Genomic DNA, 84,639 nt, shown 5'->3' on the forward strand with positions numbered 1-84,639 from the left:
CGGGGGTGGTCCGGGGTGTGCTCAGGCGGTAGGGGTCCTGATGCGTCATGGCTGCGTCCTCCGTGGGCTTCGCTCTCGGTCGCCTTCGACGCTCTCGACGCTATGAACCGGTGCCCCCTCCGGACGATCCCGTGGGCGCCCGGCCCGAGGTACAGCAGGCTGTACCTTTCGGCTCCGGACCCGTCGCCGGGGCGCGCGGCGGCATAAGGTCGGGCACTCCGGAGAGGGCGAAAGGACCGGAAGGAGGCGGGCGGGTGACGGCTGCGACCACGTCCGTGCGGGAGACCGCCGTACGGACCCTGCGATCCGCCGGCGCGGCGACCGGGCAACTGGTCGGCGGGCTCGGTACGGCCGTCCTGGGGCTGGGCGTGCTGGTGCTGCTGGCCGTGGCCGCGGTGACCGCCCCGGTCGGCGTGGGGCTGCTGCTCGCCCCGGTCGCGCTGCGCGCCCTGCACGCGCTCGCCCGCCGGGAACGCGCGCGCCTTTCCCGCCGGGGCCCCGAGATCATCCCGCCCGACCCGCCGCCCACCCGGCTGCGGCTCGCGCTGGCCGACCCCACGACCCGGCGTGAGCTGAGCTGGCTGGTCCGGCACGCCACCCTGGGGTTCCTCCTGGGGCTGCTCGGTCTTCTGCTCCCGCTCTTCGCGGTCCGGGACACCACGTTCCCCCTGTGGTGGTGGTTCGGGCCCGAGGAGACGACGACCACGTCCGTGGGCGTCGGCACCGCGCACACCTGGCTGGACGCGATCGCGGCGACCCTGCTGGGCGTGGGCTGGATCGCGATCGTCCTGGGGCTCGGGCCGGGCATGGCACGGCTTCAGGCCGACCCCGCACGGCGGTTGCTCGCGGCGGGCCCGGACACGGACCTGTCGCTCCGGGTGGCGGAACTGACCGCGACGCGCGCGGCGGCGCTGGACGCGCACGCGACCGAGCTGCGCCGCATCGAGCGGTCCCTGCACGACGGTGCGCAGAACCGGCTGGTGTCGGTGACGGTGCTGCTGGGCGCGGCACGGCGGATGGCGGCGCGGGATCCCGCCGGTGCGGACGCGTTGCTGGAGCGGGCGCAGTCGGCCGCGGAGCAGGCGTTGGCGGAACTGCGGTCGGTGGCGCGGGGCATCCTGCCGCCGGTGCTGGCCGACCGCGGGCTCGCGGGGGCGCTGTCGGGGCTGGCGGCGGACTGCGGGGTGCCGTGCCGCGTCGAGGCGGACGTACCGGAGCGGTGCGCGGCGTCGGTCGAGGCGACGGCGTACTTCGTGGTGGCCGAGGCGCTGACGAACATCGCGAAGCACAGCGGTGCCGAACAGGCCTCGGTCACGGCCCGGGCCCGTGGGGGCCGGCTGCGCCTGGTGATCGAGGACGACGGCCGGGGCGGCGCCGACGAGGACGGCGGTTCCGGCCTGACCGGCATCCGCCGCCGCGTCGCGGCCCTCGACGGCACCCTCCGCCTGACCAGCCCACCCGGCGGGCCTACCGCCCTGGAGGTGGACCTTCCCTGCGGAGGCCGGGCTACGACGGCCTGATCCGCGGGGGCTTCGGGGCCGGGCGCCCGGCCTCCCGCGTTCCCTCACTCCGAGCCGGTCCGGCCGCCCGCCACCGCCGCCATGAGCGGTTCGGCGGCGGCCTCGCCGGTGTCGGGCGGCACCACCAGCAGGTCCCAGCGTCCGTGGCCGGGGGCGAGCAGGACGACGGTGTCCGGGGCGTGCCCGGCGACGCTCTTGCGCAGCCGTACGACCTGGTTGCAGACGAACATCCGGCCCGGCGACGCGGCCCAGGCCCCTCCGTGCACCGTGACACCGGCGATGTGGCCCCAGGCGCGCGGCAGTGCGGCGAGGAGTTGGGGAAGCTCGGTCAGAAGATCGTAGGAACGCGGCCACCAGGCCCCGTTGAGGCGGCGCGGCAGGAGCCCCGGGGGTGCGAGGCGCAGCCGCAGGGCCGGGTCTGCGGAGCGGGCTGCGGGAGTGGTGATCACGGTCGTCGTTCCCTTCGGTGGCGGCGCGGGGCGCGGGGCGCGGGGGCGGGGCGCTACGAGGTGCGTTCCGGTCGGCGCCCGGCCGCGGTGTGCGTGGTGGCGGGGCCGGCGGACGTACGCGGGCCGCCCGGACGGAGGCGGGTACGTCGGGAGCCGCGGCGGCAGGTCGGTCAGGCCGGGCGGGTGCGGGCCGTGCGCGGCGGCACGCCGGGGCGGTACGCGGCGCGGAAGCCGGAAGAGCAGGAGCCGGGAGCGTCGAGAGCGCCTGAAGAAGGGGCGGGGGCGGTCATGATGCGGAACCTGTCCCGGGCGTCGAGGCGCCCGGTGTCGTGGTGCCCCGGGAACGAGGCCGGTCCGGTCACCGGCGTGCGCCATGCCCTCGGTTTCCTGAGAGTACCCCGCGGAAGGCGAGGGCGGGCCGCCCAGGCGGGGCCCGGAGTACCGTGGAGGGACCGAGGGCAAGCCGTGCACCGGCCCCGACACCGGTGCCGCTCCCGGCGAATGACGACACCGGGCCGGACCCGCCCGAGCCCGGGGCAGGACTCGCTCATGACCGTGAACGTACCGGTGCGGACGACCACCTCAGAACGTCACGGGCGGCAGACCGGACCCGGACCCGGAGCCGCAGCCCCCTGGCCCGGTCCGGGGAGGCCGAGGCCGGAGCGCGGCTCCTCGCCGCTGGCCGGGGAACGCGTCCGGCCCTTGACCCGGCGCCAGATCGAGGACCGGTTCGGGGACTTGGGCGACCTGTACGCGCAGACCTCCGGCGGCGGCCCCTGGGCGTGGAACGTGGCCCGCGGCGCCTTCCTGCGGCAACTGGCCGCCGACGTACGGCGCCCGGGGTTCTCGCTGCTGATCGCGGAGACCACCGCGCTGACCGGCTGCGCCTACGGCTATCCCGTGCCCGGCGCCGCCGCCGGGGGCGCGCGGGGGCTGGAGGCGTACCTGCCGGGGAGCGTGCGGTCCGTCGCCGCGTCCGGGCGGCTCTTCCTGGTCTCCGGGATCATCGTCCCGGCCCGCGTACGCAAGCAGAACCAGGACCGCGCCTGGAACCTCGCCCGGCGCCTGCAGAAGCGGCTGCTCACCGAGCACGACGCGGCCCTCGGCGTCACGCTGGTGGAGCGGTCCGACGGCGCGACCGTCCAGGCGCTGCGCTCCTGGGGCTGGCGCTACGCCGAGGGCGAGACCCTCCAGGCGTCCCTGCTCGGCCCATACGGCGTCCTGGTCCTCGGCCCCTGAACCGGCCGAACCTGGTCCCGCGCTCGGTTGCGAACCTGGCTCCGTGCCCGGCCCGCGTCCGGTCCCGCGCTCGGCCGCGTCCGGTCCTGCGCTCGGCTGCGAACCCGGCCCCGCACGCCCGCGCCCCTTCACGGCGTCGGCAGTCGCAGGGCGAGGAGGGCGATGTCGTCGGTGCTGCCCGGCGGGGTGCGGGCCAGCAGACGGTCGCACAGGGTGTCCAGCGGCTCGTGGGTGTAGGCGAGGGCGTTGCGGCGCAGCCGTCCGAGGCCGGTGTCCAGGTCGCTGCCCGGCACCTCGACCAGGCCGTCCGTGTACAGCAGGAGCGTGGATCCCGGCGGCAGCGGCACCGTGGCGTCCGGCCGGTGACCGCCCGCGCCCAGGCGGGCGCCGAGGAGGAGCCCCTGCCCGGCCTCCAGGAACCGCGCGCCGGAGTCCGGGGTCAGCAGGAGGGGCGGTGGGTGCCCGGCGCTGGTCCACCGCAGGGTCCACGGGCCGGTGTCCGGGCCCTCGACCCGGGCGAAGACGAGGGTGGCCATCGAGACGGTCGTGACGGCCGGCATGGCGTCGTCGAGGCGGTCGACGATGGCCCCGGGCGGTTCCGCGCGGTCCCAGGCCAGTGAACGCAGGACGCCGCGCAACTGGGCCATGCCCCCGGCGGCCGTCAGGTCGTGGCCGACCACGTCGCCGATGACCAGCGCGAGCGCGCCGTCCCTCAGCGCGAACGCGTCGTACCAGTCACCGCCGACCTGGGAACCGGCCGGGGCGGGCTGGTAGCGGGCGGCCAGGCGCATGCTGCCGGGCCGGGGCAGCGGGGTGAGCAGGTTGCGCTGCATGGCCTCGGCGACGGCGCGCTGGCGGCCGAACCGGCGCGCGTTGTCGATGAGCAGCCCGACCCGGCGGCCGATGTCGCCCACCACGTCCAGATCACCGGAGTCGAAAGGGTGTGCCGGATTGGTGCGCACCAGGGTCAGGGCGCCGGTGACCTGCCGCTGTGCGCCCAGCGGCACGGTGAGCGCGGAGGTCGCGCCGACGGTCCGCAGGAAGTCGTGGTGGACGGCGGCCAGCGGGGAGTCGGTCTCCTCGGCTGTCTCTACGGCTGTCTCTTCGGCCCTCTCTTCGGCTGTCTCCTCGGCCGTTTCCTCCAGCCCCCGCAGTACTGGCTCGCCGCCGTTCAGGACTCGCGCCGGCTGCGTCAGGGCCGCGGCTCCGGTCGTCGGCAGCGGGCCGCGCCAGCCCTCCCGTGTCGCGTCCCGGCCGGCCGGTCCGGTCACCGCCACCCGGTGGACCTCCTGCCCGGAGCCGCCGGTCAGGAGGTCCACCGCCGCCCAGTCCGCCAGCCGGGGCACCAGGAGACGGCCCAGCCGGGCCAGCGCCTCGTCGGTCTCCAGGGTCTGACCGAGTACGTCCGTGATCTTCGCGACGAGCGTCAGCCGCTCGTTGAGGTCCTCCAGGGCGCTCGTGTAGGCGGCCCGCTCCCGGGGGGCGCCGCGGTCGGTGCCGGTGCCGGTGGCGCTGTCGGCGAACAGCAGGGCGATCCCTCTCGGCACCCCGTCGTCCGCCAGCGGGGAGGCGGACCAGGACACGGAGGTCAGGCCGCCGTCACCGCGCAGATAGCAGTCGCCGTCGCCGTGCGCCTCGGTCCCCCGGTCCAGGGCCTGGAGCAGCAGGCACCGGTCCCGCGGGATCCTGCCGCCGTCCGGGCCGCGATGGAGCAGGTCGTGGGCGTCCGCCCCGCGCAGCGCCGGCGCCGCCCGGTCCAGCAGCCGCTCGGCGGCCCGGTTGACCGCGACGATCCGTCCGTCCGTGTCGATCACGAGCAGGGCGGTGCCCAACTGCTCGGCGACCCGCCGCCAGAAGTCCCGTTCCGCGGCCCACCGCCGTCCCGCGTCCCGCGCACCGTCCGCCACGTCGCCCCTCCAGTCAAGGCACCGGTTCAAGGCACCAGTGCTCCGATCGTCCCGGCCTCCCGCCCCGGCCGCATCGCCGACACAGGACGGCTCCCCCTGCACGGCCTCCGCAACCCCGGCGAATATGTGTTCGCCGCGGCAACTATCCGATGGGCGCGACTAGAGTTCAGGTGCGGGGGAACCGGATTCCCTGCGGCGGTCCGTGTCCCCAGCGGTCCGCAGGAAGGTATGCATGCCCCCGGAGAGCAGGCTGAGCGCCGAAGGTCGGCCGAAGGCCGCCGACCGGCTCGACGACGACCAGTACCCGGCGTACACCATGGGCAGGGCCGCCGAGCTGATCGGTGCCACGCCGGGATTCCTCCGTTCCCTGGGAGAGGCCGGACTGATCAGCCCGACGCGTTCGGAAGGCGGTCACCGCCGCTACTCGCGCCGGCAACTGCGCCGCGCCGCCCGCGCCCGCGAGCTGGTCGACCAGGGCACGCCCATCGAGGCCGCCTGCCGCATCGTCGTCCTCGAGGACGACCTGGACGCGGCGCTGCGCATGAACGAGGAACTCCGCCGCGAGGCCGGGCGGACGCCCGGCGTGAACGGAGACCGGCGCGGCGAGTGAAAACCTGATCTCGGCGAAACAGATATGCGTCGAACGCCGGGAGAAATGTCCTACGGAAATCGACAGCCTTTTGTCGGCGATTTCGTTCCCGGGGCGCCGATTCATTTCATGCTAGGCTGGACATCAGTTGCAGTTGTGGTTGCCATTTGTGTTACCGGGTTTCCGGGCAGGTGATCATCGCAGCGATGGGAAGGCCCGCACGGTGCGGGTCTCCAGCACTGCCTAGGAGTAAAAGACATGGCTTCCGGTACCGTGAAGTGGTTCAACGCCGAAAAGGGCTTCGGTTTCATCGCGCAGGACGGCGGCGGCGCCGACGTCTTCGCCCACTACTCGAACATCGCCACCCAGGGCTTCCGCGAGCTCCAGGAAGGCCAGCGGGTGAACTTCGACGTCACGCAGGGCCAGAAGGGCCCGCAGGCGGAGAACATCGTTCCCGCGTAACACGCGCGAACCACGTATTGAGGGCCCGCATCGCACGGTGCGGGCCCTCTGCGTGCGTCACCACCTGCTGGCGACCGGCAGGTCACCAGCCGGTCGCCAGCAGGTGGTTGAGGAGCAGGGCCAGCACCGCCTGCGCCGTCAGCCATCCGCGCGGGCGCGTGAGGAACGCGCAGGCCGGCAGGAGCCACAGGGCGAAGGGGAGCCAGATGCGTTCCGTCTCCGCCTTGCTCATGCCGGACAGGTCGGCGGCCAGCACGGCGAGCAGCCCGGCGGCCACGAGGAACGCGAGCCGGGTGTCTTCCCGGGGGTCTTCGCTGGTGTCCCCGGTATCCCCGGTATCCCCGCTGTCCTCGCTGTCCCCGGTGGTCGCGGGGCGGCCGGGCCGACGGGCCCACAGCCGCCCGGCCGTCCGCCGCAGACCCGCCGCCGTCGCCAGGCCGGTGATGAGCACCGTGCAGGCGAGATTCGCCCACACCCAGTAGCCGTACGGCCGGACCCCGCCCGCGCCCTCGTAGTACCGGGTGACCAGCAGGTGGTACGCCTCCCACCAGTCGAACCCGGCCACGGTGAACGCCACCGGTACGACCGCGAATCCGGCCAGCAGCGGCACGAGCAGCACGGGACGCTCCAGCACCCCACGCCTGCCCAGCAGCAGCACCGCCGCGGCGATCACCGCGAAGAGCGTGAGCCCGTACGAGAGATAGCAGGTCAGCCCGAACAGCAGCCCCGAGCACGCCGCCCACCACAGCGAGCGCCCGGTGACCGCGAGGGCCAGCAGCGCCACCGCCCACGCGGCGACCGCCGCGAAGTACGCGTCGGCGGACGTGCCCAGCCACACCGCCGCAGGCGCCAGGACCAGGAAGGGCGCCGCCCGCCGGGCGAGCCGCTCGCCAGCCAGCACCCGCACCGCGACCAGGACCGCCACGCACGCCGTCGAGCCCACCGTGATGGTCCAGGCCCCGGCCCAGCCCCCGCCGCCGAGCCCGACGCGGTCGAGCAGCACGTAGGTGAGCGTGGCCGCCGGAGGGTGACCGGCGACGTGGGCGGGCCAGTTGTCGGGGGAGTGGAGCAGGATGTGCCCGGTGAAGTCGCGCAGGGTCGCCGGGACGTCGTGCCAGCGGCCGATGACCGAGAGGTACTCCTGACGGGTGGTGAGCCGCCCGGCGACGCCCCGGTGCCAGCCGTCGACGAGGGCCAGCGACCAGATCCAGGCCATCGCCGTACCCCAGGACGCGCAGAGCAGCGCGCGCCACGGCAGGCGGGCCGCGACGGCCGGGCCGTACGCCACGGTCGCCACCGCCACCAGGACGGCGGCCGGGGTGCCGGGGCCCAGGTGCGGGTCCCAGCGGCCCAGCAGCGGCGGCCAGCCGACGATCAGGTCGTCGTAGGTGAACACGGTGCGGCCGACCAGGACGGCGGCCACCACGAGGAGCGCGGCGACCGCGGCGGCGTACAGGTCACGGCGGCCACGGAGGTCACGGCGGGCGGGACGGGTGGGACGGCCGGGTCCGTCGGGGCGAGGGCTGGTCACCCCGGCACCGTAGGCCGGGAGATCGCGCACGGGGCGGTGCGCGGGGCCGACGTCAGCGTTTCGTCATGAGTCGCGACCGCTTTCCCGGGCCGGTCGCGGCCTACGGTCGGGACATGCGCGACCTCGCCCCACGGCTTCCGTCCTCGCCGGGTTTCTGGCGCAGCCCCCTGCGCGGCCCCTGGTTCACCTCGGTGCTCGGCCTCGTCCTGCTCGTCGGCGTCACCGTGCTGTTCCTGACCGGTCTGCTGTCGTACGCCGCCTACAACCCGGACCTGTCCCCGGTCAACGACAAGACCCCGGACAAGGGGCTCCTCGGCTTCTACCTCTTCGCCTGGCCGACCGACCCCGCCTGGCTGTACCGCCTCACCCAGGGCGTCCACGTCACCCTCGGTCTCACCCTGATCCCGGTGCTGCTGGCCAAGCTGTGGTCGGTGGTGCCGAAGCTGTTCGCGCTGCCACCGGCGCGTTCGCTCGCCCACGCGCTGGAGCGTGTCTCGCTGCTCCTGCTGGTCGGCGGCGCGCTGTTCGAGTTCGTCACCGGTGTGCTCAACATCCAACTTGAGTACCTCTTCCCCGGCTCCTTCTACCCGCTGCACTTCTACGGCGCGTGGGTCTTCTTCGCCGCGTTCGTCGCGCACGCCGCGCTGAAGGTGCCCGCCGCGATGCGCAACGTACGGCGGATGCGCGCGGGGGACGGGGGCGGCGCCGGTACCGGGGTCGGGGTCGGGGAGGAGCGGGACGGGCTGGTCTCGCCGCGGCCCGACGCGCCGACCGTGTCGCGGCGCGGGGCGCTGTGGGCGGTCGGCGGGGGTTCGCTGCTGCTGTTCGCCACCGGCGCCGGGCGTTCCTTCGACGGACCGCTGCGGGCGACGGCCCTGCTCACGCCGCACGGCGGAGCCGAACCGGGGAGTGGCCCGAACGGCTTCCAGGTCAACAAGACGGCCGCGTACGCCGGTGTCGACGCGGCCGAGACGAGCGAGGACGCGTGGCGGCTCGTCGTCGTGGGACGCACCGGAACCGTCCGCCTCGGCCGCGCCGACCTGCTGCGACTGCCGCTGCACAGTGCGGCGTTGCCCATCGCCTGCGTCGAGGGCTGGTCGACGTCCGACCAGTGGTGGCGCGGGGTGCGGCTGCGGGACCTCGCCGCGCTGGTGGGCTTCGACGGCGACCCGCCGGACGTGCTCGTCGAGTCTCTTCAGCGGCGCGGCGCGTTCCGGCGCGGTGCCCTGCGCGCCAACCAGGTGGCCGACCCGCGCTCGCTGCTCGCCCTGTACGTCAACGGCGAGGCGCTGAGCCCGGACCACGGCTACCCGGCCCGGATCATCGTGCCCGCCGCGCCCGGCGTGCTGAACACCAAGTGGGTGGCCAGGATGACGTTCGGAGACCTCGGATGAACCTCGTGCGCAGGCTGCGGCGGCCAGTGCGGCCAGTGCGGCCAATGCCCTCACTGCGGTCCGTGATCGGCAGTCCCTTCCAACTGCTCCTCCTCGCCTGCTCGTTCGCGCTCGCGGGCTACGCGGGGGTGCGGCTGCTCGCCGGTGACTGGTTCGGCGTGGCGCTGTGGTTCGTGGGGGCGGCGCTGCTGCACGACCTGGTGCTGCTGCCGCTGTACGCGGTGGCCGACCGGGCCCTCGTACGCGGGCTCGGGGTGGTGCGCCACCGTGCGTGGGCGATGTACGTGAGGGTCCCGGCCGCGTTCTCGGGGCTGCTTCTGCTGGTGTGGTTCCCGCTGATCAGCGGCCGGGTGGACGCGCGTTACCGGTCGGTCGCCGCGCTGTCCGCGGACGGTTTCCTCGCCCGCTGGCTGCTGATCACGGCCGTGCTGTTCGGCGGCTCGGCGCTGCTGCTGGCGCTGCGGTCGCGGTGGCCGCTGCTGCCGCGCAGGGCGACGAAGCGGCGCTCCCCCGACGTCCACTGACCGGCGGTCCGCCAGCCGGCGGCGCCCGCGTGGCGGAGCAGGGCGCGGGTGCCGATCCGCGCCCACGGGAAGGGGCTGCCGGACGCGTGGGCGTCGGTGACGTCGACGACCTGTACGTGGGCGCGCTCGTCGACGTCGACCGGGGCCGTCTCGGCGATCAGCAGACCGCCGGGTGCGAGCAGGGCGGCGACGCGGGCGAGCAGGGCACGGGGGTCGCCGCCGATGCCGACGTTGCCGTCCATGAGGAGGACGGTGTCCCAGCGCCCCTCGCCGGGCAGCGGCTCGAAGACCGAGCGCCGCAGCGACTGCCCGCCGAGCCGCACGGTGCGGGTCACGGCGGCCTCGCTGACGTCGATGCCGAGGACGGCCCGGCCCCGGGCGGCGAGTTCGGCCACCAGCCGGCCCGGTCCGCAGCCCACGTCGAGCACGGCGCCCTCGCACCGGTCAAGGACCTCCAGGTCGACCGCGTCGGCCCGCGCGCACCAGCGCTCCACGTCCAGCGGCAGCAGCCATCCGTCGGTACGGCGCAGGAACAGCGGCCCGTGCCCTGTCCGCAGGGCGGCGGTGTAGGGGTCGGAGGCTTCCCAGGCCCGGGAGGCGGGGAGCGCGGGCCGCCGCCCGGCGTCCGAAGGCGCGGCCCCCTTCACCGGCTCGCCCGTTGGTTCGCGGCCGGTGTGCACGCCGCCAGCCGGGCGGCGAACCGGCCGTGCGGGGCCAGGGCGGCGACGGCGCGGGCGTCGGCGGCGGTGTCGACGTCGCGCAGGCGCGGCAGATCGCGTACCCGCAGTCCCGCCAGCACGAGCCGCTCGCGCTGCACGGCCCCAGTCACCGGCGTCGACATGGGCACGCCCCGCAGCAGGGCGGGTTCGGGGCGGGCCAGGCCCAGGGCCCAGAAACCGCCGTCCTCGGCCGGACCGAAGTACGCGTCGGTGTCGGCGGCGCCGGGACCGGAGCCGGCGAAGTCGACGTCGAGCAGGTGCGGAGTCACCTGCGGGGTGTCCATCCCGATCAGCAGGGCGGGGCCCGCGCAGCCGGCGAACGCGTCCGCGAGCCGTGCGTCGAGACCGCCCGCGCACTGCGGGACGACCTCGAAGCCGGGCGGCAGCCAGGGGCCGGGGGCGCCGTCGAGGACCAGTACCCGGCGCCGTGCGGGCGTCGCGGCCACCGCGGTCAGGGTGTCGGCGAGGGCCGCCTCGGCCAGCGCGGCGGCCTCGGTGGGGGTGAAGGGCGGGGTGAGGCGGGTCTTGACCCGGCCGGGGCGCGGCTCCTTGGCGATGACGAGAAGGGTGGTCGTGGCGGTCACTTCGCGCTCCCTTCGCGGACCGGGTGAGGGGTCGGCGCCTCGGCCAGGACGCGGCGCATGTCCCGTACGGCGTGCCAGGTGCCGCGCCAGGTCCCGGTCACCTTCGAGGCGCCGGTGCGGGGCAGGTAGGGCACGTCGTGCTCGGTGATCCGCCAGCCCGCGTCGGCGCCCCGCACCACCATCTGGAGCGGGTAGCCGCTGCGCCGGTCGGTGAGGCCGAGAGCCAGCAGCCCCTCGCGGCGGGCGGCGCGCAGCGGACCGAGGTCGTGCAGCCGCAGGCCGGTGCGCCGGCGCAGCATCCGGGCGAGGGCGAGGTTGCCCGCGCGGGCGTGCACGGGCCACGCGCCCCTGGCCTGCGGTTGTCTGCGGCCGAGCACCAGGTCGGCGGTGCCGGCGCGGATCTCCTGTACGAAGGGGGTCAGCAGGGCCGGGTCGAGGGAGGCGTCGCAGTCGCAGAAGCAGACGACGTCGGCGGTCGCGGCTCTCAGCCCGGCGTGGCAGGCCGCGCCGAAACCGCGGCGCGGCTCGGTCACGACCGTGGCGCCGAGCGAGCGGGCGAGGTCCGCCGAGCCGTCGGTGGAGCCGTTGTCGACGACGAGCGCACGCCAGCCGGCCGGGATGCGGGCCAGGACCCAGGGGAGGGCCCCGGCCTCGTTCAGGCAGGGGAGTACGACGTCGACGCCGACGTCCGGAGCGGGCGAGGTGGTCACGGCCTCACCCTACGAACCGGAACCGGGCGAATCGGACTCCCACTCCTTACGAAACACGGACGTCGCGGGCTCGGCGGCGCCCGGGAACGACACCGGCGCGGGCACGGTGCGAGGCTGGGCGCATGCAGCAGCCCTTCGAGTCCCCTTCCGCGAACGTGCCCCCGGGTGGGTCACTGGAGGAGCCTTCGGTCGTCTCTGTGCGGGCGTTGCCGGGTGGGTCGGCGGAGGGGCCTTCGGCGGTCTCTGTGCGGGCGTCGTCGGGTGGGTCGGCGGAGGGGCCTTCGGTGGTCCCTGTGCGGGCGTCGCCGGAGGGGCCTTCCGCCGTCGCTGTGCGGGCGTCGTCGGGTGGGTCCGCGGAGGAGCCCTCGGCCGTCCCTGGCCGGGCGTCGCCAGGCCGGTCGCCGGAGGAGCCCTCGGCCGTCCCCGTGCGGGCGTTGCCAGGCCGGTCACCGGGCGGTGGTCTCGACGGGTCCGCGGCCGTCCCCGCCCGGATCCTGGTCGTCGACGACGACCCCACCGTCGCGGAGGTCGTGGCCGGATATCTGGACCGCGCCGGTCACCTCGTCGACCGGGCCGACGACGGTCCGGCGGCGCTCGCCAGGGCCGCCGCGCACCGGCCGGACCTGGTGGTCCTGGACCTGATGCTGCCCGGCATGGACGGCCTCGAGGTGTGCCGGCGGCTGCGCGACGACGGGCCCGTGCCGGTCATCATGCTGACCGCCCGGGGCGACGAGGACGACCGCGTCCTCGGCCTGGAGGTCGGCGCCGACGACTACGTGACCAAGCCGTTCAGCCCGCGGGAGCTGGTGCTGCGGGTGGAGTCGGTCCTGCGCCGCACCCGGCCCGCCGACCGTCCGCGCCCGCCGTCCGCGGCCGGGCTGACCGTCGACCCCGCCGCCCGCCGGGCCACCAAGGACGGCACGGAACTGGCCCTGACCCTGCGCGAGTTCGATCTCCTCGCCTTCTTCCTGCGGCACCCGGGGCGCGCGTTCGCCAGGGAGGAGCTGATGCGGGAGGTGTGGGGCTGGGACTTCGGCGACCTGTCCACCGTCACCGTCCACGTCCGGCGGCTGCGCGGCAAGGTCGAGGACGATCCGGCCCGGCCCCGGCTGATCCAGACCGTGTGGGGCGTGGGCTACCGCTTCGACCCGGCCGGGCGCGAGGCGGGCTGAGCATGCATGCCACCCTCCTCATCGCCCTGTATGCCTTCGCCGGCGCCGCCGTCACCGGACTGGCCGGCGCGGCCGTGCTGCGGCTGATCCGGCGGCGTTCGCTGACGGCGTCGCTCGCGGTGGTGGCGGCGGTCGCCGTCCTCGCCATGCTCGCGGGCACCCTCGCGGTCGCCTGGGCGATGTTCCTGTCCCCGCACGACCTGTCCGTCGTCACGACCGTGGTGGCGATGGCCGCCGTGGTCTCCCTGGCCACCGCGCTGCTGCTGGGCCGCTGGGTGGTCGCCCGGAGCCGTGAACTGACCGCCGCGGCACGGTCGTTCGGCGACGGCGGCGACTACGCGGCCCCCACCACCCCGGCGACCGCCGAACTGGCCGCGCTCAGCCGAGAGCTGGCGGCCACCAGCGCCCGGCTCGCGGAGTCCCGGGAGCGGGAGCGGGCCCTGGAGACCTCCCGGCGCGAACTGGTCGCCTGGATCTCGCACGACCTGCGTACCCCGCTGGCCGGACTGCGCGCCATGTCCGAGGCGCTGGAGGACGGAGTCGCCGCCGACCCCGACCGCTACCTCCGCCAGATCCGCACCGAGGTGGAACGCCTCAACGACATGGTCGGCGACCTCTTCGAACTCTCCCGCATCCACGCCGGCACGCTCGCCCTCGCCCCGGCCCGGATCTCCCTCTACGACCTGGTCGGCGACGCCCTCGCGGGCGCGGACCCGCTCGCGCGCGAGCAGGGCGTACGGCTGGTCGGCGACGCGGTCGCGGCCGTGCCGGTCGAGGTGGACGGCAAGGAGATGAGCCGGGTGCTGGGCAACCTCCTGGTCAACGCGATCCGCCGGACCCCCGCCGACGGCACGGTCGCGGTCGCCGCCGAGCGGTCCGGCGAGGGCGTGGTGGTCTCCGTGTCCGACGGCTGCGGCGGCATCCCCGAGGAGGACCTGCCGCGCGTGTTCGACACCGGGTGGCGCGGCACCCACGCCCGTACGCCCCCGGCCGGCGCGGGCCTCGGCCTCGCCATCGTCCGGGGCATCGTGGAGGCCCACCGCGGCCGTGCCACCGTCCACAACATCCCCGGCGGCTGCCGCTTCGAGGTGACCCTGCCCCTGGCAGACGCCTGAGCCGCCCCCGCCGAAGGGCAGGCATCACGCCGGCACGGGCCGGGCGGCATGGCGCCGGTCGCCCGCCCGCCCCGACGCCCGAACGGCTCGCCACCGGTCCTGGGTGTGCGTCGGTGCGGGCCGGGCGCCACGGCTGCGGTCGCATCGAACCATCCCGCCCCGGCGCCTGGAGGGTTCCGCCCCCGGTCCTGGGGTCGGGTCGGTGTGTGGTTGGGCGGCACGGATCCGGTGGCAGTGCCCCGCCCCGACCTGTCCCCGGGGCGCGTCGGTGTGTACCGGGCGCCACGGCTTCGGTCGCCCTGTTCTGCCCCGGCGCCTGGAGGGTTCGCCGCCGGTCCTGGGGTCGGGTCGGTGTGTGGCCGAGCCGCACAGCTCTGGTGGCGGTGCCTCGCCCCGAGCGTCTCCGGGGCGCGTCGGTGTGGACCGGGCGCCACGGCTTCGGTCGCCCCGTTCCGCTCCGGCGCCTGGAGGAGGCGCCCCCCGCCCTGGGTGCGCGTCGGCATGGGCCGGGTGGCACGGCTTCGGTCGTGGTGCCCCGCCCCGACCCGCCCGGCCCCGGCGCCTGAACGGTTCGACAGCGGCAGCCCCGGCTGGCACGTCGGTGTGGGCCGGTGCCTCGGCCCGGCCGCGCGGCGGCACGCGGAGCCCGGGTGAGGGGCGGGGGCGGGGTTCACGCGGCGGGGCCGGGGCGTGGGCGGCCCGCTCGTCGGTCGGCGTCGGTCGGTTCAGTCGCCTCGCAGTCCCGCCCGGGCGAACTCCCGCATGCCCTGCGCGAATCCCACCCGTGGCCGCCAGCCCAGGGCGTCCCGCAGCCGTGCCGGGTCGGCGGTGATGTGGCGTACGTCGCCGAGGCGGTACTCGCCGGTGACGACGGGCTCGGGCCCGCCGTACGCGGCGGCCAGGGCGGTGGCCATCTCGCCCACCGTGTGCGGTTCCCCGCTGCCGGTGTTGTAGGCGGTGAGGGTGCCGTCCGGCGGACGGGCCTCCAGCGCCGCGACGTTCGCCGCGGCCACGTCCCGCACGTGCACGAAGTCCCGGCGCTGACGGCCGTCCTCGAAGACGCGCGGGGCCTCGCCGCGGGCCAGCGCGGAGCGGAAGAAGGAGGCGACACCGGCGTACGGGGTGTCGCGGGGCATCCGGGGGCCGTACACGTTGTGGTAGCGCAGCGACACCGCCGTCGCGCCGGTCGTCCGGGCCCAGGCGGCGGCCAGGTGCTCCTGGGCGAGCTTGGTCGTGGCGTACACGTTGCGCGGGTCGGCCGGGGCGTCCTCGCCGACCAGCCCCGGGGACAGGTCCGCGCCGCACTCCGGGCACGTGGGCTCGAACCGGCCCGCGTCCAGGTCGGCGACGGCACGCGGACCCGGCCGCACCACCCCGTGCCGGGGGCACACGTACCGCCCCTCCCCGTACACGACCATCGACCCGGCGAGCACGAGCCGCCGCACGCCCGCCCCGGCCATGGCGGCGAGCAGGACGGCTGTGCCCAGGTCGTTGCGCGAGACGTACTCCGCCGCGTCGGCGAACCCGTTGCCGAGACCGACCATCGCCGCCTGGTGGCACACGGCGTCCACGCCGGCCAGCGCCCGGGCGACGGCCGCCGGGTCGCGCACGTCGGCGCCGGGGTCCTCGCGGACGTCGTAGCCGACGGGCTCGTGCCCGTGCTCCCGCAGGGCGTCCACGACATGGGACCCGATGAATCCGGCACCGCCGGTGACCAGTACGCGCATGCGCCCACGCTAGGCCCGCGACGACGCCCGGACGGGCGCGCCGCCCAGCACGTCACGGGTCCGTAAGGAGCGGCCGCCGTAACCCGACAGCGGCGGCTTTGCCAAGTCTTTACAACCCGCCCGGCTCCCGCCTCGTCTCTCCGTTCGATCCGCAGCACACACGCGAACACACGCGGAACACACGCGGTGCGCCCCCGTACCGCCGCCGACGAGAGAGAGCGACCCGATGCGCCGAACCATCCTCAGTGCCGTGGCCCTGGCCTGCACCGTCGTACTCGCGGGCACCGCGCCCGCGTTCGCCGACGACCCCTCCCCGGTCCCCTCCGCCCCCGCCGAGAGCGCCCCGAGCGAAGCCCCCACGCCGTCCGCCAGCGCCCCGGCGAGCGAGCCCACCCAGGCACCGGCCCCCGTGCCGCCGACCGACGGCCAGGTCTCCGTCGTACCGGAGGGCGCTGCCGACACCGGGGTGGCGGCGCCCTCGGACACGGCCGGGACCGACGAGGGGCTCATCGGCGCGGGCGCCGGCGGGGTGCTCCTCGCGGGCGGCGCGGTCCTCTTCGTCGTACGCCGTCGACGGGCGGCGACCGGGGCATGATCCCGCGCCCCCGGCACGCCCTCACCGCCGTCGCGCTGGCCGCGCTGCTCGTGGGCTGCGGCGGCGGCCAGGAGGACGACGACGCCGCCCCCGCGCGCTCCGCGACCACGGCACCGCACACGCGGGCCACGGCGAAGTCGGCGCGGCCCCTGGCGCGTTCGGTTCCGGTGGGCCTGCGCATCCCCGCCATCGACGTCGACACCCCTGTGATGGGACTGGGGTTGGCGTCGGACGGCACGGTGGAGGTCCCGCCCGTCACGGACGACGACCGCGCCGGCTGGTACCGCCACTCGCCGACCCCGGGCCAGGCGGGGCCGTCGGTGATCCTCGGCCACGTCACCGTCGGCACGTACGGGGACGGGGTCTTCCGGAACCTCGCGCGGCTGCACCGGGGCGACCGGATCGACACCCGCCTGGAGAACGGCACGGCCGCGGAGTTCACCGTCACCGCCGTACGGACGGTGGCGAAGGCCGACTTCCCGACGGACGACGTCTACGGGGACGTGGCGGGACCGGAGTTGCGGCTCATCACCTGCGGCGGTCCCAAGGCGGGCCAGGAGTACCGGGACAACGTGATCGTCTTCGCCGAGCTGAGCGCCACCACGGGCGCGCGGAGCCCCGCGGGCTCCTGACCGACCGTGCCGCGCACGGCATACCCTCACGACCATGGAGAGCGTTGAAACGGTCCCGTGACAGGGCGGCGTCCGAGCTGTTCGCCGCCCTGTATCCGCGCCTCGCCGGCTGGTGCCGCCGGCTCGTCGACGACGACGAGACGGCCCACGAGATCGCCTCGGAGGCGTTCACCCGGCTCTGGGCCCGCTGGACGTCCGTGGAGGAGCCCCGCGGCTTCCTCTACGTCACGGCCGCCAACCTGGTCCGGGACCACTGGCGCAAACTGGAGCGCGAGCGCCGGGCGGTGCGCCGGGTCACCGCCGAGGTCGCCGTGCGCCCGCACCCCGAACAGGCCGACCCCTCGGTGCGGTTGCTCGTCCAGTCCCTGCCGGAGCGGCTGCGCGTGCCGATCCTGCTCCACTACTACGCCGACATGCCGATCCGGGAGGTGTCCGTGCTGACCGGACGCAAGGAAGGAACCGTCAAGGCCGACCTGCACGCGGCCCGCGAACTGCTCCGCGTCCATCTGAGGAGAAGCCTTGACCACACGCCTTGAGGACGAGATGGACGAGCCGGGGTTCGAGCGGGGCGACGAGGATCCGCTGCTGGTCGTACTGCGTCCGGGCGCCGACTTCCTGGGCCCGCCCCCGGGCCGCTACGAGGCGATCCGCCGGGCGGCGTCCCGCCGGCGCCTGCTGCGTGCCGCCGCCGGTGCCGCCGCGACCGCTGCCGCCGCCGCGTTGATCGCGCTGCCGCTGAACTGGTCGGCCCCCGCGGCACCCACCCCTCCGACCGCGCCGCTGGCCCCTGCCCCCGCCGACCCCGCGCCGGAGCTCTCACCGAGTCCGGCCCCGCCCCGCGACTCCTCACGGGCCCCCACCCCGAGCACCGGCATGCCGACCCCGACCGCTTCGGCGCCGTCGCCCCCCGAGGCCTCCGAGCCCTCCGAGCCCTCCGAGCCCTCCGCCGAGCCGAGCACCCCGCCCGTCGGCCGGGCACCGTCGAACGCACCCGGACAGCAGCCGTCGGCCGGCTCCAGCGGCGTACCGACGCCCTCGGAGCACGACGGCGTGGCTGCTGCGACGGGACGATGATCCATCACGTACACGGCCCCCGCGACCGCAACGCCGTCCAGCGCGTGCTGGAGGTCCGTCGGGACAACGAGGGCCGGGCCACGGGCCTGTTCTGACCTCAGAACTCCTGGGGCGCGGTGCCGCCGATGAGCGTGGATTCGGACTCGGACTCGGACTCGGCCGGTGCGGTGCCGCCGATGAGCGTGGACGTGGATTCCGACTCGGCCGACGCGGTGCCGCCGAGCAGCGCGGACGCCGTCTCGACCGGCGTGGTGGCGGGCGCCGGCGCGGGCACGGCCCCGGGAGCGGGGTGGCAGGTGAAGCCGAGACGCGTCATCGCCCGGGTCACTTCGCCGCTGGAGAAGTCGCGGCGGTCCTGCCGGGTGACGACCTCGCCCACCTGCTTCACGGGGTAGCGGCGGCGCCCGATCGTCACGGACTCACCCGTGACGGTTTCGGGCGTCACGCCCTTCATCGAGTCCAGCACCCCGCCCTTGGTGAGGTCGAACGGGAACCGGGCGATGACACAGCGCATGATGCCTCCACAAGGGGGAGATGGGGCGGGTGGGTTCTACCGTTCGCCGGAGTCGGTCGGCTGGGACGGCTGGGTCGGCTGAAATGGACGGGACAGGAAGGACGGGAAGGACAGGACGGGGGACAGGACGGGTCGGCCGGGGGGTACGGGACGGATGGTCCTAGGCCGCCGAGCCGCCGGCGGACTGGCGGCGCGGCCTGCGGCGCGGGGCCTCGCCGGTGGGCCGCCCCTGGACGGCGCGACCCTGGCCGCCGCCGCTGCCGCCGGTACGGGGCTGTGCGGCGGTGCGGCTCTGGGCGCCACCGGCGCCCTGCCCGCCGCGTCCCTGGCCGGAGCGGCCCCGCCGGCCGCGGGACGAGGAGCCCGCGCCGGAGGCGGCGCGACGGGGACGCTCCACGACCGGTACGGCGATGACGACGGGCACACCCGAGGGGGCCTGCGCACCGGTGATGCGGGACAGCTCGGCCTCGCCCGAGCGGACCGGCGTGACCTGCGGGGTGATACCGGCCAGGGACATCAGCCGGGTCATCTCGCGCCGCTGGTCCGGCGTCACCAGGGTGACGACGCTGCCGGACTCGCCGGCCCGGGCCGTGCGGCCGCCGCGGTGCAGGTAGTCCTTGTGGTCGCCGGGCGGGTCCACGTTGACGACGAGGTCGAGGTTGTCGACGTGGATGCCGCGGGCCGCGACGTTGGTCGCCACCAGCGCCGTCACCTGCCCCTCCTTGAACTGGGTGAGGGTCCGGGTGCGCTGCGGCTGGGACTTGCCGCCGTGCAGGCCGGCGGCGCGCACCCCGCTCTTCAGCAGGTGCTTCACCAGCCGGTCCACCCGGTGCTTGGTGTCGAGGAACATGATCACCCGGCCCTCGCGGGCGGCGATCTCGACGGTCGTGCGCTGCTTGTCCTCGTCGTGCACGTGCAGTACGTGGTGCTCCATCGTGGTGACGGCACCGGCCGACGGGTCGACGGAGTGGACCACCGGGTCCGTCAGGTAGCGGCGGACCAGCCGGTCGACGTTGCGGTCCAGGGTGGCGGAGAACAGCATCCGCTGGCCCTCGGGGCGCACCTGGTCGAGCAGGGCGGTGACCTGGGGCATGAAGCCCATGTCGGTCATCTGGTCGGCCTCGTCGAGGACGGTGATGGTGACGTCGCCGAGGTGGCAGTCGCCTCGGTCGATGAGGTCCTTGAGCCGTCCGGGCGTCGCGACGACGAGCTCCGCGCCGGACCGCAGCGCGCCGGCCTGCCGGCCGATCGACATGCCGCCGACCACGGTGGCCGAGCGCAGGCCCACGGCGCGGGCGTACGGGGTGAGCGCGTCGGTGACTTGCTGGGCCAGCTCACGGGTGGGTACGAGGACCAGGGAGAGCGGACGCCGCGGCTCGGCGCGCTTGCCGGCCGTGCGGGCCAGCAGGGCGAGGCCGAAGGCGAGCGTCTTGCCGGAACCGGTGCGGCCGCGGCCGAGTACGTCGCGGCCGGCCAGCGAGTTCGGCAGGGTCGCCGCCTGGATCGGGAACGGCACGGTGACGCCCTCGGTGCCGAGGGCGGCCAGCAGGCGGTCCGGCATGTCGAGTTCGGCGAACGCCTCGACGGCGGGCAGCGCCGGTGTGACCGTCTTCGGCAGCGCGAACTCGCCCTGGGGGGCGGCTGCGGGCCGGCGGCCGGAGTTCTGGGGGCGGCCGGTCGACCTCGTCGAGCGGCGGGGGCCTTCGCCTGAGCGTCGGCGGTCGTTCGTGCGTACGCGGTTCATGGGGAACCTTCCTTGATACGGCACGTATCAAGGGAGACCCGCAGCGGAAGAGCGGCGCAGGGAATCGCAAGAACGAGCCGGCCCCGGTCGATTTCGGCGCACTGGGCCGAGCGGACCGGGAGAATTGATGAAAGCGGGGAAACTGAATACGCGGGGGGAAATCCGTGCCCCCGCGGGGCGCCGTGCGCCCGGAAACGCGGCGAGCTGGGGCCCGCACCCCAAGGTGCGGGCCCCAGCTTCGAAGTATGCGTGAGCGTCAGGCCGGAGTGATGTTCTCGGCCGTCGGGCCCTTCTGGCCCTGCGCGATGTCGAAGGTCACCTTCTGACCTTCAAGCAGCTCGCGGAAGCCCTGCGCGTTGATGTTCGAGTAGTGGGCGAAGACGTCGGGGCCGCCGCCGTCCTGCTCGATGAAGCCGAAACCCTTTTCGGCGTTGAACCACTTCACGGTGCCGGAAGCCATGTTTTCTCCTTCGGTACGGTGCTCGGAGTTCACCCTGTGTGAACTCCGGTCGCCGTGATGATCACCCCGTCGGAAAAAACCTTCAGGCAACCACAACTGCAACTTCCATCGACAGTAGCACGCCGTGATCGACCGGGTGCCGGTGATAATCCCGCCCCGATCGGCCCGCCTGGGAATATTCCCCGGACGGCGACCGATTTCTCCTGCCGTCACGGCAGATATCGCCCGTTCACGCCATGAACGGCACCCGTGAAGCACCCCGTACCGAGACAAAAGACACGTCAGTCGACGTCGGCGAGGTCGGCGAGGTCCTCACCGGTGAGGGTGATCGACCCGGCGGCCGTGTTCTCCTCCAGGTGGGCCGGGGAGCCGGTGCCTGGGATGGCCAGGGTGACGGGGGAGGAGGCGAGCAGCCAGGCCAGGGCGATCTGCGGGACCGTGGCGCCGTGCCGGTCCGCGACCTTGGCGATACGGTCCCCGCCGATGTCGCTCAGGCCGCCGCCCAGCGGGAAGAACGGCACGTAGGCGATGCCGGCCTCCTCGCACAGCGCCAGCACCTCCGTGTCGTCGCGGTTGTCGGTGTGGAAGTGGTTCTGGACGGCCGCGACGGGCGCGATCGCACGCGCCTCGGCGAGGTGCCCGGCGTCCACGTGACTCAGGCCCAGGTGCCGGATCAGGCCCTCCTCGCGCATCCCGGCCAGCGCCTCGAAGCGGGCGGCGACGGACTCGCCGTGCGGCGGCGGCTCGATCCCGCCGATGCGGAGGTAGACCAGGTCGAGGCGGTCGACGCCGAGGGTCCGGAGGTTCTCCTCGACCAGGGCTCGCAGCGCCGCCGGATCGGTGGTCGCCGCCAGGCCGCCGTCGGGGGTGCGCAGCGGGCCGACCTTGGTGGCGATCACCAGGTCGTCCGGGTAGGGGTGCAGGGCCTCGCGGATCAGGTCGTTGGCGCGGACGGAGTCGTCGCCGCTGGTGTAGAAGGCGGCGGTGTCGATGTGGTTGACGCCGAGTTCCACGGCGCGGCGCAGCACGGCGCGACCGGTCTCCGGGTCGCGGGCCGGGCCGTGAAAGCTGTTGGTGGGCAGGCGCATGGTCCCGAAGCCGAGCCGCCCGATCGAAAGGTCGCCGCCGAGGCGGAAGTCGTTGCTCATGCCCTCAGCCTGCGCGGGGGTGCCGCGGGCCGCGAGACCGTGGCAGCTTGCTGCCACGAGGGAGGTCCGGACGGCGCCGACGCCACCGGGGCCCTGACGCCCACGGGGGACCCTGACACCCACGGGGGACCCCCACGTCACCGGGGACCGCTGCGCCACCGGGGCCCTGCGCCTACGGCGACAGGGGCACAATCGGTGTATGGCAGAGAGCGTGACGATCCACGGTGACCTGGAGCTGCTGGCCCGTGCCGGGCATCTCTTCTCCTCGGTTCGTGAGGAGTTCGTGTGCGCCGCCCGTGACCTCGACACCTGGCCCCGCCCCGCCGCCCGGCGGGTCGCCACGGCCCGGGTGCGGGAGAGCGGCGCCCAGCGGGTCCGCAAGCTGCTCAGCCCGGCCGCGCTGGCCGACGAGGACGGCCGCGCGCACCTGAGCGAGCTGTCCGCCCGGGGCGCTCGGGTACGGATCGCATCCGGCGCCCTCCCGCACGAGACGATCATCATCGACCGACGCTGCGCGATCCTCGCCGGAGCGGACTCGCCCGAGGGCCGCGCGTACACGGTGACCACCGCGCCCGCCCTGGTCGGCGGCGTGCACGCCCTGTTCGAGGTGGCCTGGGAGGCGGCCACCGACCTCGCGTCCTTCCTGCGGGGCGAGCAGCCCCACCTGGATGCCGGGAGCCGGAAGGTGCTGCGCGCACTGGGCTCGGGCGCCACCGACGAGGCCGCCGCGCGGGACCTGGGCATGTCGCTGCGTACCTACCGGCGCCGGGTCGCCGAACTGCTCGACACCCTCGACGCGGGGTCGCGGTTCCAGGCAGGGGTGCGCGCGGGCGAACTCGGCCTGAGCGGCTGAGGGGCTGAGGGGCTGAGGGGAACCGTCCGGCTGGAACGATTCGGCGTCCGTCGGCGTCGTCCCTTTCCGGGGCACGGCGGCCGTGTCCCGGAAAGGGGTGGCGGGGTGGGTACGGGCGGATTCGCCGAGTGGATACGACGGTTCGAGGACGAGCGCGAGCGGAGAGCCGAGCAGGGGGACCCGGACTGGGAGCGGGGCGCCGTGCTGCATCCGGCGGTGTGGGCGGGCATCCAGCGCTTCCAGGTCGGCGAGGACGGGGACGGCGCGAACCTCGTGGGCAAGTCGGACCGGGCGGGCGACGCCGACTACGCGCGGGCGGTCCGGCTCTTCGTCGCCGAGGAACAGAACCACGCCCGGCTCCTGGCCCGGCTGCTGGCCGCGGGCGGCCTGCCGACGCTGAGCGGCCACTGGAGCGACACCGTCTTCGTACGGCTGCGGCGGCTGATGGGCCTGCGCCTGGAGCTGCTGGTGCTGATGATCGCCGAGGTCGTGGCGCTGCGCTACTACCGGGCCCTGCGCGACGGGACCGAGGACGCGCTCACCACGGACGTGGCCGGACGGATCCTGGCCGACGAGCGGCGTCACGTCCCCTTCCACTGCGAGCGGCTGCACGCCTCGCTGGGCGAACTGCCCCGCCTCGCGCGCCGCCCCGTGATGACCCTGTGGCGGCTGCTCCTGCTCGCGGTCACCCTCGTCGTCGCCGTCGACCACGGCCCGGGTCTGCGCCGGCTCGGTGTCGGCCGGCGCCGTTTCGCGGCCGACGTCATGGCCTCGGCCGCCGAGGTGGTCCGCGCGGTACTGGCCCCGCCGCCGGGCACGCGGTCCGGTGGGGAGTGAGCGCCGGACGCCCGGAGGAACCCCGATGACCTCCGCTCGCCCGTGCTACTTGCTGACGGCGAAGCGCATCAGCGCGTGCTCGTCGCCCTGCTTGACCTTGCCCGTCTCGTTGATCACCTCGAGCTTCCAGGTGCCGCCGACCCGCACGGCCTTGGCCACGGCGCAGCCGTTGTCCTGGCTGAGCAGGCTCGGCCAGATGTCGGCGACCTGCTGCGTGCTGCCGCCGGTCGCGTCGTAGACCTTGAAGCTGATGTTGCGGGCCTTCTGGAAAGAGCTGCCCTTCTTGTACGCGGCGGCGACGAACACGATCGACGTGATGACGCTCGGGAGCCGCGCGAACTCGACGGTCACCGTCTCGTCGTCACCGTCCCCGTGTCCGGTCTGGTTGTCGCCGCTGTGGAGCAGCGAGCCGTTGCCCAGGGGGTCGAGCGAGTCGAGACCGGCGAGGCGTACCGGGTCCCCGCCCTGGAGGGCGACGGCGATCAGGTCGAGGTCGGTGCCGGTCTTGCGGCGCAGCCTGCCGAGCACTCCGCCGCTGCTGCCGGCGGTGGGGTCCCAGGAGACACCGATGGACAGATGGGTCACTCCGTCCAGGTCCGCCGGGCCGCCTTCCTTGGTGAGCGTGATCATGCGTGGGTCATCCTCCGTGGTCGTGCCTGTCTGCGGGCGTGCCTGTTTCGCAAAGTGTGCCTGGCCCCACGAAATTCCGAAATGGCGGTTCTGTCACCTTGCCGCCCGCCTTGCCGCCGGTGACCGTCCCGGCAACCGGTCAGTTCTCGAGAAGCATCGCGGCCCGGCCGCCCATACCGTCGACGACATGAATTCCATCGACTCCGTCACCCTGGAGGTGGCCGACACCGAGGCCGCCGCCCGCTTCTACTCCGACGCCTTCGGACTGGACGCCTCGCGGGTAGGCGTACGTGCCTCCGACGCCCCGACGACCGGCTTCCGCGGCTTCACCCTGTCGCTCGTGGTGGCCCAGCCGGGCAACGTCGACGCGCTCTTCGCCTCCGCCGTCGAGGCCGGCGCCACCGTCCTCAAGCCCGCCGCGAAGTCGCTGTGGGGCTACGGCGGAGTCGTCCGGGCGCCGGACGGCACGGTCTGGCAGATCGCCACGTCGGCGAAGAAGGACACCGCTCCGGCCACCCGCGACTTCGACGAGATCGTGCTCCTCCTGGGCGTCGAGGACGTCAAGGCCACCAAGAAGTTCTACGTCGAGCAGGGCATGACCGTGGGCAAGAGCTTCGGCGGCAAGTACGTCGAGTTCGCCTCCGAACCGGGCACCGTCAAGCTCTCCCTCTACAAGCGGCGGGCCCTCGCCAAGGTCGCGGGCGTCCCCGCCGAGGGCACCGGCTCGCACCGTCTGGTGCTCTCCGGCGCCGGCCGGCCGTTCGACGACCCGGACGGCTTTGCCTGGGTGCCGGAACCCAGCAGGTGATCCGTTAGTCTCCCTGTGCATGTCATCACGGGAAACTCCGCGAATACGTTGGCCCCGGCCGCGGGCGAGACTCTGGGCCGTGGCGGGCGCGGCGACCCTCGCGTTCCTTGTCGCCCTGGAGATCGCCGCGCGTCGCTACGGCCTGCCGGGGCCGATGACCAATCAGGCCAAAGAGCTGATATTCGCCCCCGCGTCGGGGCCCCTGCTGTACGCCGGCATGGCGTTGACGATGGTGGTCCTCACCTGGCGGCAGCGGTTCGTCGCGGCGGCCGTCGCGGTCGGCGTCGACATCGCCGTCGCGCTGGTGCGGTGGGCGGCGGACGCCTCCGTGTCCGGCAGCCACTCCTTCGGCAACGGGGCGCTGTGGGTGATCCTTGGCTGCGCGGTCGTCGCGTTCACGCGTCGCACCGGCGCGGAGCGAGTCCTCCTGCTCAAGGGGGTCGGGCTGGGCCTCCTGCTGGTGGCTGGCCGCAAGACGGGCGACACCTGGCTGCTGATCACGTCGAAGACCCACCCGACGGTGCTCGACCAGTACGTGGCGACCGCCGACCACGCGCTGGGCAATCCGTCGTGGCTGGCGGGCCGGGTCGTCAGGGCCACGGGCCCGATCGGTGACCACGTCCTGGACTGGGTCTACGTTCAACTCGCGGTGGCCGCGGTCGTCGTCGCGCTGTACCAGTTGCGCAAGGTGGCGGCCGAGCGCCGGTTCCCGCGCCATCACCTGGTCCGCACCTTCCTGCTGATCGGCCTTCTCGGGCCGGGCATCTACATGATCTTCCCGGTCGTCGGACCGGTCTTCGCCTACGGCACCGGAGCCTTCGGGACCGGCGGCGAGCACTGGGCGATCGCCAACCTGTGGCCCGACACGACACCGCCCCTCGTCGCGCCCCACCCGGTGACGTACGACGGGGTCACCCCCCGCAACTGCATGCCCAGCCTGCACACGGCGTGGGCCACCGTGATCTTCGTCCACTCCCGCAAGGGCCCGCGGATCCTGCGCTACGCGGGAACGTTCTGGCTGGTCGCCACCCTCAGCGCGACGCTGGGATTCGGGTACCACTACGCCATCGACCTCGTCGCAGGCGTGGTGTTCGCGTTGACGATCGAGGCGGCGCTGCGCTCGCTGGACCGCGGCTGGGACCGGTCGGGGATCCAACTGGTCGTCCACGGAACAGCGGTGTTCGCCGCGATCCTGGCGTCCACCCGCTATCTGTCGCTGGAGATGGCCCGGCATCCGTGGGTCTTCGGACCGCTGCTGATCCTGGCGATGGCCTCGGTGATCCACGGCTATGCGCGGACCACGAAGGGGTGGGAATCGAAAGCCGCGGCAGCGGCAGCGGCGGCGCCGGCCCAGCAACCGGAGCCGCGACTCGAGGCGGCCTGAGCAGGCCTGAAGCGGCCTGAAGCGGCCACCCGGAAGCGTGATGCCACGCATGGCGCCACGAATGCTTGCGCTTGACGCCATCATGGTGCCATGATGGCGTCATGGACCTCACCCCGTACGTCGACACCCTCCGCCGCGAACTCGCGGTGGCCGCCGAAGCCGGGGGCGACGAAGCCCGCGAGCTGGCCGAGAGGCTCATCGCCCCGCTGGAGTCGGCGACCCGGCTGACCATGCTCAACGTGCTCTCCGCCGCGATGGACGAGATCACCCGCGAACTCGCCCCCGGCTCGGTCGACGTGCGGCTGCGCGGGCTCGAGCCCGACTTCGTGGTGACACCGTCGCCCGCCGAGGGCGGCGGTTCCGCGGAGCCGGCCGCGCCCGTCGAGACACTCAAGGCGCCGGCACCCGCCGACGCCGACGAGGGCGGCACCGCCCGCGTCAACCTGCGCCTGCCGGCCCACCTCAAGACGCGCGCCGAGGAGGCCGCGAGCCGCGAGGGGCTGTCGGTCAACGCCTGGCTGGTGCGGGCCGTGTCGGCCGCGGTCGACGGCGGCGGTGCCGCACCGCGCACGCCGGAGCGGGCGCACAACGTCGGACAGAGCTTCACGGGCTGGGTGCGTTAGCCCCTCGCCCGGAGAGACCCGGAGAGACCCCGGAGAGACAAAGCACAGCGCGGCGCTCACACCACGTCCCACCAGCGGGGACACCCCACGGACTCATGAGGACGGTACAGCCATGCCTACTTTCGACACTCCCGGACCGATCGCGGTGACCGCCCACGTGGGCGCCGGTTCCATCCGGTTCACCGCGGGCGACCGGCGCGACACGGTCGTCGAGGTGCGGCCCGGCGACCCCGGCCGGGACAAGGACGTACGGGCCGCCGAGCAGACCGACGTCTCGTACGCGAACGGCGTCCTGACGATCAGCACGAAGGAGCGCCGCTTCATCGGGCCCTCCGGCACCGTCGACGTGACGGTGGAGCTGCCCGCCGGATCGCGCGTCGACACGGACGGCTCCTGGACCCAGGTCCTCGGCGAGGGCAGGCTCGGCGAGGTCCGGGTGAAGACCCCGGGCGGTGACGTCCGCCTGGACGCGACCGGGCCGCTCCAGCTCAACGCCTCCCACGGCTCGGTCACCGTGGACCGGGTCGAGGGCTCGGCCGAGATCACCACCAGCTCGGGCAGCGTGCGCGTCGGCGTCATCGAAGGACCGGCCGTCCTGAAGAACTCGCACGGCTCCACGACCGTCGGCGCCGCACTCGGCGACCTGCGGGTGAAGAACGCCAACGGTGACATCAACGTCGCCCGCGCCGAGGCCTCGCTCACCGCCACCACCGCCCACGGCACCCTGCGGGTGGACGAAGTGGCCCGCGGCGAGATCCGGTTGGAGACCTCCTACGGCGCCATCGAGGTCGGCGTCCGCGAGGGTACGGCCGCCTGGCTCGACGTCCAGTCCAGCGGCGGGCAGGTGCGCAACACCCTCACCGCGTCCGCCGGCCCGGCTCAGAGCGAGGAGACCGTCAAGGTCCACGCCCGCACCCGGTACGGCAACATCGACGTCCGCCGCGCCAAGGCCTGAGCACCCCCATCACCTCACACTTCACCCCTTCGAACGGGAGGGCTCCATGCCTTCATCTGTCATGCCCACGTCCACTAAAGGGGCCGGTCCCCGGACGCCCGCCGCCGTCTCCGCCGTCTCCGCCCTGGGCCTGCGCAAGTCGTACGGCGACAAGACCGTCCTCGACGGCATCGACCTGCGCATCCCGGCCGGGTCCGTGTTCGCGCTGCTCGGGCCGAACGGCGCCGGCAAGACCACCGCCGTGAAGATCCTGTCCACGCTCGTCTCCGCCGACGGCGGGCAGGCCCAGGTCGCCGGCCACGACCTCGCCGCCGACGCGCAGGCCGTGCGTGCCGCGATCGGTGTCACCGGGCAGTTCTCGGCCGTGGACGGTCTGATCACCGGCGAGGAGAACATGCTCCTCATGGCCGACCTGCACCTGCTCCCCCGTCGCGAGGGACGGCGGGTCGCCGCCGAACTGCTGGAGCGCTTCGGTCTCACCGAGGCCGCGAAGAAGCCCGCGTCCACCTACTCCGGCGGCATGAAGCGCCGCCTCGACATCGCCATGACCCTGGTCGGCAGCCCCCGGATCATCTTCCTGGACGAGCCCACCACCGGCCTGGACCCCCGCTCACGCCACAACATGTGGCAGATCATCCGCGAACTCGTCACCGGCGGCGTCACCGTCTTCCTCACCACCCAGTACCTGGACGAGGCCGACGAACTCGCCGACCGCATCGCCGTACTCAACGACGGGAAGATCGTCGCCGAGGGCACCCCCGAGGAACTGAAACGCCTCGTCCCCGGCGGACACGTCCGGCTCCGCTTCACCGACCCGGACGCCTACCGCGCCGCGGCCGCCGCCCTGCCCGCCGGCACCCCGGACGAGGACTCCCTCACCCTCCAGGTCCCCAGCGACGGCAGCCAGCGCGATCTGCGCACCGTCCTCGACCGCCTGGACAACGCCCGCATCGAGGCCGACGAACTCACCGTCCACACCCCCGACCTCGACGACGTCTTCTTCGCCCTCACCGCCGCCGGCGGCCCGACAAAGGAAGCGGTCCGATGAGCGCCTTCACCCTCACCCTCGCCGCGCGCAACTCCTCCACCATGCTGCGCCGCAACCTCCTGCACGCCCGCCGCTACCCCTCCCTCACCCTGAACCTCCTGCTCACGCCGATCATGCTGTTGCTCCTCTTCGTCTACGTCTTCGGAGACACGATGAGCGCCGGCATCGGCGACGGCGGCGCCGACCGGTCCGCCTACGTCGCCTACCTCGTGCCGGGCCTCGTACTGATGACCATCGGCAGCACCACGATCGGCACCGCGGTCTCCGTCTCCAACGACATGAGCGAGGGGATCATCGCCCGCTTCCGCACCATGGCCATCCACCGCGGCTCCGTGATCACCGGCCATGTCATCGGCAGCGTGCTCCAGTCGGTGATCAGCGTGCTCCTCGTCGGCGCCGTCGCCGTGGCCATCGGCTTCCGCTCCACCGATGCCACGGTCCTGGAGTGGCTCGCGGCGTTCGCCCTGATCACCCTGTTCGCCACGGCGCTCACCTGGATCGCGGTCGGCATGGGGCTGATCAGCCCGAACGCGGAGGCGGCCAGCAACAACGCGATGCCGCTGATCTTCCTGCCGCTCATCTCCAGCACCTTCGTCCCCATCGACGCGATGCCGGGCTGGTTCCGGCCCATCGCCGAGTACCAGCCGTTCACGCCCGCCATCGAGACCCTGCGCGGCCTGCTCCTCGGCACCGAAATCGGCCACAACGGCTGGCTCGCCCTCGCCTGGTGCCTGGGGCTCTGCGCGCTCGGCTACTTCTGGTCGAAGGCGGTCTTCAACCGCGATCCGAAGTAGGGCGGTACCAGGGCGGCGTCGTAAGAGAGGTGTCAAAGGCGTTCATGTCGCCGTATGGAAGCCATCAACGGTGGCTTCCATACGGTCGGAAAGGGGCTCTCATCTGGTTGTCAGCTTCTTTCCGAACCTCACTAGGAGCCAGCGATGGCCGATCTGGCCTTCGTCGTCACCATGATCGCGGTGTTCGCGCTCGTGGCCCTTGTCGCCAAGGGGGTGACGAAGCTGTGACCGCGGAGAACATCGTCGGCCTGATCGTGGCCGTCGCCCTGCTGGGTTACCTCGTCCTCGCCCTGATCCACCCGGAGAGGTTCTGAGCCACCCCATGAGCCCCGTCCTCTCCGGCGTGCTCCAGTTGCTCGCGCTCGTCGCCGCGCTGGCCCTCGCCCACATCCCCCTCGGCAACCACATGGCCAGGGTCTACTCCTCCGGCAAGCACTGGCGCGTGGAGAAGTGGATCTACAAGGGCATCGGTGCCGATCCGGACACGCAGATGCGCTGGCCCGCGTACCTGCGCGGCGTACTCGCCTTCTCCCTCGCCGGTGTCCTCTTCCTCTACCTGCTCCAGCGGCTCCAGGGCGTGCTGCCCGGCTCGCTGGGCTTCGCGTCCATCGACCCGGACCAGGCGTTCAACACCGCCGCGTCCTTCGTGGCCAACACCAACTGGCAGTCGTACTACGGCGAGCAGGCCATGGGACACGTCGTGCAGACCGCCGGTCTGGCCGTGCAGAACTTCGTCTCGGCGGCCGTCGGCATCGCCGTGGCCGTCGCCCTCGTACGGGGCTTCGCGCGGTCCCGCACCGGTGAACTGGGCAACTTCTGGGCCGACCTGGTCCGCGGAGTCGTCCGCGTCCTGGTGCCGATCGCCGTGGTCGGCGCGGTGGTCCTGGTGGCCTGCGGAGTCATCCAGAACTTCTCCGGCATCCACGAGGTCGGACAGTTCGATGGTGGTTCGCAGCAGTGGAACGGGGGCGCGGTCGCCTCGCAGGAGGTCATCAAGGAGCTGGGCACCAACGGCGGCGGCTACTTCAACGCCAACTCCGCCCACCCCTTCGAGAACCCGACGCCGTTCACCAACCTGTTCGAGATCTTCCTGATCCTGCTGATCCCGGTCGCGCTGACCCGCACCTTCGGCGTCATGACCGGCTCGGTGCGCCAGGGGTACGCGATCCTCGGCACCATGGCCACCATCTGGGCCGGCTTCGTCGCCCTGATGATGTGGACCGAGTTCGCCCACCACGGCCCCGCACTGGAGATCGCCGGCGGGGCGATGGAGGGCAAGGAGGTCCGCTTCGGCATCGGCGGCTCGGCGATCTTCGCGGTGTCGACCACCCTGACCTCGACCGGCGCCGTCGACTCCTTCCACTCCTCCTTCACCGGACTGGGCGGCGGCATCACCATGCTCGGCATGATGCTGGGCGAGATCGCGCCCGGCGGTGTCGGGTCCGGCCTCTACGGCATGCTGGTCATGGCGGTCATCGCGGTCTTCGTCGCCGGCCTCATGGTCGGCCGTACCCCCGAGTACCTGGGCAAGAAGATCGGCACCCGCGAGATCAAGTTCGCCGCCTGCTACATCCTGATCACCCCGGCCCTGGTCCTGGTGTTCACGGCCGCGGCGATGGCCCTGCCCACCCCGGGCAACTCGATGACCAACAGCGGGGCGCACGGCTTCTCCGAGATCCTGTACGCCTACACCTCCGCCTCGAACAACAACGGCTCGGCCTTCGCGGGCCTGAACTCCGACACCCAGTGGTTCAACAGCACCCTCGGACTCGCCATGCTCCTGGGCCGGTTCGTGCCCATGGTGTTCGTCCTGGCACTCGCGGGCTCGCTGGCCGGGCAGCGGCCGGTGCCGGTCACCGCGGGCACCCTGCGCACCGAGAAGCCGCTCTTCGCGGGCCTGCTGGTGGGCGCCGTACTGATCATCACCGGTCTGACCTACTTCCCGGCACTCGCCCTGGGACCCCTCGCCGAAGGGCTGGCGGCATGACCACCGACACGCACAAGACCGACCCGCGGAACCAGCGGAACCAGCGGAACCAAAGGGACCCGATGTCCACAGCCACCCCGACCCGGGCGCCGCACGGCGACGCACCCACCGGGCACCAGCCCGAGGAGGGCCGCGAGAAGGGCCCCGAGGAAGGCCGCGTCGGCGCGGGCCTCTTCGATCCGAAGCAACTGGTCAAGTCGCTGCCCGACGCGCTGCGCAAGCTCGACCCGCGGACGATGGTGAAGTCGCCCGTCATGTTCGTCGTCCTCGTCGGCTCCGTCCTGACGACCGTCTTCTCCTTCAAGGACCCCGGCGACTGGTTCGGCTGGACGATCAGCGCCTGGCTCTGGCTGACCGTGCTCTTCGCCAACCTCGCGGAGGCGGTCGCCGAGGGCCGCGGCAAGGCCCAGGCCGACACCCTGCGCAGGGCCAAGACCGACACCGTCGCCCGCCGTCTCGTCGGCGAGCGCGAGGAACAGGTGCCCGGCACCGGGCTCGGCGTCGGCGACCTGGTCGTCTGCGAGGCCGGGGACGTCATCCCCGGCGACGGGGACGTCGTCGAGGGCGTCGCCTCGGTCGACGAGTCGGCGATCACCGGCGAGTCCGCGCCCGTCATCCGCGAGTCCGGCGGCGACCGGTCCGCGGTCACCGGCGGCACCAAGGTGCTCTCCGACCGCGTCGTCGTCAGGATCACCACGAAGCCGGGCGAGACCTTCATCGACCGGATGATCAACCTGGTCGAGGGGGCGGCACGGCAGAAGACGCCGAACGAGATCGCGCTGAACATCCTGCTGGCCTCGCTGACCGTCGTCTTCCTGCTGGCCTGCGCCACCCTCCCGCCGTTCGCCGCCTACGCGGGCACCCACCTGACGATGGTCGTGCTGGTGGCCCTGCTGGTCTGCCTCATCCCGACCACGATCGGCGCCCTGCTCTCCGCGATCGGCATCGCGGGCATGGACCGCCTGGTGCAGCGCAACGTACTGGCGATGTCGGGCCGCGCGGTCGAGGCCGCCGGCGACGTCTCCACGCTGCTCCTGGACAAGACCGGCACCATCACGCTCGGCAACCGGCAGGCGGCCGAGTTCGTGCCGGTGGGCGGCGCCACCGGCACCACGGGTACCACCGGCGCCACCGGCGCCACCGACATCGACGTCGCAGAAGCCGCCCAGCTCTCCTCGCTCGCCGACGAGACACCCGAGGGCCGCTCCGTCGTCGCCCTCGCCAAGGAGAAGTACGGGCTGCGCGAGCGCCGCCAGGGCGAACTCGTGGGCGCCGAGTGGATCCCGTTCACCGCCCAGACCCGCATGTCGGGTGTGGACGCCGACGGGCGCAAGGTGCGCAAGGGCGCGGCGGGTTCGGTCGTCGCCTGGGTCGAGGAGCGGGGCGGCACGGTCGCCGACGACACGGACACGACCGTCCGGCGGATCTCGGAGGCGGGCGGTACGCCGCTGCTGGTGGCGGTCGAGGACGAGCGCGGCGCGCGGGTCCTGGGCGTCGTCCACCTCAAGGACGTCGTCAAGCAGGGCATGCGGGAACGGTTCGGGGAACTGCGCCGCATGGGCATCAGAACCGTCATGATCACGGGCGACAACCCGCTGACCGCCAGGGCCATCGCCGACGAGGCGGGCGTCGACGACTTCCTCGCGGAGGCCACGCCCGAGGACAAGATGGCGCTCATCAAACGGGAGCAGGCCGGCGGCAAGCTGGTCGCGATGACCGGCGACGGCACCAACGACGCCCCCGCGCTGGCCCAGGCGGACGTCGGCGTGGCCATGAACACCGGCACGTCGGCCGCCAAGGAGGCCGGCAACATGGTCGACCTCGACTCCAACCCGACCAAGCTCATCGAGATCGTCGAGATCGGCAAGCAGTTGCTGATCACGCGCGGGGCGCTCACGACGTTCTCCATCGCCAACGACGTCGCCAAGTACTTCGCGATCATCCCGGCGCTCTTCGCGGCCGTCTACCCGGGCCTGGACCGGCTCAACATCATGGGCCTGTCCTCGCCGGACTCCGCGATCCTGTCCGCGGTGATCTTCAACGCGCTGATCATCGTCGTACTGGTCCCGCTGGCACTGAAGGGCGTGCGCTACCGGCCCATGAGCGCCGACCGGCTGCTGCGCCGCAACCTCGCCGTCTACGGACTGGGCGGCCTGGTCGCCCCGTTCGCCGGCATCAAGCTCATCGACCTGATCGTCTCGCTCATCCCCGGAATCGGTTGACCGCCATGAACACCTCCGTAACCAACGCCGCCCGCCTCCTCGGAGCGGGCCTGCGCGCCCTCCTCGTACTGACCGTGGTCACCGGCATCGTCTACCCGCTCCTCGTCACCGGCGTCGCCCAGGGCCTGTTCCCCGGCAAGGCGAACGGCTCGGAGATCACGGCGGACGGCGGCAGGGTCGTCGGCTCCTCCCTGATCGGCCAGGCGTACAACCTGCCGCTGAAGGAGGGCCAGGAGACCCCGGAGCCGGACCTGAAGTGGTTCCAGGGCCGCCCCCAGAACGGCCTCGGCACCAACACCGTCAACACCCAGTACGACCTCATCCTGTCCGGCGCCACCAACCGCTCCGCCGACAACGAGGAGTTGGTCCAGTGGGTGAAGGACGCCAAGGCCGCCGTGGTCAAGGACAACTCGGTGCCCGGCCACCGGGTCGACCCCTCCGACGTACCCGCGGACGCCGTCACCTCCTCCGCCTCCGGCCTGGACCCGGACATCTCCCCCGAGTACGCCGACATCCAGGTACGTCGGGTCGCCGAGAAGAACGGCCTGCTCGCCGGGCAGGTCCAGAAGCTCGTCGACGAGCACACCGAGCCCCGCACCCTCGGTTTCATCGGCGAACCGCGGGTGAACGTCCTCGAGCTGAACATCGCGCTCAGGGAACTCGTGTCCGGGCACTGAGCCGGGACACTGAGCCGGGCACTGAGCGGCGCCGCTGAGCCGGGCACTGAGGGCGGTTACAATCCGACCCATGCCCCTGACCGTGAGCGACGTGGAGCGGTTCGAGGCCTCCAGGCCCCGTCTGGAGGCCATCGCCTACCGCCTGCTCGGCTCCGCGGGCGAGGCCGAGGACGCCGTGCAGGAGACGTTCCTGCGCTGGCAGGCCACCGACGCCGAGCGCGTCGAGGTACCCGAGGCCTGGCTCACGAAGGTCCTCACCAACCTGTGCCTCAACCAGCTCACCTCGGCCCGCGCACGGCGGGAGACCTACGTGGGCCAGTGGCTGCCCGAGCCGCTGCTCGCCGGTGACCCGATGCTCGGCCCGGCGGAGACGGCCGAGCAGCGCGAGTCGGTCTCCTTCGCGGTCCTCGCACTGCTGGAGCGGCTCTCACCGGGCGAGCGGGCGGTGTACGTCCTGCGCGAGGCGTTCGCGTACCCGCACCGGGAGATCGCCGCGATCCTCGACATCACCGAGGACGCCAGCCAGCAGACCCTGCACCGCGCCAGGAAGCGTGTCGCGCAGGGCAGGGCCCGTACGGAGATCGACGAGGCCGCGGCCCGGCGGGTCGTCGACGAGTTCCTCGCGGCGGCCACCAGCGGCGACACCGAGCCGCTCGTACGGCTGCTCACCCAGGACGCCGTGGCGATCGGCGACGGCGGCGGGAAGGTCCCGGCCCGTGCCAAGGCGTTCGAGGGCGCCCGTGCCGTGGCGACGTTCATGCGGGGCCTGTTCAAGCCCGGCAAGGCCAAGCGCGACCTGGCCGGCGGCCCCGTCGAGATCTACGCCGCCACCGCCAACGGAGGCCCCGCCGTGGTGGCCGTCGTGCACGGCCGGGTCATCGGGATCATGTGCCTGGAGGTCACCCCCGAGGGGATCGCGGGCTTCCGCAACCAGGTCAACCCCGACAAGCTCGAACGTGCCACGCGGCGGTGGGCGGCCACCGACCACGGAGAGCCCCAGGTCAACGCCTTCTGACGCTTCTGATCACTAGGTGATGTACGTCACTCCCCACTCCTGTCAGGAATCGGCGGGCTGCCCGGTTCAAGGGGCGAGTCCCGCTGGAGAGCCTCAGCGGCCGGAGACAGACAAGGGAGCACGTCATGCAGCAGCACGCCACGCAGCACCGCATCGTCGTCCTGGGCGCCGGATACGCCGGAGCCGTCGCCGCCGGGCGGCTGGCCAGGCGACTGCGCCGCGAGGACGCGGCCATCACCCTCGTCAACGCCGAGCCCCACTTCGTCGAACGGGTCCGGAATCACCAGCTCGCGGTCGGTCAGGACCTCGCGCCCCGGTCCCTCGCCGAGATGTTCGCGGACACCGGGGTCGACCTGCGGATCGCCACGGTCACCGGTGTGGACGTCGACCGGAAGACCGTCGCCGTCACCGACCCGGACGGCCGCGGAGAACTGACGTACGACACCCTCGTCTACGCCCTCGGCAGCGCCTGGAACCACCAGGACGTGCCCGGTGCCGCGGAGTACGCCCACGAGATCGCAGGGCGTCCGGGAGCGCTCCGGCTGCGCGAACGCCTGGCCGGTCTCGAGGCCGGCCGGTCCGTGGTGGTGGTCGGCGGCGGGCTCACCGGCCTGGAGGCCGCGTCCGAGATCGCCGAGGCCCGCCCGGACCTCGACGTGTCGCTCACGGCCCGCGGCGGTCTCGGCGACTGGCTCTCCCCCAAGGGCCGCCGCCACCTGCGTAAGGTCTTCGCCGCCCTGGGCATCACGGCGCACGAGAACGCCGCCGTCACGACGGTCGCCGAGGACCACGTCGTCACCGCCGACGGCACGGCCGTCCCGGCCGCGGTCACGGTGTGGACCACCGGATTCGCCGTCCACCCCATGGCGAAGGCCACCACCCTGAACGTGACCGACACGGGCCGGATCGTCGTCGACGGCACCATGCGCTCGGTGTCCCACCCGGACGTGTACGCCGTCGGCGACGCGGCCCTGGCGGCGGGCCCCGGCGACAAGCCCCTGCGGATGTCGTGCGCCTCGGGCGTCCCCAGCGCCTGGCAGGCCGCCGACGCCATCGCGGCCCGCCTGACCGGACAGAAGCTCCCGAACACCGCGCCGCGCTACTTCAACCAGTGCATTTCCCTGGGCCGCAGCCAGGGCCTGATCCAGTACGTCACCGCCGACGACCGTGCGGTGCGCGCGGCCCTGACCGGACGGCTCGCCGCCCTCTACAAGGAAATCGTCTGCAAGTCGGCGGCCTGGGGCGTCGCCAACCCGACTCTCGGCGCCCCGACCCGCCGCCGTCCGGTCGCACCCCGGACCCCGGAGCCGGCGCCGGCCCCGGCGGTGTGAGCGGCCGCCGCCGCGCTCAGCGCACCGGGAACCCGAAGTCGTACCCCTGCTCCTCGAGCCAGGGCAGGACGCGCCGCAGGGCTTCGACGGTCTGGGTGCGGTCGCCTCCCGCGTCGTGGAAGAGGATGGTCGGCCCGTTGGGCAGTTCCCGCTTGACGGTGGCGACGATGGCGTCCGTGCCCGGCCGCTCGAAGTCCTTGGTGTCCACGTTCCAGCCCAGCGGGCGCATGCCCCGGGAGGCGGCCAGCTTGCGGCTGTAGGGGGTGAAGGCACCGCCGGGCGCCCGGTAGTACATCGGCCGTACGCCCCCGGACGCCTTGATGATCATGCGCTCGGCGTCGAGGATCTCCTTGGACTGGTAGGCCTCGGACTTCTTGTCCATGGTGACGTCGTGCGACACCGTGTGGTCGCACAGCCGGTGACCGGCCGCGACGACGTCCTTCACCAGGTCCGGGTGGGCCTGCGCCTGCGTCCCCGTCATGCAGAACGTGGCCTTCACCCCGTACTCGCGCAGCAGGTCGAGCACTTGGGGGGTCCACGTGGGGTCGGGGCCGTCGTCGATGGTGATGTTGACGCCGCGCGCCCCCGCGTCCGAGGCGTGCGCGATGCTGATGTCGACCGGCTTGGTGTCGTTGCCCGGTGTGGCCGACGCGGACGCCTTCGGTGTCGCACCGCCGCCCACGGAGTCGGCCTGCGCGGTCCACACCGAGGCGCCCACGGCGAGCACCGTCACGCTCAGGGCCGCCCCGACCACCTTGCCGTACCAGCCCCGCCCGCCGCCGTGCCGCGCCATGTCCGCCCCGCCTTCGCGTAGTTCCTCGCCGGCCCTCGATCACGTCGGGGACCACATGGCAGGACGAGAGAAGAAGGCAATGGGATGCGTCCGTTACCGATCACGGACAATCCCGGGGGAGTTCGCGGACAACTCACGGAGGCGTGTTACCCGGCGGCTGTGTCCCCCGTACCCCCCGCGTTCCCCGTGTTCAGCTTGGCCACCCTGGTGATGATGGCGTCGGCCACGGGCTCCCCGGGCCAGGGGAAGATGCGGGTGACGGAGTACTGGTGCGCGAGGCCGTGCAGACAGACCCAGAGGGTGACGGCGTCCAGTTGGGGGTCGGCGACCGATGACTGGCCCGCGGCGACACAGTCGGCGAGGGCGTCGGCGAGGACCTGCATGGCCGTCGCGCCGAGCGTGGTGAGTTCCTCCTCCGTCAGGGAGCTGTCGCCCAGGGTGGGCATCCACAGGCCGCCGAACATCGTGCGGTAGCGCCCGGGGTGGTCCTGCGCGTAGCCGAGGTAGGCGCGGCACAGGGCGTACAGCCGCTCCCGCGGGTCGTCCCCGGCCTCCTGTACGGCCGCCCGCAGATGGGCTTCGAGGGCGGCGAACTCCCGTCGTACGACGGCCAGCATGATGGCCGGCTGGTCGGAGAAGTGCGGGTAGATCGAGGGGGCGGCGATGCCGACCTTGCGGGCCACCGACCGCAGGGTGATCGCCCGCTCGTCACCGGTCTCGTCCAGCAGCGCGGCGGCGGCATCGACGATGTCCTCCCGCAGACGGCCGCCTTCACCGCGCCGGTTGCGTACGCGGGTTGTTCGCTTCGGTGCGTCCTGACTCGTCGCGTTGGTCTCTTTCATCCTCGTAACCTTACGCGCAAAAGTTTATCGACGTAAGCCCTTGTCCGTGGTCGACTTACGTGCGTAGCCTTACATACGTAAACACGAGGCCGAGGCGGCGGCGGTACCGCCCCTGTTCGCCGTCCACGGCCTCCGCTCCGCCACGGAAGGAATCGACTCATGTCCATCACCCCCTCCCGCCTCGGCACGCGCCTCGCCGCGGTCACCCTCTCCCTCGCCGCGGCCGGCGGCGCCCTCGCGGTCGTCGCCGCACCCGCCCAGGCCGCCTCCGGCCCGGCGCACACCGGCGTCGGCCGCCACGACGGCGCCGTCGAATGCCGCGGGCGGGGCACCGACCCCGACGCTCTCGTGCGCTACGGGACCGAGATCCTCATCGACGCCCCGCCGAGCACCGTCTTCAAGACCCAGACGGACGTGGAGCGGTGGCCGTCCTGGCAGGACGCCGTACTCACCAGCGACCGCCTCGACCACGGACCCCTGCGCCCGGGCTCCGCCTTCCGGTGGACCACCCCGGTGCCCGCCACCCCCGCGACGCCCGCCACCACCCTGACGGTCACCTCCACCGTGCAGCAGCTCCGGCGCGACCACTGCGTCCGCTGGAGCGGACCGGCGACCGGTGAAGGAATCCACATCGACGAGGGCATCCACGTGTGGACCTTCACCAAGGTCAAGGGGGGCACCCTCGTCCGCACCGAGGAGACCTGGACCGGCGATCAGGCCGAGGCCGACGTCGACCTCTCGACCCAGGCCCTCGGTGCGGGCCTGGAGGTCTGGCTGAAGGACCTCAAGGCCGCGGCCGAGGCCCGCACGGGCTGCTGAGCCGCTCCCGCATCCCCGTCAGTGCCTTACGCCCGTAAGTTTATCTCCGTATCCACTTGTCGGGCTCGATCTTCCATCTGTAGCCTTACGCCCGTAAACACACAGCGGGAACCCGAGGGAGTACGCCATGAGCAGCATCGCCTCCGCGACCGAAGTCGTCCTGCCGGGCAAGGTCGAGCCCGAGGGTCTGGAGCTGCGGACCCACGAGCTGCCGGCCCCGGGCAAGGGCCAGGTCGTCCTGCGGATGGAGGCGACGGGGGTCTCCTTCGCCGAGCAGCAGATGCGCCGGGGCAAGTACTACGACCAGCCGCCGTTTCCCTTCGTGCCCGGCTACGACCTGGTCGGCACCGTCACCGCGGCCGGGGAGCAGGTCGACGCCTCGCTGGCCGGGCGCCGGTTCGCCGCGGTCACCAAGACCGGCGCCTGGGCCAGCCACCTGCTCGTCGACGCCGCCGACCTGGTGCCCGTCCCCGACGGGGTCGACCCGGCCGCCGCCGAGACGGTCATCGTCAACGGCATCACCGCCTGGCAGATGCTCCACCGCACCGCCAAGGTCCGCACCGGCCAGACCGTCGTCGTCCTGGGCGCCAACGGCGGCGTCGGCTCCACCCTCGTCCAGCTCGCCCGGCATGCCGGCGTCACCGTCATCGGCACCGCCTCACCCCGTCACCACGCCACCCTGCGCGAACTCGGCGCCACCCCCGTCGACTACCGCGACCCCGACATGTACGCCCGCATCCGCGAGCTGGCCCCCGAGGGCGTGGACGCGGTCTTCGACCATGTCGGCGGCCCCGCCATCGAGGGCTCCTGGCAACTGCTGCGCCGCGGCGGCACCCTCGTCTCCTACGGCACCGCCGCCACCAAGGACGAGGAGGGCAGCTCCCAGCTCCCCGTCCTCAAACTCTTCGCCCGCCTCAACGCCTGGAACGCCCTGCCCAACGGCAGGAGCGCCCACTTCTACAACTTCTGGGCCGGCAAGCGCCGTTGCCAGACCTCCTGGCAGCGGAGGCTGGCCGAGGACCTCACCCAGGTCCTGCGCCTGGTCGCCGACGGCTCCCTCGTCCCGCAGATCGCCGCGAAGTTCACCCTGACCGACACCGTCGCCGCCCTGCGACTCGCCGAGTCCCGCACCGTGGCGGGCAAGGTCGTCATCGTCCCCGAGACGTGACGGTGTCTGTCCGCCGCCCGGTCAACACACCACCACGACTGAGGAAGAGACCGACTCGATGAACGCACGACACACACTCCTGAAGAGCATGACCGTCGCCGCGATCGCCACGGCGACGACGCTCTGCGCACCGGCTCTCGCGTCGGCGCACGAGGCGGCGTCCGGGCCGCGGCCCGGTACCGGCACTCCGGCCTTCCAGCAATGCCAGGGCGTGACCGTCGACAAGAGCGCGCCCGTCATCGCCCGCGCCGCCGTTCTGATCAAGGCGCCGGTGCGGAAGGTCTGGGACCTGCACACCGGCATCGACGCGTGGGACACCTGGATCCCCGAGATCACGCCGGCGAAGAAGAAGACACCCGGCCCCCTGCGACCGGGCTCGGTCTTCGAGTGGTCCCCCCAGGGCATGCAGGTCACGTCGACGGTCACCAAGGCCGACCGGAACCGGTGCGTCGCCTGGGCCGCGCCCGTGAACGGCATCGACGGCGTGCACCTGTGGACGTTCAAGAAGGTCAGGGGCGGCGTGCTCGTCACCACCGAGGAGTCCTGGGCGGGCGCCTCCGTCGAGGCCGACATCCCCGGCAACCAGGCCGCCCTCGAGTCCGGCCTGGTCGACTGGGTGAACCGGCTCAAGGACACGGCCGAGACGAACACCGACTGCGGCGCCCCGGTTCTCAGTCGGTCCAGATGACCGGGCTGTCGCTGTACGCGTCGCCCTCGTCGAACGAGGCGGCGGTGACGGGCGAGGTCTTCGTGGCGCTGAGCGAGCAGGTCTCGTACGACGCGCCCTTGGCGGTGAACTCGCGGGGCGCGGTCTCGCTGTCGCACTTGCCCGGGAGACCGCCGATCAGGATGACGCCGGTGCGCAGCACCGCCACCATCCCCGCCGGCTCGGCCTGCTGGCCGCTGAAGTCGCCGAGCGCCGGAGGCAGCAGCCGGGCGTTGTTGGCGTTCCGGGCCTCCGGCTCCCCGGCAGCACGCGCCGTAACCGAAGCGGGCGCCGACGCGGGCTCTGATGCGGGCGCTGACGCGGGCTCCACGGCGGGCTCCACGGTGGCCTCCGACACGGGATCCACCGCGGGCTCTACGCCGGGCTCCACGCCGGGCTGCATGCCAGGCTCCACGCCGGGCTCCGACGCGGGATCCTCGCCGAGGATGGTCCGGTGCAGGTCCCGTAGCTTCTGCCCGGGTTCGAGCCCGGTCTCCTCGGCCAGGACGTCACGTACCTGCAGATAGGCCCGCAGGGCGTCCGCCCGCCGACCGCAGCGGTACAGCGCGAGCATGAGCCGGGCCCACATCCGCTCGCGGAACGGGTGCTCCATCGTCAGCGCGGTCAGAGCTCGCCGAGCAGCCCGTTGTGCCGACCGAGCCAGAGGTCGACGTCGATCCGGTCCTCGAGCAGACCGAGCCGCAACTCGTCGAGTCGAGCGGCCTCCGAGGCCAGCGCCGGGACATAGGTGATCCCGGCGAACGCGGGCCCCCGCCACAGGCCCAGGGCCTCGTCGAAGAGCCGGCGCGACCGGCCCGGATCACCGGCCGCCGAGGCTCGGGCCCGGTCCGCCAGATCCTCGAACCGCGCCGCGTCCAGTTCGCCGGGGCCGGCACGCAGCAGATAGCCCTGGTCCTGCCTGATGACCCGCTCCGGATCCCCAGGCGCTGTCGGAGCCGGTGGACGTAGGTCTGCACGTTCTTGGCGGCGCTCTTCGGCGGCGCCCCGCCCCAGAGCGCCTCCGCCAGCGCGTCGTCGGAAACCGGCCGACCCGGCCGGTGCAGCAGCACCGCCAGGAGCACCCGCACCTTCGGCGTGCCCAGTTCGAGCGGTACGCCGACCCGCCACACGGTCAGCGGGCCCAGTACTCCGAAGTCCACAGCCGCCCCCGTCTTTCGACGGCAACTGTATCGGCCACCGCCTCGTCACCGACTTCTTGTGCTGGGAGGGAGCCGGGTGTCACCGTGCAGCGTGACAGGAGAGGCATGCGACGGCCAGATGAACCGCACGACGCCCGGATTGCGGGCGAGCACGAGTTCGACACCTTCTATGCCGCGAGCGTCGGCCGCCTCATCGGCCAGCTCTACGCGATGACGGGCGACCTCGCCGAGGCCCAGGACGTGGTCCAGGAGGCCTTCGCACGGGCCTGGGAACGCCGGGCCGAACTGGACCTGGACGGCGGCGCCCCGGAGGCCTGGGTGCGCACGGTGGCATGGCGGCTGGCGGTCAGCCGGTGGCGCCGGGTGCGCACCGCGCTGGCCTTCGCCCGACGGCAGGGCCCGCCGGCCGCGGTACCGCCACCGGAGCCCCACCACGTGCTGCTGGTTCAGGCACTGCGGCAGATCCCCGAGGCCCAACGACGGGCCGTGGTGCTGCACCACCTGTGTGACCTGACGGTCGAACAGGTGGCCGCCGAGGCCGACTGCCCCGTCGGTACGGTCAAGGCACAACTGAGCCGGGGCCGGGCCGCGCTGGCACGGCTGCTGGCCGACACCGAGCTGGATCCGCGGACGACCCCTCTGCCGGAGGTGCGTCATGGCTGACGAAACCGGGCTGAAGGACCACCTGGTCGACCTCGCCGAGTCGGGCCGGCGGCACGCGGCGCCGCCGGCCGCGGAACGGATCCGGGCACGCGGTGAACAGCGCCGGCGCCGCAGGCGGGCCGTTCTGGCCTCCGGCGGCACGCTGCTGGCCGCCGCCGTGGCCGTGGGCGGTCTGACGCTGACCCGTCCCCACCGGGACCCCGAGCCGCCCGCCGTCGTCCCGACGCCGACCGCTTCGCGGTTCGTGCCGCCGACGCCCGCTCCGGGTGAGGAGTACACCAGTGAACTGGGCTATGTGTACGGCGCGGTGGCACAGGGAGACACGGTGCGGGTCACCGTCGAGCAACTCCGCAGCGTACGGGGAACCGCGGCACCCGCGGGTGTGGTGCACACGCTGACCCTGCCGAGGGGGACGCCGGTCGAGGCACGGCGACTGGCCGGCGGGACCCCCGCGGACGTGCGGCTGGGCAAGCTGGTGGACCAACTGGCCGCAGGCCCGCGGTGGGCGTTCGCGATCGACTACGACAGCGAGGGCCGGGTGCACTCGCTGCGGGAGGCGTACTGGCTCGCCGAGTGAGTCCGCCCGGGAGGAAAAGAATCGGATCGGGATGCAACCCGAAGGGTGGGCCGGCGCGTAGAGATCACGTATCCAGAACGCACCTGATCCTTGGGGGGACCATGACCAAGCACACCTCACACACCTCACACACCTCACACCACTCACACCACTCACGCGGCCGGACCGCCGTCAGCAGCCTCCCCGCCTCGGCTCTCGCCGTCGCCCTCGGCCTCGTGGCCCTGACCGGGTGCAGCGGTGAGAGCGACGGGCAGCCGGACGCCGCCGCACCCGTGACATCGGCGACGCCCTCCGCGTCGGCCGGCAAGACGGCCCCGACCACCGCGCCGGGCGGCGCCGCGGACCCGGTCGACACGTCGTCGTCGACCAGCGCGGCCCCCTGGGCAGGCACCAAGCAGTTCGTGCAGATCGACGACGCCCGGACCGGCGACGACGGGACGTACCTGTCGGTGCGGCCCGCCCAGAAGAAGCCCCACCCCCAATTCGAGGCATGGGTGATCGTCCCGGGCGAGGGGCCCTACACGGAGGTGCGCATGGCCGAGGACGCCAAGGTGCTGCTGTCGGTCCCACTCGGCGACGGGAAGCACGCCGCGTCGTACTCCCAGGCCGAGTTCGTCAGCCGGCTGACGGCCCAGTCATCCTCGGCCCGCCCCCTCGTCGGCTACGACCTGAGCTTCGACGGCAAGGGGCGGGTCACCAGGCTCCAGTCCCTGTACACGTCCTGACCACGCAGCCCAAGCCCTCATTTTGGTGGAGCGGGTGGCGAGAATCGATTCTCGGCTCACTTGCCGGCCTCTGGGCCGTACCACTGGAGTGCCTGGCCGGTAATGGCGGCGATGCAGTCGAAGTCCCGGTCACGGTGTAGAAGGGTCAGCCCCTGCAACTCGGCCGTGGCGGCCACCACGAGGTCGACGGGCCCGGCGCTGCGGTGTTGCCCGCGTTGGGTGAGGGTCTCCTGGACCTGCCAGGCCCGGTCGTACGCGCGGTCGTCGACCGGTACCCGGCCGAAGAGCAGGCGCAGGTCATCGATGCCTTGTGCACGGTCGGTTGCGGAACGTGCGCTGTAGAAGAACTCCAGCTCGGTGATGGGGCAGGTGGCGATGAGTCCGGCAGACGCCGCCTGGTCCCATCCGTACTGCTCGGCGTCGCCGCGCAGTAGACGGGCCAGCGCGCTGGTGTCGATCAGGAACTGTGCTGCGTTCACCGACGGTAGTTCCCCTTGTCCTCCAGAAGATCGAGATCGAAGGCGCCCTCGGCCGTCGACGCCCGCAGACGGGTGAGGGCCAAGGCCCGCCGCCGGTTCTCCAGCACCTCGCGCAGGGCGGTGTTCACCGTCTCCTTCTTGGTGCTGGTGCCGAGGGCTTGGGCCACGTCCGCGACTAGCTGGTCGTCGAGGTCGATCACAGTCCTGCTCATCGAGAACATCTCCTTGGATATAAACGCTGCTATCGATTATATCTCTATCGATGCTCGCGATGGAGTGCGAATGCGCGCGTTCGGTGCGGATGACGTGCGTGGTTTCGCTGAGGAGCCCTGCTGCGGTGGCGCGGACCGCATCCCTGCCGGCCCGTGCCTGACCGGTCTTGTGGGACGCCGTGGGCGCGTCGCTCGATGAGGTCGTCGACATCCTCGCCCGAGGGCCGCGCTGGACTGCCCGGCCGTCGGCACGCAAGACTGCTCCACCAGGGCCTCCTGCTGCTCGGTGATTCGACACCAACGAGCTGTTCAGGAGGCCCTGTCCGTATGCACGCAGCACCCCGCTACCACCCGATCGGGACTCCCGTTCGGCGCGCATCCCTCAAGATCGAAAAGACAACAGCTTCTCACGTGTTCACGGGGCGTCCCGGCGCCGACGCACACGCTGTTGCCCCTCCGTTCTCTCGCCTGGCTCGCTGGTATCCGTGCGCCAGGTACTGCCCCCAGTGGGCGCGGGCGTCGGGGCAGACGCGGTCCAGGGCGACGAGTGCGGCCGTGATCGTGGAGCAGAGTTCGTCGGCGACCTCTGTCGGTTCGGCGTTGGTGACGCCGTTGGTGCCCCAGCCGCGTGAGCGACGGTACTTCTCGATGCTCTCGTTGGCCTCCTCGGATCCCTTGGCCAGGAGCAGAATCGTCTCGATGTCCGCGTCGCCGGCCTGGAGGCGCCGCTCGTCGCGTCCGCGGAGTTCTCGGATCTGGTCGAACAGGTCGGGTGTCGGCTGGGGCATGTACGTCTCCCGTCTTCGGTGTCGGCCCGCCCGGGCGGGGTCAGGCCCTGGGGTGCTGTACGGGGCGGCCGAGCTGGTGGACGGTCCAGCCGGCCGCGGTCCAGGCGTCGGTGTCGACAGCCGTCCGTACGTCGACGAGGACCTGGCGGCGCACCCGCTCGACGCGGCGGCCGGCAAGGCGGTGTCCTTGGTGAACTGGGGCCATTCGGTGGCCAGGACCACGACGTCCGCGTCCCGCAGGGCGGTGTCGATGTTGTCGGCGTAGGTGTACTCCGGGTGCAGGCGGCGTGCCGCGGGCACGGACTCGGGGTCGTGGATCACGGTCCGCGCGGCGGCCGAGTGCAGTAGCCCGGCCAGACGGAGGGCGGGGGAATTGCGGACGTCGCTGGTGCCGGCCTTGAAAGAGGCGCCGAGGACGGCGATGGTCGCCGTGTCGAGAGGCTTGCCGTGCGCGCGCTCGACCAGGTCGCGGGCGGCGTCCAGGCGGGCGTGGTTGATGTTCTCGACCGCCGTGAGGAGCCCGGCCGCGCCGGTCGCCCCGAGTTCTCCGACGCGGTGGGCGAAGGCGCCGAGGTCCTTGGGCAGACAGCCACCGCCGAAGCCGACGCCCGGACGCATGCCTGCGTGGCCGATACGTGGGTCGATTCCGATGCCGTGTGCCACGGTGGCGACGTCGGCGCCGGTGATCTCGCAGACTTCGGCCATGGCGTTGATGTAGCTGATCTTCGTGGCCAGGTAGGCGTTCGCCGCGCTCTTGAGGACTTCGGCGGTCGCCGGGTCGGTGATGACGAGTTCGGCGGTGCCGCGGGCGAGGATCGGTGCGTACACGTCCCGTACGGCCTTCTCCGCCTGCGCGGAGGTCAGGCCCGCGACGATGCGGTCCGGGTACAGGGAGTCCTCGACGGCATGGCCCTCGCGCAGGAACTCGGGGTTCCACACGAGATCGACCCCGTCGGCACCGGCGTGCTCGGTGATGATCTCCCGCAGCCGGGCGACGGTACCGACCGTGACCGTGGACTTGCCGACGACGGTGGCCGGCCGTTTGAGCAGTGGGGCCAGGGAGCGTACCGCTCCGACGACCTGGCCGACGTCGTAGCCGCGGCCGTCGGTGCGCAGCGGGGTACCGACGGCGATGAAGTGCAGGTCGGCCCAGTCGGCGGCCTCGTGGAGGCTGGTGGTGAAGCGCAGCCTGCCGGTGGAGACGTGCTTGTCGAGGAGTTCGTCCAGGTCCTTCTCGTAGAAGGCGCCGCGGCCGGTCTGGAGGATCTTGCAGGTCTCGGGGTTGAGTTCGACCCCGATGACCTCGTGACCGAGTTCGGCCATCGCGGCGGCGTGCGGGGCTCCGAGATGCCCGCATCCGATCACTGAAATGCGCATTGCTGTCCTTGCCGTGGTGGGGGTGCCGTGGGGCGCGCTGCCGGTGCGCCCCACGAAGCTATCGGCCCTGAAGGGGACGGAGTTGAGCCTTGGTCACGAGCTTGGGCAGAGGGTGACGCCGAGCAGCTCGCACAGGCGCTGAAGGGCGGGGACGGCTTCCGCACGGACGACGGTGTCGCCTTCGCGTGCTCCCTCGATCGGGTACTCCTTGAACGTTCCGTGCTCCGTCAGGCCCTCCGGGTCGACGAAGAAGATCCGCATGCCCTTCTCCCGCGCGCGCCGCTGGACCTCGCGCCGGTCGGCGTGCAGTCCGACGACCAGGAGCGCCTTCGCCTCGTCGAGGAGAGGCACGGGCGGGACCTTCTGGTCGTAGCGGCGGACGAACACCTCCGGCAGGCCCGCACGCGCGGCCAGGACGTCGAAGTTGTGCGTGATGACCGGACCGACCATGTGCCCGGCGTCGTGCAATGCCTTGAGCGCGTGGTGGGCAGGGGTGGGCTGGGCGGTGAAGCACGCGGCGAACATCCGCGTGAGGGACTCCGCCTTGCCCGTGGCGTCGAGGAGCACCTCCTGCACGAGGGTGTCGGCCTGCGGGCCGAGGGTGAAGGCGTGGGACTGCGTGAGGGTGTTGTCCTTGCGCGCGGTGACCCGGTAGGCCTCGTGCAGGTAGTGCAGGGGCGGGATGCCGGCCTCGATCGACGTGCCGCAGCCGACCTCGACCTGGAAGGGCAGGCAGTCGAGGAGGCCGGACAGGTCGTCGGCGTAGGACGGATGGCCTCGTTGTTCCTTGATCCTGATGCCGCCCGCGAGGACGGTCCACGGGAGGTTGCGCAGGCTCCTGGAGGGGTCGCGGTAACCCTCGGAGGAAATGAGGACGTCCAGTGAGCGGAAGCCGTCGGGCGTGTCCCGGTCGGCGCGCTCGTCCTGGGGGTGATCGTCGAAGTCGTGCAGGGTCACCACTAGGTCGCCGCGGTGCCAGCCGCCCGTCTTCTGCTTCCAGCGGCCTTCGGCGAGCCACCCGCGCAGGTGCTTGCCGTAGGCGCTGATCTCCTCGGCCGGAGCGGTGTGGGAGACGTAGAGGTACAGCTCCGACAGCACCAGGCGCGGCACGGGGAAGGTGTAGTCGAGGCCGTAGTCGTAGCGGTAGTGGACGATGCGCCGGCGGCCGTCGGCGTCCGCGGTCCATCCGGACTGTTCGGCGTTGGCGGGGTCCTGAGTGCGGCGCCAGATCCCTTCCTCGACGCTGCGGGGGCGTTCGTGGCCGTCGCCGGCGAAGTGTTTGTTCCAGGTCTTCACCTGCGCGTCGGACATCTGCTCGATGACGGGATGGGGCAGGTACATGGAAGGTTCTCCTTCACGAAATCGGGGTGAAGCGGAAATGCGAGGGGCGAAGGTTCAGCCCGTCGAGTCGATCGCGCGGCTGCTGTGCTGCGGCACTCCTTCGAGCAGTTCCTCCGCTCCCCCGTCGTGGGCGGCGCGCAGGCACTGCTCGATGCGCAGAAGTTCGTGGTCCACGGCCAGCGAGGAGACGTCCACGGGCGTTACCCAGCGGAGTTCCACGTAGCCGCGCTCGGCCGTCGGTGTCAGTTCCGTCGCCGGGTCGACGCGCACCAGGTAGAGGAAGTTGATTCCCTCGGCGTAGTGGCCCGGCCTGGCGGGGGCGTGGTCGACGCCGAGGAACGCGTTCGGGGTGAGGCGGGCGTTGCCGAGTTTCTCTTCCAGGCAGCGGGTCAAGCCCGTCCACGGTCGTTCGTCGGGGGCCACCGCGCCCCCGGGGAGCCCCCACTGTGAGATCGGGCTCCAGTAGGAGCGGCGGATCAGCGCGATCTCGTCGCCGCGCTGGAGCAGAGCGAGGGAGCCGAGTCGGCGCGGCGGCGGGTTGCGAAACCAGTCGGGTGCCTGTTCGGGCATCTGTGCCTCCTTCGAGCAGGGGCCTGGCAGGAGTCGACCACCGGTTGGACCGCGGCGGTGATCGGCTGCCGCGGCGCGCACGCGGTGTGCAGGTCACGCACACGTCGTTTGGCGGGGCTCTGCCGGGCCCGAAGCCGCCCTGTCTGCGGAGTGGTTGGGTGACGGCGGCGGGGAGGTCTGAAGGGCGATGCCCAAGGGGGCCGCGAGGGCGGCATGAGGTGCCGGCTCGGGTCGGAGCTGTGCCACGGCCTCGCGGAGCGGCCCTGTGGGGACGAGCCGGTCGCTCGCGGAGGGCCGGAGCCAGTACGGGCCCGGCGGCGCGGTGCGGTTCAGGGACCGCAACGTGATCGTGTGCGGAGCGCCGAGGCACACGGCGTGAGAGTGCGGCTCCCAGCGGTCGGCCGACCCGGGCGGGACCAGCCAGTACAGCCACCCGTACTTGGGGTCCGCGATCAAGGGACCGCATCCGTCCTGGACCTCGTCCATGAGCGCGACGGCGGCACGCGCCTGGGCACCGGAGCCGGTGATGACGGCGTCGAAGAGATTCCCGCCGAGACGTACGGCTGTGTCGCACCGTGCTTCGACGGCCAGGAGGGCGCGGATCATCTGGGCGAGACCGGACATGTCGGCGGCCGGCTCGTGGGCCGGGCCGGCGGAGTCGGCCAAGTGCTGCACCATGCGCGCGCCGGTCGGCATCGCCGCGCCCTGGACGGTCACAGTTCCACCGGCCCGGGTCGCATCACGGCGCGGACGGTCTTGCCGCCGAGCTTGGCGTTGAGGAACCAGGTGATCTCGGCACCGTGTTGGGTGGCGTTCCAGAGCCCGCGCCCGAGTTCTCCGGCGATGGCCTTGCCGAACTCGGGGAAGCTGGGATTCGGGTCTGTGACGTCGATGAGAAGTTCGTGGGCCTCGGTGACACCGAGGCCGGCGTCCAGGCGCTTCACGCCCTCCACGGGGGTGAGGCCGTGCCGTACGGCGTTGTCGACGAGGCAGTGGATGACGTCGATCGCGGCGTGCTGGTTGCCGGGCCAGCCCAGCATCGTGAGCAGTGTCCGGGATTTCACGCGGGCTGCGTTCACGGCGCTGGGGTCGGCCGGGAGATCAAGGGGAAGCTCCCGCAGGACCGGCGCGGTCGTCGCGGCGGGTTTCATCTCGGTGGGTCCTTCGGGCAGGGAGAATTCGCACCAGGTTGTGGTGCCGTCGTCGCTGACGCCCCACGAGTCGGACATGGCCTCGACGAGGAAGAGGCCACGCCCGCTCTCGTCGGTGGCGGCTGGATGGTTCAGCTCCGGCCGGGCGGGGGAGCCGTCGTTCACTTCGATCACGCACCGGGCGTCCCGGAGGTAGATGCGGACGCTGATGTCGTCGCCCTGGCTGTGACGGAGCGCGTTGGTGGACAGTTCGGTCACCATGAGTTCCGCGACCTCACACAGACCGGGGCAGCCCCAGTGCAGGAGTGAGGCCCGGACGATGCGGCGCAGTCGGCCGGGCCAGCGGGCGTCGGCTTCCGTGAGCGTGCTCGGTGCAGAGGCAGGACCACGCCGGATCGAGACCTCGTGGCCAGCGCCTACGGGAGAACGTCTGATGCTCGTCCGCGTCTGCGCCGCAGTCGATTGCATGCCAGTCCTCCGAATCTTGGCGGGCGTACGCAGATGAGGGCAGCGCAAGAAAGCCGAACGCTGATCACTCCGCGTTGTGACTCAACTACGGTGCACTGTGCGAAAGTTACATCGCAACGGATACGTCAACGAATATTCTTCGGAACCGAAAATGGCACATGCCACCGCTCGCGCATGGGCTACTTGGGCGAGCGAATGGCATGTCAGACTGCGCGCAACGCCGGCTTCGGCACGCGCATGAGACGGGAAGGCGGACGCATGGCACAGAAGCCCAGACCGACGGTGCGACGCATCGAGCTGGGATACGAACTGCGTCAACTCCGCGAGCGGGCCGACATGACGCTGGAGCAGGTCGTCGAGTCCGGCGCTGTGAACGGCCTGTACTTCGCGAAGCTGCAGCGCGTGGAGACCGGACTCCAGGACCTTCGCTCCGCCGCAGATCTCCGAGCGCTGCTGGAGCTGTATGACGTCACCGACGACCGAGACGTCGAGCAGCTCCTCTCGATCCAGCGCGAGGCCGCGAGTCAGGACTGGTGGACGCCCTACCGCTCGACGATGCCCTCGGGCATGCCGCGGTTCGTAGGAGTCGAGTCGGCGGCGCGAGAGACCTGGGCATTCCACCCCAGCCTGGTCCTCGGCCTCCTGCAGACCGAGGCGTATGCCCGCACCCTCTACCAACTGGCGCAGCCCATCGAGGAGACCACGACCGAGTTCATCAGCAGGAACGTCCAACTGCGCATGCGCCGGAAGGAGGCACTCACGCAGTCGGAGGGTCCCTTCACCTTGCGCGCTGTGCTGTGGGAGCCGGCCCTGCGGAATCTCATCGGCGACGTGGACGTGATGGTCGAGCAGTTCGACGAGATCATCAAGGTGGCCGGCCTCTCCAACGTGACGATTCAGGTCCTGCCGCTCCTGCCGCCGAAGGTCCGCGGCTACCTTCCCTCCCACGATTTCAGCGTGTTGCACCTGGGGGACGGCCTACCGACATCCGTACAGGTCGACAACGCCTGGAGTGCTACGTCGGTCAGTGACAAGCCTCGCGAAGTCGGCCGCTTCACGAGGAAGTTCAATGCCATAACGGCTTCGGCCCTGCCGCCGGAGGACACCCCGGCTTTCCTTGAGAGCCTGAAACGAGAGATCACCGCATGAACCAGAAGCGCACCCACACGGCACCCGAACTGACCCTTGCCGGCGCGGTATGGCGCAAGTCGTCGTACTCCGACGGCGCCGGCAACAACTGTGTCGAAGCGGCCACCTTCCCGTCCCTGATCGGCGTTCGCGACTCGAAGAACCCCCAGGGGGCCGCGCTCGTCTTCCCGCGATCCTCGTGGTCCGCCTTCGTGACCGCCGCCGGCTCCGACGTGTTCCAGGCTGACGGACGCGTCTGACCTGACTCCCTCGCATGAGCGCGCCGGTCCCCTCGGACACGTTGAGGGGGCCGGTCTCGGTTCCCCCGCCCGTCACGGACCGTACGGGTGAAGGCGCCCAGCACGGCGTGAGCTGGGTCCGACGTCTGCGTTCGGCGACCGGGCGCCCTGTGCAGATCCTGCATGCGCCGTCGACCTGCCGCCATGTCCGCCCGTACGGTGGGGGACCCGGTTCTCTGGTTGGGCGGGGAGGGCTGCTGATGCTCGTCGTCGGGTCAGGTGTCTGGACCTCGTCGGAGGCGTGCACTCTTGTAGCGCAACGCAGCCCCGGTGGCCTCATCCGTCTGGGCCGCCGGCTTCGCGGCTGGAGGCAAGCCGATCTCGGCTCACGAATCGGCTGCTCCGCCTCCACCGTCTCCCGGTTGGAAGGCACGAAGCGCGTCACCGACATGGACCTCCTCCTCGCGGCCGCGGCGGCCGTTGGCCTGCCGACGCCCTTACTGGCGGCGGCCTGCGGTTTCGCCACCGCCGCGGTGTCCGCCCCCACTACAGTGGCGAACGACACTCAGCGTGACGCCGAGGAGGACTCCATGCGCCGCCGCACTCTGCTTGCCGCCGCGGGAACGGCCGTGCCCGCCTCGCTGCTCCTGGGCCTCGACGACGCACTGGCCGGCACTCCCAGGCCCTCCGGCAGCGTCGCTCCTCTCGACGCTCGTCTGGCTCGTGCGCGCAGTTGGTTCGACGACGGCCGTCACACCACCCTGCTTCGGGAGCTGCCCGGGCTCTTGGGCGACGCCCACCACGCCACCCGGTCCAGGGCCGATCTCGACCACGCCCGGCTGTCCGCCTGCTACACCCTCGCCTCTCAGGTCCTGGTGAAGATCGGACGCCACGACCGCGCGCGGATCACCGCCGACCGGGCCATGACCTACGCGTCCGTGTCCGGCTCCCCGCTGGCCGCCGCGGCAGCGGCCCGGGAACTCGCCATCGTCCTCAGGCACCAGGACCAGCCGGCTGCGGCGCAACGCCTCATCCGATCTGCGGCTTCGGACATCGAGGTCACCGGGCTGGTCAGCGACGCCCAGGCCGCGGCCTACGCACAGATGCTCTGCACGACGTCGTACACCGCGGCGCGCGCCGGTGACCGCGGGCAGGCGCTGGCGATGATCGGTGAGGCCCGACGTGCGGCACGGCGCCTGCCCGCGGCTCCGCCCGCCGGCCGCCTGTTCCGCATCTCCCCGGCCGCTGTGGACCTCTACGCCGTGGGCGTCCACTGGGCCTTGGGCGACGCCGGCGCGGCGCTGGAGGCCGGACGTGGGTTGCGTGCGGACCTCTTCACCACCCCGGAACGCAAGAGCCGAATGCACACCGACCTGGCCCGAGCCTGGTGGCAGTGGGGCAAGCCCGAGCAGACCGCCCAGGAACTGCTCGCCGCGACGCGGGTGAGCCCCGGCGAGGTACGTGACCGTCCGGCGATCCGGACCATCGTCGGCGACCTGTCCTCTCGCCACTCCCGTACGCCGGGGGTGCGCGAGCTGGCTCTCGCCGTGGCGCACTGATCAGACGAAAGCTCGGGCCTGGTCAAGGTTGATCGCGGCCTCCGTCCACGGGCACATCCGCAGACGGGGCACCATGTGCGCGGGGAACCAGTGGAGCATCACGCCCTCGGTGAGAGGCAGAGCCGCGGCGTCCCCGTTCCAACGACCGCGGAACACCTGAATGCGACCCTTGACCACTCCGTCCGGCCCGACGCTGTCGACCACCGTGAGCCGCCGCAGACCAGGGATGTCGAGCCCGGTCTCCTCCATCAGCTCCCGTCCCAACGCGCCCTCAAGGCTCTCGCCGGCCTTCCGGTTGCCGCCGGGGACCGACCAGACGCCGGGGTCGCAGATGCCTGGGATGTTGTCCCGCAGGTGAAGCAGGTACTCACGCCGGTCGTTCACCAGCAGTGCCGCTGTTCCTCTGACCTGATCATCTTTCATACCCGCAGGATGGCCCTCCGGGCACCACGGTGGGCACATCTGCGCCGCGTTCGCTCGGGTGACTCCCGCCACTTACGGGCGCATCGCCGCGCTGCCTGGGGGTCGCGGCTGAGTCGTGGTCACGGCCCGGCAGGGCCGGCGAGATCTCGCCATGGGCTCGCCCAGCAGTGCGTGTCACGAGCGTCGTCTTGGGTGGTTCGGGTGAAGAGGTCGGAAAGCTGGGGAGGGGGTGGGCGTATGCCGGGTGCCTGTCGCTGTGGGAGTCCGGGCGGGCAGTGTCCCGCCGCAGGGTTCAGGGTGTCGGGTGAGGCGCTGGATGCGCCAGGTCAGGGCCCGTGCCGGGGATCGGGCGTCGTCAAGTGTTCGCCGGTCGGCTGCCTCTTTCAGGAGTGTGACTGGTTTCAATGACCTCGTCTTCGGCCTCGTCGTCACCACGCAGGAGGGTGAGGGGCGACAGCGCATCGGCAAGACAGACCGGTCCCACCTGTCCGTCGTCCAGTGAGTCGTCGAGGACGTCAGCCTCGCTCTGGTGATGTGGTTCGGCACTGACACGTCACTGCTGTAGCGGCTGTTCGGCATCAGCCTCCGCGACGGGATGTTCAGCAGAACCTCGAGCGTCGGTCTCGACCTGGCCGCCGGTGACCGCCCCTTTTTGAACTGAAGCTTTGCGGGAGCGACTTCGCACCATGAGCTACGGGAGTGACGCGGGTCACATGAAAGGCGTCTCGGCATGCGGGACGTCCGGGTGGCAAGTGGGTCGCAGGCGCAGGTTGGGGCTCAGTCGAGAGGTGCTGGCCTGTAGTTAGGGCACGCCGAGGGCATATCGCCCCCTGATTGGTCTAGACAACAACTAAAGGCCCAAGTCGATGACCTGGGCCTTCTTTATGGAGCGGGTGACGAGAATCGAACTCGCACTCTCAGCTTGGGAAGCTGATGTTCTACCACTAAACTACACCCGCGTAAGACGCCGACCGCAGTCGGTGCCTGGACGCTCACTCACTCTACCCCATGCCCGGTCCCCGGCGTTCGCGCCGTGGGGCCGGTGGTCGTTTCCGGGTGGCGGGACGCGGCTGCGGAGGGGTGGAGTCGGGGCGTACGGTGTGGGCGTTGGAGAGGGTGTGCGTGAGGGCGGAGTGCCGCCTGGAGAGTCGTCTCTTTCATCCCGTACTGTGGCTTTTGTCGTCAGGGTAGTAAGCCAGACGAGCCTCTTGGGGAAGGGACTTGAAGGACTTGATGGAGCGCACCGTCGTCCGCTGTGCCGATGGGCACGTGTTCACCGCCGCCTCGTTCCCGATGCAGCAGGCCGAGCGACTCGGCCCCGGTCGGCTCGTCCGATGTCCGCGCTGTGCGCGGCTGCGGAGTGCCGTGCCGGTGAGCCTGCAGAAGCGGTAGCGGGCGGCCGACGTCGGCAACGGTCGGCACGGGTCGGCACGGGTCGGCCTTCCGGCAAGGGAGACCAGTAGGACAGGGCGCGCGGTGCGGTGGCGGTTGTCGCTGCTCCGCGCGCCCTGCGTATCCTCGGTGGGTGCTTCTCTCAGACAAGGACATCCGGGCCGAGATCGACGCCGGACGGGTCCGCATCGAGCCCTTCGACGACTCCATGGTGCAGCCGTCGAGCATCGACGTGCGCCTCGACCGCTACTTCCGGGTGTTCGAGAATCACCGGTACCCGCACATCGACCCCTCCGTCGAGCAGGTGGACCTGACCCGGCTGGTGGAGCCGGACGGGGACGAGCCGTTCATCCTGCATCCCGGCGAGTTCGTGCTGGCCAGTACGTACGAGGTCGTCTCGCTGCCCGACGATCTCGCCTCGCGGCTGGAGGGGAAGAGTTCGCTCGGGCGGCTCGGCCTCGTCACGCACTCCACCGCCGGGTTCATCGACCCGGGCTTCTCCGGGCATGTGACGCTGGAGCTGAGCAACCTCGCGACCCTGCCCATCAAGCTGTGGCCGGGGATGAAGATCGGGCAGCTCTGCCTGTTCCGGCTCACCTCGCCGGCCGAGCACCCGTACGGGAGCGAGCGGTACGGGTCGCGGTACCAGGGGCAGCGGGGTCCGACGGCCTCGCGCTCCTTCCTCAACTTCCATCGGACCCAGGTATGAGCGTCGAGAACGCAGGCAGGACGCGCGCATGAGTGATGTTCGGGAGAACCTGACCTACGAGCGGTTCGGCGTCGCCGTGCGCGAGCTGGCGCAGGCCGTCGCCGACGACGGGTACGAGCCGGACATAGTGCTCTCCATCGCGCGCGGTGGTGTCTTCGTCGCCGGCGGGCTGGCGTACGCGCTCGACTGCAAGAACATCCACCTCGTGAACGTGGAGTTCTACACCGGGGTCGGGACCACGCTCGACATGCCCGTCATGCTCGCGCCCGTGCCGAACGTCATCGACTTCTCCCGCAAGAAGGTCCTCATCACCGACGACGTCGCCGACACCGGCAAGACGCTCAAGCTGGTGCGGGACTTCTGCCTCGACACGGTCGCCGAGGTCCGCAGCGCCGTCATTTACGAGAAGTCGCAGTCGCTGGTGAAGTGCGAGTACGTCTGGAAGCGGACCGATGACTCGGTCTGGATCAATTTCCCCTGGTCCGTCGAGCCTCCCATCGTCAGGAAGCACACCACCGTGCTGGACGCCTAGGCCACGGCCACGGCTTGGGCCGGTCAGCCATTGTCAGGGCGCACGGTGCCCTGTTCGCCGGCTCAGCCGGTGAATTCGTTGGCGCCGAGGGCGAAGTCCCAGTGGCCGACCCCGTTGCCGGCCAGGCCCACCGTGACCACGCCCATTCCCTCCAGCCAGTGCGCCATTCTCAGGCCGCCGACGTCCAGCGGGCGCAGCCCGAGGCTCTCGACGAATGCCGCCACGTCCGCCTTTGCCCGCGCGTTGTCGCCGGCGACGAAGACGTCGGGCCGGCCCTTCTCCAGGACGTTGCGGAAGATGGTGTTGAACGCCTTCACCACGCTGGCGCCGGCCGGGGCCACCTTGGCGACCTCCTGCGCGATCGAGGTCTCCTCGCTGTGGGCCAGCCCGTCGAACGTGGCGTTGAAGGGGTTGCTGATGTCGACGACGACCTTGCCCGCGAGGGCGTCCGCGTACTCGGCGACGACCGGAACGACACCGTCGTACAACAGGGCCGTGATGACGATGTCCCCGGCCGGGACGGCGCCCCACCTGCCCGTCGTCGTGTCGCCGCCCAGGGTCTTGGCCAGGGCGTCGGCCTTGGACTGATCGCGGCCCATGACCTCGACGGTGTTGCCGCCCGCCACCGCGAGTGTGCCGATGGTACGGGCCATGTTCCCCGTACCGATGAGGGTGATGCTGCTCATGAGGTGTGCTCTCTTCCTCTTCGCGAGGTGTCGCTCTGTCTCGTTGCGGGCTGTGTGGTTCAGATGGCGGTGGTGCCGCCGTCGGCGACCAGTTCCAGGCCGTTTACGTAGCTGGAGTCGTCGGAGGCGAGGAACAGGGCGACGCTGGCGATCTCTTCGGGGCGGCCCATCTTTCCGCGGGGGATGAGGGACTCGAATGCGGCCTTGGTCGCCTCGTCGAACAGTTCTTCCTGTTTGGCGGTGCCGACCTGGCCGGGGGTCAGGACGTTGACCCGGATCCTGCGGTCGCGCAGTTCGTTGAGCCAGACGCGGGCCCAGGCCTGCTGGACGGCCTTGCTTCCCGCGTAGAGGCTCCAGCCGGGGAAGGCGCCGAGGGAGGCGTTGGATCCGGTCATGAGGATCGAGCCGTTGTCGTTGATCAGCGGCAGTGCCTTCTGCACGGTGAACAGGGTGCCGCGCGCGTTGAGCGAGAAGGCGCGGTGGAACTGGTCCTCGGTGATCTCGCCGAGGACGGCGGGTTCGCCCATCCCGGCGCTGGCCCACAGCACGTCGATCGAGCCCTTTTCCCGCTTGACGGTGTCGTACAAGCGGTCCAGGTCGTCCAGTTCGGCCGCGTCACCCTGGACGGCGGTGACGTTGCGGCCGATCAGCCTGACGGCGTCGTCCAGGGCTTCCTGCCGCCGCGCCTGGATGAAGACGTGCGCTCCCTCCTCGACGAACAGTTTGGCGCCGGCCAGTGCCAGGCCGGTGGATCCGCCGGTAATCACCGCTACCTTGCCATCGAGCTTTCCCATGATCACTCCGTTGAAATTGACGGGTATCCGAAACGGTTCGGTTTTTATGCACACCAAACTGTGTACTTAACGTACTCGGGGGCCGTTCGGAGTGCAAGCTACGTACACCGATCTGTACCGAGCGGGTCTATACTGGAGGCATGACGGAGTTGGAGAAGGGCCCCCTGGGCCGGCGCCGCGGCAGGGGCGCTCGCGAGCGCATCCTCAGCGCGTCACAGCAACTGTTCCGCGATCAGGGCATCAACCGCACCGGCATGGACCAGCTCTGCGCCGTGGCCCAGGTGTCCAAGCGCACGGCCTACCAGCACTTCGCCGGCAAGGACGAACTCGTCGCCGAATACCTGCGCCGATTCGATCCCGACGTCATGCCCGGAGTGTTCGACCGCACCGACCTCACACCCCGCGAACGACTCCTCGCCGCCTTCGAGATGCCCGCGTCCACGCCCCTGTGCCCCTACATCGCGGCGGCCGTCGAACTCCACGACCCCCAACACCCCGCGTCCCAGTACGCACGCGACTACAAGACCGCCATCGCGGCGCGGCTCACCGAAACCGCCCGCGAAGCCGGCGCCACCAACCCCGAACAACTCGGCGAACAACTGGCGCTGCTCATCGACGGCGCCTCGGCCCGCACCCGAGTCCTCAACAGCGAGTCCTTCCCCGCCGCCGCGGCCATCGCGGCCGTCCTCATCGACAACGCCATCCCCGGGACCGCTCCCGTTCCGGTGGGAGGCCGGTGACGGCCTGACTGTCTGATGGTCTGACGGCCCGATCGCGCCTCGTCGGCCGGAAGACGACGCCGAGTTCGGCGCGGCCGGTGCGGTGGCTTGGATCAAGGAAGAGTTCGGATCCGGGAAGAACTCGGATCCAAGAGAAGGGGCTCCCGGCCGTCGCGGCCGGGAGCCCCTTCTGTTTCTGTCGTGTCTGCGGGGGAGCGGGTCAGAACGTGCCCAGCTTCACGATCGACAGCAGGGCGACGAGCTGGATCGCGGACGCGCCGAGCGCCTTCGGCCAGGGCAGGTCGTGGGAGCGGCTGACCATCAGGGTCAGCAGGGCGCCGGCCGCGACCCAGGTGGCCCAGCCGAGGACCTGGACGAAGGACGCGTCGCCGCCGAGGAACAGGGCGAAGAGCAGGCGGGGCGCGTCCGTGAGGGACATGATCAGCATGGAGAGGCCGACCGTCGGCTGCCAGGCGCCGTCGCCGCCCAACTGGCGGGCCAGGGTGTGGGTGACCACGCCCAGGACGAAGGCGCTCAGCACCATCGCGACCGCCGTGGTCAGGACGATCGGGACCGCGTTCGAGAGGGTGGCGTTGATCGCCTCCTCGCGGGCGCCGTCGAAGCCGAAGACCGCCAGCAGGCCGTAGAGGAACGTCACGATGAGCGCCGGGGCCCACATCGCGTAGTCCCGCATCTGGAGGAAGGTCTGGTTGGGCGCGAGGACGACGCCCCTCAGCAGGTCCTTCCAGTGCAGACGGGGGCCGACCGGCCCGGGCGCGGGGGCGTTACCGGCGCGGTAGGTGTCGCCCTGGTTGTAGGGGTCGTCGACCCTGAACGCCTGGGTGTGGCCCGGGTTGTTGGCCGCGTACGGGTCGTACGGGGCCTGCTGGGGATGTCCGCCGTGCGGGCCGCCCTGGCCGTAGCCGCCGTCGCCGAAGTACTCCGGCTCACCGTGCCCGCCGCCGGGCGCCTGCGGCCACGGGGATCCGCCGGGGCCGGGGCCGGGACCGGGGGCACCACCCCCGTACGGCTGCTGCGGGTACGGGGGCTGAGGCGTCGCGGGACCGCCGTACGACGGTCCCTGGGGCGCCTGCTGTCCGTACGGAGGGCGTTGCGGTCGCGCGTTTGGAGCGCCGTTGTCCCGGCCGCGTCCGATCCTGAATCCAGCCACGCCTTCGAACGTACCTGGTCCCGGAGAGTGAGGTGCGGGGCCCGGCCATTCGGGGCGTCCTTTGCTGCCGAGCTGTGACATCCGTTGCCGAGACCGTAGTCAGGTCTCGGCATCCCGGGCTCTCCGGCCCGGAAGGTCCGTCTCGTCACCAAAGCGTGAGGGCTTCGGCGTGAGTACGGTCTCTCGCTTCCTCCTGCCGCTGGTGCGGCAGGGTTGCGCCACCTGCCCGCCCCGCCTCCGCCTTGCGGCGGGTGCGGATGGCGCGGGTCTTCCGGTCGGCTCCACGAGGCTTCGACACCACCTCGGTGGTGTCCTGGTCTCCGGCCACTCCGGTACCAGTCATGCAGGCTGCCGCGAGGGCGGCGAGGTTGAGTGCGGCGTTGTCGTCCCGGTCGATGACCAGGCTGCAGGCGTCGCACTGGTAGGTCCTCACGTGCAGCGGCAGCTTGGCTTTTACCGCGCCGCACCCGGAACAGGTCTTCGAGGACGGGTACCAGCGGTCCGCGGCCACGAGGCGGGTGGCGTGGCGCCGGCGGGTCTTGTAGTCGAGCTGGCGGCGGATCTCGCCGAACCCGGCGTCGGCGATCCTGCGCGCGAGGCGCCGGTTGCGGAGCATCCCGGCGACGTTCAGGTCTTCGACCACGACGGTGCCGTACTCTGCGGCAACGCTCGTGGTGAGCTTGTGCAGGGCGTCTTCGCGGAGGTTCGCCACCCGGTGGTGCACGCGGTTGCGGGCGGCGTTGGCCTTCTCCCACCGCTTAGACGGCTTGCGTCCGGTGCGGCGGTCGGGGCCCTGGCGGCGGGACACGGTCCGACAGGCGCGGCGCAGCTGCCCCAGGGCCCGGTCGTAGTGTCCGGGGTTCGCGACGGTGCGGATCTCGCCCGTGCTGTCGGCCATCACGGCGAGGGTCTTCACGCCGAGGTCGATGCCGACCGCCACGTCCGGCCGGGCCACGCGTTCGAGGTCGCGCTTGACCTCGGCCTGGAAGGAGACGAGCCAGCGTCCCCGCTCGTGGCGGACGGTCGCGGACAGGATCCGGGCGGTCCCGGCCTGGACGCGGGCGAGGAGTTTCATCGTGGGCTCGTGGGTGCGGAGCGTGCCCAGCCTCGGCAGGGTGACGTGCCTGCCGTCGGCGTCCACGCGGATCGTGCCGGTGGTGAACCGGCAGGCGAGACGTGCCTTCCGCTTCGATTTGAAGCGGGGCGTACCCATGCGCTTGCCGTGCCGCTTGCCCTGCTTGGACTTGGTGTAGTTGTCGAACGCGGCAGCGGCGTTGGCGAGGCCGGTGTTGTACGCCTCCTTGGAGTTCTCCTCCCACCAGGCGGCGAACCTCGGGTCGGTGTGCTTGGCCTCGTTGAACGCCTTGCGCAGTGAGGGCAGCGACCACGGCCGCCACTGGGTCAGCCGCGCCTCGGGGACGCCGTAGGTCTCCTCCGCGCGGCGCTGCCACCACGACGCGGTCACCCAGCCGACAGCCCAGTTGTAGGCGGCACGCGCGGCACCGCAGTGCGAGCGCAACGCGGCCTCCTGGGCGGCGTTCGGGTCCAGGGCGAACCGGAACGCCTGCACCACGAACCCGGGCTGCGGCTGGAACTTCTTCACTCGGCTGCCTCGCCGGTCGCCACGGCCACCGCGCGGGCAGCGCGGTTCTTCGCCGCGCGGCGCCCGTACAGGCCCGCGCACATCGAGGTAAGCACCTCGGTGATGTCCCGCACCAGGTCGTCAGCGGTCTCGGTGGGGTCGAGGACGACCAGGCGCCGCCCGGACGCCGACAGCACGGCCTCCAGGTGCTCGACCCCGAACCGGGCCAGCCGGTCACGGTGCTCGACCACGATCACCGCCGCCTGCGGGTCGGACAGTACCCGGTGCAGCTTGCGGCGCCGGCCGTTCAGTCCCGAGTCGGCCTCGGTGACGACCTCGGCGACGGCCAGGCCCAGCCCGTTCGCGCCGGACACGACCCGGGCCGCCTGCCGCTGAAGGTCGGCCTTCTGGTCGGCGGACGACACGCGGCAGTACGCCACCACACGTCCGGACGGCTGGACGGCGACCTCGTCGACCAGCCACGTACCGGAAGGCGCCTGGCGGACCGGGACGGGCATCTTCCCGTCCTTCACCCATCGCCAGGCGGTCTGGTAGCTCACGCCCTGCCGACGGGCCCACTCCGAAAGCTTCACGAGACCAAACTATGTGAGACACACGACTAGAAATGACTATGAATGACTAGAACATCTGTAGCAGTCTTCGTCCTTACGGGTGGTGCCCGAGGACTCCCTGAGGTCCGACCGGCGGGCTCCGCGCATCCCCCGCTGGTCCCCTACGGGGCCAGGAACTGCGAGGTCGAGAAGGTGACCGCGGCCTCCGCCGTCACCAGCCCCTTCGCCGCGCCCCGGTGGACCTCGACCGTGTCCTTCGTGTCGCCCTGGTACGTCCGCACGACCAGGTCCGCCCGGCCGTCGCCGTCGAAGTCGCCCGCCGTCAGCACCCGCGTCGTCCCCTCGGCGGCGGGCTCCACCGTGACCGCGCCCCGCGTCGTCGGGACCGTTCCGCGGACCGGGAGGACGCGTACGCCGGAGTCGACGGTGACCAGCTCCATCAGACCGTCGCCGTCGAAGTCGGCGGCGTCGAGCTGGGTGCCGGGGGTGTCGAGGGTGCCCCGCCGGGGGGTGGGCAGGTCGAAGCGCAGGGCCGTGCCGTCCGTGTCGCCCACCGCCGCGTCCAGCGCCTTGCCGCGCCCGAAGGCGCCGAGGGCGACGTCGACGCCGGTGGGGAGGGTGACCCCGGTGCGGGTCGGGCCGTCGGGGCCGCCCAGGACGACGGCCGCCTTGCCGGGGCCGGCGGAGGCGCGGACGACCAGGTCGTCGTACCCGTCGCGGTTCACGTCGGCGGCGGGGCCGGTCGGTGCCTCGCCGGGGGAGGGGACGGGCGCGGCGGCCTCGTGCGGTGCGCCCTTGCGGGTGAAGGGGCCGCGCAGATAGCTGAGGCGGCCGGCCGAGGCGTGGACGACGAGATCCTCGGCGCCGTCGCCGTCGAAGTCGCCGCACACCGGTCGCTCGGGCCAGTCGTTGCCGTAGCGGGCCTCGGCGGGGACGGTCAGCGGGACCGCGCGGTCGGCCGGTCCCGACGGGGAGCCGAAGAGGAGCTGGAGGGGGACCGGAGGCCGGCCCCGGCCGTCGTAGGGCGGGTCGGTGGTGACCACCAGGTCGGTGAAGCCGTCGCCGTCGAGGTCGCAGCTCGCCTCGGCGTCGAAGACGGCCGGAAACTGCCCGTCGGTGGGGGCCGCGTACTTCTTCGGGGTGAGCAACTGCCGGGCGCCGGGGACCAGTCCGCGGGACGAGCCGTAGACGATGCCGATGCCGGCGTCGTCCGCGTGGCTCTGCGCCTTGACCAGGTCGTCGAGGACGAGGTCGCGGTGGCCGTCGCCGTTGAAGTCGTCGGCGGCCTCGCTGCCGCTGCCGTGCGGGACGGGGAGCGGGGCGGGGGCCTGGGCGGCGCGTACGGGGGTGGGGGCGGTGTCCTTGGTGGCCTCCGCCGGGCCGTGGCCGCAGGCGGTGAGCAGCAGCAGGCAGCCGAGGGCGGCGGCTGTGCCGGTCAGGGTGCTGTGTCTGGGGCGCACCGTCCACCTCGTCCGTATCAACATCAACCCGCATCACCGACAACGACAACGACCGAGTAATGATGCACGTGTTCGACATACGGCGACACCCCCGGGTTCGCATGGAACCCGGGGGTGTCGGTCGGGAGAGCGGCTACCGCGACGGCGAGAGGGGCTACTTCACCGGCTCCGGCGTCGGCTCGCTCTCCGTCTCCGGCTCGCCGGCCGGGTCGGCCGGGGTCCTGACGGAGTCCAGCAGGAGCTGGGCGACGTCGACGACCTGGATGGACTCCTTGGCCTTGCCATCGTTCTTCTTGCCGTTGACGGAGTCGGTGAGCATCACGAGGCAGAACGGACAGGCCGTCGACACGATGTCGGGGTTGACCGACAGCGCCTCGTCGACGCGCTCGTTGTTGACGCGCTTGCCGATCCGCTCCTCCATCCACATCCGCGCGCCGCCCGCGCCGCAGCAGAAGCCGCGCTCCTTGTGGCGGTGCATCTCCTCGTTCCGGACGCCCGGGACGGCGGCGATGATCTCGCGCGGCGGCGTGTAGATCTTGTTGTGGCGGCCCAGGTAGCACGGGTCGTGGTAGGTGATGATGCCCTCGACCGGGGTGACCGGGAGCAGCTTGCCCTCGTCGACCAGGTGCTGGAGAAGCTGGGTGTGGTGGATGACCTCGTAGTTGCCGCCGAGCTGCGGGTACTCGTTGCCGAGGGTGTTGAGGCAGTGCGGGCAGGTGGCGACGATCTTCTTCGCCGACTTGGGCTTCCGCGACTCCTCGGTGACCTTGCCGTCGTCGTCCATCTCCTCGCCGAAGGCGGCGTTGAGGGACATGACGTTCTCCATGCCCAGCTCCTGGAACAACGGCTCGTTGCCCAGCCGCCGCGCCGAGTCACCGGTGCACTTCTCGTCGCCGCCCATGATCGCGAACTTGACGCCCGCGATGTGCAGCAGCTCGGCGAAGGCCTTGGTGGTCTTCTTGGCGCGGTCCTCGAGGGCGCCGGCGCAGCCGACCCAGTACAGGTACTCGACCTCGGTGAGGTCCTCGATGTCCTTGCCGACGACCGGGACCTCGAAGTCCAGCTCCTTGAGCCACTCCAGGCGCTGCTTCTTGGCCAGGCCCCAGGGGTTGCCCTTCTTCTCCAGGTTCTTGAGCATCGTGCCGGCCTCGGACGGGAACGCCGACTCGATCATGACCTGGTAGCGGCGCATGTCGACGATGTGGTCGACGTGCTCGATGTCCACCGGGCACTGCTCGACGCAGGCGCCGCAGGTGGTGCAGGACCACAGGACGTCCGGGTCGATGACGCCGTTCTCCTCGAGCGTGCCGATCAGCGGGCGCTCGGCCTCCGCGAGAGCGGCCGCGGGGACGTCCTTGAGCTGCTCGGCGGACGCCTTCTCCTCGCCCTCCGTCGTCTTGCCGCCGCCGGCCAGCAGGTAGGGGGCCTTGGCGTGCGCGTGGTCGCGCAGGGACATGATCAGGAGCTTGGGGGAGAGCGGCTTGCCGGTGTTCCAGGCGGGGCACTGCGACTGGCAGCGCCCGCACTCGGTGCAGGTGGAGAAGTCCAGCAGGCCCTTCCAGGAGAACTGCTCGACCTGGGAGACGCCGAAGACGTCGTCCTCGCCCGGGTCGGTGAAGTCGATCGGCTCGCCGCCCGACGTCATAGGCAGCAGCGGACCCAGCGCGGTGCCGCCCTTCGCGTCGCGCTTGAACCAGATGTTCGGGAAGGCGAGGAAGCGGTGCCAGGCCACACCCATGTCGGTCTTCAGGGCGACCGTGATCATCCAGATGAAGGAGGTCGCGATCTTCAGGCCGGCGAAGAAGTAGACGAGGTTCTGGAGCGTGGAGAGGTCCACGTCCCGCAGCGCGGAGACGACCGGGTACGAGAGGAAGAACGACGCCTCGTAGCCGTCCACGTGGTGGAGGGCGCCCTCCAGCGCGTGCAGCATGAAGATGCAGACGCCGACGACCAGGATGACGGCCTCGACGAAGTACGCCTGGCCGAAGTTGGAGCCGGCGAAGCGGGACTTGCGGCCCGGCCGGTTCGGCTTGCTCACCTGGCGGATCGCGATCAGGACCAGGATGCCGATCACCGTCATCGTGCCGATGAACTCGACGAAGACGTTGTACGGCGCCCAGTCGCCGATGACCGGCAGGATCCAGTCGGCCTCGAAGAGCTGGCCGATCGCGTTGACGATCGTCAGCAGCAGGGAGAAGAAGCCCACCGCCACGAACCAGTGCGCCACCCCGACGATGCCCCAGCGGTTCATCCGGGTGTGGCCGAGGAACTCCCTGGCCACGGTGACGGTTCGGTCCACGGGGTCGTTGGTCCGTGTTCCGGCCGGTACGGGCTGGCCCAGCCGCATGTAGGTGTAGATCTGCAGGACGGCGCGGCCGAACAGTGCGACACCGACCACGATCAGGACCAGCGACACGATGATCGCGGCGAGTTGCATGTGAGGGCTCCTCGGGCCTGCGAGGTTGCGAGGGGGGCGGTATTACTAAGCGGTAACTTATTCAGTTCGTCTGAGAGTACCCCCATCCTCCGCCGCACTGTAGCCGGACGTGCGGTGATCTGCGTCGCTGAGGCAACCCTGACCGCGCCGCGCCCCATGGCGTCCCATGCGCCGCGTTGGGGGTGCGACGCCACGCCGAGCCGGACGCGCGATTCGTCGCAAAACGTGATATTCGGCATAACTTGTGTCCGTGCTCTACGGGATCGCCGCCGCCACCGCCTCCTTCCTCCTCACCGCCCTCCTCGCCGCGCTGCTGAGGGCGCCCGCCCTGCGGCTGGCCCTCGTCGACCGGCGACGGCAGCGGCCCGTCCCGCTGGTCGGCGGGGTGGCCGTCGCCCTCGTCACCGGGCTGGTCGCGTGGGTCGGCGACCGGTCCGGCGTCGTGCCGCTCGGTTCGTCCACCGGCCGGCTGCTCGTGGCCGCGACCGCCGTCGGCGCCCTCGGCCTGGCCGCCGACCTCTGGCGGCTGCGGCGCCGGTGGCTCCTCGCCGGTACGGCCGTCGCGGCGGCCTGCGTGGTGCCGTACGGCGAGACCGGGCCGGTGCTCGGGGCGCTCGCCGTGGGCTGGATCGCGCTGTTCACCGCCGCCTTCCGGGGGCTCGACCACGCCGACGGGGTGGCCGGCACGGTGGGGGTCGTGACCGCCTTCGGGGTCGGCGCCTGTGCCGCGGCGGAGCTGATGGACGGGCCCGCGGTGCTGCTGCTCGCGCTGGCCGCCGCGCTCGCCGGGTTCCTGCTGCACAACCGGCATCCCGCGCGGATCGCGCTCGGTGCGTGCGGGTCGCTCTTCACGGGCTTCCTGCTCGCCGGGGTCGCCGTCTTCACCCGCGCGGGGTACGAGCCCGGCAGTGGCGCGGGGGTGCTGTTCGCGCTGACCGCCGTGGCGGTCGCCGACGCCGTCCTCGTGCTCCTCTCGCGCCGGCTGGCCGGACGGCCCCTGCTGCGCGGCGGGCCCGACCATCTCGCGCACCGGCTGCGGCGGCTCGGGCTCACCGCGCAGGGCGCGGTGGTCGTTCTCGGCGGGGCCGCGTTCTGCGCGGTGCTCGTGGGCGTGCTCGCGCACACCGGCCGGGTGGGCGGGTCGGCGGTGCTGTGGGTGGCGGGCGGGACGGCCGCGGGGGTCGTCGGGCTGTTGCGGGTACGGGTGTACGGGGCTCGGCGGCGTGCAGGGCGTGCAGGGCGTGCAGGGCGTGCCGTGGGCGTCGGGGGCAGCCCGGGGGGCGCGGTGGCGCGAGCCCCGGTCGCCGGGGCCTCGGTCCCCGGCGGGCCGGTCCCCGGTGTCGCCGTCCCCGGACTCCGGGCTCCCGGCGCGGCGCTGGTCCCCGCAGCTCCTGTCCCCGCGGCCCCGGCCCGTCGTCCGTACGCGGAGTCCCAGGAGTCTCCCGGGGCAACCGGAACCCCGGAGGGTGCGTCCTGTCGGGGGACGATTTTCCCGGTTCGTCAGGCGGGGAGTGCCGAGAATGCGCAGGTCAGGATGGCGTTGCGTGTAAGGAACAGATAAGAGTTGAGTCCGCTCGACTCACCTCTGTTGACCCATTGCCGGGTGTCGTGCACACTTGAGCCTGTTCCACTCAAGTCAGCTGGAGGTTATTCACCATGGCACGTGCGGTCGGCATCGACCTGGGCACGACTAACTCCGTCGTCAGCGTTCTGGAGGGCGGCGAGCCCACCGTCATCACCAACGCCGAGGGCGCCAGGACCACGCCGTCCGTCGTCGCCTTCGCCAAGAACGGCGAGGTGCTCGTCGGCGAGGTGGCCAAGCGCCAGGCGGTCACGAACGTCGACAGGACCATCCGCTCGGTCAAGCGTCACATGGGCACCGACTGGAAGGTCAACCTGGACGGCAAGGACTTCAACCCGCAGCAGATCAGCGCCTTCGTGCTGCAGAAGCTGAAGCGGGACGCCGAGTCCTACCTGGGCGAGAAGGTGACCGACGCGGTCATCACCGTCCCGGCGTACTTCAACGACGCCGAGCGCCAGGCCACCAAGGAGGCCGGTGAGATCGCGGGCCTCAACGTCCTGCGCATCGTCAACGAGCCGACCGCCGCCGCGCTGGCGTACGGCCTGGACAAGGAAGAGCAGGTCATCCTGGTCTTCGACCTCGGTGGCGGCACGTTCGACGTCTCGCTGCTCGAGATCGGCGACGGCGTCGTCGAGGTGAAGGCCACCAACGGTGACAACAACCTCGGTGGTGACGACTGGGACCAGCGCGTCGTCGACTACCTGGTCAAGCAGTTCCAGTCCGGCCACGGCGTGGACCTCGGCAAGGACAAGATGGCCCTCCAGCGCCTGCGCGAGGCCGCCGAGAAGGCCAAGATCGAGCTGTCCTCGTCCACCGAGACCTCGATCAACCTCCCCTACATCACGGCGTCCGCCGAGGGCCCGCTGCACCTGGACGAGAAGCTCACCCGCGCCCAGTTCCAGCAGTTGACGTCCGACCTGCTGGAGCGCTGCAAGACGCCGTTCCACAACGTCATCAAGGACGCCGGCATCCAGCTCAGCGAGATCGACCACGTCGTTCTCGTCGGTGGCTCCACCCGTATGCCCGCCGTCGCCGAGCTGGTCAAGGAGCTGACCGGCGGCAAGGACGCCAACAAGGGCGTCAACCCGGACGAGGTCGTCGCCATCGGCGCCGCCCTGCAGGCCGGTGTCCTCAAGGGCGAGGTCAAGGACGTCCTGCTCCTCGACGTCACCCCGCTGTCCCTCGGCATCGAGACCAAGGGCGGCATCATGACCAAGCTGATCGAGCGGAACACGACGATCCCGACGAAGCGTTCGGAGATCTTCACCACCGCCGAGGACAACCAGCCCTCCGTGCAGATCCAGGTCTACCAGGGCGAGCGCGAGATCGCGGCGTACAACAAGAAGCTCGGGATGTTCGAGCTGACCGGTCTGCCGCCGGCGCCCCGCGGCGTCCCGCAGATCGAGGTCGCCTTCGACATCGACGCCAACGGCATCATGCACGTGACCGCGAAGGACCTGGGCACGGGCAAGGAGCAGAAGATGACCGTCACCGGCGGCTCCTCGCTGCCGAAGGACGAGGTCGACCGGATGCGCCAGGAGGCCGAGAAGTACGCGGAGGAGGACCACGCCCGCCGCGAGGCCGCCGAGTCCCGCAACCAGGGCGAGCAGCTCGTCTACCAGACGGAGAAGTTCCTCAAGGACAACGAGGACAAGGTCCCCGGCGAGATCAAGACCGAGGTCGAGGAGTCCGTCGCCGAGCTGAAGGAGAAGCTCAAGGGCGAGGACACCGCCGAGATCCGCACCGCCACGGAGAAGGTCGCCGCCGTCTCGCAGAAGCTGGGCCAGGCCATGTACGCCGACGCGGCGGCCGGGCAGGCCGCCGGCGGCGACGCCCCGGGCGCCGGTGAGGGTGCCGGAGCCGACGACAAGAGCGGCGCCGACGACGACGTCGTCGACGCCGAGATCGTGGACGACGAGCGCAAGGACGGTGCCGCGTGACGGAGGAGACCCCGGGTTTCGACGAGAAGCCCGACGTCCCCTCCGGCGCCACCCCTGACGACGCCGAGCCGAAGGCCGCCTCCGAAGAGGGGGCGGCCCCGGCCGGGGACGCGAGCGAGAACGCGGGCCTGGTGGCCCAGTTGGATCAGGTGCGCACGGCGCTCGGTGAGCGCACGGCGGACCTCCAGCGACTCCAGGCCGAGTACCAGAACTACCGCCGCCGGGTCGAGCGGGACCGCGTCGCGGTCAAGGAGGTCGCGATCGCGAACCTCCTGTCCGAGCTGCTTCCCGTGGTCGACGACATCGGCCGCGCCCGGGAACACGGCGAACTCGTCGGCGGCTTCAAGTCCGTCGCGGAGTCGCTGGAGACGGTCATCGCCAAGATGGGCCTCCAGCAGTTCGGCAAGGAGGGCGAGCCCTTCGACCCGACGATCCACGAGGCCCTGATGCACTCCTACGCACCGGACGTCACCGAGACGACCTGCGTGGCGATCCTGCAGCCCGGGTACCGGTTCGGCGAGCGCACCATCCGCCCCGCGCGGGTGGCGGTCGCCGAGCCGCAGCCGGGTGCGCAGCCCGCCAAGCCGGCCGAGGAGAGCGCCGAGGCCCAGGCCGACCCCGCGGACAACGACGGGAACGCCGGAAGCACCGGTAACGCCGGGAACGCCGGGGGCAAGGAGAGCGGTGGCCCGGAGGAGGGCTGACGTCAACACGGAAATCGGGAAGGAGGGACGTCGGGGATGAGCACCAAGGACTTCATCGAGAAGGACTTCTACAAGGTCCTCGGCGTCCCCAAGGACGCCACCGAGGCCGAGATCAAGAAGGCGTACCGGAAGCTCGCCCGCGAGTACCACCCGGACGCCAACAAGGGAAACGTCAAGGCGGAGGAGCGCTTCAAGGAGATCTCCGAGGCCAACGACATCCTCGGTGACCCCAAGAAGCGCAAGGAGTACGACGAGGCCCGCGCCCTCTTCGGCAACGGAGGTTACCGTCCGGGGCCGGGCGCGGGCGGTGGCGGCGGCAGCTTCAACTTCGACCTGGGCGACCTCTTCGGAGGCGGCGCCCAGGGCGGGGGAGCCGGCGGCCAGGGTGGCGCCGGCGGCTTCGGCGGCGGACTCGGGGACGTCTTCGGGGGCCTGTTCAACCGCACCGGCGGCGCACCTGGCACCGGCACCGGCACCGGCACGCGCACGCAGCCGCGCCGCGGCCAGGACATCGAGTCCGAGGTCACCCTGAGCTTCACGGAGGCCATCGAGGGCGCCACCGTCCCGCTGCGGATGTCCTCGCAGTCGCCCTGCAAGGCCTGTTCCGGCACCGGCGACAAGAACGGCACGCCGCGCGTGTGCCCGACCTGCGTCGGCACCGGCCAGGTCGCCCGGGGCTCGGGCGGCGGCTTCTCGCTCACCGACCCGTGTCCGGACTGCAAGGGCCGCGGCCTGATCGCCGAGGACCCCTGCGAGGTCTGCAAGGGCTCCGGACGCGCCAAGTCCTCGCGGACGATGCAGGTCCGTATCCCCGCCGGGGTCTCGGACGGGCAGCGCATCCGGCTGCGCGGCAAGGGCACGCCGGGCGAGCGGGGCGGTCCGGCGGGCGACCTGTACGTGGTCGTGCACGTCGAGGACCACCCCGTCTTCGGCCGCAGGGGCGACCACCTCACCGTCACCGTCCCGGTCACCTACACCGAGGCGGCCCTCGGCGGCGAGGTCCGGGTCCCCACCCTGGGCGGTCCGCCCGTCACGCTGAAGCTGCCGGCGGGCACGCCGGGGGGCCGCACCATGCGGGCCCGGGGCAAGGGCGCGGTCCGCAAGGACGGCAGCCGCGGCGACCTTCTGGTCACCGTGGAGGTGAGTGTTCCCAAGGACCTGACGGGGAAGGCTCGTGACGCACTGGAGGCGTATCGCGAGGCGACCGCGGACGAGGATCCGCGGGCGGAGTTGTTCCAGGCCGCGAAGGGAGCTTGATGGGGATGGACGGTCGTCGACGCAACCCGTATGAACTGACCGAGGACACCCCGGTCTACGTCATCTCGGTGGCGGCCCAGCTCTCCGGCCTGCACCCGCAGACCCTGCGCCAGTACGACCGCCTCGGCCTGGTCTCCCCGGACCGCACGGCCGGCCGCGGCCGGCGCTACTCGGCCCGCGACATCGAACTGCTCCGGCAGGTCCAGCAGTTGTCGCAGCACGAAGGCATCAACCTGGCCGGCATCAAGCGCATCATCGAACTGGAGAACCAGGTCGCGGCCCTCCAGGCCCGGGCGGCCGAGCTGGCCGACGCCCTCGAGGGCGCGGCGACGGCGATGCGCCAGCGCGAGGCGGCGGTGCACGCGTCGTACCGCCGTGACCTGGTCCCTTACCAAGAGGTACAGCAGACCAGCGCCCTCGTGGTGTGGCGGCCCAAGCGCCACGGCCAGCCCCCGGACTGACCGGCGGCGCAAGCGGCACAAGGGAAAACGGCATGGACAGCCCCGGAGACCGACTCGGTCTCCGGGGCTTGTTCACAACGGTGCTGTCTCATTGGTCTAGTACTTCTTGACGATTTGGTGAAGACAGCGTTGGCTTCGTTCACCAGGGTCAGCAGGGTCACCAGGGTCACCTGGGTCACCCGGGTCAACTGGGTCACCATCAACACCCGTGTGTCGGAAGGTAAGCGCAGTGAGCACCCGTGCCCGTCGTATCGCCATATCCGTGGCCGCGTCCCTGATGACCTTCTCGCTGGCCTCCTGCGGTGTGCTGGGCGCGTCGGAGAGCAGCGACGAGGCCAGTCCGACCAAGGGCAACGACATCACTGTCGGGCTGCTGCTCCCGGAGAAGGAGAACACGCGCTACGAGCAGTTCGACTACCCCTTCTTCAAGGCGAAGGTCGGTGACCTCACGCGCGACCAGGGCGACGTCAAGTACGCCAACGCCGAGGCCAGCGCCACCAAGCAGGCCGACCAGATGCAGCAGATGATCGACGCCAAGGTCGACGTGATCGTCCTGGACGCGGTCGACGCGCACGCCATCGCCGACGAGGTGCACAAGGCCAAGGACGCCGGCGTCCCCGTCATCGCCTACGACCGGCTGGCCGAGGGCCCGATCGACGCCTACATCTCCTTCGACAACGAGCTGGTCGGCGAGGTCCAGGGCCGCTCCCTCATCGAGGCACTCGGCGACGACGCGGACGGTTCCGACAAGATCGTCATGATGAACGGCTCGTCCACCGACCCGAACGCCAAGCAGTTCAAGGCGGGCGCGCTGTCCGAGCTGAACGGCAAGGTGACGATCGCCCAGTCCTTCGACACCAAGGACTGGAAGCCGGAGAACGCCGAGGCGAACATGACCGAGGCGATCAAGAAGATCGGCAAGAACGACATCGCGGGCGTCTACTCCGCCAACGACGGCATGGCGGGCGGCATCATCAAGGCCCTCGAGGACGCCGGCGTCACCGACCTGCCGCCGATCACCGGCCAGGACGCGGAACTGTCGGCGGTGCAGCGGATCGTCACCGGCGAGCAGTACATGAGCGTCTACAAGTCCTACCCGCAGGAGGCCGAGAACGCCGCGGAGATGGCCGTGGCGCGGGTCCAGGGCCGGGACATCCAGTTCGACGCGCTCGCCCGCGACAAGGTCGACAGCCCCACCCACAAGGGCATCCCCGCCCAGCTCGTCCCCGTCGTCGCCCTCACCAAGAGCAACATCGAGGACACCGTCATCGCGGACGGCTTCTACAAGGTTTCCGACATCTGCACCGCCAAGTACGCGGCGGACTGCGAGGAGCTGGGGCTCAAGTAGGCCGGGCGCTGTCCCGACGCTGCCCCTGTGCCGTCCCGGTGCCATCCAGGTCCCGTCGACCGGGCATTCCTTCCGAAACCGGTCCGTTCCGGATCCCGTTCCGGATCCCGCTCCGGGCGGAGCCGTGTTGCGGAGCCGGTCTCGGCCGCGCATAGTTGCGCTGCGGAAGAGCCGGAACCGGGGGTGGGATGGGCGATGGCCGGGCACGGGGCTCAGGAGCACCCGCACGGGGCCGACCGGCTGTGCGCGGCCGGAGACCGCGTGTACTCCCGGGCCGTACGCCGCGGCCGGGTGCCGCGCCAGGACGCCGAGCCGGTCCCGTGCCTCCTCGAACTGGCCCTGCTGCACCCCGACCCCGACGACATGGACTGGCTGGTGCCGACCTCCCCGCAGGAGGTCATGACGCGGCTGCTGCGCGGGGTCCACGACGAGGTCAGCGCCAGTCAGCGGCGGGTGGGCTCGGCCGTGGAGGCCTTCGAGTGGTACGCGGGCCTCGGCCGGCTGCTCCAGACCCCGGCCGGCACGGAGAGCACGGCGATCCGCGTCCTCGACGGGCTGTCCCGCATCCAGGCCGCGATGGACGAGGCGACCCAGGCCTGCACCACGGAGGTGCTCACCGTCCAGCCCGGCGGCATCCGGCGCGAGCACGAGCTGTCGGAGGGCCTGCACCGGGCGCTGGCGCTGCGCGGGCGCGGGGTGCGGATGCGGGACCTGTACACGCACGTCGCCCGGCACGGCCAGGGCCTGCTCAACTACCTGGAGCTGATGGGCGACGCGGTGGAGGCCCGCACCCTCGACGAGGTCATCGACCGCCTCATCCTCTTCGACCGCACGGTCGCCTTCATCCCCGCCAACACCGACCGCACGGTGGCCCTGGAGCTGCGCCACCCCGCGCTGGTCGCCTACCTGGTCACGGTCTTCGAACGCCTCTGGCGCCTCGCGATCCCGCTGACCGCCGCCCTCCCCGAAACCGGCATCGAGGGCATCTCCCACCGCGAGCAGTCCATCGCGGCGCTCCTCGCGGAGGGCCACCAGGACGCGGTGATCGCGGAACGCCTCGGCATCAGCGTCCGCACCGCCCGCGCGCACATCGCCCGCCTCTCGGAGACCCTGGGCGCGGCCAGCCGCACGCAGTTGGGCGTCCGCATAGCCCAGGCCGGCCTGGACGGCTCCCCGCGCAGCGCGCCTGCCCCCGTCATCCTTCCCGGTCAAGAATCCCCGACTGCCCGATGAGATACCCGAGCTGAGCCCGGCTCTCACTGCCGAGGGTGGCGGCGAGTTTGGCGATGTGGACGCGGGCGGTGCGGACGTTCATGCCGAGGCGGTCGGCGATGTCGGTGTCGGTGTGGCCTTCGACGAGGAGGGCGGCTATGGCGCGTTGGCGTGGGGTGATGCCGTTGAGGGTGGGCTGGTGGACGGCTTCGGGGTACATGGGGGTGGCGAGGTGCCAGAGGCGGTCGAAGGTGTTGATGAAGTAGGCGATGAGTGCGGGGTGGCGGACTTCGAGGGCGAGTGAGCGGTCGGCGCTGGCGGGGATGAAGGCGACGGTGCGGTCGACGATGATGAGGCGGTCGGTCACCTCGTCGAGCGTGCGGGCCTCCACGTCGCCGGTCAGTTGTTCGTAGCGGTCCCGCGTGTAGGGGGTGTGCCGGACGGTGTGCTGATACAGGGCGCGAATACGGGCGCCGCGGTCAAGGAAGGCCTGGTCCCGTTTCATGGCGGCTTTGTGGACCTCAGGGTCCCTCGTGAGGTGTGGGCGGTACGGCTGGATGGTCAGAGCGTGTTCCGTGGCATCGGACAGAGCGTCGGCGATTGCGCGACTGATCTGCTCCTTCCCTGTGACCGCCATGAGCGCGGTGACGTCCGCTGCCTCGGAAGACTCCTCGCGTATCAGCGGGGCGAAGGCCACCACCAGCTTCTCCTCGCGGCGCCGTTCGTCGGCGATGCGCTGGCCCGAGGCGCGCAGCAGGCTGTGCAGTGCGGCCATCGGCGAGGCCGGTTCGAGCCTGTCCGGGTCGTCGAGCGCCGGGTGAAGAAGTCCGAAGTCGACCAAGCAGGGAGCCATGCCGGTGGCCGACGGTGTCACGTGCCCTTCCCGCAGGGCCTGCTGGTACACCCGCACACCCGCGGGGCACATTTCTTCCGGTCCGTGCTCCGGATGCGACACCGTCACTGACCGACATCCCCTTGCCTGAGTATTCCTGACTCGGCTATTAGATACCCCAGTTGGGCGCGGCTTTCGCTGCCGAGGGTGGCGGCGAGTTTGGCGATGTGGACGCGGGCGGTGCGGACGTTCATGCCGAGGCGGTCGGCGATGTCTGCGTCGGTGTGGCCCTCGACGAGGAGAGACGCGATGGTGTGTTGACGCGGCGTGATGCCATTGAGAGACGGGCGCTGGGCCGCCTCCGGATGCATGGGCGTGGCGAGCCGCCAGAGGCGCTCGAAGGTGGTCACGAAATAGGTGATGAGGGCGGGGTGACGGACCTCCAGGGCAAGCGTGGCCTCACCACCGGCGGGGATGAAAGCGACCCGGCGGTCGACGATGATGAGACGGTCGGTCACCTCGTCCAGGGAGCGTGCCTCGGCGTCTCCACGCAACTGCTCGTAGCGGGCACGGACTATCGGCAAGTGACGCTGCGTGTGCTGATAAAGGGTGCGGATCCGTGCACCGCGGTCGAGCATGTCCTGATCGCGTCGCAGTGACAGATTTTGGGACAATTGCCCGCGCCGGTCGGCGTAGTGGGAGTTGGGCTGGATGCACAGCAGTTCGCTCGTCGCGTCTTCCATGACATCGCTGATGGCCTGGTTGATCTGCGGGATGCCACTGAGGACACGTACGGCCCCGGCGTCGGCCCCGGCCGTGCGTCGGCCGTCGACCTGCATGAGCGGTTCGAACGTCGCGGACAACCGGGCTTCCCGCCGTCTTTCCTCCGCGACACGCTGTGCCGAGACGTCCAGCATCCGGTGCAGGGCGACGGCCGGAGCGACCGGCTCGAGCCAGTCGGGTTCGCCGACGGAGGGCTGCAGCAGTCCGTAGGCCGTCAGGCAGGGCGTCGCGGTGGCTTCCAGGGCCCGCACCCGGCCCTCACGAAGTGCCTGTGTGTACAGGACCGTCGCTGCGGCACAGAGATCCTCCGGACCGTGCTCCAGGTGCGGTTCCGTAGCCCTGTGCTCGCGCGCCCTTCCCGTCACGGGCTGCCCCCGTCGACGACGTCCTGGTTCGCCTGTTCCAGGATTCCCGACTGAGCGATGAGATAGCCCAGTTGGGCGCGGCTGCCGCTGCCGAGGGCGGAGGCCAGTTTGGCTATGTGGGCCCGGCACGTGCGTACGTTCATGCCCAGGCGTCGGGCGATCGCCTCGTCGACGTGGCCTTCGACCAGCAACTTGGCTATGGAGTGCTGGATGTCGGTGATGCCGTCGGGTGCGGTCTCGTAGGGGGCGCCGGCGGTGAGCGGCACAGCTCGACCCCAGATGAACTCGAACACCTTGATCAGATAGCGGACGAGCCCCGGGTGGCGAATTTCCAGGGCGACCTGTCGGTCGTCTCGGATGGGGATGAAGGCCACGGTCTCGTCGCAGATGATGAGCCGCTCGACGAGTTCGTCGATGGTGCGGTACTCGGCCTTCCCGTTCGGGAACTGGTCCACGTATGCCATGCGCTCGGGGCTGTACCGTGCCGTGTGCTGGTAGAGGGTTCGGATCCGCACCCCACGCTCGATCAGAGTGCTGTCGCGTTCCAGTCCCTCAATGAGTCTGCGCTCGGGGTGCCGGGCACTCGGCTGGACTGTGAGCATCTCGACCACGCACTGGTCCGTGGCCAGGTCGAGGGCCGCGTTGATGCGGTCGAGCCCTTCCAGCACGGTGATCGAGTGGGTCGGTGCCGCACCCTGCGCACTGAGGGCCATGAAGGGCTCGAAGGCCGCGGCCAGCTCGATCGAGGTGCGCCTGCGCTCGGATATCTCGTGCTCGATGGGATTCAGCCGCCGCGCGAGGGCGACTGCCGGAGACACGGGTAGGAGCCAGTTGGCGTCGTCGGGGTCCGGGTGCAGGAGGGCGAACTCCATCAGGCAGGGGACGGGATCTGCCTCCCCGCGGGCGATACGTCCGGTGCGCAGGGCGTTCGCGTAGAGGCGTGCCCCCTCCTCGCACAGTTCCGTAACTGCATGGGGATGTGTCGCTTTGGCCTGATTTGTTGTCAAATCTCCACCCCCCAGGGTCCTGAACGTGCAGGAACATGATGCACCGATTGTGTGGCCATGACGTGCCTATATGAGCCATCGTCTTATCTGACGGGGGAAGAGGGGACCTTCAAGTGAGGACGAAGCTGGCTATGTCTAAGAGAATGCTTCGCTCGGTGCTTGTCGCCGCCTTCTCCGCCGTTGTGGCCTTCGGAACTCTGAGTGGCCTCTCCGTGGCGAAGGGTGACGCCCAAGCGGATAGCGTCTGGTCATTCGCGGCAGCGACTGCTACGCCTGCCGACGCGGACGGGGAAGCTCTCACAGACGACAGTGTGTGGTCGTGATATGACAACTCCACCCGACGACCGCTCCTTCCGCCGCGAAATGGCCACCGCCTACCGCTCCGGCTGGCACTTCATCGACCTGGTCACCGCGATCCCCCACGCCGGTGACTCCCTGATGGTGACCGTCTTCGGCGAGCCGGTCGTCGTCACGCTGGACGAGGACGGCGACCTACGGGCGTACCGGTGTCTGCGGCGGCCTCGGGGGGCGCCGCAGCCTGTGCGGTGTGCCATCCGGTACGGAATGATTTTTGTGAACCTGGATCAGAGGGACCACCGGCTCGCGCAGCCGGAGGACTCCGAAGTGAGGACCATCTCGGCCACCCCCCGCAGTGCCTGACGCGATTCCCCCGTCGTAACAGATCGCTCAGGTGCTTCCCCCCGGCAGCGGCGTCACCGTGACCTGAACACGGTGACGCCGCTGTCGTATGTGGCGATTTATCTAGATATCGGCCGCTTCTGAGGCTGGCTGAAATGACTCTCGTGTCGCGCGCCCGCGGTTCCGTGGGAAGACCCTGGTGTCACCGGCGGAAACCCACGCCTTCCTCCTTGAGCGGAATAGGCTCAACTTTGTGTAGGTTGTTCGAGTCAGCAGTGGAAGACCGTGGAAACGGTGGGAGACAAGGCCGGACCGCCGACGGCCGACGGCCGATGCCAGGAGGAGAGCCAGAACGTGGACGCCGAGCTGACCAACCGGAGCCGGGACGCCATCAACGCGGCCAGCAACCGGGCCGTGACCGAGGGAAACGCCGACCTCACCCCCGCCCACCTGCTCCTGGCGCTGCTCCAGGGTCAGGACAACGAGAACATCACCGACCTGCTCGCCGCCGTCGAGGCCGACCTCGCCGCCGTGCGCTCCGGCGCCGAGCGCATCGTGGCCGGGCAGCCCAGCGTGACCGGGTCCACCGTCGCACCCCCGCAGCCCAGCCGTGAGATGCTCGCCGTGGTCGCCGACGCCCAGGCCCGCGCCAAGGAGCTCGGGGACGAGTACCTCTCCACCGAGCACCTGCTCCTCGGCATCGCCGCGAAGGGCGGCACGGCCGGAGAGGTACTGGAGGGGCAGGGAGCGAGTGCGAAGAAGCTGCAAGAAGCCTTCCGCAAGGCGAGGGGAGGACGACGGGTGACCACCGCCGACCCCGAGGGCCAGTACAAGGCCCTGGAGAAGTTCGGCACCGACCTCACCGCCGCCGCGCGGGACGGGAAGCTCGACCCCGTCATCGGGCGCGACCAGGAGATCCGGCGCGTGGTCCAGGTGCTCAGCCGGCGGACCAAGAACAACCCCGTTCTCATCGGCGAACCCGGCGTCGGCAAGACCGCCGTCGTCGAGGGGCTCGCCCAGCGGATCATCAAGGGGGACGTGCCCGAGTCGCTGAAGGACAAGCGTCTGGTCGCGCTCGACCTGGGCGCCATGGTCGCCGGCGCCAAGTACCGCGGTGAGTTCGAGGAGCGGCTGAAGACCGTGCTCGCCGAGATCAAGGACTCCGACGGCCAGATCGTCACCTTCATCGACGAGCTGCACACCGTCGTCGGCGCCGGCGCCGGCGGGGACTCCGCCATGGACGCCGGGAACATGCTCAAACCCATGCTCGCGCGCGGCGAGCTGCGCATGGTCGGCGCCACCACCCTCGACGAGTACCGGGAACGGATCGAGAAGGACCCCGCCCTGGAGCGGCGCTTCCAGCAGGTGCTGGTCGCCGAGCCGACCGTCGAGGACTCCATCGCGATCCTGCGCGGGCTCAAGGGCCGCTACGAGGCCCACCACAAGGTGCAGATCGCCGACAGCGCGCTGGTGGCCGCCGCCACCCTCTCCGACCGGTACATCACCTCCCGCTTCCTGCCCGACAAGGCCATCGACCTCGTCGACGAGGCCGCGTCCCGGCTCCGCATGGAGATCGACTCGTCCCCCGTCGAGATCGACGAACTCCAGCGCGCCGTCGACCGCCTGAAGATGGAGGAGCTGGCGATCGGCAAGGAGACCGACGCCGCCTCCCTCGAACGCCTGGAGCGGCTGCGGCGCGACCTCGCCGACAAGGAGGAGGAGCTGCGCGGCCTCAACGCCCGCTGGGAGAAGGAGAAGCAGTCCCTCAACCGGGTCGGCGAGCTGAAGGAGAAGCTCGACGAACTGCGCGGGACGGCCGAACGCGCCCAGCGCGACGGCGACTTCGACACCGCCAGCAAGCTGCTCTACGGCGAGATCCCCACCCTGGAGCGGGACCTGGAGGCCGCCTCCGAGGCCGAGGAGGAGGTCGCCCGGGACACCATGGTCAAGGAGGAGGTCGGCGCCGACGACATCGCCGACGTCGTCGCCTCCTGGACCGGCATCCCCGCCGGCCGCCTCCTGGAGGGCGAGACGCAGAAGCTGCTGCGCATGGAGGACGAGCTGGGCAAGCGGCTCATCGGACAGGGCCAGGCCGTACGGGCCGTGTCCGACGCCGTACGCCGCAGCAGGGCCGGGATCGCCGACCCCGACCGGCCCACCGGGTCGTTCCTCTTCCTCGGCCCCACCGGCGTCGGCAAGACCGAGCTGGCCAAGGCGCTCGCCGACTTCCTCTTCGACGACGAGCGGGCCATGGTCCGCATCGACATGTCGGAGTACAGCGAGAAGCACAGCGTGGCCCGGCTGGTCGGCGCCCCGCCCGGATACGTCGGCTACGAGGAGGGCGGGCAGCTCACCGAGGCCGTGCGGCGGCGCCCGTACACCGTCGTACTGCTCGACGAGGTCGAGAAGGCGCACCCGGAGGTCTTCGACATCCTGCTCCAGGTGCTGGACGACGGCCGCCTCACCGACGGGCAGGGCCGCACCGTCGACTTCCGCAACACCATACTGGTCCTCACCTCCAACCTGGGCAGCCAGTACCTGGTCGACCCGACGACCGGCGAGGCGGAGAAGAAGCAGCAGGTCCTGGAAGTGGTCCGGTCCTCCTTCAAGCCGGAGTTCCTCAACCGGCTCGACGACCTCGTGGTCTTCTCGGCCCTCAGCAAGGAGGAACTGAGCCGCATCGCACGCCTCCAGATCAACGGCCTGGCCCGGCGGCTCGCCGAACGCCGCCTCACCCTGGAAGTCACCGACGAGGCCCTGACCTGGCTCGCCGAGGAGGGCAACGACCCGGCGTACGGCGCCCGCCCGCTGCGCCGCCTCGTCCAGACCGCGATCGGCGACCGGCTCGCCCGGGAGATCCTCTCCGGCGAGATCAAGGACGGCGACACGGTCCGCGTGGACCGCTTCGGCGACGACCTGATCGTGGGACCGGCGAGCGGCAAGACGCTGTAGAGCGCAAGGTCCTCTCCCATCGCGGTCCTGGAGCAGGTGTTCCAGGACCGCGTGGTCGTAATGAGGGCCCTTGCAGGGTGGCTTTCACGGTGAGCTTCGAGTCGATAATGAGGGTTTGACATAACTGAGGTGCCGGTGTGCTCGTTGTGTCGAATGGGAGGGATATCGATATGAAGCGAGTTCTGGCCGTTCAGCGCATCAGTCGTGACACCGAGGCGTCCTCAGCGCTCACGAGACAGGATGAGGCCCTCACGCGCGCGATGCGCCAGGGCACCTACAGGGAGGTGGGACGTGTCGTCGACGCCACCGTCTCCGGGGCTGTCCATCTCGACCAGCGTCCCAGTCTGAGGAGATGGCTCGCAGAGCCGCTGGTGCACGAATGGGACGTGCTCATGGTCACCGAGCAGGATCGTATTACGCGGGACGACATGCACTGGTGGGGCTTTGTCGACTGGATCCTGAAGAACGGGAAGGATGTCGAGGTACTCGACGATCCGACGTTCGACATCCAATCCGAAGACGGACGGATGCTCGCGGGTATCAAGGCGGCGCAGGCGGCCAAGTACCGCAAAGCGGTGCAGGCCAAGCAGCTCGACCGTACGCAGTTCTTCCGGGAGAACAGGCTGTGGAACGGTGGTGTGTGGCCGTTCGGCTATCGTGCCGAGGTCTTTTCCCATCTGGGGGAACGCCGCAAGCGTCTGGTGGTCGATTCCTGTACCTCGCAGCTTGTGCGTGAAGCGTACGACCGTCTTGTGCAGGGCGAGGGCACCGTCTACGCCGTGGCGAGGGACTGGAACCTTCGGGGTGTGCCCAGCGCCCGCGATCACCAGCGCAGGGAACAGAACAAGGATCTGCCGGAACAGGAACGCAGGCCGGAGAAGGGGACCCGCTGGTCCGTGACGCCACTGCGCAACATTCTGAGGTCACCCGCCCTGATGGGTGTGATGATGCATCGTTGTGAACCCGTCCTGGACGCCGAGGGACAACCCGTGGTCTGGGCCGAACCCGTCCTCACATCCGAAGAGTTCGCAGAGCTGCAGGAAGTGGTTCTCACCGAGCAGCGCACGGCGGAATCCGGACCGGGCAAGCGCTGGCGGACTCCGCTGCTCGGTGTGGTCTTCTGCCTGTGCGGTCGGCCTATGTACGTTCGGCACCAGAAGAACCGTCTGGCTGATGGCACGACGGCGGTCTTGACGTACTACCAGTGTCGGTCCGTCTCCGAAATGAATCGCTGTGAGGCTCCTTCGACGTGGCGGGCCGAAAGTCTCTGTGCAGTCCTGGAGCGGGACTTTTTGGACCGGGCCGGTGACCGGACCGAGATGACGCGCACCTATGTACCGGGTCGGGACCACACTGCGGCCATCGCCGAGTTGCGCAACGCCCTTGCCAATCTCACCGTCGCCATCGGGACGGCAACCGCACCGGCTGCCGTTGCTGCTCTCACCCGGCAGATGGACGAACATGCGAGGACGATCACGAGGCTGGAAGCTGAGCCGGTGGTCCATGCTCGGTGGAAGGAGGAGCCCACTGGTGTGACCTACCGAGAACAGTGGCGTGCGGCCAAGGACTGGGAGAGCCGGGCAGCGCTCCTCGCCAAGGCCGGTGTTCGCTTCTTCTGCGAAGGAACGCACAAGTCGGGAAGCGTACACATGTACTTTCCCTCCGCCTCACAGCGCCGGGTGAGCGGCGTGAGTCCTTCGAGAGAGGCTGAGGAGATTCTCGGAATCGGTCCTCTCGAGGAGGAAGCCCGCCGGTATTTCACAGACCTGCGGCGAACCAAGGGGATGGGGCCGGGGTTCTGGTACTCACGCTGACCCGACCCGCGCGGCTGGCTCCCGGCCAGGCAGGTTGCCGGGCACGGCCCAGGCGAGAGAGGGTGGTCCGTACGTCTGGCCTCAGCTATGGCCGGACGAGCCAGACGACCGCAGGAGTGTCCCAGAATGTCTATCGACCCGTCTTCGATTCCGAACTTCGGGGGCAAGCAGCCCGAGCCGCAGCCCCAAGGACCGGCGGGCCCCGTCGTCCCGGATCAGGATCTTGTGAAGCAGCTCCTCGAACAGATGGAGCTGAAGTACGTCGTCGACGACGAGGGTGACCTCGCGGCGCCGTGGGAGCAGTTCCGTACGTACTTCATGTTCCGCGGCGAGGGTGACCAGCAGGTCTTCTCGGTGCGGACGTTCTACGACCGGCCCCACCAGATCGACGAGAAGCCCCAGCTCCTGGAGTCGATCGACGACTGGAACCGGCGCACCCTGTGGCCCAAGGTGTACTCCCACACCCACGACGACGGCACGGTCCGCCTCATCGGCGAGGCGCAGATGCTGATCGGCATGGGCGTCAGCCTGGAGCACTTCGTCTCCTCGACGGTTAGCTGGGTGCGGGCCGCCATCGAGTTCGACCGGTGGCTCGTGGAGCAGCTCGGTCTGGAGCAGGAGGTCAACGAGTCGGAGAAGCCGACGGACGAGGACGGCGAGTAGTCCGTCCCCGCGGCACGATCCAGCAGAGCCCGGCCCCCCGGCGTCACGGGGTGCCGGGCTCTCGCCGTTCCGGCGGGGCGCTCAGCCCGCCAGCGTCTTCAGGCGCCCCACCGCCTCCTCGAGGACCGAGGTCCGTTTGCAGAAGGCGAACCGGACGAAGGGCGCGCCCTCCTCCCGGTGGTCGTAGAAGACCGCGTTGGGGACGGCGACGACCCCGGCGCGCCGGGGCAGGGAGCGGCAGAAGGCGAAGCCGTCGCTCTCGCCGAGGGGGCGGATGTCGGTGGTGACGAAGTACGTCCCGGCGGGCCGGTACACGCCGAAGCCCGCCTCCGTCAGCCCCGCCGCCAGCAGGTCCCGCTTGGCCTCCATGTCCTCCCGGTAGGCGGCGAAGTACGAGTCGGGCAGCGCGAGGGCGTCCGCGACCGCGTACTGGAACGGGCCGGAGGCCACGTACGTCAGGTACTGCTTGGCCGAGCGGACCGCCGTGACCAGGGCGGGCGTGGCGGTGACCCAGCCGACCTTCCAGCCGGTGAACGAGAACGTCTTGCCGGCCGACCCGATCGTGACCGTGCGCTCGCGCATCCCCGGGAAGGTCGCCAGGGGGATGTGCTCGGCCGTGCCGAAGACCAGGTGCTCGTAGACCTCGTCGGTCACCACCAGCAGGTCCCGCTCCACGGCCAGCTCGGCGATGGCCGACAGTTCGGCGCGGGTCAGGACCGTGCCGGTCGGGTTGTGCGGGGTGTTCAGGAGCAGCAGGCGGGTGCGGTCGGTGACCGCGTCGCGCAGCTCGTCGAGGTCCAGCCGGAAGCAGGCCTCCCCGGTCTTCCCGGACTCCCCGGACTCTCTCGTCTCCCTGCCCTCCCCC

The 84,639-nt window shown here is 71.4% G+C and carries 84 protein-coding genes, 1 tRNA gene and 2 pseudogenes (1 of these 87 cut by a window edge); 48 read left to right on the plus strand and 39 right to left on the minus strand.

The annotated features are described in order from the left end of the window. Positions 1–49, minus strand: the beginning of a protein-coding gene (locus KUM40_RS05605) for a hypothetical protein (RefSeq protein ID WP_217163443.1). Its footprint begins 224 nt before the window's first position; 49 of the gene's 273 nt are visible here — the first part of the coding sequence; its start codon is at positions 47–49; its stop codon lies beyond the left edge, outside the window. A gap of 205 nt (positions 50–254) precedes the next feature. On the opposite strand from KUM40_RS05605, the gene KUM40_RS05610 reads away from it, so the two are divergent. Next, entirely contained in the window at positions 255–1,520 is a 1,266-nt protein-coding gene (locus tag KUM40_RS05610) for a sensor histidine kinase (RefSeq protein WP_217163445.1), read from the plus strand. A gap of 44 nt (positions 1,521–1,564) precedes the next feature. Here the strand turns inward: KUM40_RS05610 and KUM40_RS05615 are convergent, their stop codons facing one another. After that, positions 1,565–1,969: a DUF5994 family protein gene (locus KUM40_RS05615; protein WP_217163447.1), complete on the minus strand. Its 405-nt coding sequence runs from the start codon at positions 1,967–1,969 to the stop codon at positions 1,565–1,567. 702 nt (positions 1,970–2,671) lie between these two features. On the opposite strand from KUM40_RS05615, the gene KUM40_RS05620 reads away from it, so the two are divergent. Further along, complete coding sequence (locus tag KUM40_RS05620) at positions 2,672–3,208, plus strand: hypothetical protein (RefSeq protein ID WP_254394554.1); 537 nt, start codon at positions 2,672–2,674, stop codon at positions 3,206–3,208. Between the two features lie 128 nt (positions 3,209–3,336). On the opposite strand, the gene KUM40_RS05625 is transcribed toward KUM40_RS05620, so the two are convergent. Further along, the gene (locus tag KUM40_RS05625; RefSeq protein ID WP_217163451.1) at positions 3,337–5,115 is read right to left on the minus strand and encodes a SpoIIE family protein phosphatase; all 1,779 of its coding nucleotides are present in this window, start codon (positions 5,113–5,115) and stop codon (positions 3,337–3,339) included. A 232-nt stretch (positions 5,116–5,347) separates the two neighbouring features. On the opposite strand from KUM40_RS05625, the gene KUM40_RS05630 reads away from it, so the two are divergent. Further along, positions 5,348–5,725: a MerR family transcriptional regulator gene (locus KUM40_RS05630; RefSeq protein WP_217163453.1), complete on the plus strand. Its 378-nt coding sequence runs from the start codon at positions 5,348–5,350 to the stop codon at positions 5,723–5,725. A 237-nt stretch (positions 5,726–5,962) separates the two neighbouring features. Then, complete coding sequence (locus KUM40_RS05635; RefSeq protein WP_003975194.1) at positions 5,963–6,166, plus strand: cold-shock protein; 204 nt, start codon at positions 5,963–5,965, stop codon at positions 6,164–6,166. Positions 6,167–6,248: 82 nt separating this feature from the next. Here KUM40_RS05635 and KUM40_RS05640 read toward each other — a convergent pair whose 3' ends face one another. After that, positions 6,249–7,697, minus strand: a complete 1,449-nt coding sequence (locus KUM40_RS05640) for a hypothetical protein (protein ID WP_374227341.1) — start codon at positions 7,695–7,697, stop codon at positions 6,249–6,251. Positions 7,698–7,810: 113 nt separating this feature from the next. Here KUM40_RS05640 and KUM40_RS05645 point away from each other — a divergent pair, with 113 nt between their 5' ends. Next, complete coding sequence (locus KUM40_RS05645; RefSeq protein WP_217163454.1) at positions 7,811–9,091, plus strand: molybdopterin-dependent oxidoreductase; 1,281 nt, start codon at positions 7,811–7,813, stop codon at positions 9,089–9,091. A 361-nt stretch (positions 9,092–9,452) separates the two neighbouring features. Here KUM40_RS05645 and KUM40_RS42340 read toward each other — a convergent pair whose 3' ends face one another. Genes KUM40_RS42340 through KUM40_RS05665 form a run of 3 tightly spaced genes read right to left on the minus strand, consistent with a single transcriptional unit; the run spans position 9,453 to position 11,628 of the window. After that, entirely contained in the window at positions 9,453–10,262 is an 810-nt protein-coding gene (locus KUM40_RS42340) for a methyltransferase domain-containing protein (RefSeq protein ID WP_308401062.1), read from the minus strand. Beyond that, positions 10,259–10,918: a DUF2064 domain-containing protein gene (locus tag KUM40_RS05660; RefSeq protein WP_217163458.1), complete on the minus strand. Its 660-nt coding sequence runs from the start codon at positions 10,916–10,918 to the stop codon at positions 10,259–10,261. The genes KUM40_RS42340 and KUM40_RS05660 overlap by 4 nt, the downstream gene beginning before the upstream one ends. Beyond that, positions 10,915–11,628 (minus strand): glycosyltransferase family 2 protein, encoded by a 714-nt coding sequence (locus tag KUM40_RS05665; protein ID WP_217163460.1) that lies wholly within the window; start codon positions 11,626–11,628, stop codon positions 10,915–10,917. Before KUM40_RS05665 ends, KUM40_RS05660 begins: the two co-directional genes overlap by 4 nt. 434 nt (positions 11,629–12,062) lie before the next feature. Here KUM40_RS05665 and KUM40_RS05670 point away from each other — a divergent pair, with 434 nt between their 5' ends. Further along, on the plus strand, positions 12,063–12,800 hold the full coding sequence (locus KUM40_RS05670) for a response regulator transcription factor (RefSeq protein WP_217163462.1): 738 nt from the start codon (positions 12,063–12,065) through the stop codon (positions 12,798–12,800). Positions 12,801–12,802: 2 nt separating this feature from the next. Beyond that, positions 12,803–13,915, plus strand: coding sequence for a sensor histidine kinase KdpD (locus KUM40_RS05675; RefSeq protein ID WP_217163464.1), 1,113 nt, complete (start codon positions 12,803–12,805; stop codon positions 13,913–13,915). A gap of 725 nt (positions 13,916–14,640) precedes the next feature. On the opposite strand, the gene KUM40_RS05680 is transcribed toward KUM40_RS05675, so the two are convergent. Next, complete coding sequence (locus KUM40_RS05680) at positions 14,641–15,642, minus strand: NAD(P)-dependent oxidoreductase (RefSeq protein WP_217163466.1); 1,002 nt, start codon at positions 15,640–15,642, stop codon at positions 14,641–14,643. Between the two features lie 226 nt (positions 15,643–15,868). Here KUM40_RS05680 and KUM40_RS05685 point away from each other — a divergent pair, with 226 nt between their 5' ends. Genes KUM40_RS05685 through KUM40_RS05700 form a run of 4 tightly spaced genes read left to right on the plus strand, consistent with a single transcriptional unit; the run spans position 15,869 to position 17,943 of the window. After that, on the plus strand, positions 15,869–16,237 hold the full coding sequence (locus KUM40_RS05685; RefSeq protein ID WP_217163468.1) for a Tat pathway signal sequence domain protein: 369 nt from the start codon (positions 15,869–15,871) through the stop codon (positions 16,235–16,237). Next, a complete protein-coding gene (locus KUM40_RS05690) occupies positions 16,234–16,869 on the plus strand; it encodes a class F sortase (RefSeq protein WP_217163470.1) in 636 nt (211 codons plus the stop codon). The genes KUM40_RS05685 and KUM40_RS05690 overlap by 4 nt, the downstream gene beginning before the upstream one ends. Before the next feature lie 44 nt (positions 16,870–16,913). Beyond that, on the plus strand, positions 16,914–17,405 hold the full coding sequence (locus KUM40_RS05695) for an RNA polymerase sigma factor (RefSeq protein ID WP_003975205.1): 492 nt from the start codon (positions 16,914–16,916) through the stop codon (positions 17,403–17,405). Continuing rightward, positions 17,389–17,943 (plus strand): hypothetical protein, encoded by a 555-nt coding sequence (locus KUM40_RS05700; protein ID WP_254394556.1) that lies wholly within the window; start codon positions 17,389–17,391, stop codon positions 17,941–17,943. The genes KUM40_RS05695 and KUM40_RS05700 overlap by 17 nt, the downstream gene beginning before the upstream one ends. Before the next feature lie 97 nt (positions 17,944–18,040). On the opposite strand, the gene KUM40_RS05710 is transcribed toward KUM40_RS05700, so the two are convergent. The 4 genes from KUM40_RS05710 to KUM40_RS05725 form a co-directional block, all read right to left on the minus strand. Then, entirely contained in the window at positions 18,041–18,457 is a 417-nt protein-coding gene (locus KUM40_RS05710) for an SCO5918 family protein (protein ID WP_254394557.1), read from the minus strand. A 160-nt stretch (positions 18,458–18,617) separates the two neighbouring features. Continuing rightward, positions 18,618–20,201: a DEAD/DEAH box helicase gene (locus KUM40_RS05715; protein WP_217163472.1), complete on the minus strand. Its 1,584-nt coding sequence runs from the start codon at positions 20,199–20,201 to the stop codon at positions 18,618–18,620. A gap of 256 nt (positions 20,202–20,457) precedes the next feature. Further along, the gene (locus KUM40_RS05720) at positions 20,458–20,661 is read right to left on the minus strand and encodes a cold-shock protein (RefSeq protein WP_003975209.1); all 204 of its coding nucleotides are present in this window, start codon (positions 20,659–20,661) and stop codon (positions 20,458–20,460) included. A 281-nt stretch (positions 20,662–20,942) separates the two neighbouring features. Then, a complete protein-coding gene (locus tag KUM40_RS05725) occupies positions 20,943–21,809 on the minus strand; it encodes an aldo/keto reductase (protein WP_217163474.1) in 867 nt (288 codons plus the stop codon). Positions 21,810–22,008: 199 nt separating this feature from the next. Here KUM40_RS05725 and KUM40_RS05730 point away from each other — a divergent pair, with 199 nt between their 5' ends. Both KUM40_RS05730 and KUM40_RS05735 read left to right on the plus strand, forming a co-directional pair. Continuing rightward, complete coding sequence (locus KUM40_RS05730) at positions 22,009–22,662, plus strand: DNA-binding response regulator (protein WP_217163475.1); 654 nt, start codon at positions 22,009–22,011, stop codon at positions 22,660–22,662. A gap of 105 nt (positions 22,663–22,767) precedes the next feature. Continuing rightward, entirely contained in the window at positions 22,768–23,499 is a 732-nt protein-coding gene (locus KUM40_RS05735; protein WP_217163477.1) for a ferritin-like domain-containing protein, read from the plus strand. A 45-nt stretch (positions 23,500–23,544) separates the two neighbouring features. Here the strand turns inward: KUM40_RS05735 and KUM40_RS05740 are convergent, their stop codons facing one another. After that, entirely contained in the window at positions 23,545–24,129 is a 585-nt protein-coding gene (locus KUM40_RS05740) for a TerD family protein (protein WP_217163479.1), read from the minus strand. A gap of 187 nt (positions 24,130–24,316) precedes the next feature. Between KUM40_RS05740 and KUM40_RS05745 the strand changes: the two genes are divergently transcribed. The 12 genes from KUM40_RS05745 to KUM40_RS05800 all read left to right on the plus strand — a co-directional run bounded on the left by KUM40_RS05745 (position 24,317) and on the right by KUM40_RS05800 (position 36,973). Then, positions 24,317–24,937, plus strand: a complete 621-nt coding sequence (locus KUM40_RS05745; RefSeq protein WP_217163480.1) for a VOC family protein — start codon at positions 24,317–24,319, stop codon at positions 24,935–24,937. 79 nt (positions 24,938–25,016) lie between these two features. Further along, a complete protein-coding gene (locus KUM40_RS05750) occupies positions 25,017–26,321 on the plus strand; it encodes a phosphatase PAP2 family protein (RefSeq protein ID WP_308401063.1) in 1,305 nt (434 codons plus the stop codon). Between the two features lie 101 nt (positions 26,322–26,422). Then, positions 26,423–26,944: a hypothetical protein gene (locus tag KUM40_RS05755; protein ID WP_217163484.1), complete on the plus strand. Its 522-nt coding sequence runs from the start codon at positions 26,423–26,425 to the stop codon at positions 26,942–26,944. 112 nt (positions 26,945–27,056) lie between these two features. Then, the gene (locus KUM40_RS05760) at positions 27,057–27,899 is read left to right on the plus strand and encodes a DUF4097 family beta strand repeat-containing protein (protein ID WP_217163486.1); all 843 of its coding nucleotides are present in this window, start codon (positions 27,057–27,059) and stop codon (positions 27,897–27,899) included. A 61-nt stretch (positions 27,900–27,960) separates the two neighbouring features. Beyond that, complete coding sequence (locus KUM40_RS05765) at positions 27,961–28,947, plus strand: ATP-binding cassette domain-containing protein (RefSeq protein ID WP_217163621.1); 987 nt, start codon at positions 27,961–27,963, stop codon at positions 28,945–28,947. Then, complete coding sequence (locus KUM40_RS05770) at positions 28,944–29,741, plus strand: ABC transporter permease (protein ID WP_217163488.1); 798 nt, start codon at positions 28,944–28,946, stop codon at positions 29,739–29,741. The genes KUM40_RS05765 and KUM40_RS05770 overlap by 4 nt, the downstream gene beginning before the upstream one ends. Positions 29,742–29,965: 224 nt before the next feature. Further along, entirely contained in the window at positions 29,966–30,055 is a 90-nt protein-coding gene (kdpF, locus tag KUM40_RS05775; RefSeq protein ID WP_037922167.1) for a K(+)-transporting ATPase subunit F, read from the plus strand. An 8-nt stretch (positions 30,056–30,063) separates the two neighbouring features. Then, positions 30,064–31,728: a potassium-transporting ATPase subunit KdpA gene (gene kdpA, locus KUM40_RS05780; RefSeq protein ID WP_217163490.1), complete on the plus strand. Its 1,665-nt coding sequence runs from the start codon at positions 30,064–30,066 to the stop codon at positions 31,726–31,728. Continuing rightward, positions 31,725–33,950: a potassium-transporting ATPase subunit KdpB gene (gene kdpB / locus KUM40_RS05785; RefSeq protein ID WP_374227342.1), complete on the plus strand. Its 2,226-nt coding sequence runs from the start codon at positions 31,725–31,727 to the stop codon at positions 33,948–33,950. Before kdpA ends, kdpB begins: the two co-directional genes overlap by 4 nt. Positions 33,951–33,955: 5 nt before the next feature. Next, complete coding sequence (locus KUM40_RS05790) at positions 33,956–34,627, plus strand: potassium-transporting ATPase subunit C (protein ID WP_217163494.1); 672 nt, start codon at positions 33,956–33,958, stop codon at positions 34,625–34,627. 70 nt (positions 34,628–34,697) lie between these two features. Continuing rightward, a complete protein-coding gene (gene sigJ, locus KUM40_RS05795) occupies positions 34,698–35,642 on the plus strand; it encodes an RNA polymerase sigma factor SigJ (RefSeq protein ID WP_217163496.1) in 945 nt (314 codons plus the stop codon). Between the two features lie 125 nt (positions 35,643–35,767). Then, positions 35,768–36,973: an NAD(P)/FAD-dependent oxidoreductase gene (locus tag KUM40_RS05800; RefSeq protein ID WP_217163498.1), complete on the plus strand. Its 1,206-nt coding sequence runs from the start codon at positions 35,768–35,770 to the stop codon at positions 36,971–36,973. A gap of 16 nt (positions 36,974–36,989) precedes the next feature. On the opposite strand, the gene KUM40_RS05805 is transcribed toward KUM40_RS05800, so the two are convergent. Together KUM40_RS05805 and KUM40_RS05810 are read right to left on the minus strand one after the other, a co-directional pair. Then, positions 36,990–37,766 (minus strand): polysaccharide deacetylase family protein, encoded by a 777-nt coding sequence (locus KUM40_RS05805; RefSeq protein ID WP_217163500.1) that lies wholly within the window; start codon positions 37,764–37,766, stop codon positions 36,990–36,992. Positions 37,767–37,912: 146 nt separating this feature from the next. Beyond that, a complete protein-coding gene (locus KUM40_RS05810) occupies positions 37,913–38,608 on the minus strand; it encodes a TetR/AcrR family transcriptional regulator (RefSeq protein WP_217163502.1) in 696 nt (231 codons plus the stop codon). A 159-nt stretch (positions 38,609–38,767) separates the two neighbouring features. On the opposite strand from KUM40_RS05810, the gene KUM40_RS05815 reads away from it, so the two are divergent. The 3 genes from KUM40_RS05815 (at position 38,768) to KUM40_RS05825 (ending at position 41,283) form a co-directional block, all read left to right on the plus strand. Continuing rightward, the gene (locus KUM40_RS05815) at positions 38,768–39,427 is read left to right on the plus strand and encodes an SRPBCC family protein (RefSeq protein WP_217163504.1); all 660 of its coding nucleotides are present in this window, start codon (positions 38,768–38,770) and stop codon (positions 39,425–39,427) included. Positions 39,428–39,554: 127 nt separating this feature from the next. Further along, the gene (locus KUM40_RS05820; protein WP_217163506.1) at positions 39,555–40,595 is read left to right on the plus strand and encodes a medium chain dehydrogenase/reductase family protein; all 1,041 of its coding nucleotides are present in this window, start codon (positions 39,555–39,557) and stop codon (positions 40,593–40,595) included. A 58-nt stretch (positions 40,596–40,653) separates the two neighbouring features. After that, complete coding sequence (locus KUM40_RS05825) at positions 40,654–41,283, plus strand: SRPBCC family protein (RefSeq protein ID WP_217163507.1); 630 nt, start codon at positions 40,654–40,656, stop codon at positions 41,281–41,283. On the opposite strand, the gene KUM40_RS05830 is transcribed toward KUM40_RS05825, so the two are convergent. The 3 genes and pseudogenes from KUM40_RS05830 to KUM40_RS42595 all read right to left on the minus strand — a co-directional run. Then, positions 41,267–41,914: an AfsR/SARP family transcriptional regulator gene (locus tag KUM40_RS05830; RefSeq protein WP_217163508.1), complete on the minus strand. Its 648-nt coding sequence runs from the start codon at positions 41,912–41,914 to the stop codon at positions 41,267–41,269. The genes KUM40_RS05825 and KUM40_RS05830 overlap by 17 nt on opposite strands. Positions 41,915–41,925: 11 nt before the next feature. Beyond that, entirely contained in the window at positions 41,926–42,315 is a 390-nt protein-coding gene (locus KUM40_RS05835; protein ID WP_374227346.1) for a BTAD domain-containing putative transcriptional regulator, read from the minus strand. Then, positions 42,297–42,461: pseudogene (locus KUM40_RS42595) on the minus strand (regulator); the annotation flags it as partial. The pseudogene KUM40_RS42595 and the gene KUM40_RS05835, both read right to left, overlap by 19 nt. A gap of 105 nt (positions 42,462–42,566) precedes the next feature. Here KUM40_RS42595 and KUM40_RS05840 point away from each other — a divergent pair. The 3 genes from KUM40_RS05840 to KUM40_RS05850 all read left to right on the plus strand — a co-directional run bounded on the left by KUM40_RS05840 (position 42,567) and on the right by KUM40_RS05850 (position 44,426). Further along, positions 42,567–43,124 (plus strand): SigE family RNA polymerase sigma factor, encoded by a 558-nt coding sequence (locus KUM40_RS05840; protein ID WP_217163510.1) that lies wholly within the window; start codon positions 42,567–42,569, stop codon positions 43,122–43,124. Continuing rightward, positions 43,117–43,701 (plus strand): hypothetical protein, encoded by a 585-nt coding sequence (locus tag KUM40_RS05845; protein WP_217163511.1) that lies wholly within the window; start codon positions 43,117–43,119, stop codon positions 43,699–43,701. The genes KUM40_RS05840 and KUM40_RS05845 overlap by 8 nt, the downstream gene beginning before the upstream one ends. A gap of 101 nt (positions 43,702–43,802) precedes the next feature. Further along, a complete protein-coding gene (locus KUM40_RS05850) occupies positions 43,803–44,426 on the plus strand; it encodes a hypothetical protein (protein WP_254394559.1) in 624 nt (207 codons plus the stop codon). 56 nt (positions 44,427–44,482) lie between these two features. Here KUM40_RS05850 and KUM40_RS05855 read toward each other — a convergent pair whose 3' ends face one another. The 8 genes and pseudogenes from KUM40_RS05855 to KUM40_RS05890 all read right to left on the minus strand — a co-directional run bounded on the left by KUM40_RS05855 (position 44,483) and on the right by KUM40_RS05890 (position 50,812). Then, positions 44,483–44,905, minus strand: coding sequence for a PIN domain nuclease (locus KUM40_RS05855; RefSeq protein WP_217163513.1), 423 nt, complete (start codon positions 44,903–44,905; stop codon positions 44,483–44,485). Then, on the minus strand, positions 44,902–45,117 hold the full coding sequence (locus KUM40_RS05860) for a type II toxin-antitoxin system VapB family antitoxin (protein WP_217163515.1): 216 nt from the start codon (positions 45,115–45,117) through the stop codon (positions 44,902–44,904). Before KUM40_RS05860 ends, KUM40_RS05855 begins: the two co-directional genes overlap by 4 nt. A gap of 407 nt (positions 45,118–45,524) precedes the next feature. Beyond that, complete coding sequence (locus KUM40_RS05865) at positions 45,525–45,905, minus strand: hypothetical protein (protein WP_217163516.1); 381 nt, start codon at positions 45,903–45,905, stop codon at positions 45,525–45,527. A 40-nt stretch (positions 45,906–45,945) separates the two neighbouring features. Beyond that, positions 45,946–47,282: pseudogene (locus KUM40_RS05870) on the minus strand (UDP-glucose/GDP-mannose dehydrogenase family protein). Positions 47,283–47,375: 93 nt separating this feature from the next. Further along, on the minus strand, positions 47,376–48,623 hold the full coding sequence (locus KUM40_RS05875) for a hypothetical protein (RefSeq protein ID WP_217163518.1): 1,248 nt from the start codon (positions 48,621–48,623) through the stop codon (positions 47,376–47,378). A 54-nt stretch (positions 48,624–48,677) separates the two neighbouring features. Next, positions 48,678–49,193 (minus strand): NUDIX hydrolase, encoded by a 516-nt coding sequence (locus tag KUM40_RS05880; protein WP_217163520.1) that lies wholly within the window; start codon positions 49,191–49,193, stop codon positions 48,678–48,680. Between the two features lie 93 nt (positions 49,194–49,286). Next, positions 49,287–49,910, minus strand: coding sequence for a hypothetical protein (locus KUM40_RS05885; protein WP_308401064.1), 624 nt, complete (start codon positions 49,908–49,910; stop codon positions 49,287–49,289). After that, on the minus strand, positions 49,907–50,812 hold the full coding sequence (locus KUM40_RS05890; protein WP_217163522.1) for an anti-sigma regulatory factor: 906 nt from the start codon (positions 50,810–50,812) through the stop codon (positions 49,907–49,909). Before KUM40_RS05890 ends, KUM40_RS05885 begins: the two co-directional genes overlap by 4 nt. A gap of 258 nt (positions 50,813–51,070) precedes the next feature. Between KUM40_RS05890 and KUM40_RS05895 the strand changes: the two genes are divergently transcribed. The 3 genes from KUM40_RS05895 (at position 51,071) to KUM40_RS05905 (ending at position 53,738) form a co-directional block, all read left to right on the plus strand. Continuing rightward, the gene (locus KUM40_RS05895) at positions 51,071–51,961 is read left to right on the plus strand and encodes a helix-turn-helix transcriptional regulator (RefSeq protein WP_254394560.1); all 891 of its coding nucleotides are present in this window, start codon (positions 51,071–51,073) and stop codon (positions 51,959–51,961) included. Continuing rightward, positions 51,958–52,200 carry a DUF397 domain-containing protein gene (locus KUM40_RS05900; RefSeq protein WP_217163525.1) on the plus strand — a complete coding sequence of 81 codons (243 nt, stop codon included), beginning with the start codon at positions 51,958–51,960 and terminating at the stop codon, positions 52,198–52,200. Before KUM40_RS05895 ends, KUM40_RS05900 begins: the two co-directional genes overlap by 4 nt. A 239-nt stretch (positions 52,201–52,439) precedes the next feature. Beyond that, the gene (locus tag KUM40_RS05905; RefSeq protein ID WP_217163527.1) at positions 52,440–53,738 is read left to right on the plus strand and encodes a helix-turn-helix domain-containing protein; all 1,299 of its coding nucleotides are present in this window, start codon (positions 52,440–52,442) and stop codon (positions 53,736–53,738) included. Here KUM40_RS05905 and KUM40_RS05910 read toward each other — a convergent pair whose 3' ends face one another. Together KUM40_RS05910 and KUM40_RS05915 are read right to left on the minus strand one after the other, a co-directional pair. After that, on the minus strand, positions 53,739–54,161 hold the full coding sequence (locus KUM40_RS05910) for an NUDIX domain-containing protein (protein ID WP_217163530.1): 423 nt from the start codon (positions 54,159–54,161) through the stop codon (positions 53,739–53,741). Between the two features lie 885 nt (positions 54,162–55,046). Beyond that, a tRNA-Gly gene (locus KUM40_RS05915) sits at positions 55,047–55,120 on the minus strand. Between the two features lie 566 nt (positions 55,121–55,686). Here KUM40_RS05915 and dcd point away from each other — a divergent pair. Continuing rightward, entirely contained in the window at positions 55,687–56,262 is a 576-nt protein-coding gene (gene dcd, locus KUM40_RS05920) for a dCTP deaminase (protein ID WP_217163532.1), read from the plus strand. Between the two features lie 28 nt (positions 56,263–56,290). Then, positions 56,291–56,794 carry a phosphoribosyltransferase gene (locus KUM40_RS05925; RefSeq protein ID WP_217163534.1) on the plus strand — a complete coding sequence of 168 codons (504 nt, stop codon included), beginning with the start codon at positions 56,291–56,293 and terminating at the stop codon, positions 56,792–56,794. Positions 56,795–56,856: 62 nt separating this feature from the next. On the opposite strand, the gene KUM40_RS05930 is transcribed toward KUM40_RS05925, so the two are convergent. Both KUM40_RS05930 and KUM40_RS05935 read right to left on the minus strand, forming a co-directional pair. After that, positions 56,857–57,543 carry an NADPH-dependent F420 reductase gene (locus tag KUM40_RS05930; protein WP_302180806.1) on the minus strand — a complete coding sequence of 229 codons (687 nt, stop codon included), beginning with the start codon at positions 57,541–57,543 and terminating at the stop codon, positions 56,857–56,859. After that, complete coding sequence (locus KUM40_RS05935) at positions 57,540–58,274, minus strand: SDR family NAD(P)-dependent oxidoreductase (RefSeq protein ID WP_217163539.1); 735 nt, start codon at positions 58,272–58,274, stop codon at positions 57,540–57,542. Before KUM40_RS05935 ends, KUM40_RS05930 begins: the two co-directional genes overlap by 4 nt. A 140-nt stretch (positions 58,275–58,414) precedes the next feature. Here KUM40_RS05935 and KUM40_RS05940 point away from each other — a divergent pair, with 140 nt between their 5' ends. Then, positions 58,415–59,014 carry a TetR/AcrR family transcriptional regulator gene (locus KUM40_RS05940; protein ID WP_217163541.1) on the plus strand — a complete coding sequence of 200 codons (600 nt, stop codon included), beginning with the start codon at positions 58,415–58,417 and terminating at the stop codon, positions 59,012–59,014. 199 nt (positions 59,015–59,213) lie between these two features. On the opposite strand, the gene KUM40_RS05945 is transcribed toward KUM40_RS05940, so the two are convergent. The 5 genes from KUM40_RS05945 to KUM40_RS05965 all read right to left on the minus strand — a co-directional run bounded on the left by KUM40_RS05945 (position 59,214) and on the right by KUM40_RS05965 (position 66,215). Next, a complete protein-coding gene (locus tag KUM40_RS05945) occupies positions 59,214–60,245 on the minus strand; it encodes a Yip1 family protein (RefSeq protein WP_217163544.1) in 1,032 nt (343 codons plus the stop codon). Between the two features lie 64 nt (positions 60,246–60,309). After that, positions 60,310–61,767 carry an IS607 family element RNA-guided endonuclease TnpB gene (tnpB, locus tag KUM40_RS05950; RefSeq protein WP_217163546.1) on the minus strand — a complete coding sequence of 486 codons (1,458 nt, stop codon included), beginning with the start codon at positions 61,765–61,767 and terminating at the stop codon, positions 60,310–60,312. Continuing rightward, the gene (locus KUM40_RS05955) at positions 61,764–62,339 is read right to left on the minus strand and encodes an IS607 family transposase (RefSeq protein ID WP_217163547.1); all 576 of its coding nucleotides are present in this window, start codon (positions 62,337–62,339) and stop codon (positions 61,764–61,766) included. Before KUM40_RS05955 ends, tnpB begins: the two co-directional genes overlap by 4 nt. A gap of 140 nt (positions 62,340–62,479) precedes the next feature. Beyond that, positions 62,480–63,778: a VCBS repeat-containing protein gene (locus KUM40_RS05960; RefSeq protein WP_308401065.1), complete on the minus strand. Its 1,299-nt coding sequence runs from the start codon at positions 63,776–63,778 to the stop codon at positions 62,480–62,482. A 154-nt stretch (positions 63,779–63,932) separates the two neighbouring features. Next, a complete protein-coding gene (locus KUM40_RS05965; protein WP_217163551.1) occupies positions 63,933–66,215 on the minus strand; it encodes a (Fe-S)-binding protein in 2,283 nt (760 codons plus the stop codon). A gap of 244 nt (positions 66,216–66,459) precedes the next feature. On the opposite strand from KUM40_RS05965, the gene KUM40_RS05970 reads away from it, so the two are divergent. The 7 genes from KUM40_RS05970 (at position 66,460) to KUM40_RS06000 (ending at position 74,740) form a co-directional block, all read left to right on the plus strand. Further along, entirely contained in the window at positions 66,460–67,776 is a 1,317-nt protein-coding gene (locus KUM40_RS05970) for an MraY family glycosyltransferase (protein ID WP_374227343.1), read from the plus strand. Between the two features lie 95 nt (positions 67,777–67,871). Beyond that, positions 67,872–69,737: a molecular chaperone DnaK gene (gene dnaK, locus KUM40_RS05975; protein ID WP_217163555.1), complete on the plus strand. Its 1,866-nt coding sequence runs from the start codon at positions 67,872–67,874 to the stop codon at positions 69,735–69,737. Further along, positions 69,734–70,441 (plus strand): nucleotide exchange factor GrpE, encoded by a 708-nt coding sequence (gene grpE, locus KUM40_RS05980; protein WP_217163557.1) that lies wholly within the window; start codon positions 69,734–69,736, stop codon positions 70,439–70,441. The genes dnaK and grpE overlap by 4 nt, the downstream gene beginning before the upstream one ends. Positions 70,442–70,477: 36 nt before the next feature. Then, positions 70,478–71,698, plus strand: coding sequence for a molecular chaperone DnaJ (gene dnaJ / locus KUM40_RS05985; RefSeq protein WP_217163559.1), 1,221 nt, complete (start codon positions 70,478–70,480; stop codon positions 71,696–71,698). Positions 71,699–71,703: 5 nt separating this feature from the next. Then, positions 71,704–72,159 carry a heat shock protein transcriptional repressor HspR gene (locus KUM40_RS05990; protein ID WP_217163561.1) on the plus strand — a complete coding sequence of 152 codons (456 nt, stop codon included), beginning with the start codon at positions 71,704–71,706 and terminating at the stop codon, positions 72,157–72,159. A 229-nt stretch (positions 72,160–72,388) separates the two neighbouring features. Further along, positions 72,389–73,507 (plus strand): sugar ABC transporter substrate-binding protein, encoded by a 1,119-nt coding sequence (locus KUM40_RS05995; protein WP_217163562.1) that lies wholly within the window; start codon positions 72,389–72,391, stop codon positions 73,505–73,507. Positions 73,508–73,702: 195 nt separating this feature from the next. Further along, positions 73,703–74,740 (plus strand): helix-turn-helix transcriptional regulator, encoded by a 1,038-nt coding sequence (locus KUM40_RS06000; protein WP_217163563.1) that lies wholly within the window; start codon positions 73,703–73,705, stop codon positions 74,738–74,740. Here KUM40_RS06000 and KUM40_RS06005 read toward each other — a convergent pair. From KUM40_RS06005 to KUM40_RS06015, 3 genes are read right to left on the minus strand one after another with little or no spacing between them, the layout of a single operon-like run. Continuing rightward, positions 74,703–75,644: a LuxR C-terminal-related transcriptional regulator gene (locus KUM40_RS06005; protein WP_217163564.1), complete on the minus strand. Its 942-nt coding sequence runs from the start codon at positions 75,642–75,644 to the stop codon at positions 74,703–74,705. The two genes, KUM40_RS06000 and KUM40_RS06005, sit on opposite strands and share 38 nt — an antisense overlap. Positions 75,645–75,676: 32 nt before the next feature. Further along, on the minus strand, positions 75,677–76,699 hold the full coding sequence (locus tag KUM40_RS06010) for a helix-turn-helix transcriptional regulator (protein WP_217163565.1): 1,023 nt from the start codon (positions 76,697–76,699) through the stop codon (positions 75,677–75,679). Then, on the minus strand, positions 76,696–77,706 hold the full coding sequence (locus KUM40_RS06015; RefSeq protein WP_217163566.1) for a helix-turn-helix transcriptional regulator: 1,011 nt from the start codon (positions 77,704–77,706) through the stop codon (positions 76,696–76,698). The genes KUM40_RS06010 and KUM40_RS06015 overlap by 4 nt, the downstream gene beginning before the upstream one ends. A 324-nt stretch (positions 77,707–78,030) precedes the next feature. Between KUM40_RS06015 and KUM40_RS06020 the strand changes: the two genes are divergently transcribed. From KUM40_RS06020 to KUM40_RS06035, 4 genes are all read left to right on the plus strand, one after another. Continuing rightward, positions 78,031–78,366 carry a hypothetical protein gene (locus KUM40_RS06020; RefSeq protein ID WP_217163567.1) on the plus strand — a complete coding sequence of 112 codons (336 nt, stop codon included), beginning with the start codon at positions 78,031–78,033 and terminating at the stop codon, positions 78,364–78,366. A gap of 333 nt (positions 78,367–78,699) precedes the next feature. Beyond that, complete coding sequence (gene clpB, locus KUM40_RS06025) at positions 78,700–81,297, plus strand: ATP-dependent chaperone ClpB (protein ID WP_217163625.1); 2,598 nt, start codon at positions 78,700–78,702, stop codon at positions 81,295–81,297. 170 nt (positions 81,298–81,467) lie between these two features. Continuing rightward, positions 81,468–83,111: a recombinase family protein gene (locus tag KUM40_RS06030; protein ID WP_217163569.1), complete on the plus strand. Its 1,644-nt coding sequence runs from the start codon at positions 81,468–81,470 to the stop codon at positions 83,109–83,111. A gap of 126 nt (positions 83,112–83,237) precedes the next feature. Continuing rightward, positions 83,238–83,774 (plus strand): YbjN domain-containing protein, encoded by a 537-nt coding sequence (locus KUM40_RS06035; protein ID WP_217163570.1) that lies wholly within the window; start codon positions 83,238–83,240, stop codon positions 83,772–83,774. Positions 83,775–83,855: 81 nt separating this feature from the next. Here the strand turns inward: KUM40_RS06035 and KUM40_RS06040 are convergent. Then, a partial coding sequence (locus KUM40_RS06040) for an aminotransferase class I/II-fold pyridoxal phosphate-dependent enzyme (RefSeq protein WP_217163571.1) occupies positions 83,856–84,639 on the minus strand: 784 nt, incomplete at its 5' end.

This window comes from Streptomyces sp. AC512_CC834, assembly GCF_019049325.1.
Taxonomy (GTDB): Bacteria; Actinomycetota; Actinomycetes; order Streptomycetales; family Streptomycetaceae; genus Streptomyces.

Bases quoted from the DNA above. Each gene is read 5' to 3' on its own strand.
- KUM40_RS05630 (WP_217163453.1), top strand. From the start codon at position 5,348: ATGCCCCCGGAGAGCAGGCTGAGCGCCGAAGGTCGGCCGAAGGCCGCC.
- KUM40_RS05635 (WP_003975194.1), top strand. From the start codon at position 5,963: ATGGCTTCCGGTACCGTGAAGTGGTTCAACGCCGAAAAGGGCTTCGGT.
- KUM40_RS05645 (WP_217163454.1), top strand. From the start codon at position 7,811: ATGCGCGACCTCGCCCCACGGCTTCCGTCCTCGCCGGGTTTCTGGCGC.
- KUM40_RS05675 (WP_217163464.1), top strand. From the start codon at position 12,803: ATGCATGCCACCCTCCTCATCGCCCTGTATGCCTTCGCCGGCGCCGCC.
- KUM40_RS05680 (WP_217163466.1), bottom strand. From the start codon at position 15,642: ATGCGCGTACTGGTCACCGGCGGTGCCGGATTCATCGGGTCCCATGTC.
- KUM40_RS05685 (WP_217163468.1), top strand. From the start codon at position 15,869: ATGCGCCGAACCATCCTCAGTGCCGTGGCCCTGGCCTGCACCGTCGTA.
- KUM40_RS05690 (WP_217163470.1), top strand. From the start codon at position 16,234: ATGATCCCGCGCCCCCGGCACGCCCTCACCGCCGTCGCGCTGGCCGCG.
- KUM40_RS05710 (WP_254394557.1), bottom strand. From the start codon at position 18,457: ATGCGCTGTGTCATCGCCCGGTTCCCGTTCGACCTCACCAAGGGCGGG.
- KUM40_RS05715 (WP_217163472.1), bottom strand. From the start codon at position 20,201: ATGAACCGCGTACGCACGAACGACCGCCGACGCTCAGGCGAAGGCCCC.
- KUM40_RS05720 (WP_003975209.1), bottom strand. From the start codon at position 20,661: ATGGCTTCCGGCACCGTGAAGTGGTTCAACGCCGAAAAGGGTTTCGGC.
- KUM40_RS05725 (WP_217163474.1), bottom strand. From the start codon at position 21,809: ATGAGCAACGACTTCCGCCTCGGCGGCGACCTTTCGATCGGGCGGCTC.
- KUM40_RS05730 (WP_217163475.1), top strand. From the start codon at position 22,009: ATGGCAGAGAGCGTGACGATCCACGGTGACCTGGAGCTGCTGGCCCGT.
- KUM40_RS05740 (WP_217163479.1), bottom strand. From the start codon at position 24,129: ATGATCACGCTCACCAAGGAAGGCGGCCCGGCGGACCTGGACGGAGTG.
- KUM40_RS05745 (WP_217163480.1), top strand. From the start codon at position 24,317: ATGAATTCCATCGACTCCGTCACCCTGGAGGTGGCCGACACCGAGGCC.
- KUM40_RS05755 (WP_217163484.1), top strand. From the start codon at position 26,423: ATGGACCTCACCCCGTACGTCGACACCCTCCGCCGCGAACTCGCGGTG.
- KUM40_RS05760 (WP_217163486.1), top strand. From the start codon at position 27,057: ATGCCTACTTTCGACACTCCCGGACCGATCGCGGTGACCGCCCACGTG.
- KUM40_RS05765 (WP_217163621.1), top strand. From the start codon at position 27,961: ATGCCCACGTCCACTAAAGGGGCCGGTCCCCGGACGCCCGCCGCCGTC.
- KUM40_RS05770 (WP_217163488.1), top strand. From the start codon at position 28,944: ATGAGCGCCTTCACCCTCACCCTCGCCGCGCGCAACTCCTCCACCATG.
- kdpA (WP_217163490.1), top strand. From the start codon at position 30,064: ATGAGCCCCGTCCTCTCCGGCGTGCTCCAGTTGCTCGCGCTCGTCGCC.
- kdpB (WP_374227342.1), top strand. From the start codon at position 31,725: ATGACCACCGACACGCACAAGACCGACCCGCGGAACCAGCGGAACCAG.
- KUM40_RS05790 (WP_217163494.1), top strand. From the start codon at position 33,956: ATGAACACCTCCGTAACCAACGCCGCCCGCCTCCTCGGAGCGGGCCTG.
- sigJ (WP_217163496.1), top strand. From the start codon at position 34,698: ATGCCCCTGACCGTGAGCGACGTGGAGCGGTTCGAGGCCTCCAGGCCC.
- KUM40_RS05800 (WP_217163498.1), top strand. From the start codon at position 35,768: ATGCAGCAGCACGCCACGCAGCACCGCATCGTCGTCCTGGGCGCCGGA.
- KUM40_RS05805 (WP_217163500.1), bottom strand. From the start codon at position 37,766: ATGGCGCGGCACGGCGGCGGGCGGGGCTGGTACGGCAAGGTGGTCGGG.
- KUM40_RS05810 (WP_217163502.1), bottom strand. From the start codon at position 38,608: ATGAAAGAGACCAACGCGACGAGTCAGGACGCACCGAAGCGAACAACC.
- KUM40_RS05815 (WP_217163504.1), top strand. From the start codon at position 38,768: ATGTCCATCACCCCCTCCCGCCTCGGCACGCGCCTCGCCGCGGTCACC.
- KUM40_RS05820 (WP_217163506.1), top strand. From the start codon at position 39,555: ATGAGCAGCATCGCCTCCGCGACCGAAGTCGTCCTGCCGGGCAAGGTC.
- KUM40_RS05825 (WP_217163507.1), top strand. From the start codon at position 40,654: ATGAACGCACGACACACACTCCTGAAGAGCATGACCGTCGCCGCGATC.
- KUM40_RS05830 (WP_217163508.1), bottom strand. From the start codon at position 41,914: ATGGAGCACCCGTTCCGCGAGCGGATGTGGGCCCGGCTCATGCTCGCG.
- KUM40_RS05840 (WP_217163510.1), top strand. From the start codon at position 42,567: ATGCGACGGCCAGATGAACCGCACGACGCCCGGATTGCGGGCGAGCAC.
- KUM40_RS05845 (WP_217163511.1), top strand. From the start codon at position 43,117: ATGGCTGACGAAACCGGGCTGAAGGACCACCTGGTCGACCTCGCCGAG.
- KUM40_RS05850 (WP_254394559.1), top strand. From the start codon at position 43,803: ATGACCAAGCACACCTCACACACCTCACACACCTCACACCACTCACAC.
- KUM40_RS05860 (WP_217163515.1), bottom strand. From the start codon at position 45,117: ATGAGCAGGACTGTGATCGACCTCGACGACCAGCTAGTCGCGGACGTG.
- KUM40_RS05865 (WP_217163516.1), bottom strand. From the start codon at position 45,905: ATGCCCCAGCCGACACCCGACCTGTTCGACCAGATCCGAGAACTCCGC.
- KUM40_RS05875 (WP_217163518.1), bottom strand. From the start codon at position 48,623: ATGTACCTGCCCCATCCCGTCATCGAGCAGATGTCCGACGCGCAGGTG.
- KUM40_RS05880 (WP_217163520.1), bottom strand. From the start codon at position 49,193: ATGCCCGAACAGGCACCCGACTGGTTTCGCAACCCGCCGCCGCGCCGA.
- KUM40_RS05890 (WP_217163522.1), bottom strand. From the start codon at position 50,812: ATGCAATCGACTGCGGCGCAGACGCGGACGAGCATCAGACGTTCTCCC.
- KUM40_RS05895 (WP_254394560.1), top strand. From the start codon at position 51,071: ATGGCACAGAAGCCCAGACCGACGGTGCGACGCATCGAGCTGGGATAC.
- KUM40_RS05900 (WP_217163525.1), top strand. From the start codon at position 51,958: ATGAACCAGAAGCGCACCCACACGGCACCCGAACTGACCCTTGCCGGC.
- KUM40_RS05905 (WP_217163527.1), top strand. From the start codon at position 52,440: ATGCTCGTCGTCGGGTCAGGTGTCTGGACCTCGTCGGAGGCGTGCACT.
- KUM40_RS05910 (WP_217163530.1), bottom strand. From the start codon at position 54,161: ATGAAAGATGATCAGGTCAGAGGAACAGCGGCACTGCTGGTGAACGAC.
- KUM40_RS05925 (WP_217163534.1), top strand. From the start codon at position 56,291: ATGAGTGATGTTCGGGAGAACCTGACCTACGAGCGGTTCGGCGTCGCC.
- KUM40_RS05935 (WP_217163539.1), bottom strand. From the start codon at position 58,274: ATGGGAAAGCTCGATGGCAAGGTAGCGGTGATTACCGGCGGATCCACC.
- KUM40_RS05940 (WP_217163541.1), top strand. From the start codon at position 58,415: ATGACGGAGTTGGAGAAGGGCCCCCTGGGCCGGCGCCGCGGCAGGGGC.
- KUM40_RS05945 (WP_217163544.1), bottom strand. From the start codon at position 60,245: ATGTCACAGCTCGGCAGCAAAGGACGCCCCGAATGGCCGGGCCCCGCA.
- KUM40_RS05965 (WP_217163551.1), bottom strand. From the start codon at position 66,215: ATGCAACTCGCCGCGATCATCGTGTCGCTGGTCCTGATCGTGGTCGGT.
- dnaK (WP_217163555.1), top strand. From the start codon at position 67,872: ATGGCACGTGCGGTCGGCATCGACCTGGGCACGACTAACTCCGTCGTC.
- dnaJ (WP_217163559.1), top strand. From the start codon at position 70,478: ATGAGCACCAAGGACTTCATCGAGAAGGACTTCTACAAGGTCCTCGGC.
- KUM40_RS05990 (WP_217163561.1), top strand. From the start codon at position 71,704: ATGGACGGTCGTCGACGCAACCCGTATGAACTGACCGAGGACACCCCG.
- KUM40_RS06000 (WP_217163563.1), top strand. From the start codon at position 73,703: ATGGCCGGGCACGGGGCTCAGGAGCACCCGCACGGGGCCGACCGGCTG.
- KUM40_RS06005 (WP_217163564.1), bottom strand. From the start codon at position 75,644: ATGTGCCCCGCGGGTGTGCGGGTGTACCAGCAGGCCCTGCGGGAAGGG.
- KUM40_RS06020 (WP_217163567.1), top strand. From the start codon at position 78,031: ATGACAACTCCACCCGACGACCGCTCCTTCCGCCGCGAAATGGCCACC.
- KUM40_RS06030 (WP_217163569.1), top strand. From the start codon at position 81,468: ATGAAGCGAGTTCTGGCCGTTCAGCGCATCAGTCGTGACACCGAGGCG.
- KUM40_RS06035 (WP_217163570.1), top strand. From the start codon at position 83,238: ATGTCTATCGACCCGTCTTCGATTCCGAACTTCGGGGGCAAGCAGCCC.